This window comes from Rhizobium leguminosarum (assembly GCF_004123835.1).
GTDB lineage: Bacteria > Pseudomonadota > Alphaproteobacteria > Rhizobiales > Rhizobiaceae > Rhizobium > Rhizobium leguminosarum_M.
The window spans coordinates 223,146-338,017 of the sequence record NZ_MZMU01000012.1 but is presented as its reverse complement, the minus strand read 5'-3'; the positions used below and the strand labels follow the sequence as shown (position 1 = coordinate 338,017).

At 61.4% G+C, this 114,872-nt stretch carries 103 protein-coding genes, 1 other RNA gene and 1 pseudogene (2 of these 105 cut by a window edge); 33 read left to right on the top strand and 72 right to left on the bottom strand.

What is annotated here, in order from left to right:
• The 9 genes from B5P46_RS18370 to B5P46_RS18330 form a co-directional block, all read right to left on the bottom strand.
• Positions 1-296, bottom strand: partial view of an efflux RND transporter permease subunit gene (locus tag B5P46_RS18370; RefSeq protein ID WP_129419948.1) — the start only. The gene continues 2,860 nt to the left of window position 1, outside the view; the window shows 296 of its 3,156 coding nt (coding positions 1-296); the start codon lies at positions 294-296; its stop codon lies off the left edge, out of view.
• Positions 293-1,504 carry an efflux RND transporter periplasmic adaptor subunit gene (locus B5P46_RS18365; protein WP_129419947.1) on the bottom strand — a complete coding sequence of 404 codons (1,212 nt, stop codon included), beginning with the start codon at positions 1,502-1,504 and terminating at the stop codon, positions 293-295. The genes B5P46_RS18370 and B5P46_RS18365 overlap by 4 nt, the downstream gene beginning before the upstream one ends.
• A gap of 268 nt (positions 1,505-1,772) precedes the next feature.
• Positions 1,773-2,693, bottom strand: a complete 921-nt coding sequence (locus B5P46_RS18360; RefSeq protein ID WP_129419946.1) for an adenylate/guanylate cyclase domain-containing protein — start codon at positions 2,691-2,693, stop codon at positions 1,773-1,775.
• Between the two features lie 180 nt (positions 2,694-2,873).
• On the bottom strand, positions 2,874-3,287 hold the full coding sequence (locus B5P46_RS18355) for a type II toxin-antitoxin system VapC family toxin (RefSeq protein WP_129419945.1): 414 nt from the start codon (positions 3,285-3,287) through the stop codon (positions 2,874-2,876).
• Positions 3,284-3,547 (bottom strand): antitoxin, encoded by a 264-nt coding sequence (locus B5P46_RS18350; protein ID WP_027664288.1) that lies wholly within the window; start codon positions 3,545-3,547, stop codon positions 3,284-3,286. Before B5P46_RS18350 ends, B5P46_RS18355 begins: the two co-directional genes overlap by 4 nt.
• 88 nt (positions 3,548-3,635) lie before the next feature.
• Positions 3,636-5,186: a SpoVR family protein gene (locus B5P46_RS18345; RefSeq protein ID WP_129419944.1), complete on the bottom strand. Its 1,551-nt coding sequence runs from the start codon at positions 5,184-5,186 to the stop codon at positions 3,636-3,638.
• Positions 5,183-6,457 (bottom strand): YeaH/YhbH family protein, encoded by a 1,275-nt coding sequence (locus B5P46_RS18340; RefSeq protein WP_129419943.1) that lies wholly within the window; start codon positions 6,455-6,457, stop codon positions 5,183-5,185. Before B5P46_RS18340 ends, B5P46_RS18345 begins: the two co-directional genes overlap by 4 nt.
• A 12-nt stretch (positions 6,458-6,469) precedes the next feature.
• Positions 6,470-8,413: a PrkA family serine protein kinase gene (locus B5P46_RS18335; protein ID WP_129419942.1), complete on the bottom strand. Its 1,944-nt coding sequence runs from the start codon at positions 8,411-8,413 to the stop codon at positions 6,470-6,472.
• Positions 8,414-8,825: 412 nt separating this feature from the next.
• On the bottom strand, positions 8,826-9,302 hold the full coding sequence (locus B5P46_RS18330; RefSeq protein WP_129419941.1) for a VOC family protein: 477 nt from the start codon (positions 9,300-9,302) through the stop codon (positions 8,826-8,828).
• 246 nt (positions 9,303-9,548) lie between these two features.
• Between B5P46_RS18330 and B5P46_RS18325 the strand changes: the two genes are divergently transcribed.
• Entirely contained in the window at positions 9,549-12,029 is a 2,481-nt protein-coding gene (locus B5P46_RS18325) for an ATP-dependent helicase (RefSeq protein WP_129419940.1), read from the top strand.
• Between the two features lie 27 nt (positions 12,030-12,056).
• On the opposite strand, the gene B5P46_RS18320 is transcribed toward B5P46_RS18325, so the two are convergent.
• Positions 12,057-12,404: a hypothetical protein gene (locus B5P46_RS18320; protein WP_129420519.1), complete on the bottom strand. Its 348-nt coding sequence runs from the start codon at positions 12,402-12,404 to the stop codon at positions 12,057-12,059.
• 400 nt (positions 12,405-12,804) lie between these two features.
• On the opposite strand from B5P46_RS18320, the gene B5P46_RS18315 reads away from it, so the two are divergent.
• The 3 genes from B5P46_RS18315 to B5P46_RS18305 all read left to right on the top strand — a co-directional run bounded on the left by B5P46_RS18315 (position 12,805) and on the right by B5P46_RS18305 (position 15,012).
• Positions 12,805-13,296 carry an EF-hand domain-containing protein gene (locus B5P46_RS18315; protein WP_129419939.1) on the top strand — a complete coding sequence of 164 codons (492 nt, stop codon included), beginning with the start codon at positions 12,805-12,807 and terminating at the stop codon, positions 13,294-13,296.
• Positions 13,297-13,617: 321 nt separating this feature from the next.
• Positions 13,618-14,244, top strand: a complete 627-nt coding sequence (gene pncA, locus B5P46_RS18310) for a bifunctional nicotinamidase/pyrazinamidase (protein WP_129419938.1) — start codon at positions 13,618-13,620, stop codon at positions 14,242-14,244.
• A gap of 102 nt (positions 14,245-14,346) precedes the next feature.
• A complete protein-coding gene (locus B5P46_RS18305) occupies positions 14,347-15,012 on the top strand; it encodes a dihydrofolate reductase family protein (RefSeq protein ID WP_129419937.1) in 666 nt (221 codons plus the stop codon).
• A 48-nt stretch (positions 15,013-15,060) separates the two neighbouring features.
• Here the strand turns inward: B5P46_RS18305 and B5P46_RS18300 are convergent, their stop codons facing one another.
• A complete protein-coding gene (locus B5P46_RS18300) occupies positions 15,061-16,653 on the bottom strand; it encodes a hypothetical protein (protein ID WP_129419936.1) in 1,593 nt (530 codons plus the stop codon).
• Between the two features lie 165 nt (positions 16,654-16,818).
• Positions 16,819-17,064 carry a DUF2164 domain-containing protein gene (locus tag B5P46_RS18295; RefSeq protein WP_033181033.1) on the bottom strand — a complete coding sequence of 82 codons (246 nt, stop codon included), beginning with the start codon at positions 17,062-17,064 and terminating at the stop codon, positions 16,819-16,821.
• A 132-nt stretch (positions 17,065-17,196) separates the two neighbouring features.
• Here B5P46_RS18295 and B5P46_RS18290 point away from each other — a divergent pair, with 132 nt between their 5' ends.
• Together B5P46_RS18290 and B5P46_RS18285 are read left to right on the top strand one after the other, a co-directional pair.
• Positions 17,197-17,928, top strand: a complete 732-nt coding sequence (locus B5P46_RS18290; protein ID WP_129419935.1) for an AzlC family ABC transporter permease — start codon at positions 17,197-17,199, stop codon at positions 17,926-17,928.
• 3 nt (positions 17,929-17,931) lie between these two features.
• Positions 17,932-18,240, top strand: coding sequence for an AzlD family protein (locus B5P46_RS18285; protein WP_129419934.1), 309 nt, complete (start codon positions 17,932-17,934; stop codon positions 18,238-18,240).
• Between the two features lie 35 nt (positions 18,241-18,275).
• Here the strand turns inward: B5P46_RS18285 and B5P46_RS18280 are convergent, their stop codons facing one another.
• Positions 18,276-20,144 (bottom strand): aminopeptidase P family protein, encoded by a 1,869-nt coding sequence (locus tag B5P46_RS18280; RefSeq protein WP_129419933.1) that lies wholly within the window; start codon positions 20,142-20,144, stop codon positions 18,276-18,278.
• Between the two features lie 279 nt (positions 20,145-20,423).
• Between B5P46_RS18280 and B5P46_RS34465 the strand changes: the two genes are divergently transcribed.
• The gene (locus tag B5P46_RS34465; RefSeq protein ID WP_003541368.1) at positions 20,424-20,597 is read left to right on the top strand and encodes a hypothetical protein; all 174 of its coding nucleotides are present in this window, start codon (positions 20,424-20,426) and stop codon (positions 20,595-20,597) included.
• 398 nt (positions 20,598-20,995) lie between these two features.
• On the opposite strand, the gene B5P46_RS18270 is transcribed toward B5P46_RS34465, so the two are convergent.
• Positions 20,996-21,874: a 50S ribosomal protein L11 methyltransferase gene (locus tag B5P46_RS18270; RefSeq protein ID WP_129419931.1), complete on the bottom strand. Its 879-nt coding sequence runs from the start codon at positions 21,872-21,874 to the stop codon at positions 20,996-20,998.
• Between the two features lie 68 nt (positions 21,875-21,942).
• On the bottom strand, positions 21,943-22,545 hold the full coding sequence (locus B5P46_RS18265) for an SCO family protein (RefSeq protein WP_129419930.1): 603 nt from the start codon (positions 22,543-22,545) through the stop codon (positions 21,943-21,945).
• A gap of 321 nt (positions 22,546-22,866) precedes the next feature.
• Between B5P46_RS18265 and B5P46_RS18260 the strand changes: the two genes are divergently transcribed.
• Positions 22,867-23,337 carry a chemotaxis protein CheW gene (locus B5P46_RS18260; RefSeq protein ID WP_129419929.1) on the top strand — a complete coding sequence of 157 codons (471 nt, stop codon included), beginning with the start codon at positions 22,867-22,869 and terminating at the stop codon, positions 23,335-23,337.
• Between the two features lie 271 nt (positions 23,338-23,608).
• On the opposite strand, the gene B5P46_RS18255 is transcribed toward B5P46_RS18260, so the two are convergent.
• Both B5P46_RS18255 and B5P46_RS18250 read right to left on the bottom strand, forming a co-directional pair.
• Positions 23,609-24,103: a CreA family protein gene (locus B5P46_RS18255; protein ID WP_129419928.1), complete on the bottom strand. Its 495-nt coding sequence runs from the start codon at positions 24,101-24,103 to the stop codon at positions 23,609-23,611.
• A gap of 78 nt (positions 24,104-24,181) precedes the next feature.
• Complete coding sequence (locus tag B5P46_RS18250; RefSeq protein ID WP_129419927.1) at positions 24,182-24,772, bottom strand: 3'-5' exonuclease; 591 nt, start codon at positions 24,770-24,772, stop codon at positions 24,182-24,184.
• A 281-nt stretch (positions 24,773-25,053) separates the two neighbouring features.
• Between B5P46_RS18250 and B5P46_RS18245 the strand changes: the two genes are divergently transcribed.
• Positions 25,054-25,590: a GNAT family N-acetyltransferase gene (locus B5P46_RS18245; RefSeq protein ID WP_129419926.1), complete on the top strand. Its 537-nt coding sequence runs from the start codon at positions 25,054-25,056 to the stop codon at positions 25,588-25,590.
• A gap of 32 nt (positions 25,591-25,622) precedes the next feature.
• Here the strand turns inward: B5P46_RS18245 and ligA are convergent, their stop codons facing one another.
• From ligA to aqpZ, 10 genes and pseudogenes are all read right to left on the bottom strand, one after another.
• Complete coding sequence (gene ligA / locus B5P46_RS18240; protein ID WP_129419925.1) at positions 25,623-27,779, bottom strand: NAD-dependent DNA ligase LigA; 2,157 nt, start codon at positions 27,777-27,779, stop codon at positions 25,623-25,625.
• A gap of 110 nt (positions 27,780-27,889) precedes the next feature.
• A pseudogene (locus tag B5P46_RS18235) lies at positions 27,890-28,418 on the bottom strand (DUF6886 family protein).
• A gap of 98 nt (positions 28,419-28,516) precedes the next feature.
• On the bottom strand, positions 28,517-30,190 hold the full coding sequence (gene recN / locus B5P46_RS18230) for a DNA repair protein RecN (RefSeq protein WP_129419924.1): 1,674 nt from the start codon (positions 30,188-30,190) through the stop codon (positions 28,517-28,519).
• Positions 30,191-30,195: 5 nt separating this feature from the next.
• A complete protein-coding gene (locus tag B5P46_RS18225) occupies positions 30,196-31,065 on the bottom strand; it encodes an outer membrane protein assembly factor BamD (protein ID WP_206735367.1) in 870 nt (289 codons plus the stop codon).
• Between the two features lie 259 nt (positions 31,066-31,324).
• The gene (gene lpxC / locus B5P46_RS18220; protein ID WP_129419922.1) at positions 31,325-32,281 is read right to left on the bottom strand and encodes a UDP-3-O-acyl-N-acetylglucosamine deacetylase; all 957 of its coding nucleotides are present in this window, start codon (positions 32,279-32,281) and stop codon (positions 31,325-31,327) included.
• Between the two features lie 262 nt (positions 32,282-32,543).
• Entirely contained in the window at positions 32,544-34,262 is a 1,719-nt protein-coding gene (ftsZ, locus tag B5P46_RS18215; protein ID WP_129419921.1) for a cell division protein FtsZ, read from the bottom strand.
• 55 nt (positions 34,263-34,317) lie between these two features.
• Positions 34,318-35,649 (bottom strand): cell division protein FtsA, encoded by a 1,332-nt coding sequence (ftsA, locus tag B5P46_RS18210; protein WP_003561012.1) that lies wholly within the window; start codon positions 35,647-35,649, stop codon positions 34,318-34,320.
• Entirely contained in the window at positions 35,646-36,578 is a 933-nt protein-coding gene (locus B5P46_RS18205; protein WP_129419920.1) for a cell division protein FtsQ/DivIB, read from the bottom strand. The genes ftsA and B5P46_RS18205 overlap by 4 nt, the downstream gene beginning before the upstream one ends.
• Positions 36,566-37,492 carry a D-alanine--D-alanine ligase gene (locus B5P46_RS18200; protein ID WP_129419918.1) on the bottom strand — a complete coding sequence of 309 codons (927 nt, stop codon included), beginning with the start codon at positions 37,490-37,492 and terminating at the stop codon, positions 36,566-36,568. The genes B5P46_RS18205 and B5P46_RS18200 overlap by 13 nt, the downstream gene beginning before the upstream one ends.
• Positions 37,493-37,764: 272 nt before the next feature.
• Complete coding sequence (gene aqpZ / locus B5P46_RS18195; RefSeq protein ID WP_129419916.1) at positions 37,765-38,451, bottom strand: aquaporin Z; 687 nt, start codon at positions 38,449-38,451, stop codon at positions 37,765-37,767.
• 355 nt (positions 38,452-38,806) lie between these two features.
• Here aqpZ and B5P46_RS18190 point away from each other — a divergent pair, with 355 nt between their 5' ends.
• Positions 38,807-39,736: a UDP-glucose 4-epimerase family protein gene (locus B5P46_RS18190; RefSeq protein ID WP_129419914.1), complete on the top strand. Its 930-nt coding sequence runs from the start codon at positions 38,807-38,809 to the stop codon at positions 39,734-39,736.
• Positions 39,737-39,740: 4 nt separating this feature from the next.
• Here the strand turns inward: B5P46_RS18190 and murB are convergent, their stop codons facing one another.
• The 18 genes from murB to B5P46_RS18100 form a co-directional block, all read right to left on the bottom strand.
• On the bottom strand, positions 39,741-40,715 hold the full coding sequence (gene murB, locus B5P46_RS18185; protein ID WP_129419912.1) for a UDP-N-acetylmuramate dehydrogenase: 975 nt from the start codon (positions 40,713-40,715) through the stop codon (positions 39,741-39,743).
• On the bottom strand, positions 40,712-42,127 hold the full coding sequence (gene murC / locus B5P46_RS18180; RefSeq protein WP_129419910.1) for a UDP-N-acetylmuramate--L-alanine ligase: 1,416 nt from the start codon (positions 42,125-42,127) through the stop codon (positions 40,712-40,714). Before murC ends, murB begins: the two co-directional genes overlap by 4 nt.
• The gene (gene murG / locus B5P46_RS18175; protein WP_129419908.1) at positions 42,124-43,248 is read right to left on the bottom strand and encodes an undecaprenyldiphospho-muramoylpentapeptide beta-N-acetylglucosaminyltransferase; all 1,125 of its coding nucleotides are present in this window, start codon (positions 43,246-43,248) and stop codon (positions 42,124-42,126) included. The genes murC and murG overlap by 4 nt, the downstream gene beginning before the upstream one ends.
• A gap of 6 nt (positions 43,249-43,254) precedes the next feature.
• Entirely contained in the window at positions 43,255-44,409 is a 1,155-nt protein-coding gene (gene ftsW, locus B5P46_RS18170) for a putative lipid II flippase FtsW (RefSeq protein WP_129419907.1), read from the bottom strand.
• A 1-nt stretch (position 44,410) separates the two neighbouring features.
• Complete coding sequence (murD, locus tag B5P46_RS18165; RefSeq protein ID WP_129419905.1) at positions 44,411-45,823, bottom strand: UDP-N-acetylmuramoyl-L-alanine--D-glutamate ligase; 1,413 nt, start codon at positions 45,821-45,823, stop codon at positions 44,411-44,413.
• 7 nt (positions 45,824-45,830) lie between these two features.
• Positions 45,831-46,931, bottom strand: coding sequence for a phospho-N-acetylmuramoyl-pentapeptide-transferase (mraY, locus tag B5P46_RS18160; protein WP_003541415.1), 1,101 nt, complete (start codon positions 46,929-46,931; stop codon positions 45,831-45,833).
• Between the two features lie 22 nt (positions 46,932-46,953).
• On the bottom strand, positions 46,954-48,387 hold the full coding sequence (locus B5P46_RS18155) for a UDP-N-acetylmuramoylalanyl-D-glutamyl-2,6-diaminopimelate--D-alanyl-D-alanine ligase (protein WP_129419902.1): 1,434 nt from the start codon (positions 48,385-48,387) through the stop codon (positions 46,954-46,956).
• A complete protein-coding gene (locus B5P46_RS18150; protein ID WP_206735366.1) occupies positions 48,384-49,904 on the bottom strand; it encodes a UDP-N-acetylmuramoyl-L-alanyl-D-glutamate--2,6-diaminopimelate ligase in 1,521 nt (506 codons plus the stop codon). Before B5P46_RS18150 ends, B5P46_RS18155 begins: the two co-directional genes overlap by 4 nt.
• Before the next feature lie 6 nt (positions 49,905-49,910).
• Positions 49,911-51,671, bottom strand: a complete 1,761-nt coding sequence (locus B5P46_RS18145; protein WP_129419899.1) for a peptidoglycan D,D-transpeptidase FtsI family protein — start codon at positions 51,669-51,671, stop codon at positions 49,911-49,913.
• Complete coding sequence (gene ftsL, locus B5P46_RS18140) at positions 51,671-52,120, bottom strand: cell division protein FtsL (RefSeq protein ID WP_129419897.1); 450 nt, start codon at positions 52,118-52,120, stop codon at positions 51,671-51,673. The genes B5P46_RS18145 and ftsL overlap by 1 nt, the downstream gene beginning before the upstream one ends.
• Position 52,121: 1 nt before the next feature.
• On the bottom strand, positions 52,122-53,147 hold the full coding sequence (rsmH, locus tag B5P46_RS18135; protein ID WP_129419895.1) for a 16S rRNA (cytosine(1402)-N(4))-methyltransferase RsmH: 1,026 nt from the start codon (positions 53,145-53,147) through the stop codon (positions 52,122-52,124).
• Positions 53,148-53,164: 17 nt separating this feature from the next.
• Complete coding sequence (mraZ, locus tag B5P46_RS18130; RefSeq protein ID WP_007630088.1) at positions 53,165-53,602, bottom strand: division/cell wall cluster transcriptional repressor MraZ; 438 nt, start codon at positions 53,600-53,602, stop codon at positions 53,165-53,167.
• Positions 53,603-54,028: 426 nt separating this feature from the next.
• An RNA gene (gene rnpB, locus B5P46_RS18125) (RNase P RNA component class A) lies at positions 54,029-54,428 on the bottom strand.
• 53 nt (positions 54,429-54,481) lie between these two features.
• The gene (locus tag B5P46_RS18120) at positions 54,482-55,657 is read right to left on the bottom strand and encodes an NAD(P)/FAD-dependent oxidoreductase (RefSeq protein WP_129419893.1); all 1,176 of its coding nucleotides are present in this window, start codon (positions 55,655-55,657) and stop codon (positions 54,482-54,484) included.
• Positions 55,658-55,761: 104 nt separating this feature from the next.
• Positions 55,762-56,952, bottom strand: coding sequence for an NAD(P)/FAD-dependent oxidoreductase (locus B5P46_RS18115; RefSeq protein ID WP_129419891.1), 1,191 nt, complete (start codon positions 56,950-56,952; stop codon positions 55,762-55,764).
• 81 nt (positions 56,953-57,033) lie between these two features.
• Positions 57,034-57,654 carry a lytic transglycosylase domain-containing protein gene (locus tag B5P46_RS18110; RefSeq protein WP_129419889.1) on the bottom strand — a complete coding sequence of 207 codons (621 nt, stop codon included), beginning with the start codon at positions 57,652-57,654 and terminating at the stop codon, positions 57,034-57,036.
• Positions 57,655-57,915: 261 nt separating this feature from the next.
• Positions 57,916-58,677, bottom strand: a complete 762-nt coding sequence (locus B5P46_RS18105; RefSeq protein ID WP_129419887.1) for an N-acetylmuramoyl-L-alanine amidase — start codon at positions 58,675-58,677, stop codon at positions 57,916-57,918.
• Positions 58,674-59,381, bottom strand: coding sequence for a J domain-containing protein (locus B5P46_RS18100; protein ID WP_129419886.1), 708 nt, complete (start codon positions 59,379-59,381; stop codon positions 58,674-58,676). Before B5P46_RS18100 ends, B5P46_RS18105 begins: the two co-directional genes overlap by 4 nt.
• A 412-nt stretch (positions 59,382-59,793) precedes the next feature.
• Here B5P46_RS18100 and B5P46_RS18095 point away from each other — a divergent pair, with 412 nt between their 5' ends.
• The 3 genes from B5P46_RS18095 (at position 59,794) to B5P46_RS18085 (ending at position 62,758) form a co-directional block, all read left to right on the top strand.
• Positions 59,794-61,005, top strand: coding sequence for a pyrophosphate--fructose-6-phosphate 1-phosphotransferase (locus B5P46_RS18095; RefSeq protein WP_029873407.1), 1,212 nt, complete (start codon positions 59,794-59,796; stop codon positions 61,003-61,005).
• Between the two features lie 57 nt (positions 61,006-61,062).
• Positions 61,063-61,698, top strand: a complete 636-nt coding sequence (locus tag B5P46_RS18090; RefSeq protein ID WP_129419878.1) for a LysE family translocator — start codon at positions 61,063-61,065, stop codon at positions 61,696-61,698.
• 115 nt (positions 61,699-61,813) lie between these two features.
• Positions 61,814-62,758, top strand: a complete 945-nt coding sequence (locus tag B5P46_RS18085) for a lytic transglycosylase domain-containing protein (RefSeq protein WP_129419876.1) — start codon at positions 61,814-61,816, stop codon at positions 62,756-62,758.
• A 70-nt stretch (positions 62,759-62,828) separates the two neighbouring features.
• On the opposite strand, the gene B5P46_RS18080 is transcribed toward B5P46_RS18085, so the two are convergent.
• Positions 62,829-64,256: a serine hydrolase domain-containing protein gene (locus tag B5P46_RS18080; RefSeq protein ID WP_129419874.1), complete on the bottom strand. Its 1,428-nt coding sequence runs from the start codon at positions 64,254-64,256 to the stop codon at positions 62,829-62,831.
• 219 nt (positions 64,257-64,475) lie between these two features.
• On the opposite strand from B5P46_RS18080, the gene B5P46_RS18075 reads away from it, so the two are divergent.
• The 5 genes from B5P46_RS18075 to B5P46_RS18055 all read left to right on the top strand — a co-directional run bounded on the left by B5P46_RS18075 (position 64,476) and on the right by B5P46_RS18055 (position 69,649).
• Positions 64,476-65,720 carry a DUF3419 family protein gene (locus B5P46_RS18075; protein WP_129419873.1) on the top strand — a complete coding sequence of 415 codons (1,245 nt, stop codon included), beginning with the start codon at positions 64,476-64,478 and terminating at the stop codon, positions 65,718-65,720.
• Positions 65,717-66,391: a class I SAM-dependent methyltransferase gene (locus B5P46_RS18070; RefSeq protein ID WP_129419871.1), complete on the top strand. Its 675-nt coding sequence runs from the start codon at positions 65,717-65,719 to the stop codon at positions 66,389-66,391. Before B5P46_RS18075 ends, B5P46_RS18070 begins: the two co-directional genes overlap by 4 nt.
• Before the next feature lie 125 nt (positions 66,392-66,516).
• A complete protein-coding gene (locus B5P46_RS18065) occupies positions 66,517-67,314 on the top strand; it encodes a glycoside hydrolase family 25 protein (protein WP_129419869.1) in 798 nt (265 codons plus the stop codon).
• Between the two features lie 81 nt (positions 67,315-67,395).
• Positions 67,396-68,613 (top strand): lytic murein transglycosylase, encoded by a 1,218-nt coding sequence (locus B5P46_RS18060; protein ID WP_129419867.1) that lies wholly within the window; start codon positions 67,396-67,398, stop codon positions 68,611-68,613.
• Between the two features lie 130 nt (positions 68,614-68,743).
• A complete protein-coding gene (locus B5P46_RS18055; RefSeq protein ID WP_129419865.1) occupies positions 68,744-69,649 on the top strand; it encodes a DMT family transporter in 906 nt (301 codons plus the stop codon).
• Between the two features lie 480 nt (positions 69,650-70,129).
• Here B5P46_RS18055 and metF read toward each other — a convergent pair whose 3' ends face one another.
• From metF to B5P46_RS18035, 4 genes are all read right to left on the bottom strand, one after another.
• On the bottom strand, positions 70,130-71,032 hold the full coding sequence (metF, locus tag B5P46_RS18050; protein ID WP_129419863.1) for a methylenetetrahydrofolate reductase [NAD(P)H]: 903 nt from the start codon (positions 71,030-71,032) through the stop codon (positions 70,130-70,132).
• A gap of 1 nt (position 71,033) precedes the next feature.
• Positions 71,034-72,059, bottom strand: a complete 1,026-nt coding sequence (locus tag B5P46_RS18045; protein WP_020050858.1) for an ArsR/SmtB family transcription factor — start codon at positions 72,057-72,059, stop codon at positions 71,034-71,036.
• Positions 72,060-72,222: 163 nt separating this feature from the next.
• The gene (gene ettA, locus B5P46_RS18040; protein WP_129419862.1) at positions 72,223-73,872 is read right to left on the bottom strand and encodes an energy-dependent translational throttle protein EttA; all 1,650 of its coding nucleotides are present in this window, start codon (positions 73,870-73,872) and stop codon (positions 72,223-72,225) included.
• Between the two features lie 98 nt (positions 73,873-73,970).
• On the bottom strand, positions 73,971-74,711 hold the full coding sequence (locus B5P46_RS18035) for a ribonuclease T2 family protein (protein ID WP_129419860.1): 741 nt from the start codon (positions 74,709-74,711) through the stop codon (positions 73,971-73,973).
• Positions 74,712-74,869: 158 nt separating this feature from the next.
• On the opposite strand from B5P46_RS18035, the gene B5P46_RS18030 reads away from it, so the two are divergent.
• From B5P46_RS18030 to B5P46_RS18015, 4 genes are read left to right on the top strand one after another with little or no spacing between them, the layout of a single operon-like run.
• On the top strand, positions 74,870-75,799 hold the full coding sequence (locus B5P46_RS18030; RefSeq protein ID WP_129419858.1) for an alpha/beta fold hydrolase: 930 nt from the start codon (positions 74,870-74,872) through the stop codon (positions 75,797-75,799).
• A gap of 49 nt (positions 75,800-75,848) precedes the next feature.
• Complete coding sequence (locus B5P46_RS18025) at positions 75,849-76,805, top strand: DMT family transporter (RefSeq protein WP_129419856.1); 957 nt, start codon at positions 75,849-75,851, stop codon at positions 76,803-76,805.
• 38 nt (positions 76,806-76,843) lie between these two features.
• The gene (locus B5P46_RS18020) at positions 76,844-78,046 is read left to right on the top strand and encodes a CaiB/BaiF CoA transferase family protein (RefSeq protein ID WP_129419854.1); all 1,203 of its coding nucleotides are present in this window, start codon (positions 76,844-76,846) and stop codon (positions 78,044-78,046) included.
• Between the two features lie 13 nt (positions 78,047-78,059).
• Positions 78,060-79,718, top strand: coding sequence for a thiamine pyrophosphate-binding protein (locus B5P46_RS18015; protein ID WP_129419852.1), 1,659 nt, complete (start codon positions 78,060-78,062; stop codon positions 79,716-79,718).
• Positions 79,719-79,757: 39 nt separating this feature from the next.
• Here B5P46_RS18015 and B5P46_RS18010 read toward each other — a convergent pair whose 3' ends face one another.
• The 3 genes from B5P46_RS18010 to B5P46_RS18000 all read right to left on the bottom strand — a co-directional run bounded on the left by B5P46_RS18010 (position 79,758) and on the right by B5P46_RS18000 (position 81,424).
• Positions 79,758-80,102 carry a RidA family protein gene (locus B5P46_RS18010; RefSeq protein WP_129420518.1) on the bottom strand — a complete coding sequence of 115 codons (345 nt, stop codon included), beginning with the start codon at positions 80,100-80,102 and terminating at the stop codon, positions 79,758-79,760.
• Between the two features lie 72 nt (positions 80,103-80,174).
• Positions 80,175-80,513, bottom strand: coding sequence for a TIGR01244 family sulfur transferase (locus tag B5P46_RS18005; RefSeq protein ID WP_129419850.1), 339 nt, complete (start codon positions 80,511-80,513; stop codon positions 80,175-80,177).
• A 71-nt stretch (positions 80,514-80,584) separates the two neighbouring features.
• On the bottom strand, positions 80,585-81,424 hold the full coding sequence (locus tag B5P46_RS18000) for an aldose 1-epimerase family protein (RefSeq protein WP_129419849.1): 840 nt from the start codon (positions 81,422-81,424) through the stop codon (positions 80,585-80,587).
• A 339-nt stretch (positions 81,425-81,763) separates the two neighbouring features.
• Between B5P46_RS18000 and B5P46_RS17995 the strand changes: the two genes are divergently transcribed.
• Positions 81,764-83,164 carry a L,D-transpeptidase gene (locus B5P46_RS17995; protein WP_129419847.1) on the top strand — a complete coding sequence of 467 codons (1,401 nt, stop codon included), beginning with the start codon at positions 81,764-81,766 and terminating at the stop codon, positions 83,162-83,164.
• Between the two features lie 70 nt (positions 83,165-83,234).
• Here the strand turns inward: B5P46_RS17995 and B5P46_RS17990 are convergent, their stop codons facing one another.
• The 6 genes from B5P46_RS17990 to B5P46_RS17965 form a co-directional block, all read right to left on the bottom strand.
• Positions 83,235-83,948 carry a ParA family protein gene (locus tag B5P46_RS17990; RefSeq protein WP_129419845.1) on the bottom strand — a complete coding sequence of 238 codons (714 nt, stop codon included), beginning with the start codon at positions 83,946-83,948 and terminating at the stop codon, positions 83,235-83,237.
• A 227-nt stretch (positions 83,949-84,175) separates the two neighbouring features.
• On the bottom strand, positions 84,176-85,327 hold the full coding sequence (locus B5P46_RS17985) for an iron-containing alcohol dehydrogenase (protein ID WP_129419843.1): 1,152 nt from the start codon (positions 85,325-85,327) through the stop codon (positions 84,176-84,178).
• The gene (locus B5P46_RS17980; RefSeq protein ID WP_129419841.1) at positions 85,324-86,709 is read right to left on the bottom strand and encodes an aldehyde dehydrogenase family protein; all 1,386 of its coding nucleotides are present in this window, start codon (positions 86,707-86,709) and stop codon (positions 85,324-85,326) included. The genes B5P46_RS17985 and B5P46_RS17980 overlap by 4 nt, the downstream gene beginning before the upstream one ends.
• 204 nt (positions 86,710-86,913) lie before the next feature.
• Positions 86,914-88,281 (bottom strand): glutamine synthetase family protein, encoded by a 1,368-nt coding sequence (locus B5P46_RS17975; RefSeq protein ID WP_105006798.1) that lies wholly within the window; start codon positions 88,279-88,281, stop codon positions 86,914-86,916.
• 147 nt (positions 88,282-88,428) lie between these two features.
• Entirely contained in the window at positions 88,429-89,985 is a 1,557-nt protein-coding gene (locus B5P46_RS17970; RefSeq protein ID WP_129419839.1) for an amino acid permease, read from the bottom strand.
• 119 nt (positions 89,986-90,104) lie between these two features.
• Positions 90,105-90,875, bottom strand: a complete 771-nt coding sequence (locus B5P46_RS17965) for an N-formylglutamate amidohydrolase (RefSeq protein ID WP_129420517.1) — start codon at positions 90,873-90,875, stop codon at positions 90,105-90,107.
• A 179-nt stretch (positions 90,876-91,054) separates the two neighbouring features.
• Here B5P46_RS17965 and B5P46_RS17960 point away from each other — a divergent pair, with 179 nt between their 5' ends.
• From B5P46_RS17960 to B5P46_RS17940, 5 genes are all read left to right on the top strand, one after another.
• Positions 91,055-91,927 (top strand): MurR/RpiR family transcriptional regulator, encoded by an 873-nt coding sequence (locus B5P46_RS17960; RefSeq protein ID WP_129419837.1) that lies wholly within the window; start codon positions 91,055-91,057, stop codon positions 91,925-91,927.
• Positions 91,928-92,118: 191 nt separating this feature from the next.
• Positions 92,119-93,222: an ABC transporter substrate-binding protein gene (locus tag B5P46_RS17955; protein ID WP_129419836.1), complete on the top strand. Its 1,104-nt coding sequence runs from the start codon at positions 92,119-92,121 to the stop codon at positions 93,220-93,222.
• A 71-nt stretch (positions 93,223-93,293) separates the two neighbouring features.
• The gene (locus B5P46_RS17950) at positions 93,294-94,187 is read left to right on the top strand and encodes an ABC transporter permease (protein ID WP_129419834.1); all 894 of its coding nucleotides are present in this window, start codon (positions 93,294-93,296) and stop codon (positions 94,185-94,187) included.
• Positions 94,184-94,972, top strand: coding sequence for an ABC transporter permease (locus B5P46_RS17945; protein ID WP_129419832.1), 789 nt, complete (start codon positions 94,184-94,186; stop codon positions 94,970-94,972). The genes B5P46_RS17950 and B5P46_RS17945 overlap by 4 nt, the downstream gene beginning before the upstream one ends.
• A gap of 12 nt (positions 94,973-94,984) precedes the next feature.
• Positions 94,985-96,046, top strand: a complete 1,062-nt coding sequence (locus tag B5P46_RS17940) for an ABC transporter ATP-binding protein (RefSeq protein WP_129419830.1) — start codon at positions 94,985-94,987, stop codon at positions 96,044-96,046.
• A gap of 280 nt (positions 96,047-96,326) precedes the next feature.
• On the opposite strand, the gene B5P46_RS17935 is transcribed toward B5P46_RS17940, so the two are convergent.
• The 5 genes from B5P46_RS17935 to B5P46_RS17915 all read right to left on the bottom strand — a co-directional run bounded on the left by B5P46_RS17935 (position 96,327) and on the right by B5P46_RS17915 (position 101,679).
• The gene (locus B5P46_RS17935; RefSeq protein WP_129419828.1) at positions 96,327-97,328 is read right to left on the bottom strand and encodes an ABC transporter ATP-binding protein; all 1,002 of its coding nucleotides are present in this window, start codon (positions 97,326-97,328) and stop codon (positions 96,327-96,329) included.
• Between the two features lie 10 nt (positions 97,329-97,338).
• Positions 97,339-98,403: a Gfo/Idh/MocA family protein gene (locus tag B5P46_RS17930; RefSeq protein WP_129419827.1), complete on the bottom strand. Its 1,065-nt coding sequence runs from the start codon at positions 98,401-98,403 to the stop codon at positions 97,339-97,341.
• Positions 98,400-99,239 carry a carbohydrate ABC transporter permease gene (locus tag B5P46_RS17925; RefSeq protein WP_017961350.1) on the bottom strand — a complete coding sequence of 280 codons (840 nt, stop codon included), beginning with the start codon at positions 99,237-99,239 and terminating at the stop codon, positions 98,400-98,402. Before B5P46_RS17925 ends, B5P46_RS17930 begins: the two co-directional genes overlap by 4 nt.
• A gap of 9 nt (positions 99,240-99,248) precedes the next feature.
• Complete coding sequence (locus B5P46_RS17920; protein ID WP_129419825.1) at positions 99,249-100,196, bottom strand: carbohydrate ABC transporter permease; 948 nt, start codon at positions 100,194-100,196, stop codon at positions 99,249-99,251.
• 223 nt (positions 100,197-100,419) lie between these two features.
• Positions 100,420-101,679 (bottom strand): ABC transporter substrate-binding protein, encoded by a 1,260-nt coding sequence (locus B5P46_RS17915; RefSeq protein WP_129419823.1) that lies wholly within the window; start codon positions 101,677-101,679, stop codon positions 100,420-100,422.
• Between the two features lie 525 nt (positions 101,680-102,204).
• Between B5P46_RS17915 and B5P46_RS17910 the strand changes: the two genes are divergently transcribed.
• The 4 genes from B5P46_RS17910 to B5P46_RS17895 are packed head-to-tail and all read left to right on the top strand — an operon-like array spanning position 102,205 to position 104,640.
• A complete protein-coding gene (locus B5P46_RS17910) occupies positions 102,205-103,089 on the top strand; it encodes an N-acetylglucosamine kinase (protein ID WP_129419821.1) in 885 nt (294 codons plus the stop codon).
• Positions 103,086-103,850: a GntR family transcriptional regulator gene (locus tag B5P46_RS17905; protein WP_020050885.1), complete on the top strand. Its 765-nt coding sequence runs from the start codon at positions 103,086-103,088 to the stop codon at positions 103,848-103,850. Before B5P46_RS17910 ends, B5P46_RS17905 begins: the two co-directional genes overlap by 4 nt.
• A gap of 58 nt (positions 103,851-103,908) precedes the next feature.
• A complete protein-coding gene (locus B5P46_RS17900) occupies positions 103,909-104,166 on the top strand; it encodes a type II toxin-antitoxin system prevent-host-death family antitoxin (RefSeq protein WP_245456188.1) in 258 nt (85 codons plus the stop codon).
• A 6-nt stretch (positions 104,167-104,172) separates the two neighbouring features.
• Positions 104,173-104,640 carry a hypothetical protein gene (locus B5P46_RS17895; RefSeq protein WP_129419819.1) on the top strand — a complete coding sequence of 156 codons (468 nt, stop codon included), beginning with the start codon at positions 104,173-104,175 and terminating at the stop codon, positions 104,638-104,640.
• A 185-nt stretch (positions 104,641-104,825) separates the two neighbouring features.
• On the opposite strand, the gene metH is transcribed toward B5P46_RS17895, so the two are convergent.
• Positions 104,826-108,599 (bottom strand): methionine synthase, encoded by a 3,774-nt coding sequence (gene metH / locus B5P46_RS17885; protein ID WP_129419815.1) that lies wholly within the window; start codon positions 108,597-108,599, stop codon positions 104,826-104,828.
• Between the two features lie 267 nt (positions 108,600-108,866).
• Here metH and B5P46_RS17875 point away from each other — a divergent pair, with 267 nt between their 5' ends.
• Positions 108,867-110,126 (top strand): AGE family epimerase/isomerase, encoded by a 1,260-nt coding sequence (locus B5P46_RS17875; RefSeq protein WP_129419811.1) that lies wholly within the window; start codon positions 108,867-108,869, stop codon positions 110,124-110,126.
• A gap of 73 nt (positions 110,127-110,199) precedes the next feature.
• On the opposite strand, the gene B5P46_RS17870 is transcribed toward B5P46_RS17875, so the two are convergent.
• The 7 genes from B5P46_RS17870 to B5P46_RS17840 form a co-directional block, all read right to left on the bottom strand.
• A complete protein-coding gene (locus tag B5P46_RS17870) occupies positions 110,200-110,586 on the bottom strand; it encodes a hypothetical protein (protein WP_129419809.1) in 387 nt (128 codons plus the stop codon).
• Between the two features lies 1 nt (position 110,587).
• Complete coding sequence (locus B5P46_RS17865) at positions 110,588-111,076, bottom strand: heme-degrading domain-containing protein (RefSeq protein WP_129419807.1); 489 nt, start codon at positions 111,074-111,076, stop codon at positions 110,588-110,590.
• Between the two features lie 192 nt (positions 111,077-111,268).
• The gene (locus tag B5P46_RS17860; protein WP_129419805.1) at positions 111,269-111,880 is read right to left on the bottom strand and encodes a flavin reductase family protein; all 612 of its coding nucleotides are present in this window, start codon (positions 111,878-111,880) and stop codon (positions 111,269-111,271) included.
• Positions 111,881-111,884: 4 nt separating this feature from the next.
• Entirely contained in the window at positions 111,885-112,628 is a 744-nt protein-coding gene (locus B5P46_RS17855) for an aspartate/glutamate racemase family protein (protein ID WP_129419804.1), read from the bottom strand.
• Between the two features lies 1 nt (position 112,629).
• Entirely contained in the window at positions 112,630-113,451 is an 822-nt protein-coding gene (locus B5P46_RS17850; protein ID WP_129419802.1) for an ABC transporter permease, read from the bottom strand.
• A gap of 1 nt (position 113,452) precedes the next feature.
• Positions 113,453-114,364, bottom strand: a complete 912-nt coding sequence (locus B5P46_RS17845) for an ABC transporter permease (protein ID WP_129419800.1) — start codon at positions 114,362-114,364, stop codon at positions 113,453-113,455.
• A gap of 268 nt (positions 114,365-114,632) precedes the next feature.
• On the bottom strand, positions 114,633-114,872 hold the final stretch of the coding sequence (locus B5P46_RS17840; protein WP_129419799.1) for an ABC transporter substrate-binding protein. It continues 1,059 nt past the right edge of the window; the window shows 240 of its 1,299 coding nt (coding positions 1,060-1,299); the start codon falls outside the window, past its right edge; the stop codon is at positions 114,633-114,635.

Genomic DNA, 114,872 nt, shown 5'->3' with positions numbered 1-114,872 from the left:
GACGAGGTCGACGAAATCGATTTCAGGCCGCTGACGCGCGCGACCGCCCCCTCTATCACCTTGGTCAGTTCCTGGTCGATCGTCTGCGGCGATGCGCCGTCGAAGGTGGTGCGCACGGTGACGACGGGACGGTCGACATCGGGCAGTTCGCGCACCTCGACGCCGACATAGGCGGCAAGGCCGGCAACGACCATTAGCGTGTTGAACACCAGCGCCAGGATCGGCCGGCGAACGAAAAGTGCGGTGAAGCTCTGCTTGCCCGACGCCCTGTCCTGATGAATCTCGGTCACGTTCATTGGGTGGCGACCTCCGCAGTCGCGGCGACATCGGCGCTCACGCGCACCGCCCCACCCTCACGCACGCGCTGCAGGCCCTGCGTCACGATCACGTCGCCGTCCTTGAGATCGGCTTTGACGAGCACGAAATCCGGGTTGCGCTGCACGATGCTGACCCGCACCTTATGCGACTTGTCGTCATTGACCTGCCAGACGAAGGAGCCCTGCGAATCCCACTGCACGGAGACCGGGTCGACAGCCGGATATTTGTCGCCAGGAAATTTCATGCTGACACTGAAGGACATGCCGGCACGCAGCTCATCGGAACTGTTGTCGATCCGGGCGCGCAGACGAAGCGTGCGGCTTGCCGCGTCGATGCGGTTGTCGACGGCTTCGACCACGCCCGAAAACACCTGCCCCGGCCTTGCCACAGACATCGCCTCGACCGGCTGGCCGACCGACACAGTATTGGCGAAGCGCTCCGGCACCCAGTAGTCGACGAGGATTTCCGAACGATCGTCGAGCGTGACGATCGGGATGCTCGTCGTGACGTTGTCGCCGATATTGACCGGCACGATGCCGACGATGCCGTCGATCGGCGCGGTGATGTTGCGCCGGGCGAGATTGAGCTCGGCGGCCTGCAGCTGCAGCCGCGCGCCCTGCTCGGCGATCTCCGAATCGAACACGTCCATGCGCGACACACTAGACTTGATGTTGTGATAGAGATTGGACTTCTCGACGGCGGCCTTGACCGCCACATCAGCCTGGCCGCGGGCGATCACCTGCTCCTCGCTGTCGAGCTTGGCCAGCACCTGGCCGGCCTTCACCCTGTCGCCCGACTTGATGAGGATTTCGCGGATCGTGCCGGATGCCTGCGGCGTGACCGCGACCGAACGGATCGCATCACCCGTGCCGATGGCGTTCAGCCGGTCGTTGACGATCCCTTGGACGACGGCCTGCGTCGCGACGAGAATGGTGTTGTTGCGCCCGCCGCCATTGCGGCGGTTCTGTCCCTGCCCTTGTCCCTCGCCACGCTGCTGCCCTTGCGCCCGGGCGGGAGCGTCGGCATCGGCCGTCTCCTCGGCCTTCGGCGCGATCTTGGAGACGATGCTGTCTGGAATGCCTGCATCGCGCATCGTATCGCCGGCGCCGGGCACGAAAAAAACCCACGCGGCAAAGCCGGCAATAATGACGATGAGCGAAAGTACAAACTGCTTCCAAAAGGCCATTCACGTCTCCGGAGGGACTCGAGGTTGGACCAGGGTCGGTCGAAAGAGGCGCTGCGGGATCGAGACTCCCGTCTGATGCGACAATATCGCGCGTTTACAGCTTACCGGCAAGCATAAGCAGCCGGCATTACCGATTTGTAATATCAGCAAAGAATGGAAATAACCCGGCCGCTCACTTTTGCTTGAATGAACACTGGCCCGTGTCTTTGATCCCGCCGATTGTCGAGCAAGATACCGTACAAAATCCCTGAGGATGCGGGTTGGATGCCTATCGACGGATCGACCACCGCACGCCCATGACAGCCGCAATCCCCAGTATCGGCCACACCGCCCAGAACTGCCCCGTCCAGGTGAAGAGGTTGATGCCGGCAAGGCCAAGCGCCAGGATCGCCAGCAAGGTGATCTTGCGGTTGAACAGGATCTGATCGCGGTTCCAGGCGAGCGCCGCGACGACAGCTAGCGCAAGCACCGGAAAGCGCGCCCAGAAAACGCCCTGCCACGATAAAAGATTGATGCCGATCAGGACGGCGGCGATGATGCCGAGCACGCCATACAGCCTGTGTCCGCCCGGTGCTGGGGTTGTGCCGGCCTTAGCGGCCGCCATAACTGGCGCCGGCTGCAGCCGCGCGGGGCCGGATCGTTCTGCAGATGGCGTCTCGTCCCTGGCATCGCCGATCTTCACCGCGTAGCTCGGCACGCCTTCATCGACATTCTTCACCATCAGCGGTCCGAGAAACTCGAAGCCGACCGCCACCTTGTTGCGGACCTGGTCATAGACGGTGCTCGATATCACGATGCCGCCTGCCGCAGCCGACGTCTGCAGCCGCGCGGCGATGTTGACGCCGTCGCCATAGATGTCGTCGCCCTCGACGATTACGTCGCCGAGATTGATGCCGATGCGGAAGAGCATGCGACCGTCGGCCGGGCGGCGGGCGTTGAAACCCGCGAGTTCGTTCTGGGTGTCGACGGCCGCGCGCACCGCCTCGACGACGCTCGGGAAATCGGCGATCAGCCCATCGCCCCAGGTATTGATGACGCGGCCACCATGGCTTTCGATCAGGCGCCCCATCGCTTCCCGGCAGCGCTTCAGGCTTGCAAGCGTCCCCTCCTCATCAGCCCCCATCAGCCGCGTATAATCCTGCACGTCAGCACAGAAGATCGTCGTCAGCTTGCGCCGCGTTTCACTCATGGTCTCTCGTCTCCGCGCTATCCGCCGCCGGGAAAGATCGCTGCAAAGGCTGAAACTGGTCGATTGGAGATCATGGGCTATTGCAACGGCGGTAAGTTACTAAGCCTTTGTGTTCGTTACCACCGATAATTGCTGATCGTCGACCCGCGTTTTCCGGGCATCAGAGGCGGCGTGGACGTTTCAACTTTCTTCATTCGCCCAGTCATCGATCTTCAAAGGCTCCGAAACACGAGCAAAAGCCTTGTCGCGCGTGACGAGGGTTGCGGTAGTTGCAACGGCATGAGCGGCAATCATCATATCGAGGGGCGCCAGAGTCACGCCTTTGGCTTCACAAGCAGCGCGCAGGTCGCCATAAGTTCGCGTGACATCGTTATCCCAAGGGAGAACGTCGACCCGGAGCAGGAATTGGCGGATCCGTTCCGACAGCGCCTTCGGATAGCCTCGCTTGGCAAGACCGTAGAACAGCTCCCCTTCGGTGATCGATGAGATGACGATGTCCTCCATCGGAAGCGCGGCCAACCTGCCGATGATCTCCGGCCGATCGCCCTTGATGACATGGCTCACCATATTGGTATCGAGCATCCAGGCCGTCATTCCTTCCAGCCCTCGAACGGATCACGGTCATGCGAAGGCTGGCGGCGATCGTCTGGCCCCAGGAAATCGTCCGGAACCTGATCCTTGCCATAAAGCTCAAAGAGACCATCCCACGAATCCGGCTTGCGTGACAGAATGACATCGCCGGTCTTCGGATCACGACGGACGAACACCTCGCTCTCCTCGAAGCGGAACTCCGCAGGGAGCCTGACTGCCTGGCTGCGGCCGGTCGTAAAAATCTTGGCTGTTCTAGTTGCCATGATGGCCTCCGCATTGCGATAGCTATCATGATATATACCGCTAGCCAGCGGCGAGCAAGAAGTCCGGGGCCTCAGAAAAAAAGCTGGATCACTGAACGATCTTGCGCGGGCTCGCCGCGTGTTCTCTCGCCACCGTGCTGGAACTGTCGATTTCCTGAAGCAACACGTCATAGCCCCAGAGATCGGCGAGATGCTGCAGGACGAGTTTCGTGTCATTTTCCTGAAGATAGCAGCCATTCATGACGATGTGTTGCAGCAACAGGCGGCGGTCGCCGGCGAGGTCGACATCGACGATATCGATTGCCGGATCGGTCCAGCCGATATCGTATTCGCGGGAGAGCTGGCGGCGGATGCGCAGGTATCCACGCTCATTATGGATCGCCGAAACCAGTACCCCCTCGGTCTGTTCCGGATCGTCGTAGAGATGGAACAGTCGCAACTGCCGGATCAGGTTCGGGCTCAGAAACTGGCTGATGAAGCTCTCGTCCCGGTAATTGGCCCAGATGTCGCGCAGGACCGCCATCGCATCGCCTCGTCCGGCGATATCGGGAAACCATGCGCGGTCCTCTTCCGTCGGCGTCGTGACGATCCTCTCGATGTCCTGCATCATCGCAAAGCCAAGCGCATAGGGATTGAAGCCCGAGAACCGCCGGTCGTCATAGCTCGGCTGGAACACGACGTTGGCGTGCGACTTCAGGAATTCGAGGAAGTTTCCGTCGCTGATCTGCCCCCGCTCGTGAAGCCGGTTCATGATCTGGTAGTGGACGAAGGTGGCGGTTCCCTCGTTCATCACCTTGGTCTGCCGCTGGGGATGAAAATATTGCGCGACATGCCGGACGATGCGAAGGATCTCGCGCTGCCACGGCTGCAGCCGCGGCGCCGACTTTTCCAGAAAGTATAGGATGTTGTCCTGCGGAAGACCTAGGGCGGCGCGGCGCTTTTCCAGGCCGCTGTCGCCCGCCTTCCGAGCCTTGCCGACGGGAACCGTGCGCCACAGGTCGTTGAACATCTGCTCCTCGTGGGCGCGGCGCTCCTGCTGCCGCTTCTCCTCCTGGCGAAGATCGATGGTGGTCTTGCCCGCGTATCGATGCACCCCGTGCGACATCAGCGCATGGGCTGCGTCAAGCGTGCGCTCGACGGCCGCCTCGCCGTAACGTTCCTCGCAGCGGGTGATATAACCCTTGGCGAAATCGAGGTAATCGAGGATGCCCTCCGCATCGGTCCAGAGCTTGAAGAGATAGTTGTTCTTGAAGAAGTGGTTGTGGCCGAAGGCCGCATGCGCGGTGACGAGCGTCTGCATCGTCGCCGTGTTTTCCTCCATCAGGTAGGAGATGCAGGGAGAGCTGTTGATGACGATCTCATAGGCGAGGTCGCGCATCCCCCGGCGATAGAAGGTTTCGTGATGCGCGAAGTGTTTGCCGAAGGACCAATGGCGGTAGAAGAGCGGCATGCCGGTCGAGGAATAGGCATCGAGCATCTGCTCCGAGGTGATGACTTCGATCTGGTTCGGATAGACGTCGAGGCCGAGTTCGCCGAGCGCGATCTCCTCGCAGGCGTCGTGGATGCGCTGCAGCGTTGCGAAATCCCAGTCGGCCCCCTCGAACAACAGCCGCTCTCGTGGCCTCATCGTCATAGTCATGGCGTCACCTTCGACTGTGCGTCACGTTTCTGGAAGAGATCGTGGAAAACAGGGAATATTTCGTTTCGCCGGCAGACCTTGCGCATCGAAAGCGGCTGCAGTTCGGAACGGATCCCGTCATAGAGCATCCAAAGCGGTGAGCGGGATACCGAGGAGTCACCGCCTTCTTCGCCGACTTCGATATAGGCGAAATACTGGCACAGCGGCAAAATCTCGCGCAGCAGCTGTCCGCTCAGGTTCCCGTCCGAATGGGCGTTGTCGCCGTCCGAGGCCTGGGCGCCATAGATATTCCATTCCGCCGGATCGAAACGCGCCGCGATGATCGTCCGCATTGCCGCTAGCGCACTGGAAACCAGCGTGCCGCCCGTTGCCGGGCCATAGAAGAAGGTTTCCTCGTCGACCTCCTCGGCCTTGTCGGTATGGCGGATGAAGACGATCTCCACTTTCTTGTAGCGCTTCGACAGGAAAAGGTAGAGCAGCAAGTAAAACCGCTTCGCCAGGTCCTTCATGTGTTCCGACATGGAACCGGAGACGTCCATCAAGCAGAACATCACGGCCTTCGCCACAGGCTTCGGCTCGTTTTCGAAGCGGCGATACCTGACGTCGAGCGGATCGATATAGGGAATGCGCCGGCTTTTTTCCGTCAGAGATTTGAGTTTTGCCTCAAGCGCCAGCCGGCTCTCGTCGTCTTCGCATTCCTCGATCTGCCGCTGCAGGGCTTCGATTTCTTCGCGGCGCGGACGGTGAAGCGCGACACGGCGCATCATCGCGAGCCTGGTAGTGCGACCGACGGCGATGTTGGACGGCGATCCCGACACGGAATAACCGGCACGGAAGGGAGTTTCCTCCTCAGTTTCGGCCAGGCGCCGCTTGGCAAGGTCGGGCAGTTCCAGATCGTCCAGGAACACATCGAGGAATTCCTCGCGCGTCAGCACAAAACGGAAGCCGTCTTCGCCGTCACCCTCACCCGCGTCTTTTGGCTTCCCGCCCTTGCCGCCGGGCGGGCGCGGAAGAATATCGCCTTCGACGAAGGCCCGGTTTCCAGGCAGGATATGATCGCGAATGCCGCCGTCGCCCCTTCTCAAGTTCGGTTCAGCCATTCCGTCGATCGGCAGGCTGATTTCCCCGCCGTCGAGCACATCGCGAATGTTGCGGTTTTGCAGAGAACGTTTTACCGCCTGCTGCACGGCGCCCTTCATGCGTCGAAGGAACCGCTGCCGATTTTCCAGACTTTTACCGCGCGGATTTAGCCGCCGGTCGACAATGTGCATAATGGCTCCGCATTAACTTGCCTGTTTGACGCGCATGTACCATTCCACAAGGCGTCGAACCTGCCTCTCGGTGTAACCCCGCGCGGCCATGCGCGAGACGAATTCGCTGTGCTTCTTTTCCGTTTCGGAATCCTTCTTCGATCCGAAGGAAATGACCGGCAAAAGATCTTCGACCTGCGAGAACATTCGCTTTTCGATGACTTCCCGGATTTTCTCGTAGCTCGTCCATGACGGATTCTTTCCGACGTTGGCTGCCCGCGATCTCAAGCAGAACTTGACGATTTCGTTACGGAAATCCTTCGGATTGGCGATTCCAGCCGGCTTTTCGATTTTCGTCAGTTCCTGGTTAAGGAGCTCGCGGTCGAGAAGCTGGCCGGTATCGGGATCCTTGAAGTCCACGTCTTCGATCCAGGCATCGGCATAATCCACGTAGCGGTCGAACAGATTCTGTCCGTAATCCGCATAGGACTCAAGATAGGCCTTCTGGATTTCATTTCCAATGAACTCTGCGTAACGCGGCGCAAGATCGGCCTTGATGAATTCCAGATATCGCTTCTCGACATCGTCGGAAAACTGCTCGCGGCGGATCGACTGCTCCAGAACATACATCAGATGAACGGGATCGGCGCCGATATCCGTGGTGTCGTGATTGAATGTGGAGGCGAGCACCTTGAAGGCGAAGCGGGTCGATATTCCGTCCATACCCTCGTCGATGCCGGCGGCATCCCGATATTCCTGGACACTGCGGGCGCGCGGATCCGTCTCCTTCAGGCTCTCGCCGTCATAGGTGCGCATCTTCGAGAAATATGTCGAATTCTCATGCTTGCGCAGACGCGAAAGCACGGAGAAGCGGGCCAGCATTTCGAGCGTCGCGGGCGCACATGGCGCATCGACGAGTTCCGATCCCTCGATCAGCTTTTCGTAGATCTTCTGCTCTTCCGTGACGCGCAGGCAATAGGGCACCTTGATCACGCAAATACGGTCGATGAACGCTTCGTTGTTCTTGTTGGCCTTAAAGGTTTGCCACTCCGCTTCGTTCGAATGCGCAAGGACGATACCGGAGAAGGGTATGGCGCCGATATTCTCGGAGCCGATATAGTTCCCCTCCTGCGTCGCCGTCAGCAGCGGATGCAGCATCTTGATCGGCGCCTTGAACATCTCGACGAATTCGAGCACGCCCTGATTGGCGCGATTGAGGCCGCCAGAATAGCTGTAGGCATCCGGATCGTTCTGGGAATAAGTCTCCAGCTTGCGGATATCGACCTTGCCGACCAGCGACGAGATATCCTGATTGTTCTCGTCTCCAGGCTCGGTCTTGGCGATCGCGATCTGGCGCAACCGCGAAGGCTGTACTCTGACGACACGGAAGCGGGAAATATCGCCCCCAAAATCATCGAGCCGCTTCAGGCACCACGGGCTCATCAGTCCGCTTAGGCGTCGCAGGGGAATGCCGTATTGCTCCTGCAGGAGCGATCCCATCGTGTCCGGGTCGAAGAGGTTGAGCGGACTTTCGAAAACGGGGCTGATCTCGTCACCCGCCTTCAGCACGTAGATCGGATGAAGCTCCATCAGCAGCTTCAGCCGCTCGGCCAGCGATGACTTGCCGCCGCCGACCGGGCCGAGCAGATAGAGGATCTGCTTGCGCTCCTCGAGCCCCTGCGCTGCATGCCGGAAGAAGGAAACGATGCGTTCGATTGTCTCTTCCATGCCGTGGAAGCCGACAAAGGCCGGATAGATCCGGATGGTCCGGTTCATGAATATCCGACCGAGGCGCGTGTCCCTGGCGGTGTCGACCATCTGCGGTTCGCCTATCGCGGCGAGCAGGCGCTCGGTCGCATTGGCATAGGCAAGCGGTTCCTTTTTGCAAAGGTCGAGATATTCCGCGATCGACATATCGGTTTCGCGACGCGCATCATAGCTGCGGGTGAACGCATCAAATACGGATTCGCTCAGCATGGGCCCTCCATTCAAGGTTAATGCCACAGGCTCTAGGTCGTCATACCAAGGAGATGGACACGACATTCCTAAGAATCAATAGTTTCGCAGGTATATTCCACGCTCACCGGCTGTTTCTGGCAATGCACAAAAACGTGCATGCACCGGTTATTTTTTTACTCTACGAAACTGTTTCTTATTGTAGTTGAGAAGGGTGCCATTGCGGTATCAGCACATTTCGCGACGTGACAGAAAGATGAAAAGGGTGTGCAATGTCGCCCGTGATTCGAGCACTGGAGAAATCGACGATTTGGCGGTCAAACTGCCCAAAGTCGATACGGGACAGCGTGTGCCATCCGCTACAGACATGTTGGAAAACGGGCGCATCCCAGCCATGCGCCCCGCATAGTGATCATGCACCCACCCGCGCGACTCAGCCGTTGAATGCCTTCTCCAGCGTGGCGACATCGATCTTGACCATGCCGAGCATCACTTTGGTCACGCGCCTGGCCCGCTCGCGGTCGCTGTCGGCGATCATCTCGGACAGCATGCGCGGCACGATCTGCCAGGAAAGGCCCCAGCGGTCCTTTAGCCAGCCGCAGGCCTCCGGCGTGCCGCCATTGGCGAGGAAGGCCTCCCATATCCGATCGATCTCGGCCTGGCTTTCCACGAGAATCGCGATCGAGAAGGAATGGTTGAAACTATCGAGCGGGCCGGCCTTCATCGCCAGGAAGGCCTGGTCGGCGAGCGTGAACTCGATCAGCTCGACACTGCCAGGAGGCCCGCTCGGCGTTTCCGCCGGCAATATGGTGGTGCGGCCGATCCTGGAGTCCGGGATAACAGACACGTAGAATTCGACGGCTTCGCGCGCTTCCTCGGCGAACCAGAGATTTGAAACGACCTTCGGCATGAAACGGCCTCCTTGTTGACGGGTGTTGATCCGGACTGCTGTCCGATGACCCAAGGACGCCCCACCGGCACCAGTTCCGACACGCCGCGATCGAAATTTTAGCTACGCCCGCCCGCATGGCGACCACAGCCGGGCTCGGCGGCGGCATTGCCGCCCGCAACATACCGCTTGGAATAGCGCCGGCTCGGGAATGAAAGCAGAACATCTTTTCTGGTCTTTCCTTCCCGAATCACTACATTACGCGCCATGAGCAATAGTTTCGACGATATGCCCTTCTTCGACGAAGAGCCGGGCGAGATGGCGCGCAAGCCGCAACCGCCTGCCGCAACCGCCGAAAGGGCGCCCGCCGCGGGTGGCGGCATCGCCGCCCGCGCCATGGCGGCTCGCGACGGCGGCAAGCGGCCGGATTACCTCGCCGGGCTGAACCCCGAGCAGACCGAAGCCGTCGAAACGCTGGAAGGCCCGGTCCTCGTGCTCGCCGGCGCCGGCACCGGCAAGACGCGCGTACTGACGACCCGCATCGCCCATATCCTCAACACCGGCCGCGCCTTCCCCTCGCAGATCCTCGCCGTCACCTTCACCAACAAGGCTGCCCGCGAGATGAAGGAGCGCATCGCGCTGCTCGTCGGCGGCGCCGTCGAAGGCATGCCCTGGCTCGGCACCTTCCATTCGATCGGCGTCAAACTTCTGCGCCGCCACGGCGAGCTTGTCGGCCTGCGCTCCGATTTCACCATTCTCGATACTGACGACGTCGTCCGCCTGATCAAGCAGCTGATCCAGGCTGAAGGTCTCGACGACAAGCGCTGGCCGGCCAAGCAGTTCGCCGGGATGATCGACACCTGGAAGAACAAGGGTCTCGGCCCTGCCGATATCCCCGAGGGCGATGCCCGCGCCTTCGCCAATGGCCGCGGCCGCGATCTTTATTTCGCCTATCAGGCACGCCTGACGACGCTGAATGCCTGCGATTTCGGCGACCTGCTGATGCATCCGATCGCGATCTTCCGCAAGAACCCGGATCTGTTGAAGGAATATCACGGCCGCTTTCGCTATATCCTCGTCGACGAGTACCAGGACACCAACACCGCCCAGTACATGTGGCTCAGGCTTCTCGCCCAACGCGCCAGGGGCGAGCCGCAGAACGTCTGCTGCGTCGGCGACGACGATCAGTCGATCTATGGCTGGCGCGGCGCGGAGGTCGACAATATCCTGCGCTTCGAGAAGGATTTCCCCGGCGCCAAGGTCATCAAGCTCGAGCGCAACTACCGCTCGACCGAACATATCCTCGGGGCCGCTGCCCATCTGATCGCCCATAATGAGGGCCGCCTCGGCAAGACGCTGTTCACCGACCGCTCCGATCCGGACGACGTCAAGGTGCAGGTCCACGCCTCCTGGGATTCGGAGGAGGAAGCCCGCGCCATCGGCGAGGAGATCGAGCAGCTCCAGCGCGGCAAGCATCTCTTGAACGACATGGCGATCCTCGTGCGCGCCTCCTTCCAGATGCGCGAATTCGAAGACCGCTTCGTCACCCTCGGCCTCAATTACCGCGTCATCGGCGGCCCGCGCTTCTACGAGCGCCTGGAAATCCGCGATGCCATGGCCTATTTCCGCCTGGTTGCTCAAGCCTCCGACGACCTCGCCTTCGAGCGCATCATCAACACGCCGAAGCGCGGCCTCGGCGACACGACGGTTCGTGCACTGCACGACTATGCCCGTGCCCGCGATATCCCGATGCTTGCGGCTGCTGCCGACATCATCGAGACCGACGAGCTGAAGCCGAAGGCGCGAAAGGCGCTCTTCGACGTGATTCAATCTTTCCGCCGATGGCAGGAACTGCTTGAAAATACACCGCATACCGAACTTGCCGAGCAGATTCTCGAAGAGTCCGGCTACACCGACATGTGGAAGAACGACAAAAGCGCCGAAGCCCCCGGCCGCCTTGAGAACCTCAAGGAACTCATCCGCTCGATGGAAAGCTTCGAGTCGATGCGGGGCTTCCTCGAACACGTCTCCCTGGTCATGGATGCCGAGACCAACGAGAACCTCGACGCCGTGTCGATCATGACGCTGCACTCGGCCAAAGGCCTGGAATTCGACACCGTTTTCCTGCCCGGCTGGGAGGAAGGCCTCTTCCCGCACCAGCGCTCGCTGGATGAGAGCGGCCGCGCCGGCCTGGAGGAGGAACGCCGCCTCGCCTATGTCGGCATCACCCGCGCCAAGCACCGCTGCCACATCTGGTTCGTCTCCAACCGCCGCATCCATGGCCTCTGGCAATCGACCCTGCCCTCGCGCTTCCTCGATGAACTGCCGGAAACCCATGTCGAGATCGCCGCAATGGAGCAGAGCTACGGCGGGTACGGCCGCGGCGGCTACGGCCAATCCCGCTTCGACAAGGCCGAACCCTTCGCCAACTCCTATTCCACTCCCGGATGGAAACGCGCCCAGGCCAACAAGACCGACGCCACACGCGACAATTGGGGCACCCGCTCCGGCCACGCCGTCGAACGCATCGGCTACGGCGAAAGCGGCCCGAAGGGGCGCACGATCGAGGGCGAGCTGGTGGCGAAATCGACCTCGTCGGAACCATCGAGATTCACGCTCGGCGACCGCGTGTTCCACCTCAAATTCGGCAACGGCAATATCACCGGCATCGAAGGCAACAAGCTGACGATCGAGTTCGACCGGGCCGGACAGAAGCGGGTATTGGACGGGTTCGTCGAGCGCGTGTGACCTCGCATCAACACGGCGCGAAAACGTTCACCCGAGCATCCGCATCCTTCCGAGCCCGAGAATATCGTTGATCAGAGCGATGCCTATTCCCGCGGCGACGATTCCCAATCCGATCAGAAAGAGCCGGCGAGACCGGTCATATTTGGCGGCAAACAGAGAGTCCCGCGCCAGCAAATCGGCAAAGACTTTCACCTGGACAGCGATTCCCACGGTCAGGAACAGCATCGGCGGAATATCGATGCGGCTCCAGTCGTTGGGATTGGAAACCCAGACACTGATGAAATTAAGCGAGAAACCGAGGATGATCCCGGCCGCCGTCAGCGACCCGTTGCGAAACGTCGCATCGATCTTTTCGTCGGGATCCGGCTCTGACATGGCTTCGCTTCCGGCTTGCTTCCAACGGTAAGAAAGGCAGAAATCATGAGCCGGAGCAAGGTCGGCCTGACGTCGCCCCTCGCGGAAAGCAGACGAAATGTCGCAGCCGCGCAAACCCGGACACTCCGTCCATAGCTCCTCCGCACGCTGCGTTACGGCAATTTCGGTCCAACAGCGGCATGGATTTATTCGCGCCCAGACAAACCAGTCGCCAAAAAAGCTATAAATCCAATGTGAAAGCTTTAGAAACCGAAAGCTTGACGTGCGTTGCCTCACGTCGTCAATCACACTCCCGCCCTGTCAAAACGTCGCTTTGACGCTTTGCGCAAATCAGCTTAGCCCAGAGGCTGCCCACCCATGAAAGGCAGGCTTCACGACGAACTTTTCAAAGGAGGTTCCAGTGACCAGTGTTTCATCTCTCGGCAGCACAGTGAAACAGTACCAGTCTCCGCTTTCCAGTCTCGATAAGAATGGCGATGGGGTCATATCGGCGGACGAGTTGGCCGCCGCCTCGCAGTCCTCGACATCGGGCACGGCGTCAACCGACAGCGACGACACCGACATCGTCAAGAAGATCACCGCCGACATCCTGTCGCTGATGCTGTCGATGCAGAAAACCGACGGCAGCGACGACCAGGGCGACGACAGCGATCAGAGCGACGACGCTTCCAAGGGCGTCTTCGCCGCAATGGATACGGATGGTGACGGCAAGTTGACCGAGTCCGAATTCCTCGCCGCCGATCCGAACAGCATCAAGACTTCAGGCGACAGCGATCCGCTCCTCACCAACGTGCTGAGCGACATGCAGACGTCCCTTCAAGCCTACCGCAATACCTACGGCAATTCCGCCGCAGCAGGTGATTCCACAGCCGACGACGTGGCTGCGGTCTAGCTGGCCGAGATCCGGGCTCTGCCGGGGGAGCCTCGATCCATCGATGCCGCACAAAAGCGTCCCGACGCGGCAATTGCCGCCGTCGCGGGCTGTGTCTGCAATCCGGAAATCATGCACGAGCCTTTCCATCCCTCCGTTCCATTTCAACACGAGAGCTGCCGCCAGCTCTCGCAATGATTGCATTAGGCCTCTCTGTTTTGACGACTTACTACCGCTAGCGCCAGAATTAACACTTGCGCGTCCGCGCCCGGAAATCCACTAGTTGATGCATTCGGTGTGCCTGGCGTCTTACACTGCAATAAAGCGAAGGGATTGGCCTTGATGAAAGCGCTGCTGCTCGTCGACATTCAAAACGGCTTCTGTCCGGGCGGCAATCTGCCGGTACCGGAGGGCGACAAGGTGGTTCCCGTCGCAAACAGACTGATCGACAGCGGCAAATACGATCTGATCGTCGCCTCGCAGGACTGGCATCCGCCGGGCCACGGCAGCTTCGCCTCCGCCCATCCCGGTGCCGCCCCCTTCGAGATGGGAGAACTGTCGGGCAAACCGCAGATGATGTGGCCCGATCACTGCATTCAGGGTACGCTCGATGCCGAACTGCACCCCGCACTCAAATCCGAAGAGATCGACTTGATCCAGCAGAAGGGCGAGGATCCTGATATCGACAGCTATTCGGCCTTCCGCGACAATGACCGCGATGCCTTGACTGGCCTTTCCGATTTCCTCGAGGATCAGGGCGTCACCGACCTCGACGTCTGCGGGCTGGCGACCGACTATTGCGTCAAGTTCTCCGCGCTCGACGCGCTGGAGATGATGCCGGGCGTCCGCGTGCGCTTCATCGAGGATGCAAGCCGCGGCATCACGCCCGGAGGCGTCGCCGCTGCCATCGAGGAGATGCAGACGCATGGCATCGCGATCATCGACAGCGCCAAGGTGCTGGCCGGCTGATTGAGATCAGCGATAAAAGACAATGTGGCGGATGTCGGATCGGCACACGTCCATCCGTCCTTGGCTCTGAACACACCAATGATGAATCATGGGAGTTGAGAGATGAGAAAGCTTGTTACCGCAGCCTTCGTGAGCTTGGATGGCGTCATGCAGGCGCCGGGCGCGCCGCAGGAGGATCCGACCGGCGGCTTCACCCTTGGCGGCTGGACCGTCAATTACTGGGACGAGCCGATGGGCAAGTTCATGGACGGGATCTTCAACGACCCCTTCGCCCTGCTGCTCGGCCGCAAGACCTACGAGATCTTCGCCGCGTACTGGCCCTTCGTCGGCGCAGACGATCCCATTGGAAAAGCCTTCAATGCCGCGACCAAATATGTCGCGACCACGTCGAAGGAACCATTCACCTGGGAAAACACCGTTGCGCTGCGCGGCGATGTCGCCGCTGAAATCGCCCGCTTGAAGCAGGAGGACGGTCCCGACCTTCTGACGCAAGGCAGCAGCGGCCTGCTGCAGACCCTGCTGGCGCACGATCTGATCGACGAACTTCGGCTCCTGACCTTCCCGCTCATCCTCGGCCCCGGCAAACGTTTGTTCGGCGAAGGCGCCAAACCGGAGGCTCTGAAGCTCAGCGCCAACTCGGTATCGACGACCGGCGTCATCATGAGCGTCTACGAGCGTGCGGGCGAGGTCAAAACCGGCAGTTTCGGAATGACGGAGCCTTCGGAAGCCGAAATCGCGCGCCGTGAACGGATGAAGCGCGAGGGCTGAGGCGGCGGTGGAGAGAGCGGAGGCCGAAGAGCCTGCTGACGGGGCCTCCTATTTCAATACGTAGACGTCGTACGTCTCATCGCTTCCCGCTGTCGCGCCGAAGCGCTTGATGAGGCTTGTCGCGCTCTGGAAAGCAGAAATGTCTTCCGGCGTCAGAGACAACCGCCAAACGTAGCTTTCACGCAGGGAGACGGGCGCAGTAATCTGATCAAGCCGCTGCGAAAGAAGAATGACGACAGGCACATGCTCACTCTGTTGCAATCGATGTGCCGTTTGCAGAATATCGGCAAGGCTGAGCGAAAGCCGCGCGTTCTTTGTGTATCGCACGATGGCGCCGAACCGCTCCTCCCGCAGAAGATAGGTGCGATTGGAGACGTAATAGGGCAAGGCTTCCACGAGATAGTCGGGATCCGCCATAATGACCGCGTCCTTGAGATCAGGGCGCGATTGCATGAACGCACCGAAATCCTTGCTTCGGCTGAAGGGTATTTCAGCGACGAAGGCCTGATTGACCTTTTCGATGCCGGACACGACCTGTAGCGCCAGCAATATCGGGAAGCACAGACGGGCGAACCTTACGATACCGCCGGCAGCCTCGATGTCCGCAACGCCTGCCCCCTCGCGCTGAGAGCGTGGGCTCAAAGCAGTGATGGCGATCATGAAAACCAGCCAGAGCGCCTGATGTCTGTATCCGCCGGGATAGACAAGCGTAAAAAGGAGCGAAAGCCCTAGAAGGACGAGTGCCGCTGCGATCATCGCCGGTCGCCGGTCCGCCAACGCCAGCAGGCTGCCGTAGATGAGCACGGACATCAACGCTGCAAAAATATGGGACGCCAGCGGATACGCCACGACCACTTCAAGGACGATGTTGGGATAGAACGCCATGAAATGCGAGCTGGGCACGACAAGAGCACGAAGGGCAAGCAAGGCGAAATTCTCGCCGCTGAGATCGTTCTGCCCCGTATCGTTGAAAGTCGGATAGACTGTTGCGAAACAGAGAGCAATTCCAAGCGCGGCAATGGCAGCGGCCGTCGCAAAGGCCCGATATTCCGTCAGAGGAGATCTCGGTCGCGCAAGAACCAGATCGAAGAACCAGTAGGCAAGGAAGCCGCCGACGAGGACGACCGAATGGACGTTGGTATTGGCTAGCAAGGCAAAAAGCAGGCCGAGCAGTATCCCGTTGCGTGCTCCTTTGTCCCAGCTCAGGACGATAAGGAAAATCACCAGCATGCTGATGCCGTAGTTTCGCGACATCGCGGCATATTCGAAAAGCGAAAAACTGCCAAACAACGACAGCAGCATGATGGAAAGCGGCAGTTTGAGCCGGAAAACAAGAAGATAGGCGGCAGCTGCCGCAATCGTCAGCGCAAGTATCTTCAGGACGACCGGCGAACCGACGACGATATAGGCGGCGCGCAGAAGGATATACCAGACAGCAGGATGACCCTCGCCATGCATCTGGCGAAGCATATCGATGAAATTATCCCCCTGGAGGGCGAGTGACAAAGCACGAACCTCGTCACGCCAGACCGTTTCGGACCAGCAAAGCGCAGACGCCAGCGCAAGCCAGACCATAAAGATCAACGCCTTGCCAAGCTTGGCGGATCGAGGTTCATCGATAGCAGAGACAATCACGGCCAAATAACACGCAACCCTGTGAACGAAAGCGCCTCGACCATATCGGGGCAGAAATAATTTGGCGTTAAGTGAAGGCCCTGTTTTGATTTCAGGGGCGCTGAAGCATGTCGCGCAAAACTGTGCAGCGGTTTAAACGCGACAAGCGAATCTGAAAGGTCGCGGCGCGCTTTAGAATTTTTCCTCCCTCTCAAGAAGATGGATATCCTCGGCGACGTCGTCCATTCTCTGCAATAAGGCGGCCTGGGCATCTCTTAGCCCTCGATTGTAGAAGTACGGCCCGATCTCCTCGGCGAAGAAGTCAAGCAGGAATTCAGCCGGCAATGCACCGATGGGATCAAGTTCCCGGTCGAAATAAGCGCGGATGCGCGAAACGATCTCAGCCTTTTCTTCCTTCGAAAATTCGATCTTCTTCATGTTTGCCTCTTTACCGAATGCGATCAGGACTTTGATGGTTCAGCGAAATCGATTGGTCAATCAATGAAATTCAATTGCCGTTGCCAGCCGTAGACCATAAGGGGAAACCTGAATTCCAACAGGAAAGATGTCATGAATCGCGCCGACTTTGTTGAAGGTTTGCGGGGCGGCTCCGCCGTTGCGCTGGCATCGGCGCCCTTTGGCGCCCTGTTCGGAGCGCTTGCGGTCGAAAACGGCATGTCGCTCGCCGAAACCGCTTTCATGAGCGCCACCGTCTATGCCGGCGCCAGCCAGATGGTCGGCATTGAACTCTTTGGTCACAATGTCCATGCCTGGCTGATCGTGCTGTCGATCCTCGCCGTCAATTTCCGCCACGTGCTCTATTCGGCGGCGCTGGCGCGCTACATCGGCCATTTCACGCCGGTGCAGAAATTCTTTACCTTTTTCCTGCTCGTCGATCCGCAATTCGCCGAAGCGGTAAAGCGCGGCGAGTCCGGCCGGCAACTCACCTTCGCCTGGTATTTCGGCTTCGGCATCATCATTTACATTCCCTGGGTGCTGATCAGCGTCGCCGGCGGCATGCTCGGCGGCTTCATTGGCGATCCCAAGGCCATAGGCCTCGACATCCTGCTGCCCGCCTATTTCCTCGGTATCGTCCTCGGTTTCCGCAAGCGAGACAATTTCCTGCCGGTGGCGCTCGTCAGCGCAGTGGCTTCCGTGCTCGCCTACCGCTATGTCGGCTCACCCTGGCATGTCAGCCTCGGCGCTGCCGTCGGCATCGTGCTCGCCGCCGTGCTGCCTTTGCCGCCGCAAGAGCCTGATCTCGAAGCCGACGCCCTTCAGTCCGAAGTGCACGAGGTCTGAGCCATGGAATTCGATCTTCACATGGCGCTCGTCATCCTCGCCGCAGCACTCGCTACCTTCGCCACCCGCATCGGCGGCTATATCCTCATCACTCGAATGAAGAGCATTCCCCCGCGCATGGAGGCTGCGCTGAATGCCGTGCCGGCCGCCGTGCTGACGACGCTGGTTGCACCCGCCTTCTTCATCGGCGGCTGGGAATCGAAGCTGGCGCTGATCGTCGCCCTCTTCGTCGGCTTGCGCTTCACCCATACATGGATGCTGGTCGCCGCCTGGATCGTCGTGATGACCTGGCGCCACACGATCGGCGCCTGAGCACCGGCCCGGGGCCGGCGCAGAAATTCAAGACATTACAGCTTCGCCGACGCTGTAATGCCGTTTTCTCGATACTCCAGCGGCAGCGTCGCGTTTTCGAGCCACGCCCTGACATCGTGATCGTGGATGAGCGGCATCAGCGCCTCACATGTACGGCGATGATAGTCGTTGAACCAGTGCAGTTCGTCATGGGTCAGAAGCGCCGGAATGACGAGGTTGCGGTCGATCGGGCAGAAAGTCAGCGTCTCGAACCCGAGCATCGGCGCATCGCCGCCCTCGATCTCTTCGGCCCCCCGCACGTAGATCAGGTTCTCGATGCGGATGCCGAAGCTGCCGGGCCGGTAATAGCCAGGCTCGTTTGAAAGGATCATGCCGGGCAGCAGTTCCTGGGTCGACAGCCTGGAGATGCGCTGCGGCCCTTCATGCACAGAGAGATAGGAGCCGACGCCGTGGCCGGTGCCATGGGCGAAATCGGCGCCGGCCCGCCACAGCGCGATGCGCGCCAGCGGATCGAGGTCGCAGCCGCGCGTGCCCTTCGGGAAACGCGCCGTACTGATCTCTATCATCCCCTTCAGCACCAGCGTGAAGAAGCGCCGATGCTCTTCCGAAACAGTGCCGATGCCAACGGTGCGAGTGATGTCGGTCGTGCCGTTGATATATTGCGCGCCCGAATCGATCAGGAAGAGTTCGCCGGCCTCGATCATCCGGTTGGTCTCGGTCGTGACGCGGTAATGCATGATCGCCGCATGTTCGCCGGCGCCCGAAATCGTGTCGAAGGAAATGTCCTTCAGCGGGTTCTGCATACTCTGGCCGACGCGGGCGCGCGCCGCTTCGAGATGCTCGGCAGCAGCGATCTCGCTCACCGTGCCGGGCTTCGTCTGCGACAGCCAATAAAGGAATTCCACCATCGCCGCCCCGTCCTGCAGATGCGCGGCGGCCGAGCCATTGATCTCGACGTCATTCTTCACTGCGCGCGGCAATTTGGCGGGATCGGCGCCCTCCACCACTTCGCCGCCCGCCTTGCGGATGATCTCGGCCAGCGCATAGGCGGCGATATCAGGGTCGATCAGCACGCGGCCGCCATCCCTGGAAACGGCGGCGAGCTTTTCTTCCAGCGCCGACGGCGGCAGCTGCGTGCAGATCTGCGCGAGATAGGCCTCGGGCTCGATGCCGGTCTTGCGCTTATCGAGGAAGATCTCGGCCCGGCCGTCAGCATGGATAATGGCACGCGCCAGCGGATGCGGCGTGTGCGGTACATCGGCGCCGCGGATATTGAAGGTCCAGGCGACCGAAGAGGGATCGGCGATCAGCACCGCCGCAAGGTTCTTCTTCGAAAGATCAGCGGCGATCGTCGCAATCTTCTCCCTCGCCAGCACGCCGGCCTGCACGACGTTTTGGATGCTGACCGCGCCAAGCGGCTCGGCCGGCCGGTCAGCCCAAAGCCTGTCGAGCGGATTGTGCGGCAGGAAGACCAGCGTGCCGCCGATCTCCGACAGCGCCCTTTCCAGACGGCGCACCTCGGCCCCGGCATGCAGCCAGGGGTCTATGCCGAGCCGCAGGCCCTTGGCTCCGTTTGCGGCAAGCCAGACATGCGGCGGCTCGTTGACGAGATCGCCACCCGAAAAGACCGAACCATCGACCTGTTCGGCAAGTTGCGTCACATAGCGCCCGTCGACGAAGACGATCGCCTGCGTGCGCAGGATCAGCGCAATGCCGGCCGAGCCGGTGAAGCCCGTCAGCCATGCGAGGCGCTCGGAACCTGCAGGAACATATTCGCCGTTGAATTCATCGGCGCGCGGCACAAGAAAGGCGTCGATGCCGAGCGAATCGAAACTAGCGCGCAGCGCCGATACACGATCCCTGCCGAATTGCGGCGTGGAGGTAACCTCGAAAGACTGGAACATGCTGGAAACCCGAATGATTGAGACGAATCCGGTTAATGGGATGCCGACCATGTTAGCGAAATTTCAATCGATGGGGAGAAAAAGCGACAAAACGAGTCGAAACGACTGGGACCGCTCAACATTTTGACAGAACTGTGACGCCAAAAGTTAATTTGGCACGCTTTATGCATTGGCCGCATGGCTCCCATGAGCGAAACCCTCTGCCTCCGCATTTCAGAACAGCTATATAGGCGTCATCAAACGGTTCGCGATGAACCTGTAAACAAAGGAATTCTTGAAATGACCGCCTCTCTCTCGCGCTTCGCATATAGCAGCCCGGTGCAGGCTGGCGAACGCCAGACCGTGCGTCACGTGATCGGCGCCCGCCGCCCGCAGAACGAGGACAGCCTCAAGCTGCTCGGCGCCGGCCAGCGGGCCACGCGCCACAAGGGCGCCCCCAGCTACGCGTTCTAAGCCTGAAAGCCAGTCCGTCTCCTCCCTCCCGGACCGGCCTATTGGAATGCAGTAGAGCCCGCTTGAGCGCTCCTCCCCTTGAGCTCGCGGGCATTGACCGGATAGACCGGTCCAAGGCGGTGCCATCGGCACCGCCTTTTTTGTTGTGATTGAGAAGGCACGGGAAACGTGCTGTTTTGTGGAGAAGATCCCGGCTTGCTCCCCCTTCTCCCCAACGGGGAGAAGGTGGCCCGAAGGGTCGGATGAGGGGGCCGCACGGCACGCCCTTTATTGCCCTTCGCTTGCGCTCAGCGCATTCGAGGCTTCGCCGCTCACCCCCTCATCTGCCCTTCGGGCATCTTCTCCCCGCTGGGGCGAAGAGGGAGCAAGCAGCACCGTCAGCCCAACTCTCTCCCTTATCAAGGCCGGTCGAGGTGAATGGTCACCCAACCATTCCGCCAGATCGTTCTGACATGGCGAAGTCTCGCGCCACTATAGGCGGCAATCACCTTCCAGCGCTGCCCGGTAAGGATGCCGGAGAGAATGACCGATCCGCCAGGCGCAAGATGCGTCGCAAGCTTCGGCGCCATGCGGATCAGCGGCCGGGCGAGAATGTTGGCGATGATGAGATCGAAGGGACCATGCTCGGAAAAGGCCGTCGAATGAAAGCCCGGGGCGGTCCTAGTGACGATGCCCGAGGCGATGCCGTTGCGGCGCACGTTCTCGGCCGCCACCTTCGTCGCGATCGGATCGATGTCGGTCGCAAGCACCGGTATGTTCCTGAGCTTGCGCACCGCAATCGCCAGCACGCCGCTGCCGGTGCCGAGATCAAGCGCATTGCGGACCGGGCGCGAGCGCACCACGCTATCGATCACCTCCAGGCAGCCCGCCGTCGTGCCATGATGGCCGGTGCCAAAGGCCTGGCCGGCATCGATCTCGATCGCAATGTCGCCGGAACGGACCTTGTCGCGGTCATGCGAACCATGCACCAGGAAGCGCCCTGCCCTGACGGGCTTCAGCCCCTCCAGCGATTTCACCACCCAGTCGACCTCGGGAATGACTTCCCGCTCCAGCCGGGCATCAGGGAAAGAGGCCTTCAATGCGTCCTCGACGCGGGATTGCACCTCAGCCTCGTCCTCGGCCATCATGTAGATCGAGGCTTCCCAGATATCCTTTTTCTCATCGATTTCGGTGGTGCCGATGGCAAAGTCTTCTTCGCCGAAGACCGCGCTCAGAAGGTCGAGGATCTCCTCGGCCTTGCTTTCGGTCGTCGTCACGTAAAGGCGGATTTCACTCACGATAGGCGGTCTTTCCCGTTTCCGTTGCCCGCCGCCGGTCGAGCCAACGTCCCATCACGCTGAAGCTGTCACCCCTTGCTGACGAGATTCTCCAGCTTCTTTACCGCCGTGTCCGGGTTTTCGCCATAGGCGATCGTTCCGGAAAACCGCCCGGCCGAATCGAGCAAGAAGACCGACGCGGTGTGGTCCATCGTATAGTCGCCGTTCGGATCCTTCTCGTCGACCGGCACTTTCTTGGCGTAGACGCGGAACCCCTTGACGACCTCGGCGATCTTATCGGGCGCGCCCGAAATGCCGGTGATGCGCTTGGAAACATTGGAGACGTATTCGTTCATGATCTCAGGCGTGTCGCGCTCCGGATCGACGGTGACGAAAAAGGCCTGCAGCTTATCGCCCTTCGGATCGACCTTCTCCATCCAGCCGTTCAGCTCGAAAAGCGTCGTCGGGCAGACTTCCGGGCAATGGGTGAAGCCGAAGAACAGCGCCGTCGGCTTGCCGCGCAGCGCCTCCTCGGTGATCGGCTGCCCGCTCTGGGAGACCAGGGTAAAGGGCACGCCGAAGGGAGCCTCCGCCACCACATTCCCCGATCTGTTGAGATAGTACGTGAACCCGCCGAGAAACCCGGCCAGTATCAGGACACCGACCCAGACGGCGATGCGGAATGTCTTCATTGGCATGATCCTCGATCCAGGCGGAGATGTGCCGCCAGCCACTGCTGGCGTGCTTATAGCCTCGACCGGAGGCGCGCAATTCAAGAATATGTTTTCGAACCCGTGTTGAATTGTCTCACCGGCAGAAACTGCCACGGCAACGAAATCCGCCCTCAGGAATCTGCATGGATCAAAAATGCATGTGTTTGAATAGCTTACCTCTAAAGCGACGGGCAATCCGAAAATACATATCGTTAGGAAAGACTTAAGCCGTCACATCTATATTTAACGGCGGTTCTGCATCGCCTCTCCCGCTGGGGACAACTGGGAAGAATTCTGACCATGAACAACAACAACGCCATCAAGCAGTCGGGCGCTTATCTCGAAATCGTTTCGTTCCACCTGGGCGATCAGGAATTCTGCATCGACATCATGGCCATCCGCGAAATCCGCGGCTGGGCGCCGGTGACGCCGATGCCGCACACCCCGCCCTACGTCTTGGGTCTCATCAACCTGCGTGGTGCGGTGATCCCCGTTATCGACATGGCCTGCCGCCTCGGCATGAAGATGACCGAGCCGTCCGAGCGCTCGGCGATCATCGTCACCGACATCGCCGGCAAGCTGGTCGGCCTGCTGGTCGAGCAGGTTTCCGACATGATGACCATCAAGAGCGAAGACCTGCAGCCGCCGCCGGAAATCATCCCGGAAGCCCAGCGCGCCTTCTGCCGCGGCATCGTCGCGCTCGAAAAGACCATGGTCTGCTTCCTGAACCTCGACACGGTCATTGCCGACGAGCTGACGCAGGTGGCCTGAGGAATACTCATATCTGGAATTCGAAGGCCCGGCTCGTCCGGGCCTTTTGATTTTGGGGTGGAGGCAAGCATGGGATCAGACTTTGCGAAAACCCCTCCCCAACCCCTCCCCACAAGGGGGAGGGACTAACCCGAGACCCCGCCCCGCTCCTACCGAAACGTCGAAAATCAGGAAAGCTGGTGCGGTAAGTTAAGCCCCTCCCCCCTTGTGGGGAGGGGTTTGGGGCGGGGTCTTTAATCTCAATAGCGAAAGATGTCGGAACCTCCCAGCCTTATTGCGGCTTCCCATTCTTCCAGACAACGTTCTGCCCATAGAGCGGAATGGTCGAGATCGACATCTTCGCCGAACCGTCCGTCAGTTCGCGCGAATGGGCGAGATAGATCAGCGTATCGTTGGTCTTGTCGTAGATACGGTTGACGACCAGTGTCTTCCAGATCAGCGACATGCCCTGGCGGAACACCTCGCTGCCATCCTTGGACAGGTCGATATTGCCGATCTCGATCGGCCCGGTCTGCCGGCAGGCAATGGAATTGTTGGACGGATCCTCGAACCAGTTGCCGTTCTTGAACCGGTCGATCAGGCTGCGGTCGAAATAGGTGACGTGGCAGGTAACGCCCTTGACGTCAGGATCGGAGACCGCCTCGACGATGATGTCGTTGCCGATCCAGTCGACCCCGACCTTGCCGACAACCTCGGCTGAGGCAGCACCTGTGGAAAGGGCGGCGAAAGAGAAGGCGGCGAGGAGAAGATTGCGCAGTCTGGACATGGCGGCTCCCTGAATAATCCGCATTCTAGATAAGCATGCACCCATGCTTTGCAAGAAAAGGGCGTTTGCGGAAAGGGATCAGCCTTTTCGGCAGGTGCAGGGCTCGTAGGCCTGCGCCGTCAGCCGACCTGGCTTCATGCCGATCAGCGCCGGTATGGCATGGACGGCATGGGCCTTGACCGCCCTTGCCATCTCGATTGCGGCCGCTGCGCAGACGGCGGCATCTTCGGCGGCGTTGTGGTGCACGAAACGCAGGCCGAGTTGCTCGGCGATCAGGTTCAGCCGGTGCGAGAGGAAATGCGGCCAGATCCGCTGCGCCATCTTCAGGCTGCAGAGATAGGTTAGCTCTGGATAGGATTGCCGGTAGAGATCGAGGCTCGCCCGCCAGACGCTGAAATCGAAGGCGGCATTGTGCGCGATCATCGTCGCGCCGCGAAAATCCTCCTCGAACTCATCCATTACCTCGGGAAACTCGGGCGCGTCCTCGACATGCTCCGGCCGGATGCCATGAATCGCGATGTTCATGCCTGAAAAGCGCATGTCCCGAGGCCGGATCAGCCGCTCCTCGACGCGCGTGACCCTGCCGTCCTCGATCCAGGCAAGTCCAACGGAACAGGCGCTGCGGCGCTGTTCGTTCGCCGTCTCGAAGTCAATCGCGATAGTTTTCAATGCCGCAGTCCGAATCGTTTCTTCGGGAACAGGAATACCGCCCCGCTTCCCACGGCGCAAATTCGACACGACGCCCGGTTGACTTTTTACCCCACATATCGAAACTTGCTGCCATGATCGGTTCCGTAACCATGGCAGCGCTTATTCATCACACCACGACCCTTGAAGGGTACGCGGGAGCGATGGCGCGTTAGCAGCGATCCGATCATCCCGAAAACCCTGCCGAGGCGAGCAGGGTTTTCGGAAACCGGCTCTCCTCCCGACACTGATGGAGAGCATGAATGTCTGAAAACGAAGAGAATGAACCTCGCGGCGGAGCGCGCCTGCCGGATGGCGTCGTCGTGCGCGCCGTCCGCCTGTCCGATGCGGAGGAGATCACCGATCTCATAAATCTGCCGGGCTACCGGGCCGGCACCTTGCGGCCGCCGTACCAGAGGGTCGAAGAGGTTCGCAAAAACATGGAAAATCCGTCGCCCGGCGCGCTCAACCTCGTCGTCACCCAGGACGGCAAAATCGTCGGCAATGGCGGCCTCAACCGTCTTTCCGGCCGCCGGCAGCACGTCGCCAGCATCGGCATGGGCGTGCATGACGATTTCACCGGCCGCGGTTTCGGACGGATCCTGCTCGGCGCAATGGTCGACGCCGCCGACGACTGGCTCGATATCAAACGGCTGGAACTGACCGTCTACACCGACAACGATGTCGCCATCGGCCTCTACCGGAAATTCGGCTTCGAGCAAGAAGGCCTGCTGAAGGCCTTCGGCTTTCGATCAGGGGCGTATGTCGACGCCTATACGATGGCGCGGCTCAGGCTATGAGCGAGCGGGGCTGGCGACTTGCCGTCAGCCCCTCACCCGCTGATCAGTGCCAGCCATTCGTCCTCGTCCATCGTCTGCACGCCGAGTTCGCGCGCCTTATCGAGCTTGGAGCCGGCGCCGGGGCCGGCAACGACGATGTCGGTCTTCTTCGAGACCGATCCCGCCACCTTGGCGCCGAGACTTTCCGCCCTCGCCTTCGCCTCGTCGCGGGTAAACTTTTCCAGCGAGCCGGTGAAAACCACGGTCTTGCCGGCAACCGGGCTACCTGCCGTCTTCGGTTGTTCGGCCTCCTCGGGCGTCACTTCCTCAAGCAGTCGGGTAATCACCTCGACATTGCGCGGCTCCTTGTAGAATTCGACGATGGCGCGCGCCACCACCTCTCCGATGCCCTCGATGCCGTTGAGATCGTTCCAGGCGTCGCCGGCAAGCGCCTCGGCCTCCCGCATGCCCGTCTCAAAGGCCGCATAGGTGCCGTAGGAGCGCGCCAAAAGCTTCGCCGTGGTCTCGCCGACATGGCGGATGCCGAGCGCGTAGATGAAGCGGTGGAGCGCAATGCTGCGCCGTTCGGTGATCGCCGCATAGAGCTTGCCGACGCTGACCTTGCCGAAGCCATCAATATTCTCCAGCTTGGTCAGCGATTGCTGCTGACGCTTCTCCAGCGTGAAGATATCAGGCGCCGTGCGGATCTGCAGCGACGCGTCCTCGTTTTCGAAGAAGAAGTCGATCTGCTTCGAACCGAGCCCTTCGATATCGAAGGCGTTGCGCGAAACGAAATGCTTCAGATGCTCCGTCGCCTGCGCCCTGCAGATGAAGCCGCCGGTGCAGCGGGTGACCGAATCGAGCTTGCCGGTCTTCTCATGTCTTTCACGCACTGCATGCGAACCGCAGACCGGGCAGGTCTTCGGAAATTCGTAGGGCCTGGCCTCGGCCGGGCGCTTCTCCATGACGACGTCGAGGACCTGCGGAATGACGTCGCCGGCGCGCTGCACGATGACGGTATCGCCGATGCGGATATCGTGCTCGTCGTCGCGGATGCGCTCGCCGCTATTGCCGATGCCGCTGATGTAATCCGCGTTGTGCAGCGTCGCATTGGTGACGACCACGCCGCCGACGGTGATCGGCGTCAAACGTGCGACCGGTGTCAGGGCGCCGGTGCGGCCGACTTGGATGTCGATATTCTCGACGATCGTGAAAGCCTGCTCCGCTGGAAACTTGTGCGCCGTCGCCCAGCGCGGCGAACGTGAGCGGAAGCCGAGACGGGCCTGCAGCTCGAGACTGTCGACCTTGTAGACGACGCCGTCGATGTCATAGTCGAGATCCGGACGCTCGAGGCCGATCTCGTCATAATGCGACAGGATGTCGGCGACCGAGTTCAGCCGTTTCATCAGCGGATTGACCGGAAAACCCCAGTCCTTGAAGGTCTGCACCATCCCAAATTGCGTATCGGCCGGCATCTCCGACATTTCGCCCCAGGCGTAGGCGAAGAATTTCAGCTTGCGGCTCGCCGTCACCTTGGCGTCGAGCTGGCGCAACGATCCGGCCGCGGTGTTGCGCGGATTGACATAGGTCTGCTTGCCCTCCGCCTCCATCTGCCGGTTCAGCGCCAGGAAGTCGCTCTTGGCCATGTAGACCTCGCCGCGAATCTCGATGACAGCGGGCACGCCCTTCGGCAGCTCGTTGGGGATCTCGGCGATGGTTCGGATGTTGGCGGTGACGTTCTCGCCCGTCGTGCCGTCGCCACGCGTTGCAGCTGTTACCAGCCTGCCGTTCTCGTAACGGATAGACATCGACAGGCCGTCGATCTTCGGCTCGGCGGTAAAGGCGATCGACTGGTCGGGCAGCCGGCCGAGGAAGCGATAGACGCCGGCGACGAAATCCTGCACGTCCTCCTGCGAGAAGGTGTTGTCGAGCGACAGCATCGGCCGCGCATGAACGACGGGCGAGAAAGCGACAGAGGGTGCTGCGCCGACATGCCGCGATGGGCTGTCCTCGCGGATCAGCTCGGGAAAACGCACTTCCAGCGCATCGTTGCGGCGCTTCAGCGCGTCGTAATCGGCATCGGAAATCTCCGGCCGGTCCTTGCCGTGGTAGAGCGCATCGTGATGCGCGAGCTCCTTTGCCAGCCGTTCAAGCTCGGCGGCAGCCTCTTCGATCGTCAACGTGTCGACGGCGGAACCTTCGGTGGACATGGAACTCACTCCAGAGAATCTGGTCAGAAAATCTGGATTGTTTTTAGAGCAAAATTGCCGGATGAAAAGAGAGGCTGGATATCCTGCATCGGAAGATCGATCTACCCGGCCTATTCCCAATCCCTGGTATTGCGCAGCCGGATGCCGCTGACATGCAGGCTGCTGTTCCAGAGACCCTTTAACGGCCGCAGGCTATCGACCACCCGAAGCTCCACCCCCACGCGGCCCAAACTCCTGGTCGAGCCGCGAGATGGCGGTCCTCTCCAGGGGAATGACGCCTCTGCGGGACACCCACATGCCAGCATCACCCAGATCCTCGAAGCCCTCGGCCGGCATCTCGTAACGGTGGATCGTCTCCGCTTCGATCCTTTCCAGCCAATGGCGCTCGACATAGGCGACAGCGCGCCAATCGCCAAGCCAGTGCCGCCGCTCGTTCTGTGACGTATCCGGCGTCGCCCAGAGCAGGATGCGGGGGCAATCGCGCGGAAAGAGATACATGAAATCATGATCGGCATCGATTGCCCAGACGAGCGGACCGTTCAGCCATTCCCGGCCGGGCGCTCGGGCAGACGGGACGCGAACCGGGCGTGGCTCGAACGCTACGATACCGGGATCGTCGCTGAAATGGAAAAGCCGCATGCATGAGCTCGCCGCCGATCGGGAAGCTTCAGCGCATATCGCGCCGCGGGATGATTGTCATCCCACCGGCCCGAGCGGAAAGAGCATCGGAAGAAAAATCAGCCGTTGCCGGCCAGCAGCCGCTTCGCCGCCGCCCTCGCCTCTTCGGTTACGGAAGCCCCGGCCAGCATACGGGCGATCTCCTCGGTGCGATCCTTCTGCGCCATCGTCGCGACACGCGTGGCGATCTTTTCCGAACCGTCGGTCGATGGCCCCTTGGAGATCAAGAGATGTGTCGCCGCCCGCGCAGCGACCTGCGGCGCATGCGTGACCGACAGCACCTGCACCCGCTCCGACAGCCGCTTCAGCCGCTGGCCAATCGCATCGGCCACCGCGCCGCCGACGCCGGTATCGATTTCGTCGAAGACGAGCGTCGGGGCCGATCCGCGATCGGCGAGCGCCACCTTCAGCGCCAGCAGGAAACGCGACAGCTCGCCGCCGGAGGCGACCTTCATGATCGAGCCCGGCCGCGTGCCGGGATTGGTCTGGACATGGAACTCGACGACGTCGATGCCTTCGGCCAGCGCCTCGCCCGCATCTGTGGTGATCTCGACCATGAAACGGGCGCGTTCGAGCTTCAGCGCTGGCAGCTCGGCCATGACGACCCCAGCCAGTGCTGTGCCAGCATGATGGCGCTTGTCGGAGAGCGAGCGCGCCGCCGCATCATAATTTTCCCGTGCAAGGCCGACCTCGGCGTCGAGCCGCGCAAGCCGCTCCTCGCCCGCGTCGAGATCGGCAAGATCGGCGATCATGCGCACGGCAAGCGCGGGCAGTTCGGTGACGGGAACGGAATATTTGCGCGAGGCGGCCCTGAGCGCGAAAAGCCGCTCCTCCACCCGCTCCAGCTCTCTCGGATCGTATTCGGTCTTACGAAGTGCCGCCTCGACTTCCATCTGCGCGTTGGAAAGCTGGTCGAGCGCAGCATCGAGCAGCGTCACGGTGTCTTCGAGCAGTCCCGGCGCCTCATGGCTCTTGCGCTCCAGCCGGCGCACCAGCGAGGCGATATGGGGCACCGGCGAGGCACTGCCGTTGAGGAATTCGGACGCCTCGGCGATATCGCCGGCGATTCGCTCGGCCTTCATCATCTTCTGCCGGCGATCGGCGAGTTCTTCCTCCTCGCCATCCTGCGGCGAGAGCTTCTCGAGCTCCTCGACCGAAGAGCGCAGGTAGTCGGCTTCGCGCGCCGCACTTTCCACCTTCTCGCGGTGCTTCTTCAGCGTCCGCTCGCTGTCGCGCCAAAGGCGATAGAGCCGGGAGACTTCCGAAACCTCGTCGGTGAGGCCGGCAAAGGCATCGAGGAGAGTGCGGTGGGCATTGGTGTCGACAAGGGCGCGATCGTCGTGCTGTCCGTGGATTTCGACCAGCATCTGACCGGCCTGGCGCATCAGTTGCACGCTGACCGGCTGGTCGTTGACATAGGCCTTGGTGCGCCCGTCCGCCGATTGTTGGCGGCGGAAGATCAGGTCGCCCTCGTCGTCGATGCCGTTTTCACGCAGGAGTATGCGGACGCCGTGTTCCATGCCGACGTCGAACACCGCCGTCACCTGACCCTTGTCCTCGCCATGGCGCACCAGGCCGCCGTCACCGCGCCCGCCGAGCGCCAGCGACAGGCTGTCGAGCAGGATGGATTTGCCCGCCCCGGTCTCGCCCGTCAGCACGGAGAGGCCGGTCTCGAAGGCAAGATCCAGCCGCTCGATCAGGACGATATCGCGGATCGAAAGCTGGATCAGCATTGGCCTCAGGAACCGAGAAGAAGTTTCTTGCCCGCTGCTGCGATCCACGAGCCCTTGTTTTCACGCGGCTCGGCACCGCCGCTCTGCAGCAGCTTGTAGGAATCAGCATACCACTGGCTGTCGGGATAATTGTGACCGAGAACGGCAGCGGCTGTCTGCGCCTCGTCGACGATGCCCATGGCGTAATAAGCTTCGACGAGACGCGCCAGCGCCTCTTCGATCTGGTTCGTATTCGGATATTTCTCGACGACGATCCGGAAGCGCGAGATCGCAGCGAGATATTCCTTCCGCTCCATATAGTAGCGGCCGATCTGCATTTCCTTGCCGGCGAGCTGGTCGCGCGCAAAGCGGATCTTCGCCTGTGCGTCGTCGACATATTCGGAGTTCGGATAATTGTCGACGACAGCCTGCATCGCCTCGATCGTCTTGGCCGAGGCGCGCTGGTCCTGCGTCACGTCGACGATCTGCTTGGAATAGGTGAGACCGATGAGATACTGCACATAGGCGGCATCCTGGGACTTCGGATATTGCGACATGTAGCGGTTGCCTGAAGCAAGCGCATCGTCCAGGCGGCCTTGGCGGTATTTGACGAAGGTGCTCATCACAAGCGCCTTGCGTGCCCATTCGGAGAACGGGTTCTCGCGGTCGATCGCGTCGAACTTGCGCCCCGCTTCCGCCATGTTGCCGGCCTTCATATTGGCAAGGCCCTGGGTGTAGAGCACGTCGGGCGGATCGGTTTCGAGGCCGAGCTTGGTGATGTCGATATCGGGATCCGACTGGCAACCGGAGATCGAGGCGCCTGCGCTGAGCACCAGAAGCGATGCGAACAAAGCGCGCGCTGTCTTCATCATACCTTCAGATCCTGCATAACCCATTCGAAAGAACCCCACTGCTGCCGCTCTCTCCACGGCAGCCACGCCTCGCTGGCGTTTCTAGCCACAAATGTGCATCAAGAGCAACGCAATGATAAGGCATTAACGCATTTTTGTGGCAGCAGCCGCAGAAATGACCGGCTTTTCAACTTCTTCCCGACCTGTGGCGACCACGCATCGGGCTATAGCCGCAGACACGGCCGGACATAAAAAAAACCGCCTCCGGGAAAGAGGCGGCCTGGTCTTGAGAATATGCTGGAGGTCATGCCGACCAGGGAGCGAATTCCGAAGCACTGACCGCGATCAGTTCGCGGGCAGCGACGCGCTGGCGCGGCGTCGACGTCTCGACCACCTCGTAGGCGGAGGGATCGGCGAGCAGCGCCTTCAGCGCATTGGCGTTCATCTTGTGACCACCGCGATAGGAACGGTAGCAGCCGATGAACTGGGCGCCGGCAAGCGAGAGATCGCCGACGGCATCGAGCGCCTTGTGGCGGACGAATTCGTCCTTGGCGTAACGCAGTCCTTCGACGTTGATGACGGTGTTGTCGTCCGAGATGACGACGGAATTTTCAAGCGAGGAGCCGAGCGCGTGGCCTGACGCCCAGAGACGCTCGACATCGCGCATGAAGCCGAAGGTGCGGGCGCGGGAAAGCTCGGCTTTGAAGACGGCGGCGGTCATGTCGCCGGCCCACTTCTGCCGGCCGATCAGCGGGCAATCGAAATCAATCTCGACTTCGAAGCGCGTGCCGTCATAGGGGCGGAATTCGCTCCAGGAGCCGCCATGCTCGATTCGCACCGGCTTGGTGATACGGATATAGCGGCGCTTGACGCCGAGCGAGACGAGACCGACCTGCTCGATCGCCTCGACGAAGGGCAGCGAGCTGCCGTCCATGATCGGCATTTCGGAGCCCTGCACCTCGATCACCACATTGTCGAGGCCGAGCGCATAGACGGCGGCCATGACATGCTCGATCGTCGCAACCGAATGGGCCGGCGAGAAGCCGAGCACGGTGCAGAGGTCGGTATTGCCGACTTGCGAGGAGACGGCCTTGAGTTCGGTGATGTCGCCATTGTCATGCAAGCGCTGGAAAACGACGCCGGTGTCGGATTCGGCCGGATTCAGGGTGATCGAGACTTCCGCGCCAGAATGGACCCCGGTGCCCGAAAGCGTCACCGGACGCGATACCGTCGTTTGAAAACCCAGCAAGCCAATCGCCATAAATTCTGCCTTTTATTCTTCCGTACCGGCGGTCTGTCCGATCAGCACGGTCATCGTTCATTCTGCAGCCGGAGCCTGTCGAAAGGTCTCCTAGGGCAGTTTCATTGCACCATACTTACGTGCGCCGGCGCTCCAATCCAAATCACTGTTTCTTTCGCTTTGTTACGAAGTCACGCGATTGAAATTGCTCGCGAATCGCAGGCTGAAAAACAGCAATGCCCGGGATCTTGATCCCGGGCATGAACGGTGCCGAAGCACGGCCTCAGTTCGACTGGCGACGCAGGAATGCCGGGATTTCCAGCTGGTCGTCTTCCTGCATCATTCGGGCCTGCGGAACCGCGCGGCCCTGGTCGTCGAGGTTGCCGCGGCGCGGTGCGTAGAGGCTTGCCTCGGGCGACAGCGGACGGCGCTGCTGCGAAGCGGCCGGCGGTGCGGCAGTCATGTCGGCGGCAACGGCGTCGTCGTCGCGGCGGCCAAGCGAATTGGTGATTCGCTTGAGCAGGCCCATCGGACCGCGCTCCTCCGCCGCATGCGCGGAAGCCGGCTGCGTGCGGTGGTCGAGTTCGGCCTGGACGACCGGCGGGAAATCCTCGACCTTCGGCATGCGCATCGGTTCGGGCGCCTGACGGATGGTCGGCTCCTGACGGATCGGCTGTTGCTGGATGGGCTGGCTCACGACCGGCTGGCTCATGGCGGGCGCCGGAGCCTGCTGCTGCACCGGTGCCGGACGCATTGCCGGAGCTTCCGGCGCAGGCGCGAAGATCTTGCTCTGCGGACGGAAGGTTTCCTGCTGTGCCGCTGGCTGCTGCAGCGGTGCGGCAGCACGCGGGGCCGGAATTTCGAGCTCGCGTTCCATCTCGGCTTCGCGGATGGTCTGCGCGATCGGATCCACGGCCTTCGGTGCCTGCATCACGGGGGCAGGCTGGACAGCGGCCGCTGCCGGAGCAACAGCCGCGGAGGGACGGATAGCAGGCCTTGCTGCCGGCTGGAAGTTGCGCTCGGCCGCTTCGTTCATCGCCCGGTCGATGCCGGTTGCGACGACCGAAACGCGGATGATGCCTTCGAGCGATTCGTCGAAGGTGGCGCCGAGGATGATGTTGGCGTCAGGATCGACTTCCTCGCGGATGCGGGTCGCGGCTTCGTCGACTTCGAAGAGGGTGAGGTCGCGACCGCCGGTGATGGAGATCAGCAGGCCCTGGGCGCCCTTCATCGAGGTTTCGTCAAGCAGCGGGTTGGCGATCGCAGCCTCTGCGGCCTGCAGCGCGCGGCCGGAGCCGGAAGCTTCGCCGGTGCCCATCATCGCGCGGCCCATCTCGCGCATCACCGAGCGGACGTCGGCGAAGTCGAGGTTGATGAGGCCTTCCTTGACCATCAGGTCGGTGATGCAGGCAACGCCCGAATAGAGAACCTGGTCAGCCATGGCGAAGGCATCGGCGAACGTCGTCTTGTCGTTGGCAATGCGGAAGAGGTTCTGGTTCGGAATGACGATCAGCGTATCGACAGACTTCTGCAGTTCCTGGATGCCCATCTCGGCCAGGCGCATGCGGCGCCCGCCTTCGAAATGGAACGGCTTGGTGACGACGCCGACCGTCAGGATGCCCTTGTTGCGGGCCGCCTGTGCGACAACGGGTGCAGCACCCGTCCCGGTGCCGCCGCCCATGCCGGCGGTGACGAAGCACATATGCGTGCCGTTCAGGTGATCGACGATCTCGTCGATGCACTCCTCGGCAGCCGCGCGGCCGACTTCCGGCTGCGAGCCGGCACCGAGGCCTTCGGTGACGTTGACGCCGAGCTGGATGATGCGCTCGGCCTTCGTCATCGTCAGCGCCTGCGCATCCGTGTTGGCGACGACGAAGTCGACGCCCTGGAGGCCGGCGGTAATCATGTTGTTGACGGCATTGCCGCCACCGCCGCCAACGCCGAACACGGTGATGCGCGGCTTCAGCTCTGTGATGTCAGGCTTTTGCAGCTTGATGGTCATGGTACCTGTTCCTTCTCTCTCTGGCCGCATCGCCACGCCGGCCAATTACGCAATTTCAGAAGCTTTCCTTCAGCCACTGGCCCATGCGGGCTATGCGGCTGTTATTTCCCCCAAGCGACATGAGCAGACCGCTCTGTGACGCATGTGTCTCCATGTCCGCGACCTGCGGATAGATCATCAGGCCGACAGCCGTCGAAAAGGCCGGGCCCTTGGCCGCCGTCGGCAACCCCGAGACGCCCATCGGACGGCCGATACGGACGTTGCGGGCAAGGATGCGCCGCGCCACGTCGGCAAGGCCGGTCAGCTGGCTCGCCCCGCCGGTCAGCACGACGCGCTTGCCGACGATCGGGCTGAAGCCAGAACGCTGGATACGGTCGCGGATCAGTTCCATCGTCTCCTCGATTCGGGCCGAGACGATGCGCGAAACCAGCGCCCGCGGCACCTGCGACGGCTGGTCGCGATCGTCCTCGCCGATCGGCGGGATCGAGATCAACTCACGCTCGTCGGAGGAATTCGAAAGCGCCGAGGCATGCACGACCTTCAGCCGCTCAGCATCCTCGATGCGGGTCGAAAGGCCGCGCGCCAGGTCGGTGGTGACGTGATGGCCGCCGAGGCCGACGGCATCCGTATGAACGAGCTTGCCTTCGGCAAAGACCGAGATCGTCGTCGTGCCGCCGCCCATATCGATCGCCGCGCAGCCGAGCTCGACCTCGTCGTCGACGAGAGCCGCAAGACCCGATGCATAGGGCGTCGCGACGATGCCCTCGACCGACAGATGCGCACGATTGACGCTAAGCTCGAGGTTCTTCAGCGCCGAGCGCTCCGCCGTCACCACATGCATGTCGACGCCGAGCGCATCGCCATACATCGCCAGCGGATCGCGGATCCCGCGCTCGCCGTCGAGCGAGAAGCCGGTCGCCAGCGAATGCAGCACCGAACGGTCCTGGCGCAGCGACTGCTGGCAAGCGGCCGACAGCACCTTCTTCAGATCGTTGAGCTCGACTTCCTGGCCGCCAAGATCGATTGTCGCTGTGTAGATGTCGCTGCCGAGCCGGCCGGCCGTCAGATTGACGATCAGGCTCTCGACGGTCAGCCCCGCCATCCGCTCGGCCGCATCGACGGCGAGACGGATGACGCCTTCCAGCGCGTCGAGATCGGCGATGACGCCGGTCTTGATGCCGCGGGAACGCTGGTGGCCGATGCCGATGATTTCGATATTGTGCGTGCGGCCGGGCAGGATCTGGCTTTCCTCGCGCGGCGTCAGCCGGCCGATCATGCAGACGACCTTGGTCGAACCGATGTCGAGCACCGAAACGACATGTGACCGCTTCGACGAAAGCGGCTTCAGGCGCGGCAATCCGAAATGGGATGAACCGAACAAGCTCATATATTCTGCCCCGCCTTCTTCAATTCTTTCGTACGCTCCGTCACTGCCGTCTGCCTGCGGATCGCCGCCTCCGGCGTCAGCTGGATCGCGGTTCTGTCGGCCAGCCTGAGATCGACTGCGGCAATGTCCCGCTCCAGCAACTGATGCTCCTTGTCGAACTTCGAAAGCGTCGCCAGTGCCTGGTCGATACCATCTTCCGGCAGCTTGACGACGACGCCGTTATCCATGTGCAGGTCCCAGCGACGGCCTGATATCCAGACATAGGCCTTCACGCGGGCCTTCACGTCGGGCCACTTCGAGAAGGCGTCGTCGAGCGAAGCCGCCGCCGTTTCGGCATCGCGGCCGACGACGAGCGGCAGCGCCGAAAACTTGTTGTCGCGCAGCGGCGCAATGACGCTGCCGTTCTTCTCGATCAGGGAAAGCTCCTGCCCGTGCTGCCAGATCGCATAGGCCTGGCGCTCCTTGAGCTTCACCTCGATCGTCTTCGGATAAATCTTGCGGACCTCGACATTTTCGACCCAGGGAAGATGCGCGATCTTCCGGCGGGCGGCATCGACGTCGAGGGCGACCAGCGAGGTCGTGCCGTCAAGGCCGATCAGTTGCAGGATCTCGATTTCGGAGGTTTCCGAATTGCCGGAGACCTTCACGTCCTCGATCGCAAAACCCGCGGCCGTCGTCGTCGCCTGCGCCACGGCTTCCGTGTGGCCGCCGAGCGACATGCCGTAAAGCCCCGTCGCGCCCAAGAAAGCGAGCGCCGAGACCGTGCCCGTATGAACAGGAATGTAGATGCGGCCGCTGCAGAGGCTGATCAGGAAGCGCGTGACCCGGCGCAGCGGACGTGGCAGCACGAACCGCTCTTCGGCTTCCATGATCGGAAGCACGGCATGATGGCTGGGGCGCCCAATCCTCTTGACTGTCAACGCAAACAAGACGCGTCCTCCACCATCCACCGGAGAAACTGACCAAATGAATAGCCGGCATGACCGGCCATTTCGGGCACGAGCGAGGTTGGAGTCATGCCTGGCTGGGTATTGACCTCCAGCCAGATGATTTCGCCGTCTTCGGAGAAACGATCGTCGTAACGAAAGTCGGACCGACTGACGCCGCGACAACCGATTGCCTGATGCGCCCTTAGGGACAATGTTTGTATTTTTTGGTAAATATTCGGTGAAATTTTCGCGGGGATGACGTGTTTTGAACCGCCTGCCGCATACTTGGAGTCGTAATCATAAAAATTGTGTCCCTGCGGCACCACTTCCGTGACGCCGAGCGGAGTTTCACCCATGACACCGCAGGTGAGTTCGCGACCGTAAACATAGCGCTCGACGATCACTTCCTCGCCGTAACGCCACTCGGGCGAGCTGACGATCTGTGGCGGATACGCCTGATCTTCCGTGACGATGACGACGCCGAAGCTCGACCCCTCGCGGACGGGCTTGACCACATAGGGCGGCTTCATCGGGTGCGTCGAGGGAAAGGCGAAACGGTTGACCACCTGCGATTCGGCGACCGGAATGCCGGCGGCGGCGGCAACGAGCTTCGCCTTATCCTTGTCCATCGCCAGCGCCGAGGCAAGCACGCCCGAATGCGTATAGGGGATCTCGAGATATTCGAGGATGCCCTGAATGGTGCCGTCCTCGCCGAACGGGCCGTGAAGCGCATTGAAGACGACATCGGGCTTCAGCGCGGCGAGCTTCTCGGAAACGTCGCGCGCCACGTCGATGCGCGTCACGTCGAAGCCCTCCGCCTCGAGAGCTTCTGCGCAAGCCTTTCCCGAGGAAAGGCTGACAGGCCTTTCCGAGGAAAATCCGCCCATCAGGACAGCAACATGCTTGCGACTCATCAACACCCCCAAAAATAACTTTCATTTTCGAAATCGACGCTTGCGCGAAGCTGTCTGCGCCGTTTCAGGCCTTTGTCCGACCTGGGTGCATTAGAGCATCATTATGGTTAATGAAGTGTTTACTTTCGTTAACTTCGTATTGCCGCGCCCTTGATTTTTTAACCTTCTCGTCTTCGGGATAGCCAGATCGAAGATGCCCACCGATCCGCGAAAACAGAAAACCCGCGCGGAAAAACCGCGCGGGCTCAATGGGATAGCTTGGTGCCTTGCAGTCAGTCGGCGTCGTCGAGGAATTTCCACACGAGCCCGCCGAGCGCCCCACCCGCAAGTGGCGCAATCCAGAACAGCCAGAGCTGCTGCAGCGCCCAGCCGCCGACGAAAAGCGCCTGGCCGGTGGAACGCGCCGGATTGACCGAGGTATTCGTCACGGGGATAGAAACGAGATGGATCAGCGTCAGCCCGAGGCCGATCGCAAGCGGTGCGAAGCCCGCAGGCACCCGGCTGCTGGTCGACCCCAGGATGATGATCAGGAAGAACATGGTCAGCAGCACTTCGATCAGCAGCGCCGAAAGCAGTGAATAACCGCCCGGAGAATGATCGCCGTATCCGTTGGCGGCAAAGCCGCCGAGTTCGAAACCCGCCTTGCCGCTGGCGATGAGATAGAGCAGTGCGGCCGCGGCGATGGCGCCGACAACCTGCGCGACGACATAGGGAACGAGGCGCGCCGCGGGAAACCGGCCGGCGACCGTAAGGCCGAGGGAGACGGCGGGATTGAAATGACCACCCGAAATGCCGCCCACGGCATAGGCCATGGTGAGCACCGTCAGACCGAACGCAAAGGCCACACCGACAAAACCAATTCCAAGCTCGGGGTAGGCCGCGGCCAGCACGGCACTGCCGCATCCGCCGAAGACCAGCCAGAACGTGCCGAGAAACTCGGCAACTAGACTCTTGTGCATGCGCGCCTCCTAAACCTCAACCAAGAGTTTAAACAAATCCGCTACAATTTGATTCCGGTCAAGCTCGCGGACATTGCCGTGGCAAGCTTCGCGCAAGGATCGAGAAACGGTTCGAGAGCGATGCGTGCGACGCGAGAGACATTTTGAAATTGCGTTAAGACCCGCCAGCCTCCCAAGGCGCTCCATGGAAATACTGATTGGAATGAAAATGACAGACGCGATCTCCGCATCGCCGACTCCGGTCTCGAACAGCAAATGAACAATAGGCCGCGACGGCCACCGTCGCGGCTTTTTTGTTGATACGGCGAGCACTTCCCGCTAACCGGAGCACTCACGGCAAAACGGGGAACAGATCATGCGATGCCTCATTACCGGCGCCGCCGGCTTTGTCGGTGGCCCCCTCGTCGAAAGACTGCATAGAGAGCGGATATGGGAACTTGCGGTGACCACGCGCTCGACAGCCGCCCGCTTCCCGGCGAATGTGCGGCATTTTCCCATCGAGATAACGAGCGAAACCGACTGGACGGCGGCTCTCGACGGTGTCGATGTCATCGTCCATCTCGCCGCTCGTGTTCACATCATGCACGACCGCGCAGCCGATCCGCTTGCGGAATTTCGTCGGATCAACACCGCCGCCACGTTGAATCTCGCCGAGCAGGCCGCCCGCGCGGGCGTAAAAAGGTTCGTCTTTATCAGCAGCATCAAGGTCAATGGCGAGGAGAACGATCGGCCCTTCCGGCACGACGATACGCCAATGCCGATCGATCCCTATGGTATCTCGAAGCTGGAAACTGAAATCGGGCTGCATGAAATCGCCGCCCGAACAGGCATGGAAGTTGTCGTCATTCGCCCGCCGCTCGTCTATGGACCCGGCGCCAGGGGCAACTTCGCCCTGCTCGTCGGACTTGTCCGGAAGAAGATACCGCTCCCTTTCGCGTCGCTGAAGAACCGCCGGACACTGGTCGCGCTTCCAAATCTCGTCGATCTGATCATCGCCGGAATGAAGCATCCCGGCGCAGCCGGAGAGACCTTTCTCGCAGGCGATGGAGAAGATCTTTCGACTCCCGGGCTTATCGAAGGGATTGCCGCAGGGCTGGGTGTCAAACCGATGCTGCTCCCCTTCCCCCCCGCCCTGTTGCAGATGGGCGCGAGAGTCACGGGAAAGGACGCCGTCTACCAGCGTCTTTGCGGTTCCCTGCAGGTCGACATATCCCATGCCCGCGGCGTGCTCGGCTGGTCGCCCCTTGTCAGCCCGCACGAAGGCCTGAAGCTTGCGGTGACGTAAACCGTTATTCGCTCGTCACACCGTGGAACGGACGCACTTCGCGACCGGGCATGAAGACGCCGAGGCGTTTGATTTCCCATTCAAGCTTGATGCCCTCTTTTTCGAAGACCTCGCGACGCACCTGTTCGCCGAGATATTCGAGATCGTAGCCGGTCGCCTGCCCCATGTTGATCATGAAGTTGCAGTGCAGCGACGACATCTGTGCTCCGCCGATGACGAGACCGCGGCAGCCTGCCTCGTCAATCAGTTTCCAGGCCGAATGACCAGCCGGGTTCTTGAAGGTCGAGCCACCGGTCTTTTCGCGCACCGGCTGCACAGTCTCGCGATGGTTGCGCACGGCGTCCATCTCGGCGCGGATCTGCGCGCGCTCTTCCGGATAGCCCTCGAACAGCACGGAGGTGAAAATCAGATCTGTCGATGCGATGGAATGCCGGTAGGAATAGCCCATCTCGGCATTGGAAAGCACATGCTTGTCGCCCTTGCGGTCGACCGCATGGACCTCGATCAGCCGCTCCCGCGTCTCCACGCCGTTGGCCCCGGCATTCATGCGCGCCGCGCCACCGATGCCGCCCGGAATCCCGTAGAAGAAATGGAAGCCGCCGATGCCGTTGTCCATCGCCATCGCCGCCACATGTTTATCGGGGCAGATGGCGCCGGCCAGGATGCGGTTTTCGCCGGCAAGCTCGACGAAGCCGAATCCCTTGGCCGACAGGCGCAGCACGACGCCGGGAATGCCGCCGTCGCGCACCAGGATGTTGGAGCCGACGCCGACCACCGTCAGCGGCACCTCCTCCGGCAATATCTTCAGGAAGGCGATGAGATCGTCGACGTCATGCGGCTGGAACATCAGCTCGGCCAAGCCACCGGCCCTGAACCAGGTGACGCGGTCCATGGGGGCATCCGGCGTGATACGACCGCGGATATCCTTTACACCGTCTCCGAGAGACGCGAGAAGCTTTTCCCCATTCACCTGTTTCATACGGACTTTCCCGATAGGCCTTCCAGTTGCTTGGGCAGTGCCGCTGCCCAGGATGTGATGCTCCCAGCCCCCAACAGAACCACGAAATCACCAGGCTTTGCAACCTCCGCAACCATCTGCGGCAGAAGCTCCGCCGAAGTTAGAAAGCGGGCGTCGCGATGGCCACCGGATTTTATGCGCGAGACCAGCGACACGGAATCGATACCCTCGATCGGATCCTCCCCCGCCGCATAGACGGGTGCCAGGAAAATGCTGTCGGCATCGTTGAAGCAGGCGGCGAATTCCTCGAATAGGCTCGCAAGACGGCTATAGCGGTGCGGCTGGTGGACCGCGATGACGCGCCCCTTGCAGGATTCTCGGGCGGCGCGCAGCACCGCCTTGATCTCGACGGGATGATGGCCGTAATCGTCGAAGATCTGCACCCCGTTCCATTCGCCGGTCAGCGTGAAGCGGCGCTTGACGCCGCCGAAGGAAGCAAGCCCCTTAGCGATATCTGCGCTCGATATGCCGAGCCGGTTGGCAACGGCAATCGCGGCCGTCGCGTTGGAGATATTATGCCGTCCGGGCATCGGCATGACCAGCCCCTTGAGTTCGATTACCTGGCCGGTGCGGCGGCGGCGGATTTCGACGTCGAAGATCGAGCGCGTGCCGTCGATGCGCACATTCTTGAAGCGCACATCGGCCTGCGGGTTCTCGCCATAGGTGATGATCTTGCGGTCCTCGATGCGGCCGACCAGCGACTGCACCTCGGGATGGTCGAGGCACATGACGCCGAAACCGTAGAACGGCACGTTCTCGACGAACTGCCTAAAGGCGGCGCGCACGGCGTCGAAATTGCCGTAATGGTCGAGATGTTCCGGGTCGATATTGGTGATGACCGCGACATCGGCCGGAAGCTTCAGGAAGGTGCCATCCGATTCGTCGGCCTCGACCACCATCCACTCGCCCTCGCCCATGCGGGCATTGGTGCCGTAGGCGTTGATGATGCCGCCATTGATGACGGTCGGGTCGAGCCCGCCGGCTTCGAGCAGCGTGGCGACCAGCGAGGTGGTCGTCGTCTTGCCATGCGTGCCGCCGATGGCGATCGCATTGCGGAAGCGCATCAGCTCGGCCAGCATCTCGGCGCGGCGCACCACCGGCAGCAGCTTTTCGCGCGCGGCGATGAGTTCCGGATTGCTCTTCTTGATTGCCGTCGAGACGACGACGACTTCGGCCTCACCCAGGTTTTCAGGCCGGTGACCGACGAACACCTCAATGCCCTTGTCGCGCAGGCGCTGGACATTGGCGCTGTCAGCCTGGTCCGATCCCTGCACCTTGTGGCCGAGATTGTGCAGCACCTCGGCAATACCGCTCATGCCGATCCCGCCGATGCCGATGAAATGGACGAGACCGATCGTCTTCGGCAGTTTCATGCGCGTGTCCTCTTGAATTCCGTAGTTGTCCGTCCGGCGGCAATAGCCTCAACCATGTCGGCAAGCAAGTTCGCGGCATCGGGTTTCCCGGCGAGTTTCGCCGCCGCCGCCATGTGCGAAAGCTTTTCCGGATCGTTCATGACAGCCGTCAGGATCGCCGCGATCTTCTCCGGCGAAAGCTCCGACTGGGCGATCACCTTCGCCCCGCCGGTCGCAGCGAGTGCCGCCGCATTCGCCGCCTGGTCGTGATCGAGAGCGTGCGGGTAAGGCACGAGCACGGCAGGCCGGCCGATGACGGAAATTTCCGAAACCGTCGAGGCACCCGAACGGCAGATGACAAGATGCGCCCTCGCCAGCCTCTCGGCCATGTCGGTGAAGAAGGGTGCGATATCGGCTCCCATCTCCAGCTTGGCGACGCAGCCGCTGACCATCTCCATATCCTCGGGACGCACCTGCTGGGTGATGCGCAGGCGCACGCGAAGCGCGTCGTCGAGCAGGCTGATCGCCGTCGGCAGCGCCTTGGAGAAATATTGCGCGCCCTGGCTGCCCCCGAAGACGACGAGGTTGAAGGCCTCACCCGGATGCGACGGCGTGTAAGGCACCTCGGCCGCGGCAATGATCGCCGGGCGGACCGGATTGCCCGTCGTCACCGTCTTGTCCGGAAAGGCGGCACCGCCCTCCGGCAGGAAACCGCCGGCGATGGCCTGCACGCGGGTTGCTAAGGCCTTGTTGGCACGGCCCATCACGGCGTTCTGCTCGTGGATCATCGAGGGCACGCCGAGCCGGGTAGCGGCAAGCAGCGGCGGCACGGTGGGATAACCGCCGAAACCGACGACGATGACCGGTTGCAGCCGCTGGATCAGCTTCTTTGCTGCCCGCATGCCGCTCCAGAGTGTCCACAATGAGCGGGCGACGGCAACCGGGTTCTTCGAGCCGATCGTCGCCGATGGCACGACATGAATTTCCTCGGCCGGGAACTTGCCGGCATAACGCTCCGCCCGGCTGTCCGTGACGAGATGCACCGAATAGCCGCGCTCCTTCAGCTTGAAGGCCAGCGCCTCCGCCGGGAACACATGGCCGCCGGTTCCCCCGGCGGCAAGCAGCACGATGCCTTTGCTCATGGTCTTCTACTCCGCCGGCATGCCATGCGGGACACGGAAGAGGCTCCGGTCCTGCGCACGTTTTTCCGGTCGATGGCGTGTCAGCGCCAGAATGAAGCCGGCGGTGACGCAGATAGCCACCATAGACGAGCCGCCATAGGAAATCAGCGGCAGCGTCATGCCCTTCGCCGGCAGCAGTTCGAGATTGACGCCGATATTGATGATCGACTGGATGCCCATCTGCAGCACCAGGCCGGCGACGGCGAAGCGGTTGAAATCGTTGCGCTCGCGATAGGCATGCGAGAGGCCGCGCAGCACCAGCACGGTAAACAGCGCGACGAGTGCCATGCAGAACACAATGCCGAACTCCTCGGCCGCGACCGAGAAGATGAAGTCGGTATGCGCATCCGGGATGATGCGCTTGACGATACCCTCGCCTGGTCCCTGGCCGAACCAGCTGCCGCGGATGATCGCCTCGCGCGCGGTGTCGATCTGGAAAGTATCACCCTCGCCGGTCATGAACTTGTCTATTCGGCCGGCGACGTGCGGAAAGACGTAATAGGCGCTGAGCAGGCCGCCGGCACCGCCGATACCGAGCAGCACGATCCAGATCCACGGCATGCCGGCCATGAAGAACATGCCGCCCCAGACGGCGGTCGTCAGGATGGTCTGGCCGAGGTCCGGCTGCGCGATGAGAAGCGCCGCAACGATGCCGAACAGGATGATAGCAAAGAGATTGCCGGGGATCTCCGGCTGGCGCGCATGTTCGGCAAACAGCCAGGCGCAGACCACGACGAAGGCGGGCTTCATGAATTCCGACGGCTGAATGGAAAGCCCGGCGATCCAGATCCAGCGCCTGCCGCCCTTGACCTCCTGCCCGACAAACAGAACCAGCACCATCATGGCGAGCGAGATGATCAGGATCAGGATCGCGGTTCGCCGCACCTGGCGTGGCGTCAGGAAAGAAAGCCCGAGCATCACGGCGATCGAGGGGATCATGAAGGCCGCCTGGCGCTTGACGAAGTGGAAAGGCTCGAGCCCGATACGCTCGGCAACCGCGGGAGATGCCGCAAACGACAGCATGAAGCCAATGCCCATCAGGAAGATGAACATCGCCAGGAAGAAGCGGTCGATGGTCCAGAACCAATCGGCCAGAGGCCCACGTTCCGCGCGGCTTACCATATCATTTTTCTCCTGTTGCCGGACCGATCAGCATCGTCATTCCGTCAAGTGCCGCCACGTGGCCGACAAAGGCATCGCCCCTGACTTCGAAGTTCTTATACTGGTCGAAGCTTGCGCAAGCCGGGGATAACATCACGGCAGAAGCAGCGGCCTCGTCGCGCTCCGCATCCGCTGCCGCATGCGCGACCGCCTGCTCCAGCGTGCCCGAGATCTCGTAAGGTACGGCCTCGCCGAGTGTCGCCGCGAACTCCGCCGCCGCCTCGCCGATCAGATAGGCCTTGGCGATGCGCGGGAAATAGGGCGCGAGCGTCGTAATGCCGCCGGCCTTCGGCAGGCCGCCGGCGATCCAGTAGATGCGATCATAGCTCGAAAGGGCCGGCGCCGCCGCATCGGCGTTGGTCGCCTTGGAATCGTTGACGAAGACGACGCGGCCGCGTCTGCCGACCGGCTGCATGCGGTGCTTGAGGCCAGGGAAGGAAGCAAGGCCGGCGCGGATGTCGTCGGCAGAAACCCCGACGGCAAGGCAGGCGGCGACGGCTGCGGCTGCGTTTTGCACATTATGGCTGCCGCGCAGCGTCTGGATGCCATCGAGATCGGCGAAGGGCAGCATGGCGCCGCCGGCAGCCTGGATGAGTTTGGTGCCCTCGGCATAGATACCGTCGGTCAGCACGTTGCGGCGCGAAATCCGGACCACCTTGACGCCTGCCCGCTCGACGCGGTCGGCGATCAGCGCCGAATGGCTGTCATCGACGCCGACGATCGCGACATCGCTGCCGGCGACCAGCCTTTCCTTGATATCGGCATAATGCTGCATGGTGCCGTGACGGTCGAGATGATCGGGCGTCAGGTTGAGCAGGATGCCGGCAGACGGGTCCAGCGTCGGCGCCAGATCGATCTGATAGGAGGAGCATTCGACGACATAATAACGCTCGGCCTTCGGCGGATCGAGCGTCAGCACCGCAGTGCCGATATTGCCGCCGAGCTGCGTGTCGTAGCCTGATGATTTCAGGATATGGGCGATCAGCGCCGTCGTGGTCGACTTGCCGTTGGTGCCGGTTATGGCGATGAAAGGGCAATCCGGCGCCTGGGCGCGGCGCTCGCGCACGAAGAGTTCGACGTCGCCGACGATATCGACGCCGGCGGCCCGCGCAAGATCGACGGTCCAGTGCGGCTTCGGATGAGTGAGCGGCACGCCGGGCGACAGCACGAACAGCGCCTGCTGGCTCCAATCGATGTTGTGCAGGTCTTCCGTCCTGATGCCTTCGGCAGCGGCCTTGGCGACACTGTCGGGATTGTCGTCCCAGGCGGTCACCTCGGCACCGCCTGATATCAGCGCCCGGGCGGTGGCAAAGCCGGAGCCGCCGAGCCCGAAGAGCGCGACCTTCCTGTCCTTGAGCGTCGTGACCGGGATCATCGCCGCCTCACCGGAGCTTCAGCGTCGAAAGGCCGAGCATCGCAAGGCCGACGGCGACGATCCAGAAGCGGATCACCACCTGGCTCTCGGTCCAGCCCTTCTTCTCGAAGTGATGATGGATTGGCGCCATCAGGAAGACACGCCGGCCGGTCATCTTGAAGAAACCGACCTGGATGATGACCGACAGCGTCTCGATGACAAAGAGGCCGCCGATGATTGCCATGACGATCTCGTGCTTGGTGGCGACGGCGACGGTGCCGATCGTGCCGCCGAGTGCCAGCGACCCCGTATCGCCCATGAAGATGGCGGCCGGCGGCGCATTGAACCAGAGAAAGCCGAGGCCGGCGCCGATGACGGCGCCAAGCACGACGGCGAGTTCGCCGGTGCCGGGCACGAAATTGATCTGCAGGTAATTGGCAAACACCACGTTGCCGGCGAGATAGGCGATGACGCCGAAGGAGGCGGCGGCGATCATCACCGGCACGATGGCAAGCCCGTCAAGACCGTCGGTCAGGTTGACGGCATTGCCGGCGCCGACGATGACGAAGCCGCCGAAGACGACGAACATGATGCCGATATTGATCATGAAGTCCTTGAAGAAGGGAAAGGCGATCGAGGAGCCGAAGGTCGAGCCGGCAATCCCCGAGGCAAGGGCGGTGCGCATCATGAAATAGACGGCGATGCCGGCGATGACGAATTCGATGCCGAGACGCGCCTTGCCGGAAAAGCCCATGTGGCTCTGCTTCGTTACCTTGAGATAATCGTCGTAGAAGCCGATCGCGCCGAAGCCAAGCGTCACCAGCAGCGTGGCGACGACATAGACGTTGGAAAGATCCGCCCAGAGCAGCGACGCGCCGACGATGCCGGCGAGGATCATCAGCCCGCCCATGGTCGGCGTGCCGGCCTTCTTGAAATGGGTCTGCGGGCCGTCGGCGCGGATCGGCTGGCCCTTGCCCTGCCGGATGCGCAGCGAATTGATGATCGTCGGCCCGAACAGGAAGACGATCAGTGCTGAGGTAAAGAGAGCAGCCCCCGTGCGGAAGGTAATATATCTGAACAGATTCAGAAATTTGAAATATTCCGACAGTTCGACAAGCCAGATCAGCATTCAGGGCCCCTTGTTTACCCGATCAAAATTCGCGTTGCGTGTCGGCAAATGGCGGGAACTTGTCAAGGAGCGCGGCGACGATCTTGCCGAAAGCGATGCCCAGAGACGATTTCACCATCAACACATCGCCCGGCGCGACCGAGTTCAATACATAATCCGTCAATTCGTCCGTGTTCTCGCGATATTCGACATGGACGCTTTCCGGCAGCGATTCCTTGAGCGCAGCCATCTCGGCTCCTGCGAGCCACACATGCTCGATGCCGGCAGCAAGCAGCGGCACGGCAAGGTCGGTATGGACCTTTTGCGCATACTCGCCCATCTCAAGCATGTCGCCGAGCACGGCGATACGGCGTCCGCGGCCGGTCGGCTCGGAGGCGGCCAGCAGCGCGATCGCCGCGCGCATCGAGGCCGGATTAGCATTGTAGCTCTCGTCGACCAGCGTGAAGCTGCCGCCGCCGATGACAAGCCGGTGGCGCTTGCCCCTGCCCTTTTCCGGCCTCAGCGTTGCAAGCGCTTCGATCGCCTTCTGCATATCGGCGCCGACGATCCTGACGACGCCGAGCGCTGCGAGTGCATTCTCGGCGATATGGCGGCCCGGCGCGCCGAGCGCGACCTCCAGCGTATCGCCGCCGATCGTCAGCCACAGCGTCGAATTATCGTCGGAACCATTGAATTCTGCGAGCCGGAATTCGGCCTTGGCATGCTGGCCGAAGGAATGAATATGCTCGATGCCGTGCGACTGCGCCGTGCGGTCGAGGAAATTGAACTGGTCGTTGTCGCGGTTGAGCACGACATGGCCGCCGGGTTCGAGGCCCTCGAAGATCTCGGCCTTGGCGGCGGCGATTTCCTTGATGTTCTTGAAATTGCCGAGATGGGCCGGCGCGATCGTCGTGATGATGGCGACATCGGGACGGATCATCGTCACCAGCGGCCGGATCTCGCCGGGATGGTTCATTCCGACTTCGAAGACGCCGTAATCCGTATCCTCAGGCATACGTGCCAGCGTCAGCGGCACGCCCCAATGATTGTTGAAGGAGGCGACGGAGGCGTGCACCTTGCCGGAGGGCGACAGCACATGCCGCAGCATTTCCTTGGTGGTCGTCTTTCCCACAGATCCCGTCACCGCGATGATCCGGGCCCGCGAGCGCTCGCGCGAGGTAAGGCCGAGCCGGCCAAGTGCCGCGAGCACATCTTCCACGACGATCATCGGCACCGTCAGGCGGCCCATGGCGGGAAGCCTCGCCTCGCTGACGACGAGAAGGGAAGCGCCGTTCGCCATCGCCATCGAGGCGTAGTCGTGGCCGTCGACGCGGTCGCCCTTGATCGCGAAGAAAGCTTCGCCTGGAGTAATCGAACGGCTGTCGATGGAAATGCCGGTGATGCCTTCGGGCAGCGTGCCGAAAGGGCGCCCCGCCATCGCTGCGATCATGTCTTCCGTCGTCCATAGCCAGCTCAAGATTTCAACTCCTCCAAGGCCCTGCGCACCTCCGCGTGATCGGAGAACGGCAGGGTAACCCCGCCGATCGTCTGCCCTTCCTCATGCCCCTTGCCGGCGACGATCAGCGTATCGCCGGATCTCAGCATGCCGACCGCCTCGCGGATCGCCATGGCGCGATCGGCGATTTCCGCGGCGCAGGCAGCCGCCGCCATGATCTCCGCCCGGATCGAGGCCGGCTCCTCCGAACGCGGATTATCGTCGGTGACGATAACGACGTCGGCAAGACGGCAGGCGATTTCACCCATGATCGGCCGTTTGCCGCGGTCACGGTCGCCGCCGCAGCCGAAAACGACGATGACGCGGCCGGTGGTGAAAGGTCTGACCGAGCCCAGCACGTTTTCCAGCGCATCCGGCTTGTGGGCGTAGTCGACATAGGCGAGCGCGCCGTCTTTCGTATGGCCGACAAGTTCGAGACGGCCGGACGCGCCGACGAGCTTCTCGAGCGCGGCCATCGCAACCTTCGCCCCAACGCCGGTCGACATGGCAAGCCCTGCTGCGACCAGCGCGTTGGCGACCTGAAAATCGCCGGCCAGCGGAATGTCCACCTCGAAGATCTCGCCGCCGATATGGATCTCGGCCATCTGCTTGTGGCGGAAGTGCTCGACGCGCTTCAACGAGAGGTAATCGCCCTTTCGCCCGACAGTACGGATGTCGTGACCGGCATCGGTCGCGGCCTTGATCGCCTGCGCCGACCACGGATCGTCGGCGAAGATCACCGCCGGCGATCCCTTCGGCAACAGCGTATCGAAAAGCCGCATCTTGGCGGCCATATAGGCCTCGACGGTCGGATGATAATCCATGTGGTCGCGGCCGAGATTGGTGAAGGCGGCGGCGGCAAGCCTGACGCCATCAAGCCGGCACTGGTCGAGACCGTGGCTGGAGGCCTCCATCGCGGCATGTGTCACGCCTTCTTCGGCGAGTTCCGCCAGCAGCTCATGCAGAGACACCGGATCGGGCGTCGTCAGCGAGCCATATTCGTTGCGCGTCGGCGAAACGACGCCCGTCGTGCCGATCATCGCGGCCGCGTGGCCAGCATACGCCCAGATCTGCCGGGTGAAAGAAGCGACGGAGGTTTTGCCCGCCGTGCCGGTGACGGCGACCATAGTGTCGGGCTGCCTGCCGTGAAAACGCGCGGCGGCGATGGAAAGGAAACGGCGCGGCTCCTTGACCGCAAGCACGGGGATCGAAGCATCGACGGCTTGGGAGGCGATCGCGACGGCAGCGCCGCGGCCGGCGGCATCCACGATGAAGCCTGCGCCGTCCGCCTTGGTGCCGGCGACCGCGACGAAGACATTGCCCGGCGCCACCTTGCGGCTATCCGAAGACAGGCCTGAAATATCAAGCAGGCCTGCCGGGCCTTCGAGCTGTGCTTCAAGTTCCGGAAACTGATCTCCGGCCAAGTCTCGCAATTTCATCGAATGCACTTTTCTCTCTTGAAGCCGGTTCACCCCTCGCGAATCGGCGTCGATATTCATTCACACTCAATAAGACACCAGCAAGGCCGATCCGCCCTCCCCGAATTTCGGCTCGATGCCGAGAATGGGAGCCGCGCGGCTGATGATATCACGGGCGATCGGGCCGGCCGTACCGGCGGAGAGCGTTCCGCCATATTGCTTTTCGCCGGTCTTCGGCTCGTCGCAGAAGGTGATCACCGCATATCGGGGATTGTCGATCGGGAAGGCGGCAATGAAGGAATTGAAGTTCAGCGTCGAGGAATACCGACCGTTCACCACCTTGTCGGCCGTACCCGTCTTGCTGCCGACGCCGAAGCCCGGTACGCGGGCCACGCGTCCGGAACCCTTGTACCCGTTGAAGTCAAGGAGATAGCGGACCTCGTCGCTAGTCGACTTCTTGAGGACCTGCTTAGCGATCTGATCGGCCTGTTCGCGCGTGCGCGGCAGGAATGTCGGCTCGATCAGCTTGCCGCCATTGACGAGGGCGGCCGCCGCCACGCCCGTCTGCAGCGCCGTCGTCGAAACACCGTGGCCGAAAGAAATCGTGATCGAATTGATCTTTTTCCAGACGCGCGGCTGGCTCGGCATCTTCACTTCCGGAAGCTCGGTCTGCATTTTTGTCAACAGGCCGAGCTTGGTCAGATAGTCCTTCTGCGTATCGATGCCGACGATGTCGATGACACGCGCCGTACCGATATTCGAAGAATACTGAAAAATCTCGGGAACGGTCAGCCAACGGCGCTGCCCGTGAAAATCGTGGATGGTGAAGCCGCCGATATAGATCGATTTGCTGGCATCGAAACTGTCGGTCATCTTCACCTTGCCGCTATCGAGCGCCATGGCCAGCGAAAAGGTCTTGAAGGTCGAGCCCATTTCGAAGGTGCCGTTGGTCATCCGGTTGAGCCAACCCTCCTTGGCGCCTTCCTGCGGATCGTTCGGATCGAAATCCGGCGCCGATGCCATCGCCAGCACTTCCCCCGTATGCACGTCGATAACCGCAGCACCGGCGCCCTTGGCCTGGAAGTTGTTGACGGCGTTGACGACCGCGTCCCGGACGATGTTCTGCACGCGCAGGTCGATCGATAGCCGCACCGGCTCGAGCGGCTGGTCGCTGGTCATGCCGACGGAGGCGAGATCGGCAAGGCCCTGGTCGTCGATAAATTTCTCCATGCCGGCGACACCGCGGTTGTCGATGTTGACGTAACCGAGGATATGCGCGGCGGTCGCCCCGCCCGGATAGAAGCGGCGCTTCTCCGGCCGGAAGCCGATGCCGGGAATGCCGAGCGCCAGGATCTGGCTCTGCTGCTTCGGCGTCAGTTGCCGGCGCAGCCAGGCGAAATGCGAGGTTTTGACCGAGAGCTTCTTATAAGTGTCCCTGACGTCGAGCTCCGGCAGCACCGTTGCAAGCTTCTCGACCGCCTCGTCGGCGTCGACGATCTTGTTCGGCTCGGCAAACAGCGAGACGGTGCGGATGTCGGTCGCCAGCACCTCGCCGTTCCGGTCGAGAATGTCGGGGCGCGAGGCCATCAGTCGGTCGGGCGGCAGGATGCTGGAGACGACCTCCTGATCCTTCATCGCATATTCGACGAGACGGCCGCCGATGACGGCGTAGACACCCATGAAGCCAAGGATCAGCAGGCCGACGCGGCTTTTTGCCTGCCCTGATTTCTTCTTGCGCGATCCCTCGATCGCCAGGCCGGCGGGGGAAGGACCGCCGAACCGGTTATAGACGCCGGCGGAGAAATGCGCCTGGCTCTTCAAAACCATGATGCGGGAAAGAAACGACATTATTCCTCCACCGAGCCGGTTTCGATCTGGTCTGCATCTTCTGCCTCACCACGTGGCGCGGGCATCGGGATGGGCTGCACCTTGGCGGTGGCTTGCGCGCCCTTGGCGGTGTCTGGCGCGCCTTTGGCCTTTGCCTCCGTCACGTCAGGCACGGGAACCTCGGATTTCAGCATCGGCAATTCCTTGGCATGCACGAGCGCCGTCGATTCCGTCGGCTGCAGCTTCAATTCTTCATTATAGGCCTTGACCAGCCGCTCCAGCCGGTTCGGCTGCGATTGCAGCGCCCAGTCGGCCTTGAGAAGGTCGATCGTGTCCTTCTCAAGCTTGATCTCGGCTTCGAGGCGATGAACCTCCTCGAGCTTCAATTCGGCGCGGTGCTTGATCGTGTAGGTCACGGCGGCGGTGGCCGTCATGACGCCGATGAGCACGAGATCGAACGTTTTCAGCATATCAACCTCCAAGCTTTCCGAGACTGGCAAGATTGGGAAACCCGAAGAGCGACATATCCGCGGCTTCGGCGGCGGCGTCCGTCCTCAGGCCGGCGCGCAGCTTGGCGGAGCGGGCGCGCGGATTGATCTCGGCCTCCGCCTCGCTTGCCGAAACCATCGGCTTGCCGATCGCCGCAAAGGTTGCCGCCCGCTCATGCGCGATCGGCAGATGCCGCGAACCCGACGCCTTGCCGGCGCGATCGGAGAAGAATTTCTTGACGATGCGGTCTTCGAGCGAATGAAAGGTGACGACGACAAGCCGACCGCCTGGCTTCAGCGCCGTTTCCGCCGCAAACAGCGCCTGCGCCAGTTCGCCGAGTTCGTCGTTGACGAAGATACGCAATGCCTGGAAGACGCGCGTTGCCGGATGGATCTTGTCCTTCATCTTGCGCGGCGTGACGAGCTCGATGAGACCGGCGAGATCGCGTGTCGTTTCAAATGGCTTTTCGGCGCGGCGCTTCTCGATCGCATGGGCGATGCGCGGCGCCTGGCTTTCCTCGCCGAGAAAATGGAAGATGCGGATGAGATCGGCGACCTTGGCGCGGTTGACGACATCGGCGGCCGAAACGCCTTCGGCCGACATGCGCATGTCGAGCGGCCCGTTCTTCTGGAAGGAGAAGCCACGTTCGGCCTCGTCGATCTGCATGGAGGAGACGCCGATATCGAGCACGACGCCCTCAAGCCCGCCTTGCGGCGCATGATCGGCAAGATGCGAGAATTGCGAGTGAACGAGCCTGAGACGACCGCCATGGGCGGCAACCATCGCTTGGCCAGCCGCAATCGCCGTCGGATCGCGATCGAGCGCGATCACCTCGGCGCCGGCAGCAAGGATGGCTGAACTGTAACCGCCCGCACCGAACGTACCGTCGAGGATGAGTTTGCCGGGCGCGGGCGCCAATGCCGCAAGAACTTCGTCGAGAAGAACAGGAATGTGACGAACCGGTCCGCCACCGGCATCAGTTGAACCTCCGCCAGGATTCGCCACCATTCCATTCCCTCGTTCTTTCAGGAACGCTTGCCCGCCAGCTTGCGCTCCCCTCGTGCCTGCGCCTGTGCGGCCACAAAAGCCTGCGGCTGCCAGAGCTGAAAATGATCCGCCCGACCGACGAAGGTCACTTCGTCCGAGATGCCGGTAAAGCCACGAATGAAATCCGTGACCATCAGCCGCCCCTCGGCGTCGAGCTTCATGAAGACCCCGCCTCCATGAATGAGAAGCGACATCTCGTTCGCATCCGGCGAAAACGGATCCTCCGCAGCAATCTGCCGTTCGAATCTTTCGAGAAGATCCGGACCGCCGACGCTGATCGCCGGAAACACAAAGTCCTGGAAGCAATAGAGCTCCTGAACATTGCGCTGCGCCAGCACGGAACGGAACACAGAAGGCACGGAAACCCTGCCCTTGGCATCGATCCTGTTGGTCGCGTTCGAAAGGAAGCGGCTCATGACACGAAACATCCGTTCCCGCAGGGATCCGGACCAAAAGACGCCCGAAACTCCCGATATCAGGCACAGCTTCGCAAGCCGGATGAGCAAAAACCCCTCCGACGCTTCCGGATAGGAAGACGCCTTTGCTTTGCGATGAATGGGCAGGTGATTGCCCTGGTGCAGTGCGCATTTGGGATAGCATGGGACCATATGGGCGTCAATGGGATGCGCCCATTTTGCAGTGGACGCGTGATCAAAAATTTATAAGCCGTTAAGTTTAACAAAGGGTTAGGATCACTCTCTCGCAAGAGGTGCGCAACCACGTTTCCGCAAAAAGAATTTCCGCCGGAGGAATGCATCAGCGCCCGCTTGAAAGCGTTCGATTCCAGTGACTTATGTCGAAATGATCCCTGAGTTCGGGGTTTTGTCGCGCCACAAGAGTTAATCGCCAGTTGGCCTGTAAGCCGGGTTCTGTATGGCTCCGGCGTGAACCGGAACGTGGCAGCCATTCCTCTGGGACAGCGTTCGCACGCTGCCTCACGCAACCCACCCGGATGACTGGCCTGGAAACCAGCCGGAAGGCCTTTCGGCCTACCGCGTCATCCCTATTCGGTCTTGCTCCCGGTGGGGTTTACCGTGCCATTTCCGTTGCCGGAGATGCGGTGGGCTCTTACCCCACCCTTTCACCCTTACCTGCGCGAACGCAGGCGGTTTGCTTTCTGTGGCACTTTCCCTGAGGTCGCCCTCGCCGGACGTTATCCGGCACCGTGTTTCCGTGGAGCCCGGACTTTCCTCACCCTACCGCCTTTCGGCATTGGTAAAGCGCGGCTGCCCAGCCAACTGGCAGGGCTCCCATAAACGAGAGAGATCGCAATTGCTATCGAAATCAAAATTTATTTATCGAAATTGCGGTGTGAAATCCGTGGAGTAGCCCTGTTCGCTGATTCTGCCTGACAAAAGCAGCTCGGCCCCGAGCCGGCCGATTTCGTCCGAGCTCTTGGCCGACGTGCCGGCGCAGCCTGTCAGTACCGCGATCTCAGGCGATGAGGTGTAGCCGATCATGGGATAGCCGCTTTCCGTATGCGACACGACGCAGGCGGCCGTCGAAATCGAGAGCGGCACCATATCGGGCACGAGACCTTCAACGATGCGTTTGAGATGCACGCGCACCGTATCGCGCCCCTCGGTCTTGAACCAAGCGCGCATTTCCGTGTCGTCGCTGAGCGCCAGATCGTCAGGATCGCCGCCGATCTTCAGGTAGAATTTGCCGTTGGGATACCGGATCGGCGGCAGCAGATAGATATCGATGCCGGGCGCCCGGAGAACGAGCGACGGCATCGCGGCCAGGCGCGCCGCGTCGGCATCGCTTACCTCGAAAAGCGTCACGGTCCGGGCATAAACCGTCATGGCAACGGGCCGCGGCAATAGATTCTCGGCAATGGAAAATCCGCCTGCTGCCAGCAGCACCTTTTCAGCACGATAGCTCAGGCCACCGGCCGTCTCGACCACAGCCGATCCACCTTCGCTGCGGATCGAAACGACATGATCGCGGATGACGGCCGCACCAGCCTTTTCCGCCAGCAACGATTGGGCTTTCACAAGCTTGCGCGGGCTGATGTGGCCGGCGCCCCTCGCCTGGAAGACGCCCGCGCCATCATCAGGAAAGGCGAAGAAGGGAAAAGCAGCCTTCAGACCGGCCCCATCGAGAAGGCGGGTCTCGACGCCAAGCGAGACGGCCGCCTGCCGGGTTCTCTCGAGATAATCGCCCCCGGTCGGCGCGACGACGACGCAGCCGACCTCGCGATAGAAATCGATACCGCTGTCGCGGGCGATCTCGCCATAGCGGTCGATCGAGCGGTTGGCGAGCAGCGCCCAATTGCGGTCGGGATCGATGGTGCGAGTGATGCGCCCCTCGTCGTAATGGCTGGCGAAGACGCCCTGATGCGTCTTGCGGTCATCAGGCTCGTCCGGGCCAATCACCGCGACACCGTCCGCTTGGCGCGCCAGATGCCGCGCCGCCGCTGCCCCCATCAGCCCGCGGCCGACGACGATGTATTTGAAATCGACTGCCATGCTGTCTCCTCTCAACAGCGCCGCGCGTCTTTTCAGACTCGCAACGGGCGCTGTAACACTTTGAATTGCTGAATAATTCCCTAAATCGATTCTGATCTAGGGAATTATGCAGCGGCGAAAAACGGCGTCAGTGCGCCGCCGAAATCCGCTTCGCCAAGCTGCCCTTCCGCCAGAAGCACGGCCCCTAAGCGGCCGAGTTCGTCGGAAGATTTGGCCGCAACGAAATTGCCGCCGGTCAGCACCGCGATGCGCGGCGACTGCGTAAATCCGGCATAGGGATAACCGGTCGGCGTGAAATTCGCCACGCAGGGCGCCGAGGTCACGCGGCAGCCCGCAAGCTCCGGCATCAGCTGCAGAGCGATGGCTGAGAGATGATCGCGCTCAGCGGCGCTGCCGTCGGAACGGAACCACGCGCCGGCATCCTCCAATCGTTCGAAAGAAAGCGCCTCAGTGTCGCCACCGAGTTTCAGATAGGTCTTGCCGTCGGGATAACGCACCGGCGGCAGGATATAGATGTGATCCTCTTCCCGGTCACCGAGCACGATCGTCGACGGCATATCGCTGAAGATCGCCATCTCGCGCTCGCCGATCTCATAGAAGGCGACCGTGCGCGCCATGACCCTGGTATCGACGGGACGCGGCAGCAAGGCATGGAAATTACTGAAACCGCCAGCGGCGACCAGCACGCGCTCGGCGCTGTAGCGTCTGCCGCCGGCCGTCACCTCGACGTGGGAACCCGCATCGCGCACCGATGTTACGGTGGCCTCGATCAGCGAGACGCCGCCCTGTTCGGCAAGCTTGCCCTGCGCCCGCACCAGCGCCCGCGGGTTGATGTGGCCGGCGCGCTTGCGCTCGAAATACCCTGTGAAATCGGCGGCGACGGCAAGATAGGGAAAACGTTGGCCGAGTTCCGACGGCGCGATGGTCTCGATGTTGCTGCCGAGCGTCCGGCTGACCGTCAGCGCCCTTTCGATATAGTCCTGCTCGTTCTTCTCAGGACCGGCAAAGAGGCAGCCGACCTCCGAATAGAAGGAGATGCCGCTCTTTGCCTCGATCTCGCGATAGCGGTCGAGCGCGCGGGCGGCGAAGGTTCCCCAGGCAAGATTGCCGTCGAAGGTGCGGGTGATGCGCGCTTCGTCGTAATGGCTGGCGAAGACGCCGTGATGGGCCTTGCGCTCCTCCGGCTCGCGCGGGCCGATCAGTGCGATGCCGTCGGCCATCGAGGAGAGATGCCGCGCGGCGGCAGTACCCATCATGCCGCGTCCGATGATGATGAACCTGAAATCGACTGCCATATCCCACCTCGCTAAATTCCAGCGATACCATGGCAATCATCTTGAATCATCCAGCTCTTGTCAGGGATAAGCGCCTCAGGCTCAGAGCATTGCCAGAACCTTGCCGCAATAGGACTTGGACACCGGGTTCATGCGCGTGGCGCCATGGCCGGCATTATATTTGAGGATGGTGTTGCAGGTCTCGCCACCACCGAGATCATGGGCGGCAGCCAGATATTTCATGCCGTACTTGATGTTGGTTTCCGGATCGAACAGGCCCTTGGCGCTGCCGGAATAGCCCATCATGCGGGCAGTTGCAGGCTTTATCTGCATCAGACCGATTTCACCGTGGCTGCCGCGCGCATTCGGATTGAAATTGCTTTCGATGCGGATGACCGCGGTCGCAAGCGCAACCGGTACCTCATATTGGCTCGCATATTTGCTGATCAGTGCGGAATAGGAATTGCCGGAAACATTGGCGACGGGATAACCGCTCTGGCGCTCGACCGTCTTCAGCGGGCGTTCCGCCGTCTTGAGCGGACGCTTCGCCGGCTTGACCGAACGCTCCGCTTTCTTCAACGGACGCTCTGTCTTCTTCGCAGGACGCTCGACTTTCTTCACCGGCGCATCAGCTCGCACACCCCAATCATTCGCAAAGGCAAAGCTATTTCCGGCCAGCACCATGCCAAAGCACGTTGCAGCAACAACAATCAGTTTTCTCATGTAGTCTTGAACACTCCGACCCAAAGAATTACCGGACGGCGCGCCTCGCTGTCATAATGAATACCAGATCAAGGACAGATCAGGATTCGCGGTAATTCTTATCGTTTCACATAGCGCCCGTGGTTTAACTCGAAAACAACCCCGAGCCCCGCTTGGCGACGTTCTTAGACCATCGCAATGAGGAGATAATAGGGAAATGATGTGGCAGGCCGAATTTCGCGCTGCAGTGCGAAATTCGGCGTTTCAGTAATTGTCGAGGAATCAGGAATAACGCGGCAAAGCCGACAGCAGCCGGTGCAACGTGTCGATCGTCGAGAAATCGGCGATGCCATCTATCCGCTCGGGCCGAAAATGGCGCTGGAAAGCTTCGACGTCACCGGCCATTTTTTCCGAGAATTCGCCTGTGATTTCAGTGCCGTAACCATAAAGCGACAGCATCGACTGCAGCGCTTCCACAGGTTGGCCGGTATCGCCGCGCTGGAAGAAGCGCCCTCCGGTGATCGTTGCCGGCTCGACCCAGTGCCCAATGCCCGCTTGGTGGAGCGCGGCCCAGGGGAATTTCTCGCCCGGATCGACCTTGCGGATCGGAGCAACATCGGAATGCCCGAGGACCCGTTCAGGCGTGATCGACCAACGTTTGACACAGTCGCGACACAATTCGATCACTGCGGCGATCTGCTCTTTCGGATAATCAGGAAGCCCGCCGGGATGGCCTGCATTGGCGATTTCGATGCCGATCGACAGCGAATTGATATCGGTCTCGCCGTGCCAACTGCTTTTTCCCGCATGCCAGGCACGCCGCATTTCCGGCACGAGCTGCACGACCTCGCCATTCTCATGCACGAAATAGTGGCTGGAAACCTGGCTCTCGGCGCGACAGAGCCAGTCGAGCGCACCATCTGCCGTCGGCATGCCGGTATAGTGCAATAGGATCATGTCGGGACGGCGCCCGTCCGTCCGTTCGCCATGGTTCGGCGAAGGCTGCACCCGGGCACTTCTGCAGTCGGCCTCGAAAGAGGTCATGCGGCGCGGCGTTCCTTCTCGATCGCCTCGTAGGCCGCGTTCAGCGCCGCCATGCGCTCATTGGCGATCACATGGAATTCCTTCGGCACGCCGCGCGAGATCAGCCGGTCGGGATGATGTTCACTGACGAGACCGTGGTAGCGGCGGCGGATGGTCGGGAAATCATCCGAAGGCGAGACGCCGAGCACCTTGTAGGGATCGCCGCCGGACGAGACGTGGCGGGCGGCGATCTGCTCGAAGCGGGTCTCGCTCATCTGGAAGATCTCGCCGATATGGCCCAGGAAATTCAGCTCCTTCTCGTGGATCAACCCGTCAGCCTTGGCGATGTGGAAGAGCCCGTCGAGCACGTCTTCCAGCACCGGGCAATTGGCCGCACAGGTAACGCAGAGCGTGGAGAGCCGTTCGGCATAGGCTTCGTAGCCAGCGACGTCCTGCCGCGCGAGGTTGTAAAGTCTGGCGACGTTCTTCGCCTGATCCTCCGGGAATTCGAAGATTTCGCGGAAGGCTTGGACCTCCTTCTCGCTGACAATGCCATCGGCCTTGGCCATCTTGGCCGACAGCGCAATGATCGCGACCGAGAAAGCCACCTTACGCCGGGTCTCGGGATCGCCTTCAAAAACCGTCCGGATAGCCTCGACCACCGCAGACAGCGCATTGCCTGCGGTATTGCCAATGGCATTCAACAGTTTTTCCCAGAAGGACATCGAAAATCTCACACACGTGTCAACTTATAGAGAAACAGCTTGACCAAAGAATCGCAGCCTTTGCAAGGCGACTATTCGTCGTATGGCCGAACACAGTTTTCACGATTTGGTAATTGTCGCACCGCAACAAACGATTCATCACGCCCGCTTTCATCTCGCGTGAGGGCATGGACGGCGGTCGCCGACATTGCCCGGGCACGTGGATTCCGGAACGCGCGGCGGAAATTTCCACGGGCAGTTCCCGACAGGCAGACCGGGCTTGAAACGATTATATCGGCACTTCGCGTCGCCTTTGCGGTCCAACACGGCGGAAAGGCGCATTTTTCGTAAATTCTTTACTTTACAGGGCCCTTTCCCTGCCGCATCCATGCGCTAGCTAACGCTGCCGCACCGAAACACCGTAGGAGGGATCATGGCCAAACAGAAAGTCGCAATGCTGACCGCTGGAGGCCTGGCGCCCTGTCTTTCGTCCGCCGTCGGCGGCCTTATCGAACGCTATAGCGACGTCGCGCCCGAGCTCGAAATCGTCGCTTACAAGTCGGGCTACCAGGGTGTGCTCCTCGGCGACAGCATCGAGATCACCCGCGCGATGCGCGAAAAGGCGCCGCTGCTGCACCGCTACGGCGGCTCGCCGATCGGCAACAGCCGCGTCAAGCTCACCAATGCCGCCGACTGCGTCAAGCGCGGCCTGGTCAAGGAAGGCGAGAATCCCCTGCGGGTCGCCGCCGAACGCCTCGCCAATGACGGCATCACCATTCTCCACACGATCGGCGGCGACGACACCAACACCACGGCCGCCGACCTTGCCGCCTACCTCGCCGCCAACGGCTACGATCTCACCGTCGTCGGCCTGCCGAAGACTGTCGACAATGACGTCGTGCCGATCCGCCAGTCGCTCGGCGCCTGGACGGCCGCCGAAGTCGGCGCGCATTTCTTCGACAATGTCGGCAACGAGCAGACGGCCGCCCCCCGCACCCTCGTCATCCATGAAGTCATGGGCCGCCATTGCGGCTGGCTGACGGCCGCCACCGCCCGCGCCTATCTGCAGCGCACCAGCCGCAACCAGTATGTCGATGGCCTGATGATGGACGCGCATCTGAAGAGTATCGACGCCGTCTACCTGCCTGAGATGGCCTTCGACCTCGACGCCGAGGCCGCCCGCCTGAAGGAAAGCATGGACCGCAACGGCCACGCCACGGTCTTCGTCTCGGAAGGCGCCTGCCTCGATGCCATCGTCGCCGAGCGCGAAGCCGCCGGAGAGACCGTCAAGCGCGATGCTTTCGGCCATGTGAAAATCGACACGATCAATGTCGGCGCCTGGTTCCAGAAGCAGTTCGCCAATCTGCTCGACGCCGAGCGTTCCCTGGTGCAGAAATCAGGTTATTTCGCGCGCTCGGCGCCCGCCAACGGGGATGACCTCAGGCTGATCCAGAGCATGGTCGATCTCGCCGTCGAAAGCGCGCTCAATAAAGTCTCCGGCGTCACCGGCCATGATGAAGGCCAGAACGGTAAATTGCGCACTATAGAATTCCCGCGCATCAAGGGCGGCAAGGCTTTTGACCTTTCGACGGCATGGTTTGCCGAAGTCATGGACAATATAGGCCAGAAATACAAAGAAGCGTGATTGACGGATGGTTAATATGATGTCTTTGCTTGTTCCTGAGGAATAGGAGGAGACACCATGTCACTAGAAGCTTGGCTCGCTTTTGCGGCCGCATCCGCCATCATGCTGGCCATACCGGGGCCGACGATACTGCTCGTCGTTTCCTATGCGCTCGGTCATGGGCGCAGGACGGCGTTCGCGACGGTGGGCGGCGTGGCGCTTGGTGACTTCACCGCGATGACGGCTTCTCTCTTCGGTCTCGGCGCCGTCCTGGCCGCCTCCGCGACCCTCTTCACGGTCTTGAAGTGGATCGGCGGCGCCTACCTGATCTGGCTGGGAATCAAGCTCTGGCGGGCTCCCATAATCGGCGAACCGGTTGCCGACAACGACAACCTGCCGGAGGAGAAGTCGCTCAGGATCTTCCTCCACGCCTATGTCGTCACCGCCCTCAATCCGAAGAGCATCATCTTCTTCGTCGCCTTCGTGCCGCAGTTCCTCAATCCGGCCCTGCCCTTCGTCGGTCAGATGGCGATCATGGAAGCAACCTTCCTCGTGCTGGCGATCCTCAACGCCTCTACCTACGCCTTTCTCGCCCATAGCGCACGCGGACTGATTCGCAAGGCGAGCATCCAGCGCGCCGTAAACCGAACCGGAGGCACTCTGCTGATCGCTGCAGGGGCCGTAACGGCCGGGTATCGCCGTATTGCAGCCTAGTAATATTCCGTGGTTGCCGGAATGCCGCGAATAGGTTAATGGGGTCACCAGGGCTTAAGGCTTTTGGTAACTTTTATACGCTGCCGGGGCGGCGCGATTTCACGAAAGTGGCGGAATGGTAGCGATCGGATTATCCGGCCTGAAACGCAGTCTTGTCGTCTCGACGATACTCTGCGGCGTGATGACGGGATGTACGAGCGTCGAATACACGTCCCAGGCCGAACTGACAGCCGCCCAGACCGTCGTGCCGATGCCGAAACCCGGCGAAGATGCAACACTCGCCGCGATCCCGACAGCCGAAGGCGCAGCCGGTCAGGTGGTTGCAGGCGCCACCATTCCCCAGGCATCATCCCCCTCCCTGACCGCAACGGCGATGCCGGCCGTGACAGCCTCCCAGCCTGGCGATCTTACCATGCAGGCAGGCATGCAGCCGGCAGCCTATGCGCAGATCCCGCTGACGCCCGAGATGACGGCGATCCAGTCCGTCGTGCCGACGCCGCGTCCGGGAACGCCGGCACAGCCGACGACGCAGCTTGCCTTTGCCGCGACACCGCAAAACAGCGCGCTTGCAGCACTTGCCGCAGTCGACACCACGCCGCGTGCCAGCATGGATTACGGTTTCGACGAATCCGGGCCGATCGATCCGCCGACGGCACCCCCGATGTTCAGCGACGACGACAAAGACGATGCGCCGACCGTCGAGAAGAGCTTTGTCACCAAGCTCATCCAGAAATATTCGAAAATCTACGAAATTCCCGAGACCCTGCTCCATCGCGTCGTCCATCGCGAGAGCCGCTATAATGCGAAGGCCTACAACAAGCGCGGCTACTTCGGCCTGATGCAGATCAAGTACAACACCGCCAAGTCCATGGGCTATGACGGTGCCCCGGGCGGCCTCTTCGATGCCGAGACCAACATCAAATATGCCGCGAAATATCTGCGCGGCGCCTGGCTCGTCTCCGACAGCAGGGAAGACGATGCCGTCCGCCTCTATGCGCGTGGCTATTATTACGACGCCAAGCGCAAGGGCATGACCGACATCGCCCACGGTAACTATTGAAACCGGGTCATGCTGAAACGGCAGCCTCCTTTGAATATGCAGTAGAGATAGCGGCTGAATGATCCCCGGCCTATGGCTGCGGCTGGGTCTGCTGTTGTGATCCTGCCTGCTGTTGCTGCTCTCCCGGTTGCGGCAATGCCGCCAGGATCGCCTTGAGAAGCGCCTGCGGCTGGTAGTCGAACCAGCTCGGTGTCAGGCCAAGCCTGACGACCACCAGATTGGCGGAAGGCACGATCGCCACGCTCTGCCCGTCATGCCCCGTCAGCCAGAATGTATCCTCAGGCAGCCCGGCCTCAGCGCTCGAGCCGCGGCCGGGTGCCAGCCAGGCCTGGCCCTGCGAATACCGCCCGTTCGAAGCCGCCGTCGGGGTGCGCATGGCGCCGACGAAACCCTCCGGCAACAGTCGCTGGCCGTTCCACACGCCATCCTGCAGCAGGAACTGCCCGAAGCGCGCCCAGTCATGCGCCGTCGCATAAAGATAGGAGCTTCCGGCAAACGTGCCGCGCGCATCGACTTCGAACACGGCGCTCGTCATGCCGAGCGGCGAAAACAACGCGTCGTGCGGATAGGAAAAAGCCGCCTGAGCATTGCCGACCCTGTCCATCCAGATGCGCGAGAGCAGCACGGCCGTGCCGCTCGAATAGCGGAAGCGTTGGCCGGGTGCTGCCTCCATCGGCGCATTGGCCGGCAGCGATACCATATCGGGATCGAGATAGAGCATGCGTGTCACATCGGCGACGTCGCCATAGTTCTCGTTGAAGGCAAGGCCGCTCTCCATGCCGAGCAGATCGGAAACCTTGATCTTGGCACGCGCATCGTTCTTCCACTGCGCCAGCAGGTTATCGTCATCGAAGGAGATCTTGCCGCCGAGCATCAACCGGCCGAGGATCGTCGCATTCACTGTCTTCGTCATCGACCAGCCGATCAGCGGCGTTTTCGCCGAAAAGCCGGGGCCATAGGCTTCGGCGACGATGCGGCCATTGCGCACCACCACGATCGCCCGCATTGCCGGGCCGGCAACTCCGGCATCGGAAAGCAGCGCGGCGATCTTCCCGTCTGCTGGATTGCCGGTCCCCTCGCCCTCCGGCCACAAGGCGTCGTTCGCCTGCATCTTGGCCGGCGGATCGAAAGGCGCTGCATTCGCCGCCGCCTCGAAATTGCCGTCCGGCACGCTCGTACAGCCGAAAGCACCGCGATAGAGCGCATAACTCGGCGCAAACAGCCCCATGAAGCGCGCCGTCACACGGTCGTTGTCGCGGTCGACGCTGACGCGCACCAGCCGCAGCAGCGGATTTCCAGGCGCCTGGACATCGTCATGGAGCACATCCTCCGCCTCCCGGCCGGCGATGAAGACATTGGAGCAGACGATCTTGGCGGCATAGCCGTCGCCGACGTGCAGCAGCTCTGGCGGCCGGATGAACAGCCAGCCGGCGGCAGTGATGACGAGGAGAACGAGAACGAGAGCAAGCGCCTTCAGGATACGCAGGACAAATCGCATGGCATTCCTCCATGCCGGGAGAGAAGCAGGAATCGCACGCGCCGGAAAGGGGCCTAAGCGAAGAAGAGCCATCGTCCCGATCACTTTCCGAGGAGAGCCATCCCGGTCGCTTTCCCGAGGAGGTCGAAGTCTCCCAGGAGCGGCTCCTCCACAGCCCGCGTCATCAAACTGTAGCAGAGGCGCGCTACACGCCCTGAACGCTAAAAAGGTGACAGACTCATGTCAGAATTTGCACCGGATGCCGGCTTCCGCAAGAACCGGAAACTCAAGGATGCCCTTCTCCGCCATAAGGCTTTTTCGAAGGATGGCTTTTCCGAGCGTCTCTTCGGCCTTCTCTTCTCCGGCCTCGTCTATCCGCAGATCTGGGAGGATCCGGATCTCGACATGCAGGCGATGGAGCTGAAGCCAAACCATCGCATCGTCACCATCGGTTCCGGCGGCTGTAACATGCTCGCCTATCTCTCCAAAGCGCCGGCTTCGATCGACGTGGTCGATCTCAACCCGCACCACATCGCGCTGAACCGCCTGAAGCTTGCCGCCTTCAAGCATCTTCCCGGCCATGCCGATCTCGTCCGCTTCCTGGCAATGCCGAACGAGAAGTCGAACAGCCGCGCCTACGACCAGCATCTCGCCGCCCGTCTCGACGAGGCGACCCGCAGCTACTGGAACGGCCGTAAGTTCGGCCGTCGCCGCGTCACCGTCTTCGACCGCAACATTTACGAGACGGGCCTGCTCGGCCGCTTCATCGGCGCCGCCCACCTTCTTGCCCGCCTGCATGGCGTCAAGCTGCGCGAGATGACCAAGACCCGCTCGATCCGCGAGCAGCGCCAGTTCTTCGACGAACAGATCGCGCCGCTCTTCGAAAAGCCGGTCGTGCGCTGGATCACCGGCCGCAAGAGCTCGCTCTTCGGCCTCGGCATTCCGCCGCAGCAATATGACGAACTCGCAAGTCTTGCCGCCGATCATTCGATCGCGCCAGTGCTGAAGTACCGCTTGGAAAAGCTCGCCTGTCATTTCCCGATGAGCGACAACTATTTCGCCTGGCAGGCCTTCGGCCGCCGCTACGGCACCGAAGCGGAAGGCCCGCTGCCGACCTATCTGAAGTCGGAGCACTATCAGGTGATCCGCGCCAGTGTCGACCGCGTCAATGTCCACCACGCAAGCTTCACCGAGCTTCTGGCCCGCGAGCCGGCCGCCTCACGCGACCGCTACATCCTGCTCGATGCACAGGACTGGATGACGGACGAGCAGCTGAACGACGTCTGGACGGAAATCACCCGCACGGCGCGCGAAGGCGCCCGCGTGATCTTCCGCACCGCCGCCGAAAAAAGCATCATCGAAGGCCGTTTGGCTCCGGCGATCCGCGACCAATGGAATTACTTCGAAGAGAAGTCGCGTGAACTGACTGCGCTTGATCGCTCGGCAATCTACGGCGGCTTCCACATTTACGGGAAGAAAGCGTGAGCAAGGTCGGCACTGAGACGGCAGGACAGAGCGATGAACATGCCAGCCTCATGGATGGCATGTACCGCTACCAGCGCCATATCTACGACCTGACCCGCAAATATTATCTTCTCGGCCGCGACAGCACGATCCGCAACCTCGACGTGCCCGAAGGCGGCACGCTGCTTGAAGTCGGCTGCGGCACCGGGCGCAACATGGCTTTCGCCCACAGGCATTTCCCGACCGCCAAGCTGTTCGGCCTCGACATTTCCCAGGAAATGCTGATTTCGGCGCGCAAGACCTTCGCCACCAAGGCGACGATCCCGGAATTTCGCGTCGCCGACGCCACGGCCTTCACACCGCGCGAATTCGGCGTCAGCGGTTTCGACCGCATCCTGATTTCCTACGCCCTGTCGATGATCCCGGACTGGGAGCGCGCCGTTGATGCATCGATCGCCGCCCTCAATCCCGGCGGCCAGCTGCACATCGTCGATTTCGGCCAGCAGGAAGGCTTACCGGGCTGGTTCCGGCGCATGCTGCAGTCCTGGCTTGCGAAATTCCACGTCACCCCGCGCCCCGATCTGCGCCAGGTCCTGGAAGCGCAAGCCCATGAAAACAACGCGACATTGTTGTTCGATACCGTCGGCGGCGGTTATGCCTGGCGGGCAGCTATTATCAGCAAGCGCTCATAATTCGCTTGAAACTAACCGATTTTTTACGTTGATATGGTGAAAAGAGGGTTATCCTCTGCTGACTCGTCTTTTTCGAAGGTCAGGTTGTGGGGCAAAGAGATCATTCGAGCTACGACGGGACGCCCATGCGCCGGCTTTTGTTTTGCGTTTTGCCCTTGGCCGTCCTTTTGGCCGGCTGCAGTTCCTCCGGTTATGACTACCTCGAAACGGCGTCGATCAAGCCGAAGACGCGCTTCAAGGATACCGATCCCCAGGATTTCGGAGCCAAGCATCCGCAGCTCAACCAGGTGCACGGCATCGACATTTCCAAATGGCAGGGCGATATCGACTGGGGCACGGTGAAGAATTCCGGCGTCGCATTCGCCTTCATCAAGGCCACCGAAGGCAAGGACAGGGTCGATCCGCGCTTCGACGAATACTGGCGAGAGGCCCGCGCCGCCGGCATCCCGCACGCTCCCTATCATTTCTACTATTTCTGCTCCTCCGCCGATCAGCAGGCCGACTGGTTCATCCGCAACGTGCCGAAGGAGGCGATGCGCCTGCCGCCGGTGCTCGACGTCGAATGGAACGCCGAATCGAAGACCTGCCGCTACCGACCCGACGCTGAAACGGTGCGCGCCGAAATGCAGCGTTTCATGGACCGGCTGGAGGCCTATTACGGCAAGCGCCCGATCATCTATACCTCGGTCGATTTCCACCGCGAAAATCTCGCCGGCTACTTCCAGGATTATCATTTCTGGGTCCGGTCGGTGGCAAAACACCCCGAGGTGACCTATTCCGACCGCCGCTGGGCCTTCTGGCAATATACCTCGACCGGGGTTATTCCCGGCATCAGTGGGCCGACCGATATCAATGTCTTTGCCGGCAGCGCAAAGAACTGGAACAATTGGGTCGCGGCCGTTTCCAAGGATAGAAATTCTTAGTAACGTCTTGCGATGTTTCTTGCTTCCGTCACATTCGTCTGTGAAAGCGACGGCAATCTTTTTGATATAAGGACCACATCCATGCACCGCTCGCTCGCAAGCCGCTCTGCACTCGCCCTTCTGTTTGCCCTCGCCCTCGCAGGCGGCGCGGCCGCCCAGCAGGCGCCGGGCGCAGCCCCGGCAGCGCCCTGCGGCGGCGATCTGTCCGCTTTCCTCGAAGGCGTGAAGAAAGATGCAGTCGCAGCCGGCGCCAGTGCGGCAGCCGCCGACGAGGCCTTCGCCGGCGCCGATATCGACCCCAAAGTCCTGAGCCGGGATCGCGCCCAAGGCGTCTTCAAGCAGACTTTCCTCGAATTCTCCCAGCGCACCGTCAGCCAGGCCCGCCTCGACATCGGCCGCCAGAAGATGAAGCAATATGCCGACGTCTTTGCCCGCGCCGAGCAGGAATTCGGCGTGCCCCCGGGCGTCATCACCGCCTTCTGGGCGATGGAAACCGATTTCGGCGCCGTCCAGGGCGATTTCAACACCCGCAACGCTCTTGTGACGCTGTCGCATGATTGCCGCCGCCCGGAACTCTTCCGTCCGCAGCTGATCGCCCTTATCGAGATGGTCCAGCACGGCGACCTCGACCCCGCCACCAATACCGGCGCCTGGGCTGGCGAGATCGGCCAGGTGCAGATGCTGCCGCGTGACATCATCGCCTATGGCATGGACGGCGACGGTGACGGCCATGTCCGCCTGAAACAGAGCAGCCCGGACGCCATCCTGACGGCGGCGAAATTCATCCAGCACCTCGGCTTCGAGCGCGGCCAGCCCTGGCTGCAGGAAGTGACCGTGCCCGATAACCTGCCCTTCGAGAAATCCGGTCTTGGCGGCACGATGAAGGCCGCCGAATGGTTCGCGCTCGGCGTCAAGCCGCGCGACGGCAACACCGCCTTCGGTAACCTCGAAGGCGACCTCGTGCTGCCGCAGGGCCGCATGGGACCGGCCTTCATCGCCTATCCCAATTTCAAGATCTATCTCGAATGGAACAAGTCGTTCATCTACACGACCTCGGCCGCCTATTTCGGGACACGCCTTTCGGGCGCCGAACCCTATCTCAAGGGCGTGCCGGAACAGGGGCTTGCCAGCGACCAGATGAAGGCGCTGCAGACCAAGCTGCAGTCGCTCGGCCATGATGTCGGCGAGATCGATGGCATCCTCGGCTCCGGCACGCGTGTCGCGATCCAGAAGGAACAGCAGCGCCTCGGCATGCCGGCCGACGGATGGGCGACGCCTGCCCTTCTCAACGCCCTCTGATCCCCGCTAGAGCCTTACCGCCGCCCGCTTCGCAAGAAACGGGTGGCGCCGTTCGCCGCCTGCGCTAAAGCATCAGGCCGAAAACCGGGGACGGCTTTCGGCAAACACGGCTTGCGAGGGAGGCATCGGCATGGACAACAGAATGAATGCCTGGACCTGGGGTCTGCTGGTCCTGCTCGGCCTGATCTGGGGCGGCTCCTTCTTCTTTGCCCGCATCGCCGTCCAGCACGTGCCGCCGCTGACCCTCGTCTTCCTCAGACTGCTGCTCGCAGCGCTGGCGCTGCATATCTATATCGCCGGCCGTTTCGACTTTTATGCGATCCTTAAGGCGCGCTGGCGCGAATTCCTGATCCTCGGGCTCATCAACAATGCCCTGCCCCATGCCTTGATCTTTTTCGGCCAGACCCGGATCGGGGCCGGTCTTGCGGCGATCCTGAATGCGACGACACCGATCTGGACCGTACTGATCGCCAACTATTTCACCTCAGACGAGAAGCTGTCGCCGGCTAAGATCGCCGGCTGCCTCGTTGGCCTCGCCGGAACCATGGTGCTGATCGGCCCCGGCATGTCGGCCGGTGGCGAAGCGCCGCTCTGGGCGCTGCTTCTTCCCGTCCTTGCCGCGATCTCCTATGGTTTCGCCGCCACTTACGGAAAACGGTTCAAGAATGTTCCCGCCCCTGTCACCGCAGCCGGACAGTTGACCGCCTCTTCGCTGATTGCGCTGCCGCTGTCGCTGCTGGCCGATCGTCCCTGGGCGCTTGCCGCACCGCCGCTCGATGCCCTCCTCGCCATCCTGGCACTGGCGCTGCTGTCGACGGCCTTCGGCTACATCCTCTATTTCCGGATCATGGCGGCGGCCGGCGCCACCAACGCCTCGCTCGTCACTCTGCTGGTGCCGCCGAGCGCCATCCTTCTCGGCGTGCTCTTCCTCGGCGAAAGGCTCGCATTGGGTGAATTCGCCGGCATGGCGCTGATCGGTTTCGGCCTCGTCATTCTCGACGGCCGCGCCTATCGCCTGCTGGCCAAGGCCGCCTGAAACCGGTTGCGAATTCCACATGTTTTCAACCGGTTGCGATCCCGCCATGTTTTGGGCGCATAGGTAAATGCGCAATCGCCCGATTTAACGGCATGTTAAAATCTGTGAACAAAAATTTGTTGCAAATTAACAAATAATTTCAAACACTTACCGAAACACAATTCGACTTATCCACTGAACCGTTCTGCAGCGCAGCATAAGATCTGCTTCCCAACCGACATATTTCAGACATATTATTGGCCGGTTAACGCGAGGAGACAGACATGGGACTCACGCAATCCTTGAATGTTCTGTTGGTCAGTGCAGCGTTTGCTTTCGTCTTGTCCATGCTCTTCATCTGAGCTGGCCGACGAAAGTGTAATGACTGATAGTGCCTAAACTCCTGAATAGCTGATCAATCCGCCAACGAAAAAGCGCATGTCCCGCCCGACATGCGCTTTTCACTTTTACAGCGCCGCGCGTCTTTCAGACGCGCAAAGATCAGGCGGCTGCGCCAGCACTTTTTGTTTGCCGGCGGGAGAGGCCGAGATTGTCGAGCACGGCGGAAACCAGCGGCGCGCGGTTCATCGTATAGAGATGGAAGTCGTGGATGCCGCGCCGGACGAGATCTTCGATCTGTTCGGCAGCGACTTCGGCGGCGACTTTCGCCCTCTCCTCGGGCTTGTCATCGAAGCCTGCGAAGCGCTCGTCGAGAAAGGCGGGGATAACAGTGCCGCAGGCCCCGGCGAAGCGCTTCAGCTGCGTCAGGTTCTGAATCGGCATGATGCCGGGCACAACAGGGATCGAGATGCCGGCGCCGCGCACCCGTTCCAGGTAGCGCTCGAAATTGTCGTTGTCGAAGAAGAACTGCGTCAGTGCCCGGTCGGCGCCATTGTCGGCCTTGCGCTTCAGCATGTCGATATCGGCCGCCGTATCGCGGCTTTCCGGGTGTTTTTCCGGATAGGCGGAAACCGAAATCTCGAAATCGTCGATTTCCTTCAGGCCGGCCACCAGCTCCGCCGCATTGGCATATCCGCCGGGATGCGGCTGGTAGGGCGCGCCGGCACCACCGGGCGCATCGCCACGCAGCGCCACGAAATGCGTCACGCCGGCTTTGCGGAACGTGTCGACCACCTGATGCGTCTCTTCCTTCGTCGCGCCGACGCAGGTGAGATGCGAGGCGGTGGCAAGCGGAGTCTGCGACAGGAACCGCGTGACCGCGGTCAGCGTCGGCGCTCTGGTGGTGCCGCCGGCGCCATAGGTTACCGACACGAAATCCGGGTCCCAGTCCTGCAGTTCGCTGACGGTATGCCAGAGCTGCCCTTCCATCTCCTCCGATTTCGGCGGGAAAAATTCGAAAGAGACCCCGATGTTGCGGCCGCGCGCATCGTTTTTCAAAGCCATGTCATACCCTCCCGGCAAATGTAGGTTCGGCGCCTTCGCTCGTCTGCGAAGCCATGAGGCGCCTCGGATCGCGCGCGAGCCAGACGGTGACCGTCAACCCCTGCCCGCTTTGCTGACCCGGATGAAGATCGACGACCTGCTCGACGTCGAGCCCGGCTTTGCGCAACCAGTCGGACATCGCCTGGTGCGAAAAACCGAGACGGACATGCGCATGCTCGTCGCGGAGATATTCGAGCGTGTGCGGCGCAAGGTCGATGACCACGAGCCGGCCGCCCGGCCGGAGCATGCGCGCCGCTTCCGCGATCGCAATCTCTGGCTGATCGAAGAAATGCAGCACCTGATGGATCGTCACCAGATCGAAATCCTGTCCCTCGAACGGCAGGTTCAGGATATCGGCGTGGCGCACGGTGGCCTTGGTGATGCGGGACTTGTCGAGATTGGCGCGTGCCACGCTCAGCATGTCGCGGCTGGCATCAACGCCGGTCGCCCGGCGGTAGAGCCCGGACAGGAGTTCGAGGATGCGGCCGGTGCCGGTACCGAGATCGAGCAGCGAGTCGATCGGCTGGCTGCCGAGCAGCCGGATGACGGCAGCGTCGACCTCCTCATCGGCCGCATGCAGGCGGCGAAGCTCGTCCCATTCGGCCGCGTTGCGGCTGAAATAGGCCTGTGCCCGCTCGGCGCGCTGGCGCTTGACCTGCGAAAGCCGCTCGCCGTCACGAAGGATGGTCGGATCGTTCTCCGAAACATGCTTCAGCAACGCCCGCACCAGCATGGCTGCCTTACCGTCCTGCTTGAGGCGGAAATAGGCCCAGGCACCTTCCTGGTAGCGTTCGATCAGTTCGGCCTCGCCGAGCAGCTTCAGGTGGCGGGAGATGCGGGGCTGGGATTGGCCGAGAATTTCGGTAAGATCGGTCACCGTGAGATCGCCGCCGTCAAGAAGCGCCAGAAGACGCAGGCGCGTGGGCTCGCCGGCCGCCTTCAAGACGTCCACCAGCGCATCCAGTCCAAGCTTCAAGGGTTCGCTCATCTTCGATCCAATCAAGATATAAAGATATCTTTATGTGATTTGAAAAGCGGTGGCAAGCGACAATTTGCACTCTCCGCGAAATTGGCTGCTCAGATTGCGACAAGGCCTGATATGAAAAAGCCCCGGCCGAACCGGGGCTTTCGCAAACGAAAAATGAGTGAAATCAGCGTGTCAGGCGCTTATGAGCCTGGCTGCCCGGGTTGAGCGCGTCGGGGCCGAGACGGCGCACCTTGTCCTGTTCATAATCCTCGAAGTTGCCTTCGAACCATTCAACATGGCCGTCGCCTTCGAAAGCGAGGATATGCGTCGCCAGTCGGTCGAGGAACATGCGATCGTGGCTGATGATGATGGCGCAGCCGGCGAAGTTCTCCAGCGCGTTTTCCAAGGCACCCAGAGTTTCCGTATCGAGGTCGTTGGTCGGTTCGTCGAGCAGCAGAACGTTGCCGCCGGCCTTCAGCATCTTGGCAAGGTGAACACGGTTGCGCTGACCACCAGAGAGATTGCCGACCTTCTGCTGCTGATCGCCACCCTTGAAGTTGAAGGCGCCGCAATAGGCACGGGAGTTCATGTCGAACTTGCCGAGCTTGATGATTTCGGCGCCGCCGGAGATTTCCTCCCAGACCGTCTTGTCAGCCACAAGGGTGTCACGGCTCTGGTCGACATAACCGAGATGCACGGTCTCGCCGATGCGGATCGAACCGCCATCCGGCGTTTCCTGGCCGGTGATCATCCTGAATAGCGTCGTCTTACCGGCGCCGTTCGGGCCGATGATGCCGACGATGCCGCCTGGCGGCAGCTTGATCGACAGGTCGTTGATCAGCGTGCGGCCCTCGAAGCCCTTGGTGATGCCGTCCATCTCGATGACCACCTGGCCAAGGCGCTCGCTGACCGGGATGATGATCTGCGCGTCGCCGGGACGCTGCTTCTCGGCGGCATCCACCAACTGCTCATAGGACTTGATACGCGCCTTGGACTTGGCCTGACGAGCCTTCGGGCTGGAAGCGATCCATTCCTGTTCGCGGCTGATCGCCTTCTGGCGCGATGCGTCTTCGCGGCTTTCCTGCAGCATGCGCTTGGCTTTCGCCTGCAGGTAGGCCGAGTAGTTGCCTTCGTAGGGGATGCCACGGCCGCGGTCGAGTTCGAGGATCCATCCGGTGACGTTGTCCAGGAAGTAGCGATCGTGGGTAATCATCATCACGGCGCCCGGATAGTCGCGCAGATGTTTTTCGAGCCAGGCGATGGTTTCGGCGTCCAGGTGGTTGGTTGGTTCGTCGAGCAGCAGCAGATCCGGCTGCGAAAGCAGCAGGCGGCAGAGCGCGACACGGCGGCGCTCACCACCGGAAAGGCTGGTGACTTCGGCGTCGCGCGGCGGGCAGCGCAGGGCTTCCATCGCCATCTCGACCTGGCTTTCCAGATCCCAGAGGTTCTGGCTGTCGATGACGTCCTGAAGCTTGGCCCCCTCTTCCGCCGTCTCGTCGGAATAGTTCATCATCAATTCGTTGTAGCGATCGAGGACGGCCGTCTTCGAGGCAACACCTTCCATGACATTCTCGAACACCGTCTTGTTGGGATCGAGATGCGGCTCCTGCTCGAGGTAGCCGACCGTCGCACCTTCGGCAAGCCAGGCTTCGCCGGTATACTCCTTGTCCTGACCTGCGATGATGCGCAGCACGGTGGATTTACCCGCGCCGTTCGGACCAAGGATACCGATCTTGGCATCCGGGTAGAACGAAAGGTGAATATTCTCCAGGATCTTCTTGTTGCCATAGGCCTTGTTGAGGCCGGACATATGATAGATGAACTGACGTGCCATGCTGCGCTGCTCCGGGCGGGAAACTTCGATTGTGCCGCTATGTAGGCGAAACAGCGCCTGCGGGCAACGCCGAAACCCGGTTTACTCAGGATTTCCGGTCAAAAGCCCGCAGCATCGACGACGCCCTCGTCACAACCGAACGACGTTTTTCCAGCACCCTGGATCAGATCGGCGAGGCCCGTACTTTTCGCCGATGCCGCCCCGGCGGCTTCCGAAAGCCCGATCGTCAGTTCGCTGATCATCCTGACATTGCCGGCCCGCCGGCAGCTCATCTTGACGCGGTCGCCGGCACCCGGCCCGAAGCTCTTGTCGAAAGCCGCCTTGATCGCGTCGGCCTTAACCGGCTTGCCGATATTGGCAGCGAAAAGATCGCGCACCGCCGACGCGTTGAGTGCGCTTACGAGATGCATGCCGACGCCGAAATAGTCGTCGGCACTCATCTTCGTGCAGGTGCCATGCTTCACCCATTCATGCCGTTCCAGACCGGATTGCGTGCCGGGCATCGCCTTTGCCAGCGCCGTCTTCGTCTCCGCCGCAAGCGTGACCTCCGGCAGTTTGTTCCAGTCGCCATCCTTGTCGGCGGCCTTCTGCTCGGCGCTTACGCCGCAATAATCCTGCCGCATTGGCCAAAGTCCGTGCAACGAAAAGTTCGTCGCATCGGGGCGCTCGCCGGTCTGGCTCGCACACTCGGCCTTCTTCTGGTTCGTCTGGCAAAAGGCCGGCTGCCAGCTTGCCGCCAGAATGAAGCGGGTGCGCCCGCCGGCCTCCTGCGCCACGCCGGCACCGGCAACAACCATCGACACGGCAAACGTCAAGGTACGCAACTGCATGCTGCTCATTTCAACCCCCAAAAAAGAACAATACAGGAACAAATAAGCATCAAAATCATAAGACCGCAACCCTGAATCGCAACAAGGCCGCAAATTGTTATCAGATAATCAAATGCCCATGTTGCAATTACCCGGCGATCTGGTCTGTTGCCGCCGGGAGGACCTCCATGTTTTCTGAAACGCAAAGGCTGGCCGTGCCGGAGGCGTCGCTCGCCTATCACCATGCCGAGGCTGCCGATCCGGCGCGCGGCATCCTGTTGATATCGCATGGCTTGGCCGAACATTCGAAACGATACCGCATCTTTGCCGAGACGATGGCGGCGCGCGGCTATCACGTCTACGCCCATGATCATCGAGGCCACGGCGAGACGAAGGCACCCGATGCGCCGATCGGCCGCTTCGCCCGGCGCGGTGGGATCGAAAGGGTGATCGGCGACGTCATCGCCATGCGCGGCCATGCGGCCTCCCGCCACCCCGGTCTGCCGGTGATCCTTTTCGGCCATTCGATGGGCGGCCTCATCGCGCTCAACGCTGCCGTCACGGCTCCGGCCGACTTCAATGCCGTCGCCGTCTGGAATTCGAATTTCGCCGTCGGCCTTGCCGGCCGCGCCGCCCAGGCGATCCTGCTTGCCGAGCGTATGCTGAAGGGCTCCGACGTGCCGAGCGGCCTGTTGCCGAAGCTCACCTTCGGCGCTTGGGGCAAATCCATTCCCAGCCGCCGCACAGAGTTCGACTGGCTGTCGCGCAGACCTGATGAAGTCGACAAATATGTCGCCGATCCGCTCTGCGGTTTCGACGCCTCAGTCTCTCTCTGGCTCGATCTCTTCGAGCTGACCTTCCGCGCGCCGCAGAAAATCCACCTCGACCGGCTGCCGCGGGACATGCCGATCCATCTCGTCGGCGGCGGGGAAGACCCGGCGACGGAGCGTGGAAAAGCCGTGCACTGGCTGTCAAACCATTTGAAAGGCCAAGGCTTCTCCCGTATCAGCACGGAGATATATCAGGACATGCGGCACGAGACGCTGAATGAGATCGGCGCGGATGCGGCGATCGCAGCCTTCGCGGACTGGTGCGACAGGGCCGTCGCAAGATCCTGAGCGATCAATATCCTGAGTGACTAATATTCTGAGTGACAGGGATTTCATCATGAACAGCACCTCCGCCCGCCCCGTTTCGTCCGCCTCCGACGTGACGATGGGGCTTGTGCTGATGTTTATCTCGGTGATGTTCTCGCCGCTCATCGATATTTTCGCCAAGCTTGCCATCGTCACAGTCCCGTCCGCGGAGATCACCGCCGGCCGCTTTGCCGTACAGGCGATCTGCATGCTGCCGATTGTAATATGGCGGCGCAGCCTCGCCGATTTTTCCTGGCGTCAGAATCTGTTCCATGCCATCCGCGGCGCGATCATCACTGTCTCGATGATCTCCTTCGTCACCACGCTGAAATACATGGCGGTCGCCGACGCGATTGCGATCTTCTTCGTCGAGCCGATCATGCTGACGATCCTCGGCGGTATCTTCTTGAAGGAGACGATTGGCTGGCGGCGCTATAGCGCCTGCGGCGTCGGTTTCTTCGGGGCGATGCTGATCATCCAGCCGAGTTTTGAAGAGGTCGGCTACATCGCGCTTCTGCCTGTCGTCAGTGCGTTCTGTATCGCGATCTTCGTCCTGATGACCCGCGTCCTCTCGCACAGGGAGGACCCTTGGGCGATGCAGTTCCAGATGAGCATCTGGGGCCTGCTCTTCTGCGCCGTCCTGCTTTTTCTGGGCCAGGGAACCGGCTCCGATCTCTTCGATCCGATCATGCCGGAAGGCCGCGCCTGGTTCTATCTCGCCGGCGTCGGCGCCATGGCCGCAATCGCGGGCATCCTTGGCGTCTACGCCTATCGCGCGGCACCAGCCTCGACGCTGGCGCCGCTGCAATATTTCGAGATCGTCTCGGCGACGATCTTCGCCTGGCTGGTCTTTGGCGACTTCCCGGATGCGGTCAAATGGCTCGGCATCGTGATTATCATGGCGTCGGGCTTCTACATTGTCTGGCGCGAGCGCCGCTTTGCATCGAAACCGGTATCCGGTACATCAGAGGCGACGCTGGCGCCCTAGATCTAAGCCCAGATCTAAGAACGAGAGCCCGGAGGAACATGACGGAGACCGTGACAAAAAAACCGCCGCTCGCCGGCATCCGGGTGATCGAGCTTGCCCGCGTGCTCGCCGGCCCCTGGGCGGGACAGATGCTCGCCGATCTCGGTGCCGACGTCATCAAGGTCGAAAATCCCGACGGCGGCGACGACACGCGCCAATGGGGGCCACCCTTTGTCGAGGGCGCCGACGGCGAAAATCTCTCGGCCGCCTATTACCATGCCGCCAATCGCGGCAAGCGCTCCGTCACTGCCGATCTGAAGAGCGCCGAAGGCCAGGATCTCGTCCGCCGCCTCGTCTCCACCGCCGAAGTGGTCATCGAGAATTTCAAGCTCGGAGGCCTCGTCAAATACGGGCTCGACTATGACAGCCTGCGCAAGGTGAACCCGAAACTCGTCTATTGCTCGATCACCGGCTTCGGCCAGAACGGCCCTTATGCCAGCCTCGCCGGCTACGATTACATCGTCCAGGGCATGTCCGGCTTCATGTCGATCACCGGGGAGCCGGGTGGCCAGCCGATGAAGGCAGGCGTCGCCATCGCCGATATCTTCACCGGCATCTATGCCGTCTCGGCGATCGAAGCCGCTCTGATCCATGCCCTGAAGTCAGGCGAAGGCCAGTTGGTCGACATGGCCCTGCTCGACGTGCAATCGGCCGTGCTCGCCAATCAGAACATGAATTACCTGGTCTCCGGCGCCGCACCGACCCGCCTCGGCAATGCCCATCCCAATATCTCGCCCTATGAGGTCGTGCCGACGGCGGACGGGTACCTCATTCTTGCAGTTGGAAACGACGGCCAGTTCCGTCGCCTCTGCACCATCCTCTGCCTGGAGGCCATCGCCGGCGACGAGCGTTTCGCCACCAACAAGGCCCGCGTCGCCAATCGCGGCGAAGTGCGCCGTCTCATCTCCACCGAGACGCTGAAATGGCCGAAGGCGGATCTGCTGAAGGCCTGTGAAGAGAACGCGGTTCCATCAGGCGCAATCAACACGATCGAGGAAATGTTCGCCCATCCGCAGGTGCAGGCCCGCGGCCTGCGCATCGACCTTGCGGATGCAGCCGGAACGGTGATCCCCGGAGTCAGGACGCCGGTGGTACTGTCGGAGACGCCGCTGCGTTATATCAGGCCGAGCCCGCGTCTCGGCGAACACCAGGCAGAAATTCTGGCGGAACTCGCCGAGCGCGAGAGGAAGGCATCGTCATGAAGAAGGCATTGTCATGAAGAAGACGGGCGGGGAACTGATCGTCGAGGCGCTGAAGGCGAACGGTGTCAAGCGTCTCTCCTGTGTTCCCGGCGAGAGCTTCCTCGCCGTGCTCGACGCGTTGCGCGACAGCGATATCGACGTCCTCGTCTGCCGCCAGGAGGGCGGAGCGGCGATGATGGCGGATTGCTGGGGCAGGCTGACCGGTGAACCCGGCATTTGCATGGTGACCCGTGGCCCCGGCGCCACCAACGCCTCCGCCGGCCTGCATATCGCCAAGCAGGACTCGATCCCGATGATCCTCTTCATCGGCCAGGTACAGCGGGAAGCGAGAGAACGCGAGGCCTTCCAGGAGGTCGAGTTCCGCCGCGCCTTCACCGAATTCGCCAAATGGGTGGGCGAGATCGACGATGCCGCCCGCATTCCCGAGTTCGTCACCCGCGCCTTTGCGATCGCAACCTCCGGCCGCCCCGGCCCCGTGGTGCTGACCCTGCCGGAAGACATGCTCCGCGACGAAGTCGAGGCGCCCCGAGCCAAGCGCTATGTCGGCGTCGAAGCCCACCCCGGTCGCAGCCAGATCGACGATCTCTATCTGCGCCTGCTCAAAGCCGAGCGGCCGATGGTGATCCTCGGCGGCACGCGCTGGGATGCCGATGCCGTCGCCGATTTTGCAATTTTCGCCGAACGTTTCAAATTGCCGGTCGGCTGCTCGTTCCGCCGGCAGATGCTGTTCGATCATCTGCATCCCTGTTATGCCGGCGATGTCGGCATCGGCATCAATCCGGCGCTGGCAAAGGAGATCAAGGAGAGCGACCTGCTGATCCTGCTCGGCGCCCGCATGTCGGAAATGCCCTCCTCATCCTATACGCTGATCGATATCCCATACCCCCAGCAATCGTTGGTCCACGTCTATCCCGATGCGTCCGAACTCGGCCGTATCTACCGTCCGGATCTTGCGATCTGCGCCGCTGCTGCCGATTTCGTTGAAGCGCTCGCCGATCTGGAAGCGCCGGCCGAGCCGCACTGGGCGGAGCGCGCGGAACGCATGCACCAGGCCTATCTCGCCTGGTCGAAGCCGCCCTTGAGCGGACCGGGCGCCGTCCATATGGGGCCGATCATGGAATGGCTGGAGGCCAATACCGGGCCTGAGACGATCTTCACCAATGGTGCGGGCAACTACGCCACCTGGGTGCACCGCTTTCATCGTTTCCGCCGCTTCAACACCCAAGCCGCCCCCACCTCAGGCTCAATGGGTTACGGCCTGCCGGCGGCGGTGGCTGCCAAGCGGCTCTTTCCCGAGCGCGAGGTCATCTGCTTTGCCGGTGACGGCTGCTTCCTGATGCACGGCCAGGAATTCGCCACCGCCATCCGCTACAGCCTGCCGATCATCGCAATCGTCGTCAACAACGGCATCTACGGCACGATCCGCATGCATCAGGAGCGCGAGTATCCTGGCCGTGTCAGCAGCACCGATCTGACCAATCCCGACTTCGCAGCCCTTGCCCGCGCCTATGGCGGCCACGGCGAGACGGTGGAGACGACGGCGGATTTCGCCCCGGCCTTCGAGCGGGCGCGCGCCAGTGGCAAACCCTCAATCATCGAAATCAAGCTCGATCCCGAAGCGATCACACCGACGCGCACGCTCTCGGAAATCGCGCAAACAAAAAGCCGGTGAGAAAACTCACCGGCCTTGAAGGATAGGGACGCTGCGACTTCAGTCGAGTGCGGCCGTGATGATGAACTCGACCTTGTATTTCGGCGCAGCGAGCTTGGCTTCGCTGGTGGCGCGGGCCGGCGGATTGGCCGGATCGATCCAGCCTTCCCAGACGGCGTTCATCGCGGCGAAATCGGCGATGTCGGCGAGGTAGATGATCGTCTGCAGGATCTTCGACTTGCTGCTGCCTGATGCAGCCAGCAGGCGGTCGACTTCGGCAAGCGAGGACTTGCATTGATCGGTGACGCTTTCGCCCTCGCCGACCTGGCCTGCGAGATAGACTGTATTGCCGTGAATGACGGCGCCGCTCATGCGCGAGCCGACGTCGATACGCTTGATGCTCATCATAGTCTCCTGAGTGAATGGAAGGTGGCGGCGCTGAGGTTCAACGCCGGAAATGGCGCCCGGAGCGGGCGCTCAATTGCGGATATGGTGGGTCTTCTGGTAAATCGCCGTCGAGCGTGCGCCGGAACGGCAATAGCCGAGCATCGGCCGCGGGAATTCATCGAGCGCATCGACCATGCCCTGCACGGCTTCCTCGGTCACGCCCATCGGTCCGACAGGCACATGGGCGATCTCGAGACCGAGCTCCTTGGCGCGCGCCTCGATGAGGGAGAACGACGTCTGGTCGGGACTTTCGTGGTCGGGGCGGTGGCAGACGATCGATTTGAACCCCAGCGCCTTGATCTCGTCGAGCTCCTCGAGCGTGATCTGGCCCGAAACCGAATATTCATCGTCGATCTGGCGAATATCCATCGTCTTGTCTCCTCAAAAATCGTGGGCTGAAGGTCTACGACGGAGGTCTGCCAGCGTCAACAACACTTCGCTCACAGGAAGGCAAAGGTCAGCGCATAGCTGCGGCTCTCGCCGGACGCCAGCATGTTGAACTCACCGGCTGCCTCAAGCTCGTCGCGCGAAATCCAGCGATGCGAAACCGGCTCGATGCCGATGATGTGGGCCGGCGCCTTCTGGTTCCTCCAGACCTGCAGATGGGGCAGCGTGTCGGCGCGGAAACGCACCCGCAGTGTCCTGCCGCCAATCGCGGCGATCGGTCCGAGGCGGATCTCCGCGAACCCCTCCTCCGTTGCTGGCGCCGCGACGCAGAAGATGCCGCCCGGCTCCTCGCCGAACGTCCAGGGCAAACCGCCATTTTCCAGCATCCGGCCTTCGAGCCGCGTGCCGTCGTCCAGCCATTTGCCGCCGGTGTTCATGTGGTACATCAGGAAGGTCGGCACCGTCCGATCGCTTGTATTGACGACCCGGTCCTCGAGCCGCACCTCGCCGGTCGCACCATCGATCCGCCACAGCCGCTCGATGCGCTGCGGCAGTCCCTCGACGGTGGTGATATCGATATCGGCCCGGCATTCGGCATTGCCGTTCTCGAACTTCGTCCACAGCACCTTTGCCGCATGACCGGAGGCCGATCCGTGCAGCGGATAGACCTTGCCGTCGTCCCGGCCGGCGATCGGCTGGCGGTGGCGGATATGGTCCGGCCCGCAGGTGAACAGGAAGCCCTCGAGCGAGTGATCGATTCGCGGGTCGCCGTCATCGGGAATGGCGCGTTTCGGAGCGATGTCGACGCCTTCGACGATGCATCCGCCGATATCCAGCACCGATGTTTCGTCCAGCATCAGGCGCGGCCCGCTTGCGGCGGCAAATTCGATCATCACGGTCTCCTCGGGGAATGGTCGGCCCCTTAGAGCGCCGTGCGTCCTTTCGGACACACAAAGGACGCTCTAACACTTTGAATCAACGCATCATGCTTCCGAAAAGCATGATGCGCTAGCGTTAGGTTTCGCGCCGCCATTCGTCAATCGGGGCTGTTCCCATCTTGTGATTTTGCAGCAACGCGGATTTTGCGGAACTGACACAAGGACGCAAACGTTTATGAGTAAAAGGAAATCTTAGTGATTTTCATATTTTGTTCAGCACGCTTTCATAAATTCCACACTAGCGTCAAAATTCGCAGGTGTGTGTCTGCCCAGTCACTGTTCGAGGTATGAGACGTGAATCGCTTTTTGAAGTCGGCATTTTGCTTCGCGGCCGTTCTGACTGCCCTTGCGGCTACACCGCCGGAGGCAGGCGCGCAGCAGTTCCGCGACCGCCGCCAGAGCGATATCGTGCTAGTGACGCCGAGCGGCGAAATCCTCGACTATGTCCCAGCCGGCTATATCTATGCCCGCGACCGTAGCGGCAATCGCGTGTTGATCGACGACTATGGCAACGTCGTCGCCACCGAGATGCGCGCCCGCGGCTACTATCCGCCGCGGCCCGGCCCGCGCGAAGTCTATAACGACCAGTACGGCAACGACCCCTATTATTCCGACAACAATCCCGATGGCGATACGCGTTATTCCGAGCGCGGCGCCGTCACCGGCGGCATTCCGCGCGATGCCGCAATCGAGCGCCAGCCGCTCGGCGACCAGCCCTATGCCGAGGATAACAGCATCGGCAATCCGCAGCCCGGCGACGACTATGCCTCGATCGACCCCGACCAGCAGATTCCGCCCGCCGACCAACCGAAGGCCGCGCCCGATGAGCCGGTCATTACGCTGAAGAACAAGTCGAAGCCCGAGATCGTCGCACTGCAGGTCTTCCTCGATCGCGCCGGCATCTCTCCGGGCGTCATCGACGGCCATATGGGCTCGAACGTCACCAAGGGGATCTATGCCTATGACCAGATGACCGGGTCGAAGCTCGATCCCAACGACACCGATGCCATTCTGGAAGAGCTGCGTATGAGCGGCGGCCTGCCAGTCGTCAGTTACACGATCACGCCGGCCGATGCCGCCGGCCCCTTCGTCGCCGAGATCCCGGAAGATTATTCGCACAAGGCGCTGTTGCCGTCGCTCGCCTATACCTCGACCACCGAGATGCTGGCCGAGCGCTTCCACATGGATGAGGCTTTTCTCAAGGAGATGAACCCCGGCGCCGATTTCACAGTTGCAGGTACCGTCATCAAGGTCGTCAATCCGGGCGAGCCGAAGAGCGGCGAAGTTGCCCGCATCATCGCCGACAAGGGCCGCAAGCAGGTCTTCGCCTATGACGGCGCCGGCAATCTCCTCGCCGCCTATCCGGCATCGATCGGCTCCTCCGACACCCCCTCTCCGTCGGGCTTGGTAAATGTCGAGCGCGTCGCCCTCAATCCCGGTTACACCTACAATCCGAAGATCAATTTCCAGCAGGGCGCCAATGACAAGATCCTCAACATTCCGCCCGGCCCGAACGGTCCCGTCGGCACCGTCTGGATGGCGCTTTCCAAGCCGACCTACGGCATCCATGGCACGCCCGAGCCCTCGAAGATCGGCCGCACCCAGAGCCACGGCTGCATCCGTCTGACCAACTGGGATGCGACAGAGCTTGCCAAGATGGTCAAGCCGGGAGTGACGGTCGAATTCGTCGACTGAAATCATTCTCACGATAGCAACGATAAGGCCGCCGGATCGCTCCGGCGGCCTTATCGTTTCAGGTGGGGATTCAGGCGGCGGAGCGGACCATCGGGCTCGTCACGCGGGCGGATGCCGTCAGCCTCACCGGCAGCTTGCGCATCATTTCTTCGGCAAAACAGGTAGCGTTTTCCCGGGCCTTGTCGAGGTTGCTGACGCGTGTGGGATCGATCGTGTGCAGCGTCCCGCCACAGTCGAAGATGTCGCGGAAGGCGGAGCGTTCGATGATAGCCGTATCGAGCACCGGCACATGCCGCTCGCTGAGCAGCGACTTGACGACTTGCAGCGCCCGCGTCGTCACCATCGAGTTGACGCGGGTGAGCACCACCGAATGGCCGATCTTGATGCCGGCCTTCTCATCCAGATACTGCAGCAGTTCGAGCACCTGCGCGCCACCGCGCGCATCCATCGCACAGCCCTGAATCGGGATCAGCACATGGTCGGAAAGGCCGACGGCGGTGGCAAGCAGCGGATTGCGCGCACCCGGCAGGTCGACGATGAAATAGTCGGTATTGTGCTTGTTCTCGCTGATATGCAGCGGCAGCGACGCAGTTGTCACGAAATCGATCACCGAAAGATTGGCCACATGACCTGATATTTCGTGCCAGCGCGAAATCCAGTGCTGCGGGTCGGCGTCGAGAATGGTGACGCGATAACCTTTACGGGCAAGCTCGGTCGCGAGCAGCAGAACAGCGGTCGTTTTGCCGGCGCCGCCCTTGGTATTTGCGAATGTGATGACAGACATGTTCGGTCCTCGGAAGCAATGGTGCGAGCCGGAATCGCTCTCTTACGCACCGTCGGAGCATCGTGCGGTTAATTCATTCTTTCTAATCATGGTTAACAAATTCGAAATACGCGCGGTGAAATTGCAGCCGGTATTTTTCACATCCCTAAAAATAGGGATGCCGCCGGAAAAAAAGGCCTGGGAAACCGAGGTTTCCCAAGCCAGTCTGTTGGTCCGCTCTTATGTTGTCAGAAGCAATCCTTGAAAAGGGCCTTGGTATTTTCGAGCGTCATTGCAACCGGGTTGCCGCCGGCGCTCGGATCTTCGATCGCCATGGCCGACAATTCGTCGATGCGGTCAGCGGCGATTCCCATAGCCGACAGCGTTTCCGGTACGCCAAGTTCGGAGCGGAGCTTCAGCACATAATCGTAGAACCCGTCGAAACCGCCCGAAATGCCGAGATAGGCGGCGGCACGGCCGATCTTCTCTTCGATCGCCTTGCGGTTGAAGCGCAGCACCGCCGGCATCACTACCGCATTGGTCATGCCGTGATGGGTGTTGTAGACGGCGCCGATCGGGTGCGACAGCGCGTGAATGGCGCCGAGCCCCTTCTGGAAGGCGACCGCGCCCATGGCGGCGGCGGCCATCATGTTGGCGCGAGCTTCCAGATCCGTGCCTTCTCTATAGGCGCGCGGCAGGAATTCCTTGACGAGCCGCATGCCTTCGAGCGCGATGCCGGCCGACATCGGGTGATAGAAGGGCGAGGAATAGGCCTCCAGGCAATGGGCGAAAGCATCCATGCCGGTGCCGGCCGTGATGATTTTCGGCATGCCGACCGTCAGTTCCGGATCGGAAATGACGACACCAGGCAGGAACTTCGGATGGAAGATGATCTTCTTTACATGCGTTTCGGAATTGGTGATGACGCTGGCGCGCCCGACTTCCGAACCGGTGCCTGCCGTTGTCGGCACCGCGACGATCGGGGCGATGCCGTCCAGGCTCGCACGCGTCCACCAGTCACCGATATCTTCGAAGTCCCAGACCGGCCGCGTCTGGCCGGCCATGAAGGCAACGCACTTGCCGAGATCAAGGCCGGAGCCGCCACCGAAGGCGACGACACCGTCATGGCCGCCGTCCTTGAAGGCCCTTACGCCGGCTTCGAGGTTCTTCTCGTTCGGGTTCGGATCGACATCGGCAAAGATCGCCCGGCCGAGACCGGCATCTTCGAGGATATCAAGCGCGGTTTTGGTGATCGCCATCGAGGCAAGGCCACGGTCGGTGACGAGCAGCGGCTTCTTGATGCCGAGGCTCTTGCAGGCGTCAGCCAGTTCCGCGATGCGGCCCCGGCCGAGCTTGACCGATGTCGGATAGCTCCAGTTTGCGATGATGTTGCTGCTCATGCTGTGACTTTCTTCAGATGGAAGGATTTCGGACGCGTCAGATTGTGGAAGCCGATGATCGACAGCGAACCGCCGCGGCCCGTCTCCTTGACGCCGGTCCAGCAGAGCGCCGGATCGAGATAATCTGCGCGGTTCATGAAAACGGTGCCGGTTTCGATCTCGCGGCCGAGCCGCCCTGCCCGCTCGACATCTTTGGTCCAGAGCGAGGCCGTCAGTCCGTACTGGCTGTCGTTCATCAAAGCGAGTGCCTCCTCATCGCTCTTCACCTTCATGATGCCGACCGCCGGACCGAAAGTCTCTTCGCGCATGAAGGCCATTGAGTGATCGACATCGACGAGGATCTGCGGTGCAAGATAGGCGCCGCCGTCATCCTGGGGGAAAAGCTTGGGATCGACAAGCGCTTTGGCGCCCTTGGAAACCGCATCGGCGATCTGCTCGCGCACCACCTTGGCGAAGCGCTTATGCGCCATCGGCCCGAGCGACGTATCGGGATCGAGCGGATTGCCGAGCTTGTAGTTCGACACCCAGGCAACCGATTTCTCGACAAAGGCGTCATAGAGCGATTCATGCACATAGACGCGCTCGATGCCGCAGCAGCACTGGCCGGAATTATAGGTCGCGCCATCCATCAGCGTGTCGACGGCTGCCTCGAGATCGGCGTCCTCCATGACGTAACCCGGATCCTTGCCGCCGAGTTCGAGGCCGAGGCCGGTGAAGGTGCCGGCAGCCGCCCGCTCCATCGACCGCCCGCCTTCGACCGATCCGGTGAAGTTGACGAAATTGAAGCTGCCGGCGGCGATCAGCGCCGACGTCGTTTCATGGTCGAGAAAGACGTTCTGGAACACATCCTCGGGAACGCCGGCCTCGATGAAGGCCTGCACCAGCCGCTCACCGACCAGCAGCGTCTGCGAGGCATGTTTCAGCACCACGGTATTGCCGGCCATCAGCGCCGGCGCGATCGTGTTGATCGCCGTCATATAGGGATAGTTCCACGGCGCGACGACGAAGACGACGCCATGCGCCTCGCGCTCGATCCGGCGCTCGAAACGCTCGCTCTCCTCGACGACGAGAGGCGCCAGCGCATCCGCCGCGATCGAAGCGACATAGTTGGAGCGCTCGTTGAAGCCCTTGTATTCGCCGCCATATTTTATCGGCCGGCCCATCTGCCAGGCAAGCTCCGGCACGACGACGTCGGACATCTCGTTCAGCCGCGCAGCCCCCTTCAGCACCAGCTGCACACGCTCTTCGAGCGGCCGTTTCGCCCAGGTTTTCTGCGCCTTGCGGGCACGCGCCACCACATCTTTGGCGGCATCGAGAGAAAGGGCTGCGCGCTCGGCATAGACCGACCCGTCAACCGGTGAAATGCATTGGATCATTGCCATGATCTGTTCCTGTCCTCGTATTCTTCAAAAAATTTCGCGAGGGCCACAGCCCCTCCTCCGCCTGCCGGCACCTTCTCCCCGCTCGCGGGGCGAAGGGGGTATGCCGCACCGTTTTCCGAACTCTCAAGCGATCCGTGTGGCAAGTCCCCTCTCCCCGTTTTTACGGGGAGAGGGTTAGGTTGAGGGGCAAGCCCGCAATGCCTATTAAGCTCTTTCGAAACCGCGCGCCACTTCCCAGTCGGTGATACGGCGGTCGTATTCTTCCTGCTCCCATTCGGCAGCGCGGGTGTAGTGGTCGATCACGTCGTCGCCGAAGGCTTTGCGCAGCATTGCCGATTCCGTCATTTCAGTCGTGGCCGCGCGCAGCGTGCGCGGGATTTCGCGAACGCCCTTGCCGCCGTAGGCGTCGCCGACGAAGGGGGCTTCGAGTTCGAGCTTGTTTTCGATCCCGTCAATGCCGGCGGCAAGCAGCGCGGCGAAGGCGAGATAGGGGTTGAGATCGGAGCCGCCGACGCGGCACTCGATACGGATTCCCTTGGTCTCCTCGCCGCAGAGCCGGTAGCCGGCGGTGCGGTTGTCCTTGCTCCAGATCGCCTTGGTCGGCGCAAACGTGCCGGCCATGAAGCGTTTGTAGGAGTTGATGTAGGGTGCCAGGAAATAGGTGATCTCGCTCGCATGGGCGAGAAGCCCGGCGACGTAATTGTGCATCAGCGGCGACATGCCGTATTTGCCGGTATGGTCGAAGAACAGCGGCTTTTCCTCCAGGCTCCAAAGCGACTGGTGGATATGCGAGGAACTGCCGGCAGCATTGTAATTCCACTTGGCCAGGAAGGTGATGGCCTTGCCCTTCGACCAGGCGATCTCCTTGCAGCCGTTCTTGATGATTGCGTGCCGGTCGGCCATGGCGAGCGCATCGGCGTAGCGCACGTTGATCTCCTCCTGGCCGGCCGAAGCCTCGCCCTTGGAGTTCTCGACCGGAATGCCGGCGCCCTGCAGCCCGGTGCGGATCGCCCGCATCACCTCTTCTTCCTTGGTGGTCTGGAAGATGTGGTAGTCCTCGTTATAGGCGCTGGCGAGCTTGAGATTGCGGTAGCCGGAAGCCTGCGCCGCCTCATAGCTCTGGTCGAACAGGAAGAATTCGAGCTCGGAGGCCATATAGGCCTTCATGCCCATATCCTCGAGCCGCTTCACTTGCTTCTTCAGGATCGCGCGCGGCGAGTGGGCGACCTCCTCATGCGTATGATGGTCAAGCACATCGCAGAGCACCAGCGCGGTACCTTCCAGCCAGGGAATACGACGCAGCGTCGCAAGATCCGGCTTCATCGTGTAGTCGCCATAACCCTTCTCCCAGCTCGTCGCCTTGTAGCCTGAGACGGTCTCCATCTCCATGTCGGTGGCGATCAGGTAGTTGCAGCTGTGCGTTTCCTTCCAGGCGCTCTCGACGAAATATTCCGCCTGAAAACGCTTGCCCATGAGCCGGCCCTGCATATCCACCTGGCAGGCCAGAACCGTATCGATGCGCCCTTCGGCAACATCCTTCCTGAGATCGTCGATTGTGTAGCTGCTGCTCATGATTGATCCGCCTGAATTGCGATTGAGAAAATCGGGGCAACGAAATCGCATGCGCTCGGCCGCACTTTGCGGCCCGATGCCTTTTCGTTGAACCGGTGATGGGGCCGCAGCATGCGGCCCCGCCATTTGAGAGGGAAGCCTCGATGCTTAGTTTTCGCCGCTTTCACCGACGGCTGCTTCCGCGGCCGCGATCTCGGCCTGGCGCTTTGCCACTTCGGCACCGATCGGCGGCCCCTTGAAGCGGCGGCTTTCGAAGCCGAACCAGACGATTGCCGTCAGCACCAGGAAACCGACGGTGATGTAGAGCGCCCATTCGTTCGGCGGCTGAATGCCGAGGATAAAGATCAGGATCATCGCGATGACGGTCAGCACGGCAAAGAGCTTGAAGACGCCTTCGCCGAGGTTCCACGGCCCCATCTTGTCCCACTTCGACGTGCCCCAGGCGAACAGGCCGAGCGTGATCGGGATCGCGAAGGAGAAGAACAGGAAGATGACCGTGCACGAGACGACGATCGTGTAGACCGGCGTGGCACCGATCGAAACGAGCGAGGAACCCCAGACGAACAGAACCGACAGGATCGAGCCGGTCCAGATCGCAGCCACCGGCGTGCGGTACTGCGGGCTGACCTTCGACAGGGCCTTCGATGCCGGCAGACCGCCGTCACGCGAGAAGGCGAAGATCATGCGCGAGACCGAGGTGACGGTCGCAAGGCCGCACAGCCACTGGCTGACCAGGATCGCTAGATAGAGAATATCCTTGACGATCGGGTTCACCTGGCTGTCCATCGCCCAGAAGAATACGTTCCAGCCCTGCTTTGCCGCATCGTCCATGTTCGGCAGCATCAGAACGAAGGCGCACAGCATGATGTAGCCGAAAAGCGCCGACCAGAGCACCGACGCGACCATGCCACGCGGGACCGATTCGGCAGCCTTGACTGTCTCTTCCGATGTGTGCGCCGAGGCATCATAGCCGGTGATGGTGTAGATCGGCAGCAGCAGGCCGAGAAGGAAGACCCAGGCACCTGAGGTGGAGGGCCAGACATTGCCGCCGACTTCGCCGGAATAGTTGGCGAAGGTGAAGAGGCGGCCAATCTCGTAGGAGGGAGCTGCGATGAGGCAGACGGCCGCCAGCGCGATCGACGTCGCGAAGATGAGATAGCCCGAGAAATCGGTCAGCTTCGCCGTCAGTCCGATGCCCATGTGGTTCACGAGCGCCTGCGCGCCAGTGATAATCACGAGGAAGACGATGCGCACCACGGTCGTATCCGTCAGCCCGAGATAGGTGGTGCCGAACGAACCCATGAAGAAATAGTAGGTGCCGACATTAATGGCGCCAAGCACGGTCACCAGACCGAGCAAGTTGAACCAGGCGGTCAGCCAGCCGGTGAAGCGGTTGCCGAGGATCGAGCCCCAGTGATAGAGGCCGCCGGCCGTCGGATAGGCGGAGCTAATCTGCGCCATCGCGATGGCGAAGACCAGCGAGATGAAGCAGCCGAGCGGCCAGCCGATGCCGATGGCGGCGCCGCCGGCACCGGAGGTCGCCTGCGCCAGCGAATTGATGCCGCCGGAGAGGATGCAGATGATGGAGAATGATACGGCGAAGTTCGAGAACGAGCTCATGCGCCGTTCGAGTTCCTGGGCATAACCCATGGAATGCAGGATGTGCACATCCTGTTTCTTGTCCAGTTCGGTATAGTCCGACATGACTTCCCCCTGTTCACGAGCGGCCGCGGGATTGCGGCCGGTTCTGTGCCAATTGCCCGCGGCGTTTTCGCCATACGGACGTTCGCAGTTAGACTGCTCCCTCGGGTCTTCTTTTTGTGTCAGGCTTCCAGGTTTTGCTGGAGAAGTCCTGCCAGATAATCGGCCATGACCCCTTGGCCGATATCGTCTGCGATGAGGTCATTGCGGACCTCGATCATCACATTGCGCAAGCCGTTCGAAAGCCCGTGCAGGATCAGCGTGTGGGTCACGCCGTCCTCGGGCCCGTAAGGCGCGTTTCGTTCCGTCCTGTAAAGCGGCGCCTCGGCCGCAGCCTCCAGCATACGGTCGGCAAGCCGGCTGTCCTCATCGTGCAATATGCCGAGTTCGACGGCGCGTTCGCGGCCGTGATAGACCGGCGTGAAGCTGTGCATCGTCACGATGATGCTGTCCTGCCCCCTCGCCCGACGATCGCGGATCAGCCCGCGAATGGCGTCATGGAAAGGCACGTAAAGCGCGTCGGTGCGCGCAAGCCGTTCTTCGGGGCTCAAATCCTTGTTGCCGGGAATGGCGTGGATCTCGCTGGTCTCCGGCATGGCGCCGGGTGAACTGGGCGGCCGGTTGCAGTCGTAGATAAGTCGGGAGAACCGCTGGTAAACGAGCGTCGCGTCGAGCGCTGCCGATATGCCGCGGGCGACCGCGAGAGCGCCCGGGTCCCAGGCAATGTGACTGGAGAGCGCTTCGCCGGGCAGGCCGAGATCACCGAAAACGGCTGGAAGCGTATTCGAAGCGTGCTCGCAGATAAGAAGCACCGGGCTCCGGCCGTGGATGCGTTCGATCCCGACGCAGTCGCCGTCCGCTTCGCTGAGGATTTTCGGCCGGGCCAGCACCAAAGGCGCCACTCCTTATCCCTTAACAATTCCTTGATGAAGAAAAGAATTCTTCAGGTTTCGACCGGTGTCAAGCGTGGACTGAAAATTTCTTTTCATGACAGTAGTTGACATGGATTGTGACAGCGTTGTTAACTTTGGGTGGGAAAGTGGCGCCAGACCATCCCGGGGAGCATAATTCAGTGACAGTTGCGTCGAAGACGGTTTCGGACGTCATACACTCGCATTTGGGGGTGTTGACGCGTGCCGAGAAGCAGTTGGCCGAAAGCCTGCTCGACAACTATCCGGTCTCCGGCCTCGGCAGCATCACCACGATCGCCGAAAACGCCGGCGTCTCGACACCGACCGTCGTGCGCATGGTGCAGAAGCTCGGCTTCAAGGGTTATCCGGACTTTCAGGCGCATCTGCATCAGGAAGTCGAGGCGACGATCTCGAACCCGATCGCCAAGCACGATCGCTGGGCGCAGAACGCACCAGGCACCCATATTCTCAACCGTTTCGCCGATGCGATCATGGGCAATCTGCGCCAGACGCTGACCGATCTCGACACCCCGACGTTCGACAGCGTCGCCGCGTTGCTCTCCGACCGCAAGCGCGGCCTTTATTTCGTCGGCGGCCGCATCACCGGCGCGCTTGCCGAGTATTTCTTCACCCATATGCAGGTGATCCGGCCGGCAACGACGCTGCTATCGTCGAATTCCAGCAGCTGGCCGCAATATGTCCTCAACATGAATGCCGGCGACATCCTGATCATCTTCGACATCCGCCGCTACGAGCAGGAGATGGTGAGCCTCGCCACCGCCGCCCGCAAACGCGGCGCCGAAATCATCGTCTTCACCGACCAGTGGGGTTCGCCGGCCGCCAAACTCGCCAGGCATGCCTTCCGCGTCCGGATCGAGGCGCCGTCGGCCTGGGATTCCTCCGTCGTCACCCTTTTCATCGTCGAAGCGCTGATCGAGGCCGTTCAGAATTCGACCTGGGACGAGACGAAAGAGCGCATGAAGACACTGGAAGGCCTGTTCGAGCAGACCAGGCTTTTCCGTAAACCGGGTTAGGAGGACAAGACTAAAACAGAAGAAAAACAAGGGCGGATTTTTCGCGGAAACAGACGGCGTTGTCGCAAATAAAACATTTGTCGCAACCCCCGCTATTCACAGCAGAATTAACGTCATCGAACCGTCACACAAGCTTCATGTAATCTCATTAACAGCATCGCCAGACACTGAAAACCCGAAGGAGAACAACAGTGATCTCTAACATTTCTCGACTTCTGTCGCTTTCTACTGCGATGATCGTGGCCTCGACCGCGATTGCCGCCGCCGAGCCGAGCGCTGAACTTATCGCCGCCGCCAAAAAAGAAGGAAGCCTGACGACGATCGCTCTTCCGCACAGCTGGTGCGGCTATGGCGACGTCATTGCCGGCTTCAAGGCCAAATACGGCATCGAGGTCAACGAATTGAACCCGGATGCAAGTTCGGGCGACGAAATCGAAGCGATCAAGGCCAACAAGGGCAACACCGGCCCGCAGGCTCCTGACGTCATCGACGTCGGCCTCTCTTTCGGCCCGTCTGCCAAGAAAGATGGCCTGATCCAGCCTTATAAGGTCTCCACCTGGGATTCCATACCTGACAGCGCCAAGGATGCTGAAGGCTACTGGTACGGCGACTATTACGGCGTTCTCGCGCTCCTGGTGAACAAGGATCTCGTCAAGGAATCGCCGACTGACTGGGCCGACCTGAAGAAGAGCGACTATGCAAACAGCGTCGCCCTCGCAGGCGATCCGCGCAGCGCCAACCAGGCTGTCCAGGGCGTTTATGCCGCTGGTCTTTCCGCATCCGGCGGCGACGCGGCCAAGGCAGGCGAAGAGGGCTTGAAGTTCTTCGCCGAACTGAACAAGAGCGGCAATTTCGTGCCGGTCGTCGGCAAGGCTGCTCCCTTCGCGCAGGGCTCCACGCCGATCGTCATCGCCTGGGACTACAACGCCCTCTCGTGGGGCGAAGGCCTGAAGGGCAATCCTCCGTTCGAGGTCGTCGTTCCGAAGACCGGCGTCGTTGCCGGCGTCTACGTTCAGGCGATTTCCGCCTTCGCTCCGCACCCGAACGCTGCCAAGCTCTGGATGGAATACCTCTATTCCGACGAAGGTCAGCTCGGCTGGCTGAAGGGCTATTGCCACCCGATCCGCTTCAACGATCTTGCCAAGAACAACAAGATCCCGAAGGAACTGCTCGACAAGCTGCCGCCGGCAGCAGCCTATGAAAAGGCTGTCTTCCCGACGCTGGAAGAGCAGGCCGCTGGCAAGGAAACCATCACCAAGAACTGGGATTCCGTCGTCGGCGCCAACGTTCAGTAAAATTTGATCCTGCCTCCCCGCCGCAAGGCGGGGAGGTTTTCTCACTCCGACGCCCCAGGATGAGCTTTTCCATGAGCACCGTTTCAACGCCGATGGCGAGCAGTGCCCCCTTGATCAACAAAGACCGCATGATCGACTGGCTGGGCATCGCACCCTTCATTATTTTCTCCCTGCTATTCCTGATCATCCCCACGCTTTATCTCGTGGTGGGCGCGTTCCTGACGCCCGAGGGCGATTTCACGCTGAAGAATATCGGCGATCTTTTTACGCCATCGATCATGAGCGCTTACTGGATCAGTATCCGCGTCTCGGTCGCCTCCGCCCTCGGCGGCGCGTTGATCGGCTTTTTCCTTGCCTGGGCCGTTGTGCTCGGCGGCCTGCCCGCCTCCGTGCGCTCGACACTGCTGACCTTCTCCGGCGTCGCCTCGAATTTCGCCGGCGTGCCGCTCGCCTTCGCCTTCCTCGCAACGCTCGGCCGCACCGGCCTTGTGACGATCTTCCTGCGCGAATGGTTCGGCTTCAATCTCTACGGCACCGGCTTCAACCTGCTGTCCTTCTTCGGCCTCACCATCACCTACATGTATTTCCAGATTCCGCTGATGGTGCTGATCCTGACGCCGGCCCTCGACGGCATGAAGAAGGAATGGCGCGAAGCATCGCAGATCCTCGGCGCCACCAACCGTCAATACTGGACGATGGTCGCGCTGCCGATCCTCTGGCCGAGCCTGCTCGGCACGACGCTGCTGCTCTTCGCCAATGCCTTCGGCGCCATCGCCACAGCCTTTGCGCTGACCGGCAGCTCGCTAAACATCGTGCCGATCCTGCTTTATGCGCAGATCCGCGGCGACGTTCTGCACAATGCCAACCTCGGTTACGCCATCGCGCTCGGCATGATCGTGATAACCGGCGTCTCCAACGTCCTTTACCTCCTGCTGCGCATGCGCGCCGAACGGTGGCAGAAATGAAAGCTCAACGTCTCGGAGCCTGGATCGCCATCGTTCTCGGCGCGTCCTACTTTATCATCCCGCTGATCGGCACCATCGAGTTTTCGCTGCGCATGCGCCGCGGCGAATACAGCCTCGACGCCTACCAATCGGTCTTTTCGGACGCTCAGTTCCGCGAGACCTTCGGCTATTCCATGCTGATGGCGTTACTCACCATCGTCTTCGGCATGCTGCTCGTCGTGCCAACGGCCTATTGGGTGCGGCTGCGCCTGCCGCAGATGCGTCCCGTCGTCGAATTCATCACGCTGCTGCCGCTTGTGATTCCCGCAATCGTCATCGTCTTCGGTTACCTCAGGATGTACAATTCGTCGTCCTACCTGCCGCTGACGGGTTCAACGACTGGCACCAACATCCTGCTGGTCTTCTCCTATATCACCCTGTCCCTGCCCTACATGTATCGCGCCGTCGATACCGCCATGCGCGCCATCGACGTCCGCACCCTGACGGAGGCGGCCGAAAGTCTCGGCGCCAGCTGGACGACCATCATGTTCAAGTGCATTTTCCCGAACGTCATGAGCGGCGTGCTCTCAGGCGCCTTTATCACGCTCGCGATCGTCATGGGCGAATTCACCTTTGCCGCACTTCTGAACCGTCCGGCCTTCGGTCCCTACCTGCAGCTCGTCGGCGCCAACAAGGCCTATGAGCCTTCGGCGCTTGCCGTCATCGCCTTCTCGATCACCTGGCTCAGCATGGGCCTGCTCAACCTCGTTTCCCGCGTCGGCAAAGCCCGCCCGGCAAAGGCTTAAGGTATCTGGTTCATGTCCTTTCTCACACTGACCAACATTCAGAAATCCTTCGGCCCGGTGCAGGTCGTCAAGAACTTCAACATGACGATCGAAAAGGGTGAGTTCGTCTCCTTCCTCGGCCCGTCGGGCTGCGGCAAGACGACCGTTCTGCGCATGATCGCCGGCTTCGAAACGCCGACCGGTGGCACGCTGACCATCAACGGCAAGGACCAAAGCGCGCTGAAGCCGAACCAGCGCAATATCGGCATGGTGTTCCAGGCCTACGCGCTCTTCCCCAACATGACGGTACACGACAATGTCGCCTTCGGTCTCAAGGTGGCAGGCGCGCCGAAGCCTGAGATCGACGCCCGCGTCAAGGAAATGCTCGGCCTGATCAAGCTCGATCATCTGGCCGACCGCTTCCCCTATCAACTATCGGGCGGCCAGCAGCAGCGTGTCGCCCTTGCCCGCGCGCTTGCCGTCAAGCCGCAGGTGCTGCTGCTCGACGAGCCACTCTCCGCACTCGACGCCAAGATCCGCGTATCGCTGCGCGAGGAAATCCGCCAGATCCAGCAGCAGCTCGGCATCACCACGGTCTTCGTCACCCATGATCAGGAAGAGGCCCTGTCGATCTCCGACCGCATCGTCGTCATGAATGCAGGCAAGGCCGATCAGATCGGTTCGCCCTTCGAGATCTACAACACGCCGGCGACGCGCTTCGTCGCCTCCTTCGTCGGCACGCTGAACCTCATCGAAGCCACGGTCGTCGATCCCGACGCCAACCGCATCCAGATCGGAGATCAGGGCATAACGCTGAAGCAGTCGGTAGCAGCTCACAAGGCCGGAGAAACCATCTCGCTGGCCCTGCGTCCGGAAGCCGGCTCGCTCTCCGACACCGTCAAGAGCGACACGGCGCTGACCGGCCAGGTCGTTTCGGCCCACTTCCTGGGGTCGGTCATCCGCACCCGCATGAATGTCGGTGGCAACGTCATCTCCTTCGACATGTTCAACAGCCCGGGCACCACCCCGCCGCAGGCCGGCGAAACGGTGACGCTGCGCTTCATGGCAGCCGACCTGCTGATCATCCGCGACTGAAGGCGCCACGGAAGCGGCGTCTTTTTTGTTGTCGGAATGATGGAGGAGACAGCAGCCCTGTCAGATCTTTCTCGCTTCGGCCGGGGGGAAGGGGACAAAGGCACTGCCACGAATCTCTTCTCCCCAGCGGGGAGAAGGTGCCGGCAGGCGGATGAGGGGGCCTACGGCACAGCATTGATTGCCCTGCTCGCTCAGCACAACAATAACAAATGTTCTGCCGTGCGGCCCCCTCATCCGACCCTTCGGGCCACCTTCTCCCCGCTGGGGAGAAGGGAACAACTCAACGGATCGCCTGGTCGTCTACATCGAAACGATGCACGTGCGCCTGGTCCGGGGTCGCATAGACGATCTCGTCCGGCTCATACTGGTGCTCACCGAAAAGACGTGCGGTCAGCAGGCCGCACTGGTCGGATTCCAGATAGATGATCGTGTCGGCGCCGAGATGCTCGACATGCACGACCTTCGCAGCCCAAGTCCCCTGTTCGCGCGACAACGTCAGGTGTTCGGGACGTACGCCGATCGTCTTGGCGCTGTGGTCGCCGACCTTCTCTGCCGCGATGAAATTCATCTGCGGCGAGCCGATGAAGCCGGCGACGAAGACATTGGCCGGTCGTTTGTAGAGTTCCATCGGCGAACCGATCTGCTCGATCGCGCCGGCATTCAGCACCACGATCTTGTCGGCAAGCGTCATCGCCTCGACCTGGTCGTGGGTGACATAGATCATCGTCGCCTTCAGGCTGCGGTGCAGCCGGGCGATTTCGAGGCGGGTCTGGACGCGCAGCGCCGCATCGAGGTTCGACAGCGGCTCGTCGAACAGGAAGAGTTCCGGTTCGCGCACGATGGCGCGGCCGATAGCGACGCGCTGGCGCTGGCCGCCGGAGAGCTCGGCCGGCCGGCGCGCCAGATACGGTTCCAGCGAGAGCATCCCCGATGCCTTGCCGACACGCCTTTCGATCTCGTCCTTGGCAGTGCCGGCCTGCTTGAGACCGAGCCCCATATTGTCCTTGACCGTCAGATGCGGATAGAGCGCGTAGGACTGGAACACCATGGCGATACCGCGCCTGGCTGGCGGCGTCAGCGTCTCATCGCGGCCATTGATGACGACGGCGCCCGACGTGACGTCTTCGAGGCCAGCGATGCTGCGCAGCAGCGTCGATTTCCCGCAGCCCGACGGCCCGACGAAGATGACGAATTCGCCGTCCTTGACCTCGAGGTCGATGCCTTTCAGCACCTCATGCGTGCCATAGGTCTTGCGGATGGATTTGAGTTGAAGCGATCCCACGGGTCTTTCCTTATAATCTGACCGGCTGGCCGGTGCGCACGCTCTCGTCGGCGGCAAGGCAGATGCGTAGCGATGCCACCGCATCCGCCATATGGCGGTCGAGGTCCAGATCCTCGCGGATCGCCCTCAGCATGAAGGCCTGTTCCAGGTCGCAGAGCGCCTGATGACCGGGCTCGCCTTCCATCGTCATGTCCTGGTCTGGTCGGATGAACTTGCCGTCAGGCCCGGTCTCGGCCGTGTGCAGACGGATCACCGAGGTCTTGGTGTGCGTGTCGATATCATCGGACTTGGCGTTCGGATCCATGACGATCGACACGGCGCCCTTCGGCGACATCACATCTTTCACAAAGAAGGCAGTTTCCGAGATCATCGGTCCCCAGCCGGCCTCGTACCAGCCGATCGAACCATCCTCGAACAGCACCTGCAGGTGACCATAATTATACATGTCGGCGGCGATCTCGTCGGACATGCGCAGCCCCATGCCGCGCACTTCGACGGCCCTGGCGTCGGTGATCTGGCACATGACGTCGACATAATGCACGCCGCAATCGACGATCGGCGAGGTCGTGCGCATCAGCGACTTATGCGTCGCCCAGGTCGGGCCGCTGGACTGCTGGTTGAGGTTCATGCGGAAGACGTAAGGCGGGCCGAGCTTGCGCGCCTCCTCGATCAGCCTCATCCAGGAAGGGTGATTGCGAAGGATATAACCGATCACCAGCTTGCGCCGCGCCTTCCTGGCGGCCGCGACGACGCGCTCGGCGTCTGCAACCGTTGTCGCCAGCGGCTTTTCCACGAAGACATCACAGCCGGCCTCGAAGGCGGCAACAGCATAATCGGCATGGCTGTCCGAATAGGTGTTAATCGAGCAGAGGTCCGGTTTCAGCTCGGCCAGCGCCGTCGTGAAATCGGGATGGATCGTGTAGCCCTGCAGCTCGGCCGCCAGCTCCGGCGTCGAGCGGTTGACGAGACCGATGATCTCGAAGCCGGGATTGTTGTGATAGGCGAGCGCGTGGCTGCGGCCCATGTTGCCGAGGCCGGCAACGAGGACGCGGATCGGCTTTTCGGATTGGCTCACTTGACGGCTCCTGACGTGATGCCGCGGATCAGCTGCCGCGAGAAGATGACGTAGAGGACGAGGATCGGCAGGATCGCCAGCGACAGCGCCGCCAGCACCGCATTCCAGTTGGTGACGAACTGACCGATGAAGATCTGCGAGCCGAGCGTGACCGTCTTGGTCGCCTCGGAGGGCGCCAGGATCAGCGGGAACCAGAGATCGTTCCAGATCGGGATCATGGTGAAGACCGCAACCGTCGCCATGGCCGGGCGCACCAGCGGCAGCACCAGCCGGAAGAAGATCGCATATTCGGAGAGCCCGTCGATGCGGCCGGCATTCTTCAGGTCGTCCGAAACGGTGCGCATGAATTCCGACAGGATGAAGATCGCCAGCGGTATGCCCTGAGCGGTATAGACGAGGATCAGCGCCGTCAGCGTATTGACGAGGCCGGCCGCCACCATGCCCTGCAGGATCGCCACCGTGCCGAGACGGATCGGGATCATGATACCGATCGCCATGTAGAGCCCGAGCAGCATATTGCCGCGGAAACGGTATTCGGAAAGCGCAAAGGCCGCCATGGCACCGAACAGCAGCACCAGCAGGATCGAGACGATCGTGACGATGAAGCTGTTCTGGAAATAGGTGGCGAAATCGCCCTGCCCCAGCACCGTCTGATAGCCGACGAGGCTGAAGGTCGACGGCGTCGGGATCATCAACGGCTCGCGGAAGATCGAAGCGCGATCCTTGAACGAGTTGACGATCGTCAGAAAGACCGGAAACAGCGCGACCAGCGTATAGGCGCTCAGCGCCAGATGCACGAGGCCGGTGCGGATGGGAGATGTGCGTGCCTTGGACATGCGCGCTCCTCAGAACTGGTAGCGACGCATGCGCCGCTGGATGACGAACAGATAAAGCGAGACGCCGGCGAGAATGATGAGGAACATCACCGTGGCAATCGTCGCGCCCATCGAGCGGTCGCCGAGCTGAAGCTGGAAACCGAAGAAGGTGCGGTAGAGTAGTGTGCCGAGAATGTCGGTCGACATGTCAGGCCCGGCAAGCGCGCCCTGCACGGTATAGACCAGGTCGAAGGCGTTGAAATTGCCGACGAAAGTCAGGATCGAGATGATGCCGATCGCCGGCAGGATGAGCGGCAGCTTGATTTTCCAGAACTGGGCCCAACCGGTAATGCCGTCGCATTCGGCCGCCTCGATCACCTCTTCGGGGATGCTGAGCAGTGCGGCATAGATCAGCATCATCGGAATGCCGATATATTGCCAATTCGAGATCAGCGACACCGCGATCAGCGCCGAACCGGACTTGCCGAGCCAGGGTGCGAACAGGAATTTCAACCCGATGAGATCGAGCATCCAGGGCGCCACACCCCAGATCGGCGAAAGGATGAGCTTCCAGATGAAACCGACGATGACGAAGGACAAGAGCGTCGGCAGGAACATCGCCGTGCGGTAGAAGGCGACGCCGCGCAACTTCGGCACCGAAAGCAGGGCGGCAAGCGCCACGCCGATCGGGTTCTGCAGGCACATGTGGATGGCAAAGAAGATCAGATTATTGACAAGGGCATTCCAGAAATCGCGCGCCCAGCGCGCATCGCCGAACAGCACTTTGAAATTCGCCAGTCCGACGAAGGCCGGCTGCCCGTCGACCGTATTGTAGAGCGACAGCCGAAGGGTTTCGATGAGCGGCAGCACCATGACAGCGGAATAGACGATCAGGGCCGGCAGCATGAAGACGAAGATGTGCCAGCGCACCGGGCGCCTGATCGGGACGATATCGATCGTGTTGTCGGTTTCGCTCATGGCTTTTGCCTGTTCTTGTCGACTGGCCGCAAGGTGCAGCGCAGATGGAAAACATTGCGCCTCACCCCTGACCCTCTCTCCGGCTGTGGGGAGAAGGAATGTGCCCTGCTTTGATGCCATGTCGGGCTGGGAGGTCGCTGCGAGTCTCCCTCTCCCCTGAAGTGGGAGAAGGTGGCCGGCAGGCCGAATGAAGGGCGGCAAACGCCGCCCCTCTCACACGCTATCACTTGGCCGGCTTGTACCAGCTGTCGAGGCCGTCCTGCAGCTTCTTGGCGGCAACCGCAGGCGTATCCGTGCCGTTGATCACGTTGGCCGATTCGACCCACGTCTCGTTTTCGAGGTTCGGCGTGCCACGCGACAGGATCTGGTAGGTCGAGCGCACCGTCGACTTGTACGGGCCGCGCCAGGAAACGAATTCCTGAGCGAGCGGATCGGACATCTTGACCGGGGTGGAGTTCAGGCTGAAGAAGCCCGGCAGCGAGTTGGCGTAGATATCTGCGAACTCCGGCGAAGCGACCCAGCTGAGGAACTTCTTGGCTTCCTCAGCATGAGTGCTCTTCGCGTTCAGCGCGACGCCGATATCCGGATGGTCGGAGATGTAGCCCGTGTCGCCTGCCTTCGGAACCGGCGGCGGGAAGGCGCCCATCTTGAACTGGGCCTGGCTGTTGAACAGCGCGATTTCCCACGAACCCGCCGGATAGATCGCTGCACGGCCGAGCGTGAACAGGTTCTGGCTGTCGGAGTAGGTCTGGGCTTCAAAACCGTCGCCGAGATAGGGCTTCCACTTGGCAAGCTCTTCATAGGGCTTGACCCAGTCGGCATCCGTCAGCTTTTGCTTGCCGGCGATCAGGGCGGCGCGGCCGTCCTCACCCTTCCAGTAGTTCGGGCCGATGTTCTGGTAGCCCATGGTAGCGGCTTCCCAGAGGTCCTTCGTGCCCATGGCGAGCGGGATGTAGGTGCCGTCGGCCTTGATCTTGTCGAGCGCTGCGTAGAATTCGTCCTGCGTCTTCGGCACCGAGATGCCGAGCTTGTCGAAGGCATCCTTGTTGTAGATGAAGCCGTGGATGACCGAAGCCATCGGCACGCAGAAGGTCGACTTGCCGTCGTCGGTGCTCCAGGCGGCCTTGGCGACCGGCGAGAAGTTCTCCATGCCAGGCAGGCTGGTGATGTCGGCGAGCTGCTTCTTGTTGAAAAGTTCGAGCGAGGCGTCGAACGGACGGCAGGTGATGATATCGCCGGCGGAGCCGGCATCGAGCTTGGCGTTCAGCGAGGCATTGTATTCGGTCGGCGCGGTCGGCGAGAAGACGATCTTGATGCCCGGGTTCTTCGCTTCGAAGGCCGGGATGATCTTCTCTTGCCAGATCTGCAGGTCGTCGTTACGCCAGCTTTCGACCGTCAGCGTGACGTCGGCGGCATGGACGAGACCTGCCGACGTCAGCAGGCTTGAGGCAAGCAGCAAGCTTTTCAGAGCAGTGTTTTTCATTTCCCTCTCCTGTTTTAAGCGCCGCGAGGCGCTGTTTTCGATCTGAAACAAGCAATTGGCGTGTCTGAGGTAACACCCAACGCCCCTTGGAGGACCGCCAGTAATGCCGGTCCCGAAAGCTCAACGGACACGAAGGCGAACGCCTGCGGCCGAACTGCGCGCCTTCCCGGCGTCTGCACCGGGTGGCGAAATGATGGGGAAAGCCGATGGATGCCTGACCTTCGCCACCAGCTTGATGGGCTGGCAGGTCGTCATCTCGATCATCCTCGAAGCGGTTCCGGCTTGGTTTAACTGCCGGTTTTCGTAGGCATCGAAGCGCTGTTCCCTTTTGCCGAATTAAGGCCAAAAAAATACCAATTGTCCAGCCGAATTTAACTTTTTGGCCGGATAAAATTGATTAAAAAATTTTATTTAGGAAAATCAATATGATAAAAAGATGAATTTTCTCCATCATTCCCACTTGGTAAATGGTATTTTTTTGGTATTGTATTAAAAACCATGGGGAACGGCATATTCGGAGGCCCGATGACAGAGCTTGCAATCGGCATAGACGGCGGCGGAACGAGCTGCCGGGCCGCAGTCGCGGACAGGAACGGCAATGTCATCGGCCGCGGCAAGGCCGGCCCTGCCAACATCCTGTCGGATCTGGAAAACTCTCTTCTCAACATCGTCGAATCCGCGCGGCAGGCGCTAAGCGATGCCGGGCTTGCCGCTGAAACCCTTTCCTCTGTCGCAGCCGTCGTCGGCGTCGCCGGCGCCAATGTCGGCGATTACGGCAGGCGAATCGAAAAGGCCCTGCCCTTTGCCGAAGGCCGCGTCGTCACCGATGCGCTGATCGCCCTGCAGGGTGCGCTCGGCGATGCCGACGGCATCGTCGGCGCCTTCGGAACAGGCTCGGTCTATAATGCCCGCAAGGACGGCCGGCTGAACGGCATCGGCGGCTGGGGTTTCGTTGTCGGCGACCAGGCAAGCGGTGCCCGCCTCGGCCGCGACCTCCTGGAACGATCGCTGCTTGCCCATGATGGGGTGCGCCCGGCATCGCCGATCACCGACGCGGTCATGACCGAATATGGCCATGATCCCGAGCGCATCGTCGAGTTCGCCCATTCGGCAAGACCAAAGGATTTTGCTCGTTACGCGCCGATCGTCTTCGAACACGCGGCCAAAGGCGATGCCGTCGCGGCCGGCATCGTCACGGATGCCGCAACGGCGATCGGCGAAAGTCTCGAAGCGCTGCTCTGGCCCGAATGCCCGTCGATCTGCCTGCTCGGCGGACTTGCCGAAGCCTACGAACCCTGGCTTTCCGAACACTACAAGTCGCTGCTCGCCAGGCCGAAAGGCGATGCCCTGCAGGGCGCGGTGGAACTTGCGGTCAAGCTCTTGAACGACAGGCAGAGAGGTGCGGCATGACCGACGACCTCGCCACCCTCCTTTCCCTGGAGCGCCTGCAGGCAGCCGGCACAGGTCCGCTCTACGTCAAGCTGCGCCGCACGCTGGAAGGAGCCGTGCGCACCGGCACGCTCGGGCACGGCGATGCGCTGCCGCCGGAACGCGACATCGCCGAATTCGCCGCCGTCAGCCGCGTCACCGTGCGCAAGGCGATCGACGAACTCGTCGCCGACGGCTTATTGGTGCGCCGTCACGGCTCGGGCACCTTCGTCGCCAAGCCGGTCTCCAAGGTTGAGCAGCGCCTGTCGCAACTCACTTCCTTCACCGAGGACATGGCGCGCCGCGGCATGTCCTCGCGCTCCGAATGGCTGCACAAGGGCGTTCACACCCCCTCACCCGACGAGATGATGATCCTTGGCCTCGGTACCGACGTCAAGGTTTCGCGCCTTTCCCGCCTGCGCATCGCCGACGACCAGCCGCTGGCGATCGAGAATGCCAGCGTCTCCGGCGAATTCCTGCCTGATCCCTCGGCCGTCACCAATTCGCTCTATGCCGAACTCGAACGCCTCCAGGTCCGCCCGGTGCGCGCCGTGCAGCGCATCTCCGCGACCAATATGAAGGAAGCCGACGCCCAGCTTCTCGGCGTCTCCGCCGGTGCGGCCGGCCTGTCGATCGAGCGTATCTCCTACCTCGGCTCCGGCCGCGCCGTCGAATTCACCCGCTCGCTCTATCGCGGCGATGCCTATGACTTTGTCGCAGAGTTGACGATCGCAGTGACGTGACAGGCTTGAATTTATCCGAATTATACGTATAATTCGGATATCGTAAGTTGGAACGGGTATGATGGCTCAGACCACGGCTCTGGAATTTCAGCGTAAATTCGGCGAATTCCAGCATCAGGCGCAACGTGAACCTGTCGAGATCACCCGGCATGGCCGTCGTGAATTCGTTCTCATGTCCGCGGAACACTATGATTGGCTGAAGGCCGCCGCGCAACGGACGCACAAAACCGCCGATGGCCTCTCTGTCGTCATCGATGCCGTCGAGCGTGCAGAGATGGATCCTGTCCACGCTCCTCTCGATGAATTGCTGAAATAACATCGCATGGTGTCGATTCCCGAACCGAGGCCGGGCTTGGTCGTGCGCTACGATTACCTCTGGTCGCGCGAAGCATTGGCGGGTCGCAACCAGGGCAAGGACAGACCAGCCTGTCTCGTCGCGGCAAGCGATAGCCTCGCCAATCCCCGCTACGTCGTTCTGTTGCCGATCACGCACACCCCGCCTTCTGGCGAAACGGTCGGAATCGAAATCCCGCCGAAAGTGAAGCAGGCGATCGGTCTGGATGATGAGCCGAGTTGGGTCATCATCTCGGAATACAATATCGATGAATGGCCGAACGGCGGACTTTCGCCCGTGCCGGGCAGCAGAGGAATACTCGCTTATGGCTTCATTCCGCCTGGACTTTTTGCAACGATCAAGGCGAGATTTCTTGACCTCGCCAAGGCAAGAAAACTGAGCCCGTTCGCCGCTAAAGCGCATCGCAACCCTTCAGATTCGCTCCTCGCGCTTTAGGTCTTTGTCTTTATGCATGTCGTTACCGCAAAACCGCACCACACTTTTGTGCGACATGCTCCAGGTTAAGTTCTGCGATATGATTTTCACATTCATTTTCAAAAACATGAAGCCGGAAAGCGATTCACTTTCCGGCTTCATCACCTCTTGATTCATTTTATCAACGAACCGTGCCAAGCGGCCGCTTACGCCGCATCCTCGATCTCGGTTTCGGTCTTGCGCGGCACGTAGTTCAGCACCGGCCCGAGCCAGCGCTCGACTTCAGACACCGCCATCTGCTTGCGCGCCGCATAATCCTCGACTTGATCGCGCTCCACCTTGGCGACACCGAAATAATAGGAGTCGGGATGGCCGATATAGAGGCCGGAGACCGAGGAACCCGGCCACATCGCATAACTCTCCGTCAGCTTCACGCCGGCCGCCTTTTCAGCATCGAGCAGCTTGAAAAGTGTTGCCTTTTCGGTGTGGTCAGGCTGGGCGGGATAACCGGGCGCCGGGCGAATGCCGGCATAGGCTTCGGTGATGAGGTCCTCCTTGCTGAGCGTCTCGTCCTTGGCATAGCCCCAGTATTCGCGCCGTACCTGCTCGTGCATACGCTCGGCAAAAGCTTCGGCGAAGCGGTCGGCCAGCGCCTTGACGAGGATCGACGAATAATCGTCGTTCGCCCGTTCGAAACGTTCGGCGATGGCGATTTCCTCGATACCGGCCGTCACCACGAAGCCGCCGACATAATCCTGAACACCGCTTGTGACAGGCGCGACGAAATCGGAAAGCGCCACGTTCGGCCGCCCGTCCCGCTTCGAAAGCTGCTGGCGCAGCGTATAGAAGGTCTCGAGCTCCTGTTTCCGGCTCTCATCCGTGAATAGCCGGATATCGTCGCCGACCGCGCCGGCAGGCCAGAAGCCGATGACGGCGCGCGGGCGGAACCACTTTTCGTCGATGATCTTCTTCAGCATCGCCTGCGCATCGGCCCAGAGCGCACGCGCAGCCTCGCCCTGCTTCTCGTCCTCGAGAATGGCCGGGTAGCGGCCGCGCAACTCCCAGGTCTGGAAGAACGGCGTCCAGTCGATGTATTTGGCAAGCTCGGCCAGATCGTAATCTTCGAACACCCGCGTGCCGAAGAATTGCGGCTTCACCGGCTGGTGGGCAGACCAGTCGATCTTGTGGGCATTCTCGCGAGCCCGGGGCAACGGCAGGCGTACCTTCTCGGCCTCGCTGCGCGCATGGGCCGCCGCCACCTTGGCATATTCGGCTCTTATATCGTCGACATAGCTCTGGCGCGTCTCCGGCGACAGCAGCGCCGAGACGACGCCGACGGCGCGGCTCGCATCGGTGACGTAGACCGTCTGCCCCTTGTTGTAGCCGGGATGGATCTTCACGGCCGTATGCACGCGGCTGGTCGTCGCCCCGCCGATCAACAGTGGGATCTCGAAACCCTGGCGCTCCATCTCGGCGGCAACATGCACCATCTCGTCGAGTGACGGCGTGATCAGGCCGGAGAGGCCGATGACGTCGACCTTCTCGGCAATGGCCGTTTCGAGAATCTTCGTCGCCGGCACCATGACGCCGAGGTCGACGATCTCGTAATTGTTGCAGGCAAGCACGACGCCGACGATGTTCTTGCCGATATCGTGCACATCGCCCTTGACCGTCGCCATCAGGATCTTGCCGGCCGACCGACGCTGGTCGCCGCCGTTCAGGCGCTTTTCCTCTTCCATGTAGGGCAGCAGCACGGCCACCGCCTGCTTCATCACGCGCGCCGACTTCACCACCTGCGGCAGGAACATCTTGCCCGAGCCGAACAGGTCACCGACGACGTTCATGCCGGCCATCAGCGGCCCTTCGATGACGTGCAGCGGCCGGGCGGCCTGCAGGCGCGCCTCCTCGGTATCGGCCTCGATATATTCAGTGATGCCGTTGACCAGCGCATGTTCGAGACGCTTCTCGACGCTCCATTCGCGCCAGGAAAGATCCTGGACACGGCCTTCTCTGGCACCGGCGCCACGGAAGCGTTCGGCCACTTCGAGCAGCCGCTCCGTACCGTCGGGGCGGCGGTTCAGCACCACGTCCTCGCAGGCCTCGCGCAGCTCGGGATCGATGTTGTCGTAGACGGCAAGCTGGCCGGCATTGACGATGCCCATGTCCATGCCCGCCTGGATGGCGTGGTAGAGGAACACGGCGTGCATTGCCTCGCGCACCGGCTCGTTGCCGCGGAACGAGAAGGACAGGTTGGAGACACCGCCCGAAATATGCACCAGCGGCATGCGCTCGCGGATCGTCCGCGTCGCCTCGATGAAATCGACGCCGTAATTATTGTGCTCTTCGATGCCGGTCGCGACCGCGAAGATGTTCGGGTCGAAGATGATGTCCTCGGGCGGGTAGCCGATCTTCTCGGTCAGCAGCTTGTAGGCGCGCGTGCAGATATCCACCTTGCGCTCGTAGCTGTCCGCCTGCCCCGTCTCATCGAAGGCCATGACGACGACGGCAGCGCCGTAATTGTGCAACAGGCGCGCCTGGGCGAGGAAATTCTCCTCGCCTTCCTTCAGCGAGATCGAGTTGACGATCGGCTTGCCCTGCACCCGCTTCAGGCCGGATTCGATGATCGAGAACTTCGACGAGTCGATCATGACAGGCACACGGGCGATGTCGGGCTCGGCGGCGATCAGGTTGAGGAACTCGACCATCGCCTTTTCGGAATCGATCAGCCCCTCGTCCATGTTGATGTCAATCACCTGCGCGCCGTTCTCAACCTGGTCGCGGGCGACATCGAGCGCTGCCGTGAAATCGCCGTTGGTGATCAGCTTGCGGAAGCGGGCCGAGCCGGTGACATTGGTGCGCTCGCCGACATTGACGAAGGGAATATCCTTGGTCAGTTCGAAGGGTTCGAGACCCGACAGCGACATGAAGGGGCGATGCTCGGGAATCGGCCGTGGCTTGTATTTCGCGACGGTCTCGGCGATCGCCTTGATATGTTCAGGCGTCGAGCCGCAGCAGCCGCCGACGATATTGACAAGGCCTTCGCGGGCGAAGCCGTCGATCTGCGCCGCCATCAGCTCCGGCGTTTCGTCATACTGGCCGAACTCGTTCGGCAGGCCGGCATTCGGATAGGCGCAGATGAAGGTGTCGGCGACACCCGATAGCTCCTGCAGGTGCGGGCGCATCGCATTGGCGCCGAGCGCGCAGTTGAGCCCGATCGTGAAGGGATTGGCATGGCGCACGGAATTCCAGAAGGCCGACGGCGTCTGGCCGGACAGCGTACGGCCGGAAAGATCGGTGATCGTGCCCGAGATCATCACGGGCAGGCGCACGCCCTTTGCCTCGAAGCGCTCCTCGCAGGCGAAGATCGCAGCCTTGGCGTTCAGCGTGTCGAAGATCGTCTCAATGAGGATGATGTCGGCGCCGCCGTCGATCAGCCCGTCGATCTGCTCGCCGTAGGCGGAACGCAGATCGTCGAAAGTGACGGCGCGAAAACCGGGATTGTTGACGTCGGGTGAGATCGAGGCGGTGCGGTTGGTCGGCCCGATGGCGCCGGCGACGAAGCGGCGGCGGCCGTCCTCGCGTTCGGCGCGCTGCGCCGCGCGGCGCACGATTTCGGCACCTTCCTTGTTGAGGTCGTAGACCGCACCTTCCATCTCGTAATCGGCCTGCGCGATGCGGGTCGAGGAGAAGGTGTTGGTCTCGAGAATGTCGGCGCCGGCCTTGGCGTATCTGTAATGGATCTCTTCGATCGCATCCGGTTGGGTCAGGATCAGAAGGTCGTTATTGCCCTTCTGATGACAGGCGCAGCCGATGAAGCGCGTTCCGCGAAACTGGTCTTCGTCATAGCCGAGCCCCTGGATCTGCGTGCCCATGGCGCCGTCGAGAACAAGGATGCGCTCGCTCGCGGCTTGTTTCAAAGCTGCGAACACTTCACTGCCGTCACGTTTGCCCGTTTCCGGACCAAAGAGATTGTCAAACACGGGAGGGCTCCTTGACGTCGTAAGACCAGACTTCCAAATCACATAAAGATATCTTTATGTCAATATATGCCTATCGATTTCGTGCGTTGCAAGGCTACAGCGCCGCGCATCTTTTTAAGACGCGCAAAGGACGCTGTAACAGTTTGAATCTTCGCATCGTGCTTTCTGAAAATCGATCCCGATTTTCAGGCCGATAGACCGATGACAGACTTGCCCGACCTCTATATAGGCGTTTGCGACGCTTGTGCACGAAATCGGAGGAGCATCATGGCACCCGCAACCGGCAACGCCGTGCTTGGAAACTGGACGACCCGCGCCTATCATCGCGGCTGGCTGCTGACCCAGGCGAACGGTCTCTTCGATTTCTTCCAGCACAATTCGGTCAATCCCAAGGGCGGTTTCTACGATCTCGACGACGAAGGCAGGCCTCTCGACGCCGAGGGCCAGGTTCGCGGCATCCATATCGCGGCGCGCGCCGTGCATTGCTTTTCGATCGGCGCCTTGCTCGGCCGTCCCGGCGCTGCCGATGTCGTCGACCACGGCATGGACTATATCTGGAACCATCATCGCGACCGAAAAAATGGCGGCTATTTCTGGTCCCTCAACAATGACGGACCCGTCGATTCCAACAAGCAGGGCTATGGCCATGCTTTTGTGCTGCTTGCCGCCTCAGCCGCAAAGACGATCGGCCATCCGCTTGCCGACGGCATGCTTGATGATATCACCGAGATCCTGAATACGAAGTTCTGGGAAGCCAAGCACGGCGCGATCGCCGAGGAATTCACCGCCGACTGGCAGCCGCTCGATGGCGGCGCCTATCGCGGCCAGAACTCCAACATGCACCTGACCGAAGCGCTGATGGCGGCCTTCGAAGCCACCGGCGACCGGGACTATCTGATCAAGGCCGAAAGCATCGCCGATCTCGTCATCCGCCGCGCGGCCGGCTCCGTCGACTGGCGCGTCGCCGAGCATTTCGACGCCGAATGGAACCTCGACAAGACGTACTATCATCCGAACGAAATGTTCCGCCCGGCCGGCACGACGCCCGGCCACTGGCTGGAATGGGCCCGCCTCATCCTGCAGCTCTGGGCGCTCGGCGGCAAACGGATCGAATGGATGCCGGATGCGGCCAAGGCGCTCTTTGCCCAATCCATGGCGCTCGGCTGGGACAACGACAAGGGTAGCTTCTTCTATACGCTCGATTGGGACGACAAGCCCGCCAAGCGCAACAAGCTCTGGTGGCCAGCCTGCGAAGGTGCGGCTGCAGCGCATTTCCTCAACGAGCACCTGCCGAGCGATTTCCATGAAGAGAGCTACCGCAAGATCTGGAACGTGATCGAGCGCGCCTTCATCGATCACAAGAACGGCGGCTGGCACGAGGAACTGACGGAGGATCTCGTTCCCTCGCACTCGCTGTTCCCCGGCAAGGGCGATATCTATCACGCCCTGCAGGCCTGCCTCATCCCGCTCTTCCCGGCAACGGGCAGCCTGACAAAGGGCATCGCTGAGGCTGGCGGCAAGCTCTGAGGTGAACGGCCTCAGCAGCGCGGCACCCAATAGTTGCGGCAGGACGTCGGCAGACGAGAGATACCGAGTCCTGTCAGCGCACCTGCGCCAAATCCAGATCGATATAGTATTGCAGATGGATATTGTGCTCGCGGTTCACCGCTTGAATCAGCTGCTCGACGTTGTCGATCGGTGAATGCAAAATCTCTAACAAGAGCGCACGAAAATCGGCTTGCGATATCTCCCCGGCCATGCCGGTGATCGTGCGCTGAAGCTTGGTGTGAAGAACCCAATGCAGGATCGCCCGGCGATAGGCGTCATCGAGCAGCACAGCCAGATCGCCGGCCTCGATCTCATATTCGAAAGACAGGCTGACATGCCCGGAATCGACGGGAAGCGAATAGATCAGCCTGCCCTCGACATCGTCGACATGCGGCTCGTAGCCATCGCCCATGCGGCGCTTGCCGGAAATTGCAGCCATCTCAGGCGAGCCGCAGCGTATCCAGATCCTTGGCCAGCATCAGCGCCAGCGCCTCGACCGCGAGATTGTGGTCGTCGCGCTGCGGCAGTCCTGAGACGGTGACGGCGCCGATGCAGCCGGTACCCTTGACGTTGATCGGGAAACTGCCGCCATGCGGCGCATAGTCGGCGCCGGAAAGCCCGTTATCCTCGACGGTCTTGCCGTCCTTCTGCAGCTTCAGGCCGGAGGCATAGCTGCTGCGGAAATAACGCAGCACCATGTTGCGCTTGCGGCGGACCCAGTTGACATTGTCGGGCGTCACACCCGGGAGCGCCGCATAGAAGACCGTCATCGAATGCAGGGTCACGTCGATCGCGATGCCGAGGCCGCGCTCGGTGGCGAGTTCCTGCAGGAGTTTGCCGAGCTGCCATGCCGTCGTCAGGTCGAAGGCGTCGAAACTCAGGACTTTCTCCTGCTCCGCGATCCGGCTGAGATCGTCCTCGATTGTCATGGGTAAAGCGCTCCTCTGCCGCAATGATCCGTAGCCGACCATTCTAGCGCAAGCCGAAAAAGTAAAGCAAAAACTTGGGGCTATCCCTGGAGCAATTCCAGCAAAACTGCGCAGCGGTTTTGCGTCCGGAAGCGCGCGAAGACAAAGAGATAGAGGATTTTCGTCACTCGAAGAAAACGGAAATGCTCTTCGTCAGAGCTTCGGTGTCGGCATCTCGAAGCGGTCGCGGATGGTGGCGCAGGTATCGCCGCCAAGCCTCGCAATGGCATCGACCGCGGCCGGATCGACGTGCAGCCGCTCCGGATCGACGACTCCGTCGCGGTAATGCGCGTAAACGATCTCGCCCATGACGATCTGCCGCGAACGGCCGAGCTCGAGCGTCACGTGCCGCTTGCATTCGAAGGCGGCCGGCGCCTCGGCGATGAAGGGCGATGCCACCTTCTCGCCCGGCATCGCCGTCAGGCCGGCTTCCTTCAACTCGTCGACGCCGCGGGGATATTTGGCGCCGCAGACATGCATCGCCTCGGCAATCGCGAAGGAGACGATATTGACTGTGAACACCTCGGTCATGCGGATATTGTGGCCGGTGTCCTTGAACGACATGTCGGCATTGTTCTCGACCCCGATCGCAAGGATCGGCGGGTCGGCCGAAAGGCAGTTGAAGAAGCTGAAGGGCGCGGCATTGATCCGGCCGTTCTCGTCGACCGTCGTCACCAGGGCGATCGGCCGCGGAATGATCGTGCCGATCATCAGCTTGTAGCGTTCACGCTCGCTGAGCTGTTTGAAATCGAAAGAGATGGCCATCGGTTCAGCCGACCTTCAGGACCGGCGAGAAACCGCTCATCGCCCCGGTGAAGGATTTCGGCAGCGGCGAGGCGTAGGAGCCGCGCTTGCTGGTGGAAAGCCCGAGCGACACCAGCGCTTCGGCCTGCTTGACGGCGGCGGCGACGCCGTCGACGACGGGCACGCCGTAGATCTCCTGCAGCTCGCGCGCCAGATCGGTCATGCCGGCGCAGCCGAGCACGATCGCCTCTGCGCCGTCTTCCAAAAGCGCCCGCTCGATCTCGGCTCTAAGCTTGCCGATCGCGCCCGAGCCTGAATCTTCGAGCTCCAGCACCGGGATATCGGAAGCGCGCACCTTGGCGCGGTCGCCCATGCCGTAGCGGCGCACCAGATTGTCGATCAGCACCCGCGAGCGCTCCAGTGTCGTCACCACGGTGAAGCGTTGCGCCAGGAAGCCCGCCGTCACCACGGCGGATTCGCAAAGCCCGAGGATCGGCACATCGGCAAAGCTCCGCGCCGCTTCGAGCCCGGTATCGTCGAAACAGGCGATAACAGCCGCGTCATAACCCACACCCTGCCGCTCCTTGAGCTCGGCGAGCAGGCCGGGGATCGCTAAGGCCCCGTCGTAATGCCCCTCGATGGAAACCGGCCCCATGCGCGAGGTGGCCGCGATGATCTCCGTGCCGGATGCCGCCACAGCACGCGCGGCGGTGGCGGCCTTCTCGGTCATGGAGGCCGTGGTGTTCGGATTGACGATGAGGATGCGCATGTCAGTTTATCTTTGCCTGCCGCCGGCTGAGCATCGTCATGATGCCGAGTGCGATGAGAATGATGGTGAAGGAAAACAGCGTCGTCACCGTGCCGAGCGCATAGAGCACCGGCGTCGTGACGTTGGTCGTCATGCCGTAGATTTCGAGCGGCAGCGTGTTGTAGGTGCCTGATGTCATCAGCGTGCGGGCGAATTCGTCATAGGAGAGCGTGAAGCCGAACAGGCCGACGCCGACGAGGCTCGGGGCGATCATCGGCAGCACGACATGGCGGAACGTCTGCCAGGAGCTGGCGCCGAGGTCGCGCGCCGCTTCTTCATAGGCCGGCGAAAAGCGGTTGAAGACGGCAAACATGATCAACACGCCGAAGGGCAGCGTCCAGGTGAGGTGTGCACCGAAGGCCGACGAATACCAGGCTGGCTTCAGCCCTCCCTCCTGGAACACGACGCCGATGCCGAGCGAGATGATGATCGACGGCACGACGAGGCTTGCGACCGTGGCGTAGAACAGCGCGGTCGAACCTCGGAAACGGCGTCGGAAGGCAAGGCCTGCGAGCAGCGAGACGACGACCGTCACCGCCATCACCATCAGCCCGAGGGTGAAGGAGCGGCGGAACGAGGCGCCGAAGTCGCCGACGGCCTGCTTTTCGAACAGGTTGAAGAACCAGTGCGTGGACATCCCGTTCATCGGGAAGGTCAGGCCGCCGTCCGGCCCCTGGAAGGAGAGGATCAGGATCGCCGAAAGCGGGCCGTAGAGGAACAGCACGAAGATGATGAAGAAGATCGCCAGCAGGTAGAATTCCAGGCCGCGTTTTTCGTGGCTCATCTCAAAGCTCCTTGCGGATATCGACGACGCGCAGGATGGCCGCGACCATCAACAGCACCACCGCAAGCAGCACCACGGCATTGGCGGCAGCCGCCGGATATTGCAGCAGCGACATCTGGTTCTTCATCATCAGCGCCACCGAGGCGCTCTGGCCGCCGGACATCACCTGCACCGTCGAAAAGTCGGCCATGACGAGCGTCACGACGAAGATCGTGCCGATCGCCATGCCGGGTTTGGCGAGCGGGATGACGACATTCCACAGCACCTGCCAGCCGGAGGCGCCGGCATCGCGCGCCGCCTCGAACAGCGACCGGTCGATGCGCATCAGCGTGTTGAAGATCGGCGTCACCATGAACAGCGTGTAGAGATGCACCATGGCAAGCACGACGGCGAAATCGGAATAGAGCAGCCATTCGATCGGCTGCGGGATGATGCCCATCTTGATCAGCGTCGAATTGACGAGACCGTTGCGCCCGAGCACCGGGATCCACGAGATCATGCGGATGATGTTCGACGTCATGAACGGCACGGTGCAGACAAGGAAGAGGATCATCTGCGTCGATGTCTTGCGGATGTGGAAGGCCAGGAAATAGGCGACCCAGAAACCGATGACGAGCGTCAGCGCCCAGACGATCGCGGTGAATTTCAGCGTGTTGAGATAGATCTTCCACGTCACCCACGAACCGAGCGTGTCGGTATAGTTCATCGTCAGGAAATCGGGATAGAGACCGGCAAAGTCGTAGTCCCAGAAGCTGACGACCGCGATCATGGCGATCGGCAGCAGGAAGAACAAGCCGAGAATGACGAACAGCGGCGTCGCCTGGAGATAGGAGATCGCCGATGGGGAGAGGCGCAAGACGCGGGCGCGTGCACCCTGCTTGTCTTCCTCCGTTTCCGCTGCGATGGTCGCCATATCCGGTTCTCCATTTGCTCATTGTCCCAGGCAGGACAAGCGGTGCGTGCCGCCCCCTCATCCGCCTGCCGGCACCTTCTCCCCGCTGGGGAGAAGAGATTCGCGGCAGCGCCTCGGCCACCGCGAACCTTGCATTCGTCTCGCGACGCGGCCACGGACTCCCTCTTCTCCCCAGCGGGGAGAAGGTGCCGGCAGGCGGATGAGGGGGTGGAGCGAAGCGACGTCTTCAGCACCAGCGAAAGGCAGCGCCTGCCCGCCCCCAAAGGGATCAGGCTGCGATGAACTCGTTCCAGCGGCGAACCATGTAGCGGTCCTCGTCCATGACGGAGTTCCAGCAGGCGACAGCACCCATGCGGGCTTCGAAGGAGCCACCGTCGCGAACGGCGCCGGCCTTTTCCATCACCTTGCCCTCGGGAGACAGGATGTCGCCGGCAGCCGGCTTGCCCTCGATCCAGTAGCCCCATTCGTCGGCCGACATGAATTGCTTGGCAGTGTCCATGCAGGCGGA

What these genes read in the sequence shown, in the direction of transcription:
- B5P46_RS18365 (WP_129419947.1), bottom strand. Translation starts at nt 1,504, where the DNA reads ATGGCCTTTTGGAAGCAGTTTGTACTTTCGCTCATCGTCATTATTGCC.
- B5P46_RS18360 (WP_129419946.1), bottom strand. Translation starts at nt 2,693, where the DNA reads ATGAGTGAAACGCGGCGCAAGCTGACGACGATCTTCTGTGCTGACGTG.
- B5P46_RS18355 (WP_129419945.1), bottom strand. Translation starts at nt 3,287, where the DNA reads ATGACGGCCTGGATGCTCGATACCAATATGGTGAGCCATGTCATCAAG.
- B5P46_RS18350 (WP_027664288.1), bottom strand. Translation starts at nt 3,547, where the DNA reads ATGGCAACTAGAACAGCCAAGATTTTTACGACCGGCCGCAGCCAGGCA.
- B5P46_RS18345 (WP_129419944.1), bottom strand. Translation starts at nt 5,186, where the DNA reads ATGACTATGACGATGAGGCCACGAGAGCGGCTGTTGTTCGAGGGGGCC.
- B5P46_RS18340 (WP_129419943.1), bottom strand. Translation starts at nt 6,457, where the DNA reads ATGCACATTGTCGACCGGCGGCTAAATCCGCGCGGTAAAAGTCTGGAA.
- B5P46_RS18335 (WP_129419942.1), bottom strand. Translation starts at nt 8,413, where the DNA reads ATGCTGAGCGAATCCGTATTTGATGCGTTCACCCGCAGCTATGATGCG.
- B5P46_RS18330 (WP_129419941.1), bottom strand. Translation starts at nt 9,302, where the DNA reads ATGCCGAAGGTCGTTTCAAATCTCTGGTTCGCCGAGGAAGCGCGCGAA.
- B5P46_RS18325 (WP_129419940.1), top strand. Translation starts at nt 9,549, where the DNA reads ATGAGCAATAGTTTCGACGATATGCCCTTCTTCGACGAAGAGCCGGGC.
- B5P46_RS18320 (WP_129420519.1), bottom strand. Translation starts at nt 12,404, where the DNA reads ATGTCAGAGCCGGATCCCGACGAAAAGATCGATGCGACGTTTCGCAAC.
- pncA (WP_129419938.1), top strand. Translation starts at nt 13,618, where the DNA reads ATGAAAGCGCTGCTGCTCGTCGACATTCAAAACGGCTTCTGTCCGGGC.
- B5P46_RS18305 (WP_129419937.1), top strand. Translation starts at nt 14,347, where the DNA reads ATGAGAAAGCTTGTTACCGCAGCCTTCGTGAGCTTGGATGGCGTCATG.
- B5P46_RS18295 (WP_033181033.1), bottom strand. Translation starts at nt 17,064, where the DNA reads ATGAAGAAGATCGAATTTTCGAAGGAAGAAAAGGCTGAGATCGTTTCG.
- B5P46_RS18290 (WP_129419935.1), top strand. Translation starts at nt 17,197, where the DNA reads ATGAATCGCGCCGACTTTGTTGAAGGTTTGCGGGGCGGCTCCGCCGTT.
- B5P46_RS18285 (WP_129419934.1), top strand. Translation starts at nt 17,932, where the DNA reads ATGGAATTCGATCTTCACATGGCGCTCGTCATCCTCGCCGCAGCACTC.
- B5P46_RS18280 (WP_129419933.1), bottom strand. Translation starts at nt 20,144, where the DNA reads ATGTTCCAGTCTTTCGAGGTTACCTCCACGCCGCAATTCGGCAGGGAT.
- B5P46_RS34465 (WP_003541368.1), top strand. Translation starts at nt 20,424, where the DNA reads ATGACCGCCTCTCTCTCGCGCTTCGCATATAGCAGCCCGGTGCAGGCT.
- B5P46_RS18265 (WP_129419930.1), bottom strand. Translation starts at nt 22,545, where the DNA reads ATGAAGACATTCCGCATCGCCGTCTGGGTCGGTGTCCTGATACTGGCC.
- B5P46_RS18260 (WP_129419929.1), top strand. Translation starts at nt 22,867, where the DNA reads ATGAACAACAACAACGCCATCAAGCAGTCGGGCGCTTATCTCGAAATC.
- B5P46_RS18255 (WP_129419928.1), bottom strand. Translation starts at nt 24,103, where the DNA reads ATGTCCAGACTGCGCAATCTTCTCCTCGCCGCCTTCTCTTTCGCCGCC.
- B5P46_RS18245 (WP_129419926.1), top strand. Translation starts at nt 25,054, where the DNA reads ATGTCTGAAAACGAAGAGAATGAACCTCGCGGCGGAGCGCGCCTGCCG.
- ligA (WP_129419925.1), bottom strand. Translation starts at nt 27,779, where the DNA reads ATGTCCACCGAAGGTTCCGCCGTCGACACGTTGACGATCGAAGAGGCT.
- recN (WP_129419924.1), bottom strand. Translation starts at nt 30,190, where the DNA reads ATGCTGATCCAGCTTTCGATCCGCGATATCGTCCTGATCGAGCGGCTG.
- B5P46_RS18225 (WP_206735367.1), bottom strand. Translation starts at nt 31,065, where the DNA reads ATGGGTTATGCAGGATCTGAAGGTATGATGAAGACAGCGCGCGCTTTG.
- lpxC (WP_129419922.1), bottom strand. Translation starts at nt 32,281, where the DNA reads ATGGCGATTGGCTTGCTGGGTTTTCAAACGACGGTATCGCGTCCGGTG.
- ftsZ (WP_129419921.1), bottom strand. Translation starts at nt 34,262, where the DNA reads ATGACCATCAAGCTGCAAAAGCCTGACATCACAGAGCTGAAGCCGCGC.
- ftsA (WP_003561012.1), bottom strand. Translation starts at nt 35,649, where the DNA reads ATGAGCTTGTTCGGTTCATCCCATTTCGGATTGCCGCGCCTGAAGCCG.
- B5P46_RS18200 (WP_129419918.1), bottom strand. Translation starts at nt 37,492, where the DNA reads ATGAGTCGCAAGCATGTTGCTGTCCTGATGGGCGGATTTTCCTCGGAA.
- aqpZ (WP_129419916.1), bottom strand. Translation starts at nt 38,451, where the DNA reads ATGCACAAGAGTCTAGTTGCCGAGTTTCTCGGCACGTTCTGGCTGGTC.
- B5P46_RS18190 (WP_129419914.1), top strand. Translation starts at nt 38,807, where the DNA reads ATGCGATGCCTCATTACCGGCGCCGCCGGCTTTGTCGGTGGCCCCCTC.
- murB (WP_129419912.1), bottom strand. Translation starts at nt 40,715, where the DNA reads ATGAAACAGGTGAATGGGGAAAAGCTTCTCGCGTCTCTCGGAGACGGT.
- murC (WP_129419910.1), bottom strand. Translation starts at nt 42,127, where the DNA reads ATGAAACTGCCGAAGACGATCGGTCTCGTCCATTTCATCGGCATCGGC.
- murG (WP_129419908.1), bottom strand. Translation starts at nt 43,248, where the DNA reads ATGAGCAAAGGCATCGTGCTGCTTGCCGCCGGGGGAACCGGCGGCCAT.
- ftsW (WP_129419907.1), bottom strand. Translation starts at nt 44,409, where the DNA reads ATGGTAAGCCGCGCGGAACGTGGGCCTCTGGCCGATTGGTTCTGGACC.
- murD (WP_129419905.1), bottom strand. Translation starts at nt 45,823, where the DNA reads ATGATCCCGGTCACGACGCTCAAGGACAGGAAGGTCGCGCTCTTCGGG.
- mraY (WP_003541415.1), bottom strand. Translation starts at nt 46,931, where the DNA reads ATGCTGATCTGGCTTGTCGAACTGTCGGAATATTTCAAATTTCTGAAT.
- B5P46_RS18150 (WP_206735366.1), bottom strand. Translation starts at nt 49,904, where the DNA reads ATGAATATCGACGCCGATTCGCGAGGGGTGAACCGGCTTCAAGAGAGA.
- B5P46_RS18145 (WP_129419899.1), bottom strand. Translation starts at nt 51,671, where the DNA reads ATGTCGTTTCTTTCCCGCATCATGGTTTTGAAGAGCCAGGCGCATTTC.
- ftsL (WP_129419897.1), bottom strand. Translation starts at nt 52,120, where the DNA reads ATGCTGAAAACGTTCGATCTCGTGCTCATCGGCGTCATGACGGCCACC.
- rsmH (WP_129419895.1), bottom strand. Translation starts at nt 53,147, where the DNA reads ATGGTGGCGAATCCTGGCGGAGGTTCAACTGATGCCGGTGGCGGACCG.
- mraZ (WP_007630088.1), bottom strand. Translation starts at nt 53,602, where the DNA reads ATGAGCCGCTTCCTTTCGAACGCGACCAACAGGATCGATGCCAAGGGC.
- B5P46_RS18120 (WP_129419893.1), bottom strand. Translation starts at nt 55,657, where the DNA reads ATGGCAGTCGATTTCAAATACATCGTCGTCGGCCGCGGGCTGATGGGG.
- B5P46_RS18115 (WP_129419891.1), bottom strand. Translation starts at nt 56,952, where the DNA reads ATGGCAGTCGATTTCAGGTTCATCATCATCGGACGCGGCATGATGGGT.
- B5P46_RS18110 (WP_129419889.1), bottom strand. Translation starts at nt 57,654, where the DNA reads ATGAGAAAACTGATTGTTGTTGCTGCAACGTGCTTTGGCATGGTGCTG.
- B5P46_RS18105 (WP_129419887.1), bottom strand. Translation starts at nt 58,677, where the DNA reads ATGACCTCTTTCGAGGCCGACTGCAGAAGTGCCCGGGTGCAGCCTTCG.
- B5P46_RS18100 (WP_129419886.1), bottom strand. Translation starts at nt 59,381, where the DNA reads ATGTCCTTCTGGGAAAAACTGTTGAATGCCATTGGCAATACCGCAGGC.
- B5P46_RS18095 (WP_029873407.1), top strand. Translation starts at nt 59,794, where the DNA reads ATGGCCAAACAGAAAGTCGCAATGCTGACCGCTGGAGGCCTGGCGCCC.
- B5P46_RS18090 (WP_129419878.1), top strand. Translation starts at nt 61,063, where the DNA reads ATGTCACTAGAAGCTTGGCTCGCTTTTGCGGCCGCATCCGCCATCATG.
- B5P46_RS18085 (WP_129419876.1), top strand. Translation starts at nt 61,814, where the DNA reads ATGGTAGCGATCGGATTATCCGGCCTGAAACGCAGTCTTGTCGTCTCG.
- B5P46_RS18080 (WP_129419874.1), bottom strand. Translation starts at nt 64,256, where the DNA reads ATGCGATTTGTCCTGCGTATCCTGAAGGCGCTTGCTCTCGTTCTCGTT.
- B5P46_RS18075 (WP_129419873.1), top strand. Translation starts at nt 64,476, where the DNA reads ATGTCAGAATTTGCACCGGATGCCGGCTTCCGCAAGAACCGGAAACTC.
- B5P46_RS18065 (WP_129419869.1), top strand. Translation starts at nt 66,517, where the DNA reads ATGCGCCGGCTTTTGTTTTGCGTTTTGCCCTTGGCCGTCCTTTTGGCC.
- B5P46_RS18060 (WP_129419867.1), top strand. Translation starts at nt 67,396, where the DNA reads ATGCACCGCTCGCTCGCAAGCCGCTCTGCACTCGCCCTTCTGTTTGCC.
- B5P46_RS18055 (WP_129419865.1), top strand. Translation starts at nt 68,744, where the DNA reads ATGGACAACAGAATGAATGCCTGGACCTGGGGTCTGCTGGTCCTGCTC.
- metF (WP_129419863.1), bottom strand. Translation starts at nt 71,032, where the DNA reads ATGGCTTTGAAAAACGATGCGCGCGGCCGCAACATCGGGGTCTCTTTC.
- B5P46_RS18045 (WP_020050858.1), bottom strand. Translation starts at nt 72,059, where the DNA reads ATGAGCGAACCCTTGAAGCTTGGACTGGATGCGCTGGTGGACGTCTTG.
- ettA (WP_129419862.1), bottom strand. Translation starts at nt 73,872, where the DNA reads ATGGCACGTCAGTTCATCTATCATATGTCCGGCCTCAACAAGGCCTAT.
- B5P46_RS18035 (WP_129419860.1), bottom strand. Translation starts at nt 74,711, where the DNA reads ATGAGCAGCATGCAGTTGCGTACCTTGACGTTTGCCGTGTCGATGGTT.
- B5P46_RS18030 (WP_129419858.1), top strand. Translation starts at nt 74,870, where the DNA reads ATGTTTTCTGAAACGCAAAGGCTGGCCGTGCCGGAGGCGTCGCTCGCC.
- B5P46_RS18025 (WP_129419856.1), top strand. Translation starts at nt 75,849, where the DNA reads ATGAACAGCACCTCCGCCCGCCCCGTTTCGTCCGCCTCCGACGTGACG.
- B5P46_RS18020 (WP_129419854.1), top strand. Translation starts at nt 76,844, where the DNA reads ATGACGGAGACCGTGACAAAAAAACCGCCGCTCGCCGGCATCCGGGTG.
- B5P46_RS18015 (WP_129419852.1), top strand. Translation starts at nt 78,060, where the DNA reads ATGAAGAAGACGGGCGGGGAACTGATCGTCGAGGCGCTGAAGGCGAAC.
- B5P46_RS18010 (WP_129420518.1), bottom strand. Translation starts at nt 80,102, where the DNA reads ATGAGCATCAAGCGTATCGACGTCGGCTCGCGCATGAGCGGCGCCGTC.
- B5P46_RS18005 (WP_129419850.1), bottom strand. Translation starts at nt 80,513, where the DNA reads ATGGATATTCGCCAGATCGACGATGAATATTCGGTTTCGGGCCAGATC.
- B5P46_RS18000 (WP_129419849.1), bottom strand. Translation starts at nt 81,424, where the DNA reads ATGATCGAATTTGCCGCCGCAAGCGGGCCGCGCCTGATGCTGGACGAA.
- B5P46_RS17990 (WP_129419845.1), bottom strand. Translation starts at nt 83,948, where the DNA reads ATGTCTGTCATCACATTCGCAAATACCAAGGGCGGCGCCGGCAAAACG.
- B5P46_RS17985 (WP_129419843.1), bottom strand. Translation starts at nt 85,327, where the DNA reads ATGAGCAGCAACATCATCGCAAACTGGAGCTATCCGACATCGGTCAAG.
- B5P46_RS17980 (WP_129419841.1), bottom strand. Translation starts at nt 86,709, where the DNA reads ATGGCAATGATCCAATGCATTTCACCGGTTGACGGGTCGGTCTATGCC.
- B5P46_RS17975 (WP_105006798.1), bottom strand. Translation starts at nt 88,281, where the DNA reads ATGAGCAGCAGCTACACAATCGACGATCTCAGGAAGGATGTTGCCGAA.
- B5P46_RS17970 (WP_129419839.1), bottom strand. Translation starts at nt 89,985, where the DNA reads ATGTCGGACTATACCGAACTGGACAAGAAACAGGATGTGCACATCCTG.
- B5P46_RS17950 (WP_129419834.1), top strand. Translation starts at nt 93,294, where the DNA reads ATGAGCACCGTTTCAACGCCGATGGCGAGCAGTGCCCCCTTGATCAAC.
- B5P46_RS17945 (WP_129419832.1), top strand. Translation starts at nt 94,184, where the DNA reads ATGAAAGCTCAACGTCTCGGAGCCTGGATCGCCATCGTTCTCGGCGCG.
- B5P46_RS17940 (WP_129419830.1), top strand. Translation starts at nt 94,985, where the DNA reads ATGTCCTTTCTCACACTGACCAACATTCAGAAATCCTTCGGCCCGGTG.
- B5P46_RS17925 (WP_017961350.1), bottom strand. Translation starts at nt 99,239, where the DNA reads ATGTCCAAGGCACGCACATCTCCCATCCGCACCGGCCTCGTGCATCTG.
- B5P46_RS17920 (WP_129419825.1), bottom strand. Translation starts at nt 100,196, where the DNA reads ATGAGCGAAACCGACAACACGATCGATATCGTCCCGATCAGGCGCCCG.
- B5P46_RS17915 (WP_129419823.1), bottom strand. Translation starts at nt 101,679, where the DNA reads ATGAAAAACACTGCTCTGAAAAGCTTGCTGCTTGCCTCAAGCCTGCTG.
- B5P46_RS17910 (WP_129419821.1), top strand. Translation starts at nt 102,205, where the DNA reads ATGACAGAGCTTGCAATCGGCATAGACGGCGGCGGAACGAGCTGCCGG.
- B5P46_RS17905 (WP_020050885.1), top strand. Translation starts at nt 103,086, where the DNA reads ATGACCGACGACCTCGCCACCCTCCTTTCCCTGGAGCGCCTGCAGGCA.
- B5P46_RS17900 (WP_245456188.1), top strand. Translation starts at nt 103,909, where the DNA reads ATGATGGCTCAGACCACGGCTCTGGAATTTCAGCGTAAATTCGGCGAA.
- B5P46_RS17895 (WP_129419819.1), top strand. Translation starts at nt 104,173, where the DNA reads ATGGTGTCGATTCCCGAACCGAGGCCGGGCTTGGTCGTGCGCTACGAT.
- B5P46_RS17875 (WP_129419811.1), top strand. Translation starts at nt 108,867, where the DNA reads ATGGCACCCGCAACCGGCAACGCCGTGCTTGGAAACTGGACGACCCGC.
- B5P46_RS17870 (WP_129419809.1), bottom strand. Translation starts at nt 110,586, where the DNA reads ATGGCTGCAATTTCCGGCAAGCGCCGCATGGGCGATGGCTACGAGCCG.
- B5P46_RS17865 (WP_129419807.1), bottom strand. Translation starts at nt 111,076, where the DNA reads ATGACAATCGAGGACGATCTCAGCCGGATCGCGGAGCAGGAGAAAGTC.
- B5P46_RS17860 (WP_129419805.1), bottom strand. Translation starts at nt 111,880, where the DNA reads ATGGCCATCTCTTTCGATTTCAAACAGCTCAGCGAGCGTGAACGCTAC.
- B5P46_RS17855 (WP_129419804.1), bottom strand. Translation starts at nt 112,628, where the DNA reads ATGCGCATCCTCATCGTCAATCCGAACACCACGGCCTCCATGACCGAG.
- B5P46_RS17850 (WP_129419802.1), bottom strand. Translation starts at nt 113,451, where the DNA reads ATGAGCCACGAAAAACGCGGCCTGGAATTCTACCTGCTGGCGATCTTC.
- B5P46_RS17845 (WP_129419800.1), bottom strand. Translation starts at nt 114,364, where the DNA reads ATGGCGACCATCGCAGCGGAAACGGAGGAAGACAAGCAGGGTGCACGC.